This is a genomic window from Bacillus sp. FSL K6-6540 (genome assembly GCF_038007545.1).
On record NZ_JBBOXH010000001.1, the window covers coordinates 4,881,002 to 4,996,344 of the forward strand.

Genomic DNA, 115,343 nt, shown 5'->3' on the forward strand with positions numbered 1-115,343 from the left:
CTCCGCCATGACAAACAAGAACAAAAGGCCGCCCCAAGAATAAACGAAAACGCCAAAGAACAAGGAATAGACCACCCGGCTAGAATCGGGTGGTCTATTCGGGTTCCGTAAAACTTACCCCATGACTGCAAGAATGGACCGGATGTTTCCGTTACGGACTTCATGGGCCCACTTGCCCGTAAGTAGGGGGCCGTCAACCTCGAACGTGTCTCCTCCCGCCGTCGTCAAGGTGAACCGCTGAATCGCAACGCCGTCCTGTCCGAACGTATTTGCCGCGCGCTCGCTGCGATACGTTACCTTGACGGAACCGAGGAAGGTGAACGACACCTCCTGCCGCTCGTCAAACAGCCAAGCCGGAAGCACCGGGTTCAGATGAAGCTGAAGCTCGTTGTCCTCATAACGGAATACTTTTTTTCCGGCCATCATCATAATCCACATGCTTAAGAATTCGGCCGTCGATCCGCTCAGCCTTGCCACAAAACCGCGTCCATGCACATGGGGATCCGGATTGACGCTGCTGGCGATGAACGATGAATTTTCCAGGGTGCTGCGTCCATAAACGGCCGGGTCCAGAAATGGGATAAGCGATGTTTTGATTTCCGAGAAAAACTCGTCGTACAGTCCCGCTTTTAATAAGGAAAGCAAGTATTTATAGGTCATATGCAAAAATACGGATTCCCGCTCCAGCCAGCCGGCCGTGAATGCGCGGATGCGTCCGATTTCATCGCCTTCCCCTTCCAGGCTGACGGACGTCTTATACATCCCCAGCGCGGCATCATATAAATCGGAAGCCTTGATCCGATCATACATCGCTCTCGCCTGACCTTCATTGGCGAGCTTCATTCCCCGAGCCGGGGCTTCGAGAAAATGCGGAAGCGCATATGCTTTGAATTCCAACACTTTGGCGGCAGGCAAGCCATAGCGGGTGATGACCGGGCTGCCCTCCGCATCCCGGATTTCTTCGAACCGCTCCGCTTCAAAGCGGAAGTACGTTGGAACGATTCCGCCTCCCAGCTGCTCGGCACGCTGAATCCCTTCTTCAATCTTGTCCAGGAAAGCCGCGTATATCCTCTTTACGCGCTTCACCGGAATCTCGACCTCCAGGCCGCTGATGCCGTATCGGACGGATGCCCGATAAGACTCGCGCTGCCCAGCTACCCGATCCCAATATCGGAAGGAGTCCAAAACGCCGGTTTGATATTGCTGCACGGCATCATATACGCCCTCTAAATAAGAGGCGATTTCCTCCGGCACCATCACCGTATGATGACCGAACCGCTCGGCAGCCTCCACAATGAATGCCACCATACGCTTCAATTCCATCGTTTCGCTCATCCCGGAGCCGAACAGACCCGGCAATCCGTTCATCGCGTCATTCCAGCCCGGCTTGTTTGCCTCCATCTCAACCCCCATCCCGTAAGGATCGAGCGTTGCCATTTTATTGAGGGATAACGAGATCATTTTGACAAACAGATTCGTACGGTAAATGTCGCCTTGTCCGCCATTCCCCCGCAGCCATTCCGCCGCGTTCCGCTTTCTGCCGAGCTTATTCAGCTTCTCCTCGTCCTCCAGCAGCGCGCCGTACTGGCGAACCTTGCCCCGGCTGATCACAACCTTCTCGCTCCGCGGGAGCACATATACCGGGCTGTCAAAGAATGTATAGGCATTCTCGCCAAACAGCAGCTCTTCATATTTGTCGGGATAAATATCCAGGAAACCATCAACCAAATCCATGTTATAGGTCCAGTGGTCCGACCAGAAGCCTTCGCCGAACGAAGCCGCAAAATGCTGTTCGGATATCGTCAGCAATCCCGATAAGAACCGTTCCTCGTTGATCGCCAGCCGAATGCCTTGATCCGATATCGCGTTAATGATTTTGCCCGGGGTGAAATCCCCGGCGCATGCCTTCGCGAGCTTATCATAATCCTCCCGAGCCGCGGAGGCGTGCAGCAGCTCCTCCAATTTCCCCTCCATGCCTGGTGCTACTCGAAACCTCGTGCCTTCTACGCTAAGAGGATTATAACCGTCCGCTTGAATGAGGCTGAAGAACATCCGGATGTTGAACGTGCCCACCTTCGGATTGAAAAACACATCATTTCGGCGGTTCTGATTCATATCCCGGAAATTGCCGTTCCCTTGTGAATAATATTCCGGGGCCAGCGAGAAAAAGTTATAGTCCCGCTCCGGATCCCCGTGCTTGCGGGAATAGAGGTGGACAACCGCTCCTTCCTTCCCGTTATCGAATATGAAAGGATAACCGCCCCGCAGGAAATTGTCCAGATAGGACTGCCGGCTGTATTCATCAAATACAGGCAACCCCGTTTTGGTGGCCACATCATCGGTTAATTCCCGGGTCAATGCCGATGCCTCCTCCCGCTTATCGAGGATATAGGCAGGCGAACACAAATCTTTCGAGCGTTTGTTGATTTTGCCGATATCGTTCACATGACCAACCAGCGTATACACGGTTGCCGTCTCCCCAGGCTCAAGCCGCGCCGATAATCCGCTGAAGCCGCATGGCACTTTGTTCACAGGATACGGCGTGGCTTGCGCCAAGGATTCGATCGAACCCGCGGCAAATCGATCGGGGTGGATCAATGAAGTGTTTCCGCCGAATATCAGCTCAAAATCTACGATAGGTTTGATCAAGTTCCCGTGCTGATCAAACGACAGATAGAAATGGCCGTTCGTAACTTCGGTAACCTCCGCCTCATCATGCGTACTGGAGCGAACCTTATAGAACGGTATGCCCCGGTCCAGATTCTTCACTTCCATCCAGCTTCGCAGCAGATTGCCGACCTCCTTGTACCCGCTGTTCTCGACGCCGTAAGGCAGAATCTCCGGCATACCGTCCAGCAGTTCAAGCGATTCCGTCCGGGCTCCGATATTCGTCACGCTGACCTGGCGGACGAGCGCGGCAAAATCTTCACCGGGCAGCTGAAAATACGAGACCGATGTTCGAAGCCCTTTATCTGCATGCTCCTCCTCGATGACCAGCTCATTCTGACGAATCAGCATCGTTCTCCGTGCCTTCGTGTCCGGCTGAAAGGATTGGAACGGCTCATATACGGCCGGCGTCCCGGCCATCTTGATAAACGTGCGGAAGCCGGTGGCGGATACGTTCTTATACGAGATATTGGCCGGCGAGAATTCCATGATCGGCGAATTCTTGTCGCGTATGCCGAAACTGCTTATCCCTTGGCCCCGATTGACGTAAAAGGTCCACATCGGTATCCCCTTCAATCCGGCAATCCCCGGCAGGAAGCTGGAAAACGGCTTGGCGAGATCATACTGCTCGATAACAAAGGCATCCTTCTCAAAACGATAATTGGACATGTTCAAATCCTCCTTAAATGAGTGCATCATTCGCTGAAATCAAGAAGCCGCCCATTTCGAAACCGGTTTCGAAATGGGTTAAAAATGAACCCTGCTCTTTAGGTTCACCTTAGGTGACCGGGCGGCAGGACTCCCGGATCATTAATTCGACTGGCAGCATAACCGACTTCACGGCGGTATCCCGCTCTTCGATTGAAGAAAGAAGGATCTCCGCGGCCACCTTGCCAAGCTGCTCCGTATCCTGGCGGACCGTCGTTAATGCAGGGGTAATGTAGCGGGACATTTCAATATCGTCAAAGCCGATGACCGACACGTCTCCCGGCACGCTCAGGCCATGGTCCAGCACGGCTCGAATCGCTCCAAGCGCGAGCAAATCCCCAGCGGCGTAAACGGCTGTCGGCCGATCCGCGAGCGCAAGCAGCCTCTTCATGGCTTCGTATCCGCTCTCGGTGGAGTAAAAATCGCTGCCGGTTATGTACTCTTCCCTTAGGTTCAGATCCAGCTCACGCAGCGCTGTTTCATAGCCATGTTGGCGCTGCTCGCCTGCAAACGTATTCAATCCGCCCGAAATATGGGCAATGCTGCGATGTCCAAGCGAGTGCAAATACCGGATTGCCAGCATGCTGCCTCCGATATTGTCGGAGTAAACCGAATGCACATGCTCCGGTGACGAATCCAGAATGACGCACGGAATGCCGCTATCCAGCAGCTCCTGGAAATCGGGATCATCGTTGCTCGACAGGATGACCACAACACCGTCGACGCCCCTGATTTTGCAATGCTCCACATAACTGCTTCTTCGGCCGCCGACATCCTTGGAAATGAACATCAGATCATACCCTTTGGATACGGAGATTTTCTTAAAGCTTTCGATGACGGCTCCAAAATAGGGATGCCGAATTCCGGCTCCCGTGGCTTCAACAAAAAGAATGCCGATCGTCCAGGATCGCTTGGTCGTAAGTGACCTGGCATTGGCGTTTGGAAGATACCCCATTTCCTTCGCGGTTTCCAGGATTTTGACCCTCGTCTTTTCCCGGACGTCCGGATAATTGTTGAAGACTTTGGATACTGTCGTAGGCGAATAGCCTGTTTTCTTCGCAATATCGTAAATCGTTGTCAACCTTGGAATCAGCTCCTGCCCTTCGCCGACATAATCTAAGACCATCTCTCTGGTATTAAATTCTACCTGTGCCGGCAGGCACTCGTCAATGTTATTCCGCACATCCGGGCAGGAGCTAAAACTCCCGGTTATCCAAATGACAACGGCTAGGACAAGCTGGCGGAGGCGTTCTGCGCTTTAGCGGAATGATCCGTTTCCTGATGACGAATCATCAGCATGCAGATCAGCGCAAGCAGCATGCTGCCGGCGGCGCAATAAAACAGGATCGAATATCCCATACCGTCAATAAGCTTGCCCAGCAGAGGCGGCGACGATATCGCCGCCAGCGAAGATACCAAATAGTACATTCCTGTCCGCGTCCCGATGCTGTCCTCCGTTCCGGTCGATACGATGAAAGGGTAAGAATTGATATTGATACAAGCCCAAAACAATCCGCCAACGGTCAGCAGTACGCGAAGCAGCAGCAGCGATTCTACCCATGGGACGAGCGCAAAGACAATCAGCAGCCCGCTGACGCCGATCAGGATCAGACGTTTCTTCCCGAATTTACCGCCAAGCCATCCGCTGGGAATCGCAAACAGAACGAAGGCGAGCGAAAAAAACGTCAAGGAAAAGGACGCCTGCGATTCCGTCAGCCCCATCTCATTCTTCCCGTACAGCGTAAACAGCGTCTCAACCCCTTGGTACGCCACGAACCAGAAAAATATGGCCGCCAGCAGCAGTACCGTCGTTCGATTGATTTGGCTTTTAAAGGAAATTTTGGCTCTGGCGGCCGTCTGGGCTTGATAGCCCGGAGCGTCGCGTTTCTCTTGGATGAACGTCTTCAGAATGAACAAAGAGACAAGCGTTACGCCGGCAGCTGCAATGAAAGGCAGCGACGCATGGGCGCTGTACAGCACCGAGCCCACGCCAAATGCCAATATGGACCCCAAGCCGCCCATAAAGTTAATGATGCCGTTGGCTCTGGTGCGTCGCTTCTCTTCCGTTATATCCGGCATCAATGAAACGGTTGGCGAACGATACAGGCTCATGGCCAGGTTCATGAGGACCATGAACAACAACAACGTCGCCATTCCGTTATGAAACGGAATCATGGCCGTAAACAAAGCGCCTAGCGGCATTCCGATAAGCAGGTAAGGCATTCTTCTGCCGTACCGGGTATGGGTACGGTCGCTTCGGCTTCCAATCCATGGCTGCAAGAACAAGGCAAAGTAATTGTCGATCGTCATAAAAAAACCGATCCATGCGACACTGGATATGTAATCCTCCAGAAAGTAGGGCACAAACGCATTGTACAGCGCCCAGGTAATGCTAATGCTGAAAAAGCCGAATCCCAGCAGCCATGTTTTCCTCACAAAGTCACGCTCCCTTGGTTTGCAGCAGTCCGTTCAGCACATCCGGATAATCCGTAATGATGCCCGCAACGCCCGCATCCATCAACTCTTTCATCCGTCCCTCGTCATTCACGGTCCACGGATGATAGACGACGCCATGCTGCTTCGCTTCCGTTACCCACTCCGGCAGAACCGCCCGATGGTATGCGTGCAGGGCATCCGCTTTAGCCAATTTGGCGTATTCCCACGGCTGGTACAGCCCTTCGCCATACAGCAGCCCGGTGCGAATTTCCGGATCAATATGTTTGCATTCCACCAGGGAATAATGATTGAAGCTCGAAATGACGATTTGCTCCGCCATATTGTAATGCCTTACAGCCTCAATCACGCGCTTTTCCAGCTCAGGATATTGGATCGTTCCGTTCTTCAGCTCGATATTAACAATCGTGCCGCGGTTTTGCGTTAATTCCAGCAGTTCTTCCAGCAGCGGAATCCGTTCGCCTTGGAAATCGGCACCAAACCATGAGCCTGCGTCCAGCTTGGCCAGCTCGTCGTATGTATAATCCTTGACAAGCCCCTCGGCCCCCGTCGTGCGGGCGACACTCTCGTCATGGATCAATACCAGCTTTCCGTCCTTCGTCATTTGGACGTCGGTTTCGATCCCGGTAGCTCCCTGCTCCAAGCCTTTGGCAAAGGCAGCCATCGTATTCTCGGGGCATATGGCCGATGACCCGCGGTGTGCGAAATTGATCAATTGTGACATTTGTACTTCCTCCTGAGTGATTAAGTTTTGGTTTTGTACTATAAATATAGCTCGCAAATGTTAGAGCTATGTTATCATTCCATTTTTCATATTCCACATCGGTTGATGAAACCCTGTCATGTCCTAATTAATTTTTCAAATGGTTTGACCGATTTGCATGTTAGACATATAATTGTTTAGACAAGTATTTTTGAAAACTTGAAATGAAAGGTGTGACTTCTTCTTGAAAATACCTAAACGCAACCCTTCCATCGGTTTTCATCTGGGTTACACCTATCGGCGCGCATCCCAATTGTTTGCTAATGCCCTGAAGCCCTATGACATCACCCCCGAGCAATGGCTGGTTCTGTACCACATCGGCGAGCACGAGGGGCTGAATCAGAAGGAAGTTGCCGCCAAAGCGGACAAAGACCAGCCCACGACAACCCGTATTCTGGACCTGCTCGAGAAAAAAGGATACACTCGCAAATCCGTATCGGTTAACGACCGGAGAGCTTTTCAGCTCTTTTTGACAGATACAGGCAAGGAACTGATTGAAGCGACTACAGCCATCGAAAGTCAATGCGGAAGCCAATTAATCGAGGGCATTGACGAGAAGCAATTGGAGATGTTCTGGGACACACTCTCACGCATCAATGCCAACATACACAACTTACACAACAACAGGAGAGATGTTCCACATGAATGATATCAACACGAAACAACCGCTATGGACCAAAGAATTCATCACGTTGATGGTCAGCAACCTTTTTTTGTTCCTGACCCTGCAGATGATGCTGACCACGCTGCCCGCATACGCCAAGGAGGCGTTCACGGCAAGCCCCTTGCAGGTGAGCCTCATAACCAGCCTGTTCGCCTTTAGTGCGATCGCTTCCCGCTTCGTATCAAGCAAAGCGCTGGAAAAAGGAAAGCTGAGGCTGCTGCTGTACGTCGGGCTGCTGATTTCCCTGGCAGCCACGCTCGGTTATTACTGGGCGAGCGGCATAGCCTTCCTGCTGCTGATGCGCATATTGTTCGGCATCGGCTTTGGCATGACAAGCACCTCGTTTCCAACCATGGCATCGGATGTCATTCCAATCAAACGCTTGGGCGAGGGCATGGGGTATTTCGGGCTATCCACTACGCTTGCCATGTCGATCGGTCCCATGATCGGCTTGACGCTGCTGCAAAGCGGCGGTTTCACTCCGCTCGTGTTCATCACGGTCATCATCAACCTTCTGATCTTCCCTCTCGCCTACCTCCTGACATCAAGAGCGGCTAAACGGAACGCAGAGCGCCCTGCAGCGGTTCAACCCCGAGTTGAGGATAAACCGAAGGGCTCCTTCAACAAAAAACTGATCCTTCCCAGCATCCTCAACTTTTTGATGTCGATTACGTACGGCGGACTGCTGAGCTTCATGGCATTGTTTGGAGCGGAGGCTCACCTCCGGAATCCCCAGTATTTTTTCTTGTTCAACGCCATTGCCATCATTCTCGTACGGCCGTTCTCCGGCAGAATTTATGACCGGTATGGACATAAGGCGCTTGTTATACCCGCTGCGATTCTGATGGTATCCGGCTTGCTCCTGCTTACCTTCGCCACATCGACGGGATCCATGCTGTTATCGGCGCTGTGCTACGGCATAGGCTTTGGGGCGATGCAACCGTCCATCCAGACCTGGATGATTCAGGAGGTTCATCCGCTGCAGCGCGGCATGGCCAACGGCATGTTCTTCAACTCCCTGGATTTCGGAGTGGCCATCGGCTCGATCGCGCTCGGCGCCATCGCCAAATCCACATCCTATGCCATCATGTACCGATACTCGGCGATTTCGCTCGTGCTGTTGATCCTGATTTATATCATCATGCAGGCAGCCGGCAAGTCGCGTTCCAAATCCACCACGGCAGTCGAGGACACCGAGGCTACCGTCGCAGGTTAACGAACAAAGCGATAACGAAAAAGCTTCGTCAGCCGGAATGCACGAAAGCAGGGATGATGCTTAGCCACAAGGAAAGGGATCGCCCAGCCAAACTGACCCGGCATATGAGAAAAGGTCTTGTCCATTATTTATGGACAAGACCTTTCTTTTTCAATCCTTGCGGTTTCTTGAAATCGACCCGGTATGAATTCCCTCCGGAATCGTCTTCTTTTGCCTCCGGTTTCACCGCGAATAACGTGAGCAGGCCGCCTACAGCCGCAACGGCTGCCAGCGTGCCAAACATCACCCAGTGGTTCGCGCCCAGCAGGAGAGAAACGACCGGCGGCCCCAGCGATACCCCGATAAAACGCATGCTGCTGTAAAGCGAGGTGATGGTGCCGCGCTGCTCCTTCTCCACGCCTTCCGTCAGCAGCGTATCCATGCACGGCAGCACCATGCCGATCCCGATACCGCCAAGCGTCATCATTCCGACAACAAAATAGATCTGTTCGCTAAAGCCGGTGACGATCAGGGAAGCCGTCAAAATAACCATGCCGGCGAAACCGGTCCACTTCTTTGCCGCTTTGTTTTTGCCCGTAAATTTACCGGCTAAATAAGAAGATAGGCATAATAAAGCCAGCGGAATTGCAAGCACCAATCCTTTTACTACGCCATGTAATTTGTAAGTGCTTTCCAGCGTCTCCGACAAATAAAAAAGAACGCCGAATACACCAAACATTGCGATGCCGCCGATGGCGAATATCGCATACAACCATCTTCCCTTCTCATGCAAAACCCCCTTGGTCGTTTTCAAAAACTCACGCAGGGATTGTTTATCATTGTTATTCGACTTTGGCGTCTTCACCAGAAAAATGACGAGCACGAGTGAAATCAGGCATAGAATCGGAATCGATATAAAGGGCAAGAACCAGATGAAGCTTCCCAGCAGCGCACCCAATATCGGACTGACAACCTTACCGAACGTGTTGGAGGTTTCAATGATTCCCAGGCTTTTGCTAACCTCTTCTTCCTCTTTGAACATGTCGCCGACAAGCGGGATGACGATCGGGAAGGCCCCCGCTGCGCCGATTCCCTGTAGAAAACGGCCGGCTAATATGACATAATACGCCCCTGTCCCGCTTAGCAGCCAGGCAGCTACGGCGGACACGGCTCCGCCTAACGCCGCAATAATCAAACTCGGGATGATGATCTTCTTTCTTCCATACCGATCCGACAAGTACCCGGCGATCGGAATCAGCAAGATGGCTACAACAGCATACACCGTTATCAGCATACTCACTTTGAAGGAGCTGATCCCCAAAACTTTGGAAATTTGCGGCAAAATGGGAATCAGCATGGAATTGCCTAACGTCATGATGAGTGGTATGGATGCTAGGGCAACCAGATCCCATTTCTTGTTTTCCATGAGAGAAGACCACCTTTGCGTTATCTGTCATCCATATTGTAGGTTCTTTCGCCCAGAATATGCATGACGGCAAGGTGGCCGTTTTTTCCCATATGCAATTTTTCCTTAATTATACTTTAAATCCGGACATCAACTGACGAAGCTTGCCAGACATCACGTTAAGATCTTCAACGGAATTTGTGATTTCTTCCATGGACGCCAGCTGCTCTTCCGTTGCGGCACTGACGCTTTGCGTACCGCCTGCCGTCGTCTCCGTAACCTCCTGGATTCGACGGATCGCGTGAACGAGCTCCCCAGCTCCCGAATTCATCTGTTCGGTTGCAGCGGTGACGCTTTGAATCTGCCCGTTCAATTCGCCGACCGACTGCTCGATTTCCTTAAAGGCTCGCTCGGCTCCTTGCGCCACGTTCATGCCTTCGGTTACTTCCCGGGTTCCCTGTTCCATCACGCCGGCCAGATTCACGATGTCTTGCTGCAGCTCGTGAACGAACTGTCTGATTTCGACGGAGGAGTTCGATGCCTGATCAGCCAAATTCCGGACCTCTGCGGCGACGACCGCAAAACCTCTGCCATGCTCGCCAGCCCGAGCGGCCTCAATGGAGGCATTCAAGGCAAGCAGTGAGGTCTGCTCCGCAATTTCGATGATGATCTGTCCCATCGCCCCGATGTTGGAGGCCTTCTCTCCGAGCGCACGCACGGATTGCGCAGATTGGTCCACGCTGGTACGGATGCCTTCCATCTGGGTTAGCGTATGTACAAGTGCCTGTTCCCCTTCAGCCGCAAGCTTGTTCGCCGCTGCCGCCAGCCCGGAAACGTCTTGGGCTGCAAGCGCGATATGCTTCATGCCTTCCGCCATATCCGTAACGGTCGCCGTCGTTTCCTCCGTATCCTGCAGCTGGTTCTCTACCCCGGCAGCCAGCTCTTCCATAATCCCGGACGTTTGGTGGGAGGCTTGACGGATTTCCTCTGTCGTCGAATGCAGCGTCGAAGCAGCGATACCCACTTTACCTGCAGTATCCTGCACTTGGACGACCAGCTCCCTGAAGCCATCGACCAATTTATTATAAGCATCGGCTACATCCCTGATTTCATCTTTCGTTGTAATGTGTAATCGGGTAACCAGATCACCCCCGCCTTCGGCAATCTTCAGAAGCTGACTGCTCATCTGGTTCAACGGACGGATCGAGCGGGTCAGGAGATAGCCCTGTATGGCAAAATAAACGACGGCGGCCGCTCCGATCAGCATGATGATCAAATTCTGAAACCGGCTGCTGGCCGCAATCTGATCAGCCTGCTTCGCCAGGGTTTCATTTTTATGTACCGTAAACTTTGCGATCAGCTCGCTAAATGACTTGCGCACTTCCCGCTCCTTGTTAAAGGCAGCTTCGTACACCCGGAAAGGGACCGCCTTGTAAAAACCGGTGTCATACCCCAATTTGTTCAATACCTCGGCTATGGCCTCGGAGTATACGACATAACCGGCTTCAATCTCGTTAAATACCTTCTGGTCTTCTTCTGCCGTCATTAAGCCTTTGGTTTCGGCCATGAGTTTGACGACGGACTCCTGTTTCGATTTCAATGAATCTGCAAAGGTCGAATCCCCGGTCAATAAGTAGCCCCGCTCATCATTGGAAACGCCAGTCAACAGGGTCTCCAATTGCGTCAGGTTATAAATGACCTTCTGGTCCTCTTCAATAATCTTGCTAAACCTCTTCTCCGTCATATTCGATGTGATAAACGCAATGATTACGATAACCGCCGTAACCGTCGCAAGTATCGTAGACGAAAGAATTAATTTTGTTTTTATCTTCATCCGCAAGCACCCGACCTTTGATATAAGTAATATACCCCCATTCCTTTTTTCGTCAAATTTGTGTCAAGAGTGAATAGGCAGGACTACCGTGAAATCGCTTAAATCGAAAATAATTGAAAAAATTTTATTAATCACCGGTCAAATGTTGATAATTTTTGGATAACTCCCTCCTTATGGTATAACAAATGCCATAAATTTCTTATAATGATACATTCCATTTTTTACCTCCGTTATGAAAACGGGTTTGATTTTCATATAGACATCATGCAAAAAGAGGCCGGCCTGAGACGGGCTCAGGCAGACCTCTTTCCTTTAAGCTTGACCGGAGATAAAGTGACTCTTCTCCCCGATATGATAGACATGCAGTTTATGCATGGCACGCGTACATGCCGTGTAGAACAGCTTACGATCGGTTTCCCGGTGGTACACGTCCTCGGCGCCGTTATAGATAATCACCGCGTCAAACTCCACGCCTTTGGCCAAGTAGGCGGGAACCACCAGCGTTCCCTTTTCGAAGGCCGGCGTGGTTTTGGTGATTAAGCGGGCGGAGATATCCGCCGACAGCTGCTGATGTACGCGCCTGCTCTCCTCTTCTGTCCGGCAGATCACCGCAACGTATTGGAATCCCTGCTCATGAAGCTCGCGAATATCGGATACGATCGCGCCATGCAGTTCTTCTTCATCGTTCACCCGAACGACTCGAGGAGCTTCCCCTTGCCGGTTGAAAGGAACGATCCGCTCCCCGCCAGGTATCATTTGTCGCGTGAAGTTTACGATTTCATACGTCGACCGGTAGCTTTGGGTCAGATTAATGACCTCCGTATCCTCTTTGCCATACAGACTCACCAGATTCTCCAAGCTTCCGAGTGCCTCTCCATGAGCATAAATGGCTTGGTTGAGGTCCCCCAGCACCGTCATTTTGGCCCGCGGGAACAAACGCTTCAGGAACTCCAGCTGAAATGCGGAATAATCCTGAACTTCATCGACGATGACATGGCGTATCGACGTATTCGTACGGAACCCTTGCAGCAGTTCCTTCAGATAGAGAAACGGCGTGGCGTCTTCGTAAAGCAATGCTTTGTCGTCCAGGGACGCAACGGTAAGATTGCATATTTCATCCCAATGTTCCGGGAGCGTCTCCAAATTTCCCGCCGCCCGGCGGAATAAGGATTCGTCCGTGTACAATTTACGGTACATGCCCTTGACGTCCACATACCGGAACCGCTTGATCCAACGCCGAAGCGGCTTGAGCCGGCTGCTGACCACCATTTTCGCAAGGACGTCTTTTTCCTTATCGAAATCGTCAAACGTGTCTGCCTTCCGGTTTTGCTTGCGTCTCATCGTTTGAAAGGCCCGTTGGTAATCTTCCGTATCCAGCAGCTGGATTTGCTCTTCTACCCACGGGGCATCTTTCTCGGTCTGGGCAAACTCCGACAGGCGCTTAAGCATCCATTCCTTCATCAGATCAATGCGGCCAGCGAGCTTAACCGCCGAATCATAGCCATAGAACTGCGACGCCATCTCCTCCGAGCTGACAATCACCTTCCCCTGGAATACGACCGGCTTAAAGAGCATGCCTCCCTTTTCCAGCAGCTCCTTGTATCGTCTGATGGTGTCCAGATAAGCCCCCGAGGATTTATACGATATGCTCTCCAAGCGTGCCCGGTAACGCGGCGAATCATCCGCATTCAACAGGGTTTCCGTTTGCGTGAACACGTCTTCGAGATCGAACTCCTTACCGAGCCGGTGCTCCAGATAGGACTGGAAGGTCGTCTGCTGCATATTGTCCTCGCCGAGCTCGGGAAGCACCGTGGACACATAGCTGTTGAACAGCGGATTCGGGGAGAACAGGATCATCTGGTCGGCCCGGAGCGTCTCCCGGTACTTGTACAGCAGATAAGCGACCCTTTGCAGTGCCGCCGAGGTCTTTCCGCTTCCGGCAGCCCCCTGCACGATCAGCATGCGGGTTTTGTCATTTCGGATGACCGCGTTTTGTTCCTTCTGAATCGTAGCCACGATACTCTTCATGCGGTCATCCGCACTATGGCTAAGCACCTGCTGCAGCAGTTCATCTCCGATGGTCACGCCGGTATCGAACAGCACCTTGATCTCGCCGTTATGGATGACGAATTGGCGCTTAAGCAGCATTTCGCCCTTGACCGTACCCGAAGGCGTCTCATATTGGGCAGGGCCCGGCGCACCGTCGTAATACAAGCTCGAGATCGGTGCCCGCCAGTCGTAAACCAGAAACGTCTCCATCTTTTCGTCCAAAAAAGAACCTGTTCCCAAATAAATGGTTTCCGTCTCCGCAGTTCCATCCTCCTGAAAGTCAATGCGTCCGAAGTATGGGGATTCCACCAGCTTCCTGTACTTTTTAAGCAGCTTGCTGGACTGCAGATGAGCATGCTCGCGTTCGGCGAGCACCTGCGATTGCTGTCTCAGGTTGGTGGACGTTTCGCCCAAATCGTCCGGGTTGCTGAAGTTTACCGTAACTTCGTCCCAGAAGTCCTTCCGCATGTCAATGACGACTTCACGGATATCGCCGACGCTTGCTTCCAGCTGGGATATTTTATTTCCGATTTTTGCTGTTACTTCCGTTACCCGCGCCTGTTCCTCTTTCCAATCTTGATCGCTGATAGCCATTTGTTCATCCCCCTAATCTACCGGTTGACAGCGTTGGTTAATCGTGATAAAATACAATTGTGATATTCTAACCACATATCAATAATTTAATGACAAAGCATTGTTAATTATAGCAAGCTGCCGTACATAATTCAACATGAAATTTCAGTAACCGACCCGCCGGGGCGGTTTTTTTTATGTTCATATACCATACCATTCCCGAGCCTCAAATGCCAAACTTGCTGCTTGCTGAGATGTATAAAAACAGCCGATCAAATGTGAAATCTTGATCGGCATCCTCATGGCGAGCTCCCTTATTTTCGCAGCCACGAGAACATGGCATCCTCTTGCTCCTTATCATCCACGACTCGGCTGATTTGATCCGCCACCCGATTCAACCGGTCAAGCTGATAGCCGTAGTCGTACATGGAGGCGGCCACCACCGCCAGCCGGAGTCCGCCGGGATTTGAGCCGGGCCCGCACATCACCTGCTCCATGAAAGCTTCATTGTTCTCCGCCATGGTCTCGGCCTCATCCTCGTTCGGCTTAAGTTTATCTTCGAATTTCCACAAAATATGCTCATGGTACTTCATTAACCGCTCCAGATTGTGATCAAACTGTTCGTCGATTTCATCGGATCGATCCGCCTGGAAATAGTGGTTCTCCACCGCATCCAGCACTTCATACCCCTTGCGAAGGGATTGGAGCAGCTGCTTATACACCACGAGCTGTCTTGCTTGACTGTATTTCGCCCGCTTCAGCTTCTTCTGCTCTTCCTCAAACAAATTGTATTTGTCGGACAACGATTTGATGGCCGATTCCAGTTCTTTCTTCTCCGCACGGTAGACCGAATCCTTCATTTCATGGGAGATCGCCGTGCGCAGCAGCAGCGACATTTTGCCAAATACAATATGAATCCGCGTGATGTACTGTTCCTTCGGTTTCGGTGGAAACACAAGAATATTGATGAGGAATGCAGATATGATGCCGATAATCGTCAGAATAAAGCGATTGAGGGCAAAGTCCCATTGTCCGGAAGCTTCCATCACGGATATAACCGTAACAAGCGTAAGTCCGATGGTCTCGCCCATTTTCAGCTTCATGCAAATCATGATCACTAGAATACAGACCAAACCGACGGAAATCGGTTGATTCGATAAAAAATACCCTCCGAGCATGGCCAGAATCGCACCGAGCGTACTGGTCTGCAGCTGGTCCAGAAAATATCTCCACGACCTGTATATCGATGGCTGCATCGCGAAAATCGCGGCGATGGCGGCTACGACAGGTGATTTAAAGTCAAACAGCATGGCTAAATAAAGAGCCAGCGTCACGGCTAGGCCGGTTTTGAACATTCTTGCTCCAAACGCCACGGACAGCCCTCCTTACGCAACCCAATTTCACGTCTAAGCCTACACACCATGATACATACTCCTCCGTTTGAACCGCTATTACATGAATTACCCTTACGCTTCCAATGTTATGCAGTTTCTTCATTGACATCATCCGGGTTGGCCCGCTTCCCCATCCTTTTCTCGTAAGATCGGATCACGAACCCAAGCCAAGCGCAAGAAGCCAGATATCCGCCAATGATATCGCTCGGGTAATGGACGCCGAGATAGATTCGACTAAGTCCGATGCTTAGAATCATCACGATGGAAACGGCAATCAACGTCCCTCTCCCCGCTCTGCTGTCAATATGTCTCCACAACAAGTAAGCGAGCACGCTGTAGAACGAGAAGGCCCCCATCGAATGGCCGCTGGGATAGCTGTATCCCGTAATTTCAATCAGGCGGTTGATGTCCGGCCTTGCACGTTGAAACACCCATTTTAATAATAAATTCAGAATAGATGAACCGAAGACGACCACAATAAGGAGAAGAATCTCCTTGCGGTGGCCCAGAATCCAATATAGCACGGCGATCACGATCAGGCTTAACACGATCACCGGTCCGATGGAGCCTATGAACGACAGCCCGATGGCAATATCCGTAAGCAGCGGATGTTCAAGGGCTTGTACCGTCGTAATGATCGCCAAATCAAGCGCTGCCAGGCTTTCCCGCTTTACCAGCGCCGCCAGAATGACAAATCCGATGAAGCTGATCATCGATATGAGGAATATCCAGCGTTGTCTTCCTGAAGCAGGGTATATCTTCTCTCCGCTCAACTCTCTGTTCTCCTTTGACCTTGTTTCGAAACCGTGCGATTTGGTGAAAACAAGATAATATCATTTTCCTGTCATAAAGGAAAGTCCCAAAGGGATTACATGACAAATATCCCGTAGTCTATGTCAAAATCGCAGGGATTACTCTTTACGAGAATATATACCCAAAAGAAAAGGAGCATGTCATGATGAAGGTTCTAGTAGCCGGCGCGAACGGCCAGATTGGCAAACAGCTTACGTTTCTCCTGCATGAGCATGATGCCTATAGCGTAAAAGCCATGGTTCGGAGGGAGGAGCAGGCAGCCTATTATCGAGAAGCGGGAATAGAGTGCGTTATCGCGAATTTGGAAGGATCGGTCAAGGAACTGGCGGAAGCAGCACGAGATTGCCAGGCAGTGGTTTTCACGGCTGGTTCTGGCGGAGCTACCGGATACGACAAAACGCTGCTGATCGATCTGGACGGAGCCGTCAAGATGGTCGAAGCTGCCGAAGAGGCGAAGGTCCCGCGCTTTGTGATGATTAGCGCGATTGGGGCCCATCATCGAGAATCTTGGAACGGGGACATCAAACCGTATTATGCCGCCAAGCATTACGCGGATCGAATGCTTCGTCACAGCAGCCTCTCCTATACGATCATTCGTCCGGGAGGACTTTTGAATGAGCCTGGTACCGGCCGCATTACGGCTGCGGAGAATATCAAGGGCGGCTCGATTCCGCGCGAGGATGTGGCGAAAACGATCTTGTTGGCGCTGGACGAAGAACATACCTTCCGGCGTTCCTTCGACCTGATTTCAGGCGAAACGCCTATCTCGGAAGCTCTATCGTCACTCTAAGAGCATTTCATATTCAAAAGCAAAATCGCCCCTCAAGCAAAAGCGATACCTTCGTATCTGCTAATGCTTAAGGGGCGATCTATCGTTCTATTCGAATCAGGACCGGATCGCAAAATAAAGAGACACATTGGAACTCCTTCTCGTTACGCACTCAACCGATCCTGGCATTTACGCGCCTGTCTTGTGCAGCATTCGGCTTCGCAGTATGTCTTTTACGGCATCCACCGCTTCTTCTACCCGATCTACCGCCACAACGATAGGAGCGTTGTCCTCATATTGACTGAAGGAGTAATTATATTTGGGATCATAATAATGCTCAAGCAGCAGCTGTATTCCCTGAGCATACCTTCCCTCCTCCAAAGACTTGCCAATTTCCGCGGCGATCGGAGTGTGGATTCGGTTCTTGATTAATTGAAAGGCCGCCAAATATTGCTCTTTATAAGCCGCAGGGTTGTAATCCTCCAGTATCTGGCGAACACGCTCCGCCATCGGCAATTCCAACACGATGGCAACGCCCGACTCCTTCTTCTTCATTAGGAAATCGGGAACGACGATTTTGCCGATCCGTTTGCTCTCGGCCTCAAATAACAAATAAGGCGAATTTTCCAATTGCTTCAGCCGTTCAACCAATTCCGCATCGAAAGTCTTCTGATTGTTAGACTGCAGGCCGATATGCCCGAAGATCGAGCCGCGGTGGCCTGCGAGCCCTTCCAGGTCCACGACGGGGTAGCCTTCCTGCTGAAGCTGCCTTAGCACTGCCGTCTTGCCCGTACCCGTCAATCCGTGAAGGACAAACGCTTCCGCATCCAGACTCTTCTGCTCAAGCGTATCCAGCACATACTTCCGGTAAGCCTTAATCCCGCCGGTAATCCGATTGACATGGATATCCATCAGGGACAGCACCGTTGCAGCCGTCCGGCTGCGCATGCCGCCGCGCCAGCAATAGACCGCCTTATCTCCTTCGATCTCTTTGAACTGCTTCACGAAGCTGGGTAGCTTGGCCGACATGATGGCGAGCCCCCGCTCTTTGGCCGCATCCACGCTCACCTGCTTGTAAATCGTCCCGATCTCCGCCCGTTCTTCATCATTGAAGACCGGAATGTTCAGACTCCCCGGAATGGTGGAGTCCTTATATTCCGAAGGGGAACGGACATCAATCAAAGTAATCTTCTTGCTGTTTTGCAGTTCCAATAATTCTTTCACGGTGATGTCTTGAAACATGTCTGTTCGCTCCTTTATGGTTACACAAACAAAACCCGGCTCATGTTACGCCTCAACGACAATGCGATTCGGATGGTCATGTACGACTTCTCCGATTCTGCCGGCTTCCAGCCCGGCTTGGCGAAGCTCCGCCAGTAATGCTTCGGCCTGCGAGCCGTCAACGGCAATGAGCAGTCCCCCTGACGTCACGGCATCGCACAATATCCATTTATCGATCTGGTCCATGCTATCCGGGAAATCCACGTCGTCCTTCACGTGTTCATAATTGTTTTTGGTGCCGCCCGGAATGACGCCTCCGTCGGCCATTTCCCGAACCCTTTCCAGAATGGGAACGGAAGGCTTGGAAATCCGGATGCCCGTGCCGCTGCCTTTGGCCATTTCGAGCGCATGGCCAAGGAGACCGAACCCCGTCACGTCGGTGCAGGCATGCACATCATAAGGCTCCATCGTCTCGGCAGCCGTTTTGTTCAGTGCCGCCATGACGGCCGTAACGCGGCGAATCTCTTCTTCACCTAACAGATCCTTCTTGATGGAACTCGTCAGGATGCCCACGCCAATCGGCTTCGTCAGAATCAAGGCATCGCCCGGCTTGGCTCCGGCATTGGTTCTTACCCGGTCCGGGTGCACGGTCCCCGTTACGGCAAGGCCGAATTTCGGCTCTTTGTCATCAATGGAGTGTCCGCCAACCAGGGTAACCCCCGCTTCCTTCAATTTATCTCCTGCACCTCTCAAAATATCCGTCAAGACCTGCTTGTCCAGCGTCGATATCGGGAATGCTACGATATTCAAGGCGGTCAGCGGTTTGCCGCCCATGGCATAGATATCGCTGATGGCATTCGCCGCGGCCACCTGACCGAAATCATAAGGGTCATCCACGATCGGCGTAAAGAAATCGACGGTCTGCACCATGGCCAGATCATCCGTGAGACGGTATACGCCCGCATCATCGCTGGTATCCAGACCAACCAATAAATTAGGATTCGGCTCGGCTTGCGGAAGCTTGCGGATGACCTGCGCCAGATCGGCAGGTCCGATCTTGCAGCCGCAGCCTCCTTTGGAGGAATACGAGGTTAGTTTTATTTTGTCCGATTGACTCATCATGGGTCTTCCCTTCGTCTTAAGAGTGATTTTAGGCAAAGCACATGCAACAACCCCGGCGTGGATGCTTGGATAACGTCTCATCTACACCGGGGATCATCTGATATTCATCCGTTTAGCTAACACTTGTTCAAGCACACAATATCTATATTATATGAAATCGGCTGCTTCAAGTCTAACGGTCTTCCTATTTCTTGCAATTACCGGGAATATCTTTCTGCAACCTGCCAACAATGTGATATACTATTTGATTGGATATGTAAATCATTTCACGATACATCGGGGGAATACAGATTATGAATCACTCAAGCGACGGTGGAAGGGCCTTGAATCATACGGATCGCAGAAGAACCGTCTGGCTCATCACCATCTTCGTCATCATAGCAGCAACAGGCCTTACCTACGTGAAGTGGTGGCCTTACTACGATAAAGCGCTCAAAGCTATTATGGAGCACAGCATCGGCTCTTCCATATTAGGCATGGACCCTGGCGATGCCGCCCCTTCTTGGCAGGCAGCCTGGAATTATGCGCTCACCTATTTTAAAGCGGTTTGGAAAGCGGCGGTGCTCGGCATTCTGCTCGGGACTCTGGTCCAGTCGCTGCTGCCATCCCAATGGCTGCTTCGGGTCCTTGGCAAAACGACCTTCGGCAGCACGGCGATTGGAGGAATCGCCTCCATTCCGGGCATGATGTGCTCCTGCTGCGCCGCACCGATCGCGATCGGTCTGCGCAAGAAAAAGGTGTCGGTCGGCTCTGCTCTCGCGTTCTGGATCGGCAATCCAACCATCAATCCGGCGACGCTCGTCTTCATGACCTTTGTTTTATCATGGAAATTCACCGTGCTGCGATTGATCTTCGGCATCCTGCTAACCTTCGGCGTCAGCTACCTGGCAAACCGCTTCGCCAAGGAAGCGGATCCCGTGGAGATCGATGCGCCTCAGAGCACGGATCAAACCGATGAGCGTCCGCTGTGGAAACGCTGGTTAACCAGCATCGGGCAGATGCTGGTTCGGGTGGTCCCGGCTTACTTTATAGCCGTGCTGCTCCTTGGCGCCATGCAGGCATGGATGTTCCCGCATTTGGGAGCGGCAGCGGGGAACACGCTCTTGGCCGTCATCTTCTTCTCCGTGATGGGAATGCTGTTCGTCATTCCGACCGCGGCGGAAATCCCGATCATCCAGGCTTTTATGGCAGCAGGCCTGGGGGCGGGTCCGGCCGCGGCGCTGCTTCTGACACTGCCGGCTGTCAGTCTTCCGTCTCTGCTTATGGTGAGGCGTTCATTCCCTAAAAGAGTTTTGTGGTTTGTTACTGCCTCCGTCGTCCTGCTTGGGATTCTTTGCGGCGTGGCGGGAATGCTGATTCTGTAGGCAGGAACCACTTTTCCGTTTATATTTTCAATTTTTATTTTTTCTTAAGGTAAACCATAGGCTTATCTGGTAAAGTGATAAAAGAATGAACAACTCATTATTATATGCAGTCGAAGGGAGTCAATCATTACATGAAAGATAACGATTTGCAGCCAAACCATCCGGGACAGCCCGAGGATGATCAGGGACAAGCCCAAGAGAAAGAGAATAACCAACAAGATCAAGGCGGCTTGCCTCATGAAGAAGAAAGAATAGATTCCACCTATCCGGAGTCCGACGAGCTGTACAAGGATGAGAACGAACACCCAGCCGTTATGCATTCGGGAGATCAACCGCATTACGATGAACAGCCACCTGCAGATGGCGGCGGCAACGGAAGCAAAGGCTGGATGATCGCGTCGCTGGTTTTGGCGGCTGCCTTAATCGTCGTCCTGATCGTACCTCCGTTTGCCAAGGGATCCGGCAATGAAGCTATAGCTAAAGTCAACGACGTTAACATTACCAAGGATAATCTGTACGATGAGCTTGTCAGCGTAGGCGGCAAACAAACGCTGAATTCCATGATCACGGAGGAATTGATCCAGCAGGAACTGAAGAACAAGTCCATTACGGTGACCGATGCCGATGTGAATAAAGAAGTGGATGCGCTGAAGGCGTCCTTCCCTTCCGAGGAACAATTCAATATGGCTCTGCAGCAAAATGGCATGACGCTCGACAACCTGAAGGAGCAGACCAAAACCCAGGTTGAGCTTAAAAAGCTGATGGCCGACAAAATCAAGGTAACCGACGAAGAAGTCAAAGAAGTGTATGACCAAAACAAAGAAAGCTTCGCAACGCCTGAGCAGGTTCGCGCTTCCCACATCCTGGTTGAGACCAAGGAAGAAGCCGAAGCCATCGTGAAGCAGCTGAAGGAAGGCGCTGACTTCGCAACGATTGCTAAAGAGAAAAACCAGGATGCAACCAAGGATACCGGCGGCGACCTGAATTTCTTCGGACGCGGCGAAATGGACCCCGCATTTGAAGAAGCGGCGTTCAAACTGAAGAAAGATGAAATCAGCGAACCGGTGAAGAGCTCCTTCGGATACCACATCATCAAGGTTACCGATCGTAAGGAAGCAACGAATCCTACCTTGGAAGACAAGAAGGAAGAAATCCGCAGTCAGCTTGAGAACCAGAAGGTCTATGCCGAATCCACAGCCTACATTCAAGAGCTGAAGGATAAAGCTACCATCACGAATACCCTGGAAGAAGCTCCTGCTGAAGCTCCAGCAGAAGCACCGGCAGATGCTACAGAGACACCTTAACACCTACTGCACCTTGAACACCAGGCAAAGCCCCTGCCCTCGCGGTACGGGGCTTTTTTTCACGCAAAATAAAAAGTTCTTTAAACCCCAAGCAAAACATGTTAGAATGTAAGCGTTATCAAATGTTGATCTTGGAAAAGGGGGAAGCAGAATGATGAAGCACGTATCGGAATCCCGCAACATGTATGAGGACTTCGTGGTGGAGACAGACATTCTGTTCTTTAAAACCGGATCGCACGGTTTGGTCAGCTTTCACGGCAGGAACTATAATATTAAAAAGAGAATGACTGCCGAAAAAATCGCATCCCTGCTGTCCGGTAAACAGTTCTATCATGTCGGCGGCAACTGCTACGTCAACGTAGACAAAATAACTACGGTAGAGCAAGGCATCGTTTATTTCGGGGAAAAGGCGCCTTCCGCTAAACATCTTCGCATTCCCAGATGGAAGCAGGAATCGCTGAAGCGCCTGGTTGCTGAAGTCAAACAGCCGGTTTGAGCGAGCAGCGGCGTATACCTTGAATCTGGCGCAGGACAAGAGAAGATCCCGTATCCGTTACATTCGGAGGCGGGATCTTCTTGCGTTGGCATGATTTTAGCAGCCTTTTTGTTCTTGGCGTCTGTTCTACATAGATACATTAGCGACGCGGACGATTTCCTTCCCCAACGCGCTTCGGGTATATATGAATAACCCACATTATGGTAATATCGAATAAAATCTTATGTACATTCAAAAAGGAGTGGTCATGCATCGAATCCTATTTTGATCCGCAATACCCGGAAGCGTTTGCTGCCTTTTCCGTTGAACATTGGATAGCCATTGGCATATGCATCATCCTTGGCCTGCTGCTGTACCTGTTCAGGACTGCCATCGCCTCCAAGCCTTCTCTGCAAAAGACCGTAAGATGGGGCCTGCTCGCTGCCCTTGCGTTGCCAGAAGCTTCCCTTCATGTCTGGTATGTGTCAACGGGAATATGGGATCCAGCCACTTCGCTTCCCTTGGAGTTGTGCAGTCTGACCCTGTTCCTCTCCATCGCCATCCTGCTTACGGATAAACGCCGCTTATACCCGCTGGTTTACTTTGCGGGAATCGGGGGAGCCCTGCAAGCTGTATTAACCCCTAATTTGGGATACCCTTTTCCGCACTTCCGGTTCTTTCATTTCTTTGTTGTCCATGTCGCGATCATCATGACGGCATTGTACATGACATGGGTTCGGGGGTACCGTCCCACCTGGAAATCCATCGCCTGGACGATGGTCTTTCTTAACGTGTCCGCACTTTTAGTCGGTCTGGTCAACCTCGCTGTCGGTTCGAACTATATGTTCCTGATGCGCAAGCCGGATACGGCTTCGCTGCTCGATCTGCTGGGGCCGCATCCCGTTTATATTGTTGTAGAAGAACTTATCGCGTTATCGCTGTTCATCCTCATGCATGTCGCCTTCTTCGTCATCCCAGATCGGATGAGGCGCAGCCGCCGACGCAAACACGAGCCGGCTTCCTTGTCTTCGACAGGCGGTTGAACAAGGCATCAAACAAACATAAAGCGTATGGATCGTTAACACCCCTGTCGTTTCGGGTGCTTCCATCCATACGCTTTTTTAAGGAAGGGGCCCTTCCCCTAATTCTTAAGATACAAACGGGAGCTTGCCTCCCAAATCTCGCCCGGCGCCAAACCGAACAAACCGATCTCGTCCGCAGGCAAGTCCGTGTTCGGTGCATTAACCAGGTTGATCTGCGGTTCAGGACAGAAAAATTTGCGGGACGCCTTGCTGTTCCATACCATCCACTGCTTATACGAGTTGCCGACATCGTAAACGAATGTTTTGCCTAGCTTGGTATCCGTCAGCTCCATGCGGTTTCTGCCGTTTTGCGGAACGGCCGTATAATGGTTGTCCATCGAATCGAAATAGGGATTCACGCCGCTCGTGCGAAGCAGCTTTTCTTCTGCCGTCAGCGCTTGGAACTTGCCGGTCGGCAGCATCCGGTCGCTCATCTCCCACCGCTCGCCAATGGTGATTCTCACGACGCAATCATCCGCCGTGCTTTCCGGGGCAAAGGGAGCATTGATCGCCGTATGGAAGGCAAGTAGGCACGGCATGCTGCTGGTACCCTGATTACGTATAAACACATGCTGAGCCAAGCCGTCCTGATTCAGCGTGTAGCGAAGCCGGAAGGTGAAGCGATGCGGAAGCATGGCGTACACCGGATGATGCTCGTCAACCGTGACGGAGACCACCACATAACTCTCGGTCTCGCTGCTGCCATAATCCTCGACACTCCAAGGGGTCGTATGTAAAAAACCATGGAGGTGATTGCCCGTCTCTTCTTCATTTACCGGGAATTGATAGGTTTGTCCGTTCCAAGGAAACCGTCCGTCCTCATATCGGTTAGGCGGAAAGAGAACAGGAATGCCGTGAACGCCCGGACTGGCTTTGAACGCTTCCATTTCGTTCTCTTCTGGCTCGCGCAGGAACCGGTAACCGCTTACGTTATCCCTGAAAGCGATGAGATTGCCTCCGATTTCAGGCAATATCGCCGCTTCATAAGGGCCATGCTGGAGCCAAACCGCATGCTCTCCCTGATACGATCCTTCATACGCTTTGTGGTTCATCGGGTGATCTCTCCTCTCAAGTGTGAACGTATATAGATTATCATACCAGTGCCCTTACTTCTATATGTTCGGGGTAGACGGGCTGACCCATCCCCCCCTCTCACGGCCGACCGGTTAAGACGAAAGTTTGGCCTTTGAAGCATTTGGCGGAATCGGAGCCTGGGCCGGCGATTCGTTAGCGGCCGGCTGCGCGGCCGAAGCCAGCTCCTCATCCAGTTCCCTGGCGTACTCGGTTCTCTGCTGTTCGCTCCAGCCCAGTACGGTAGCCATATAATTGATCACGGGCACCTTCCATTTTCTCGTCCAGTCGATATGAAACAAGAGAGACCCCGTGCGACGGATAAAAAAGTCGGCCGGCTTCGATGCCATCTCATGCTCAATGGCATACATCAGCGGAACCAATACCGACACCGGAAGCGCCGATGCCTCCGCCTGATCGGAGCCTTCCTTGGCCAAGCGGAACAATTCCGCTGCGTTTGAGCCGTACATTCGCGCCCAGTGCTCGGCAAGCTTACGGTCAATTCCTTGCGCCGCGCCGATCTCCGTCTGCTTGCGGACAAAATCCGGGAATTGGCTGGAACCGCCAACCTGACCGCCGGAAATCGGCAGATTTTTCGTTACGCTGGCGCCATATGCCTTACCGCCGCTTTCTTGAATCCGTTTCGCTACCAGGTCAACGACGGTGTCCGCCATTTTCCGATACCCGGTCAGCTTCCCTCCCGCAATGGTGATCAGGCCGGAGGGGGATTCCCAAATTTCATCCTTGCGGGAAATTTCGGACGGGCTCTTGCCTTCCTCCAGAATCAGGGGCCGGACCCCGGCCCATCCCGATTCAACGTCTGCCGGACTTAGCTTTACGCCCGGAAACATATAATGGATGGCCTTCAAAATATAATCCCGGTCTTCCACCGTGATCAAGGGACGTACGGGATCCGCCTTATAAACCGTGTCGGTTGTGCCGACATAGGTTTTCCCGTCCCGGGGAATGGCAAACACCATCCTGCCGTCGGGCGTATCGAAATAGACCGCCTGGCGAAGCGGAAACCTGGATTGGTCGATGACCAGATGAACCCCTTTGGTCAGCTGAAGCATCTTTCCCTTCCTGGACTTATCCATTTCGCGCACTTGGTCCACCCAAGGTCCGGCCGCATTTACGATTTTGGTGCCGGAGACGGACTTCACAGCGCCGCCGAGCATATCCTTTACCGTAACCCCGGTAATCCGCCCATTCGCATCATAATTCAGCGACTCCGCCTTGGCGTAGTTAAACAGAACCGCCCCTCTGGCGGCGGCCGCCTTCATGACCTCCAGCGTCAGCCTGGCGTCGTCCGTCCGGTATTCCACGTAATAGCCGCCGCCCTTCAGGCCCTCCTGCTTCAGAAGCGGCTCCCGTTTTAACGTCTCGGAGGCGGACAGCATGGATCGCCGTTCTCCCCGCTTCACGCCGGCCAGGAAATCATACACCATTAAACCGATGGAGGTACTAAACTTCCCGAAGGTGCCGCCCTGGTGTATCGGCAGCAGCATCCATTCCGGGGTCGTTACGTGCGGCCCGTTCTCGTACACCACGGCCCGTTCTTTGCCTACCTCCGCCACCATGCCGACTTCAAACTGCTTCAAATACCGCAGCCCGCCATGCACCAGCTTGGTGGAACGGCTGCTCGTTCCCGCCGCAAAATCCTGCATTTCCACCAGCAGCACCGACATGCCGCGCGTGACCGCATCCAGTGCAATCCCCGCACCGGTGATTCCTCCGCCGATCACGATCAGATCGTAGGTACCCTCTGCTATTCGTTGAAATCGATGCCCGCGGTCCAAACTTGAAAACGACTGTGACTGCTCCACATTGAATCCCTCCCAGTATGCTTTACCCTGTTTTTATCTATCGTTACCTTCCCCATGAAAAAAGACAGCAAAAAAGAGACCACGAACACGCGGTAACAACCCCATTACATGAGGTATCCGCGCCTAGTGGTCTCTCCAAGTCTCCAGACATCTATTCACTTATTGATCATTATACCATATAAAATGCTAATGAAAAGCCATTGCCGCATAAACGGCTTTTTTCCAGCCGCTGTATAATTGCTCCCTTGCGCTTTCCTCCATGGTTGGTTTGAAGCTTTGACCCATGCTCCACTTGCTGCATATCTCCTCCTGATCCTTCCAGAAGCCGACTGCGAGCCCTGCCAGGTAAGCTGCACCGAGCGCCGTTGTCTCCGTAATGTCCGGCACTTCCACCGGGACGTTCAGGATGTCGCTTTGGAATTCCATAAGAAAGGCGTTGGACACCGCTCCTCCATCCACCCGCAGGGATTCGATATGAAAGCCCGAATCCTCTTCCATCACGGATAGCACATCGCGCGTTTGATATGCAAGCGACTCGAGGGTTGCACGGATGAAATGCTCCTTCGACGTGCCTCGCGTCAGGCCGAAGACCGCCCCCCGCACATCGCTGTTCCAATACGGACTGCCAAGACCGACAAAAGCCGGCACCACATAGACGCCTTCGGTGGATTGGACCCGTCTTGCATAGGGCTCGCTGTCCTTGGCTTCGCGGAACATTCGAAGCCCGTCGCGCAGCCACTGTATCGCGGAGCCCGCCACGAAGACGCTGCCCTCAAGCGCGTATTGTACGCGGCCATCCAGTCCCCAGGCGATCGTGGTGATTAGCCCATGCTCGGATTGAACCGGCTTATCGCCGGTATTCATCAGCATAAAGCTGCCTGTTCCGTAGGTCGTCTTCACCATGCCTTCGGAGAAGCAGGTCTGGCCGAACAGCGCCGCTTGCTGATCGCCGGCCGCTCCGGCAATCGGAACCTCTCGCCCGAAGAAGTGATAGGATGCCGTATTGGAATATATTTCGGATGACGGCCTGACCTCAGGCAGCATGGCCTTGGGGATGTCCAGCAGCTGCAGCAGCTCCTCATCCCATTTCAATTCGTGGATGTTATAGAGCATCGTACGCGATGCGTTGGAATAATCGGTTACATGCACCTGGCCGCCCGACAGCTTCCAGATCAGCCAGGTGTCGATGGTCCCGAATATAATCTCTCCTCGCTTGGCCCGTTCGCGCGCTCCGTCCACATGATCGAGGATCCATTTGATCTTCGTTCCCGAGAAATAGGGATCGATCAGAAGTCCCGTCTTCTCCCTGACCGTCGCGTCATGGCCTGCTGCAATGAGCTCCTCGCATATGCCGGCCGTCTGGCGAGATTGCCATACGATGGCGGGATAGATCGGTTCACCGCTCTTGCGGTCCCATACCACCGCGGTCTCCCGCTGATTCGTAATTCCGATGCCGGCAATCTGCTCCGTCTTCACGCCTGCTTCGGATAAGCAAGTTGCAATGACCGCCAGAATCGAGCCCCATATTTCGTTGGCATTCTGCTCCACCCAACCGGGCTTCGGAAAATACTGCGGAAATTCCCTTTGAGCGGAGTGAACGATTTGCCCTTCGCGGTTAAACAGGATCGCGCGCGAGCTTGTCGTTCCTTGGTCAAGCGCCAGAATGTACTTCTCCAAGCATCTTCTCCCCTTTCTGCTTATGCATTTAACCAAAGATAACGTGCAGATGGAAACGTTGTCAAATCCATTATTCCATCAAAGAGAAGCCCAGCAGGTCCTGCAGCAGGACCGAAGCCGCACCCATCAGCTTGTCCTCCTCGCCCAGGGATGCCAAGCCGAAAACCATGTCATCCTTCAGAATCGGCATCGCATGCCGGTCGATATATACGCTGACCATGTCCAGCAATTCGGGATTTCCATGCGCCAAATCCCCGCCTAATATCAACGCCTCGGGATTAAACATGTTCACCAGGTTGACGATGGCCGCTCCCAAGTGCTCGGCCACTTCTTCATTCAGATCCCTCGCCAGCTTGTCCCCCTTGCGAAGGGCTTCCTTGAATACGGACGGAACAATTTTACTGTAATCCCCATCGCTGAGCTCCTGGATCAGCGTCGGCCTTCCCGTTGCGATCGCCGTAATAATGCGGGAATACACGGCAATCCAGCTAATATAACTGTCGAGGCAGCCTGCATTGCCGCATTCGCAGCGGATTCCGCTGCGATTCACGCTCGTATGCCCGAATTCCCCGGCACCGCCATGCTTGCCTCTTAGGAGATGATCGTTAATCAAAATACCGGAACCAAGCCCGTCCCCGATGGATATATAGATCAGATTCGCGAACGCGTAATCGCCGAACCGGCGTTCGGCAAGCACAACGGAATTCATGTCATTCTCAACCCAGGTCCGCATTCCGTAGCGGTCTTCAAATATCCGTTTCAATGGAACATTCGTCATCCGCAGTTTCGTGTTATAGTGCACGACGCCATGGCTGTCGCTCACAATGCCGGGGACGTTAATGGAAATACCGACGCACCGTTCCAGATCCTCTTGACCTGACATGAAATCATCCATCAGCTGCAGCAGCCGTTCGATAACCGCTTCTCCCTGGAGTCCGGCTATGGGGTGCGTTTCCTTCGCGAGCACCTTCGCCTCCAGATTCATCCGGGCCAGGATCATGACCGAATTCGTTATGCTTACGGCTAACAGGAAGTGATTATCCGGATTGAATTTAAGCAGTATGGGTTTTCTACCGCCGCTGGAGGAGCCTGTTCCAATTTCGGAAACGTAGCCTTCCCTGATCAGTTCTTGAACGGCCGATGCCACCGTGGAGGGACTCAGCTTGTTTTTTTTGGCCAGTTCGATTCTGGATATAGGGCCTTCCGTACGGATCTTGTTCAGCACCTTGGACCGGTTTAGCGCCTGGATCAGCTTGTGATTGCCTTTTTTCATATTGTTCAAGCAAGTTCAACCTTTCTATGGGTTCTTCATTGTAGTGCGACTTTCTGTATCGGAAAAATGAGGTTAGAACCACTATAACATTTTCAACAAGCGGATATAAACTTATTCCATCCATCGAAATAACATACGGCGTAAGATTTGATAATGACTCTCTCATATTGTGAAAAAAAGAATTTAAAAGGATTTGAAATCGCTATCTTGAAAAATAAACAAGGTAATTATATAATCTTTCGCAATAGAAGCTGGTTATTCTGTCAAGATAGATAGCATATGGATGTTAACTTTTTTCGACAATTGGAATAACTATCGCTTTTTATACTCAAACACAAAGGGGGCGCTTTGGGGGATCGATTCACTTCGAACAAGCCACACGACCAACCACGCTTGATCAAAAACCATGTGAATTCAAGGAGGGTTATTTGATGAAAAAAAGAATGTCTGTCCTGATTTCGGTACTGTTCGTGTTCTCCGCCCTGCTGTCCGCCTGCGGGGGCGGCAATGCCTCCGGAGGAGATAATGGCAAGAAGGTCATCAACGTTGCCCTGTGGGACGAAAATGTGCGGGACACGCTGGACAAATCCATCAAAATTTTCAATGAGAAGCACCCCAATGTACAAGTGAAGGTGACCTACACCCCATGGGCTGATTATTGGACCAAGCTTAAAACCAGCCTCGCCGGCAACAGCGGTCCCGACGTCTACTGGATGAACGGACCCAACTTTCACTCGTATGCCTCCTCCGGTCTGATCAAAGACCTGTCCCCCCTGATTGAGCAAAGCGGGCTCGACACCTCGGTTTATACCGAAGCGCTCGTCGATATGTACACCTATCAAGGCAAGCTTCACGGACTTCCTTACTTCCAGGATTCCGTAGGACTTTTCTACAACAAAGAACTATTTGACAAGGCCGGGCTGCCCTATCCGGACGATACCTGGACCTGGGAAACGGTAGAAGAGAACGCAGCCAAGCTGACGGATAAATCGAACGGAATCTACGGCTACATTACGCCGATCGACAGCCAAATCGGTTATTACAACTATATTGCCCAGGCCGGCGGATTCGTGATATCCGACGATAAAAAAACGTCCGGTTACGATACGCCGGAAGCTCTTTCGGCATTCAAATGGCAGCAGAGCCTGATTGAAAAAGGCTACTCTCCGAATGCGCAGCAGCAGCTTGAAACCAAGTCGCGCCAGCTGTTCGGATCGGGCAAAGCCGCCATGTTCCCGGGAATCTCCGTCAACTCTCCGGAACTGCACAAGCTGCTTGGCGACAAGCTGGGCGTCGCGGTTCTGCCCGCCGGAAAGGAAAAGGCGTCCATCGTCCATGGGCTCAGCTGGGCCATCAACGGCAAAACCAAGGTCGAGCAGGAGTCCTGGGAATTGATTCAGATTCTATCCGGCAAGGAAGGACAGGAATTGCTGGCCGACTCGGGCTTCTCGATGCCTGCTTACAAAGGCACGGAGGGAGGATGGCTGAAATCCATTCCTTCGCTTGATCTGCAAGTGTTCGTCGACAGCCTGGAGTTTGCCGTCCCGTATCCCGTATCCCAAAAAACCGCAGAGTGGCAGGACGCGGAAGTGAAGGAAATCCAGGCCGCTTTCCTCGGCAAGAAAACGTTTGAAGAGGCTTTGAAAAATGCCGGTGAGCAGATGAATGCCATCCTTGCGACGGAAACCAATTAACGAACAGCCCCTTCCAATACGAAACCTAAGAAAGGACGGTGCAGCCTGTGAGCTCTCCCATCACTGTGATCACGAAACCTCCTGAAACGACGGCCAAGCGAAAGGTCGGGAAACTTGCCTTTCACGAAGCCATGTGGGGATACATCTTCATTCTGCCTGTCGTGCTGGGCCTCGGTCTGTTCTACATGGCACCTTCCGCCGCCTCCCTGTTTCTGTCGTTTACTTCCTGGGACGGACTGACTGCCCCCCAATTCATCGGGCTCGATAACTTCGCGAATTTGATGAAGGACGACAAATTCACCGGCTCCATGCTGAACACGATGCTGTATACCATCGGTACGGTACCGTTATCCGTTGCACTGGCAACGGTGCTGGCGGTGCTGCTGAACCAGAAGATCAAGGGTATGGTCTTCTACCGCACGCTCTATTTCATTCCCGTCATCACCATGCCGATCGCGGTCGGCATGGTGTGGAAATGGTTGTACAATTCCGAATTCGGATTAATCAACCATGTGCTGGGCGTCATGAACCTGCCGCAGCCCAACTGGCTGTTTGACGAGAAATTCGCCTTGTTCTCCATCGTGCTTGTCAGCGTGTGGAGCAGCATCGGTTATAACGCCGTCATTCTGCTCTCGGGTCTGCAGGGCATCTCCGGCAGCTACTATGAAGCGGCTTCGCTTGACGGAGCGGGGACGCTGTATAAGTTCTTCCGGATTACGCTGCCTCTGCTCACGCCCAGTTTGTTCTTTGTCTTGGTCATGTCCTTCATCAATTCGTTCCAGGTGTTTGACCTGATCTTCATCATGATGGATCAGCAGACCACGATGCTCGAGTCCACCCGGACGGTGGTATACAGCATCTGGGAAGACGGATTCAAATACTTCAACATGGGGTACGCTTCGGCGCAAGCCTTCATTCTCTTTGTGGTCATTCTGATCATCACCATGGTTCAGATGTACATTCAGAAGCGCTGGGTCCATTACCAATAACAGGAGGTGCGTAGACGTGACTACTTCAACCCAAGCTGAAAAAGCAAGCCGCCTGGCGGTACACATCCTGTTAGCCGTCGGGGCGCTGCTCATGATCATGCCGTTTCTGTGGATGATCTCGACATCCTTCAAGTCCTTTGCCGACTCCATGTCCGTTCCGCCGAAATGGCTGCCTGTGGAATGGCATCCGGACAACTACCTTCGTGTCATCCAAACCATTGATTTCGGCACTTATTATTTGAACACCGTCATCGTGACGGTGGGTCGCACCGCGGGCCAGCTCATTCTGTGCTCGCTGGCAGCCTATGCTTTCGCCAGCTTGAGGTTCCCGTTCAAGAATGCCATTTTTCTCGCCCTCCTGGCCGTATTGATGGTACCTTCCCAAGTCGTTATGATTCCGAGCTTTGTCATCATGCGAGAGTTCAACTGGCTCGACACGTTTTACGTGCTCATCGTACCCGGCATATTCAGCGCCTTCGGCACGTTCTTGCTAAGACAGTTCTTCATGACGCTGCCGAAGGATCTGGAGGAAGCCGCCAAAATCGACGGCTGCAGTTATTTCCGAATTTACTGGAATATCTACTTGCCGTTATCCAAGGCCGCACTCGTCTCGCTGGCGATTTTCACCATCTTAGCCTCATGGAACGATCTGCTGTGGCCGCTCATTATGACGAGCTCCGAGGAGATGCGCGTCCTTTCGATCGGGATATCCAGCTTCCAGGGGCAGCATTCCACCGATTATCCGCTGCTGATGGCCGGGGCCTTGATGGCCACCCTTCCCATCATCATCCTGTTCATCTTCCTTCAGCGGTATTTCATTGAAGGCATAGCCATGAATGGGATCAAAGGATAATGCCTGCAGCAGCCCACCAAGTAAAAAAGGAGTGTACGATAAATGTTACACGTGTTAGTCATTGGGGCAGGCGCCATGGGAAAAACCCATACCGCCGCCTATGCCTCGATGCCGGGAGTGAAGCTTGCCGGCATCGCCGATATCCGGCTGGAGAAAGCGAGGCAGCTTGCGGACGAATATGAAGCAAGCGCCTATCGTTCGTTCGAAGCGGCGGTAGAGGATTTGGGTGCAGGGCAGATTGATGTCATCGACGTCTGCCTGCCAACCCCGCTTCACAAGGACTACGTTGTCAAAGCGGCGGACATCGGCAAGCATGTCATATGCGAGAAACCGCTGGCAAGAACCGAAGAAGACGCGCGATTCATGATCAACTACTGCCGTGATAAGGGCGTACGCTTGTTTGTCGGTCATGTGCTGCGCTTCTTCCCGGAATACGTGAAGGCCAAGTCGCTGCTCGATCAAGGCAGCATCGGCAAACCTGCCGTCATCCGGGCAGGCCGCGGCGGCGGTTATCCGATCGGCTGGAACCATTGGTACAGCGATTTTGGAGCGAGCGGCGGCATTACGCTGGATGCGATGATCCATGATTTTGATTACCTGCGCTGGTGCTTCGGAGAAGTTGAGCGCGTCTATGCCAAGGGGCTGAACGGCCGCCTCCAGGCTCAGCTGGATTATTCGCTGGTGACCCTTCGCTTCCGCAGCGGCGTCATCGCTCATGTGGAGGGCACCTGGGCCCATGACGGCTTCTCCATGAATTTGGAGATGGCGGGCACCAGCGGCATCATTGACTATGATAGTGCCAAGGACAGCCCGCTTCTCTTCAAATCGCGGAGCAGTGCCGCAACGATTCCCGGCGTCTCCGTTCCGGAAAGCCCGCTTGAACGAAGCCCCTATTACCGGGAACTGGAACACTTTATGTCGTGCATCCGCGATGGCAGCGAACCGCTGGTTTCCGCCGAAGACGCATATGAAGCGCTTCGCATCGCACTTGCCGCTTTAGCCTCCATGGCTGCAGGCGAGCCGGTAGTTATCGGGGACGCTGCGCTTACCCTCGCCTCGACATGAAAAAAACGCTATCGATGTATTTTCTGGAGAGCCCGCATCCTGCAGATTTTGCTGCTGGATAAGGAGGGCAAGCCTCTGCGGGATATACTTTCTTATCACTAAACAAGGAGAGAAAGCCATGAAATTGGGAGTGATCAGCTTTGCGCATATGCATGCGTTCAGTTATGCCAAAGCCCTTCTCGGAATTGAGGGCGTGGAGCTTGCCGGCATTGCCGACCCTGTAGAGGAGCGCGGCCGGAAATACGCCGAGTATTTCGAAACCGCCTATTATCGGGATTATCGCGAGCTGCTGGATCAAGGCTTGGACGGCGTCATCGTGACGTCCGAGAACGCGCATCATAAGGAGCACGTGCTGGCCGCCGCTGCGGCCGGGGTTCATGTGCTCTGCGAAAAACCGCTCTCGACCAACATACAGGATGCACAGGACATGATTGATGCCTGCAAAGCAAACGGCGTGCTGCTGCAAACGGCGTTCCCAGTGCGTTACAATACCACGGTCGTGCGGGCCAAGCAGATGATCGATGAGGGAAAACTAGGCCGCATTCTGGCCATGAAGGGAACCAACCGCGGACGCAATCCCGGCGGTTGGTTCATCGATCCGGAGCTCTCCGGCGGAGGAGCCGTCATTGACCATACCGTGCACGTCGCCGATATTATGCGCTGGATCACCGGTGCCGAGGTCAAGGAAGTGTACGCCGAGGTCGACCATCTCATCTCGGAAGCTCCGATTGATGACAGCGGCATCCTGACCATGGAATTCGACAATGGCGTATTTGCTACGCTGGATTGCAGCTGGTCCCGCAACAAGGAGTTCCCGACCTGGGGCGACGTCACCCTGGAAATCGTCGGTTCCGCCGGGACCCTCAGCGTCAATGCCACCAGCCAGAAACTGCACGTATACACCGATGAATCCGGATACCGCCATCAGGCTTGGGGTGACAGCATGGATGCCAGCCTGATCAGGGATTTCGTGGATGCCATCTCCTCCGGCGCCGCGGAGGCATCCGTTACCGGCGAGGACGGGCTTCAAGCGCTGGCCGTGGCCGTAGCCGCCTACCGATCGTCCGCAGACAAGGGAACGATCGCGATGTCGGAGCTGTGATTTGATAACCGGCACAGAAGTCGTTTTCTCGTCGTATACGAGAAGCCTTCTGTGCTTTTTCTCATAGCGGATCCGTGAATCCGGGCCCAAATGAATGCTTGAATAATATGGATGGCGGGGCTATAATCACGTGTGAGTAATCGAGTTACCGGAACTTGGAGCCAACATTTATACGATCGGGAGTGAAGCAACCTATGATTAAAGCAGGCGTGATGGGAGCGGGCGGCATGGGCGCCGTCCACATTAAAAATCTTCACGGGAACGAACATGTCCAGCTGGCCGCGATATGCGATACGAATGAAGCGTTAGCCAAACAGCAGGCCGAGCTTTACGGTGCGGCCTATTATACGGACGGCAGCACGATGCTGGAGCAGGAGCCGCTCGATGTGCTGTATGTCTGCATCCCGCCGTTCTGCCATGGCGACATTGAAGAGCAGGCAGCTGCCAAGGGCATTCACCTGATGGTGGAGAAGCCGCTGGGGCTGGACGTCGAGTCCGTTCGCCACAAAGCCAAAGTCATTGCTGAAAGCGGAATCATCGCCGCTTCCGGTTACTGCCTGCGGTACCTGGATACGGTGGCGATCGCCAAGGATTTTCTCAAGGACAAAAAAATCGGCATGGTCCGAGCCCACTATATCACAACGCCTGTGCCGACTCCATGGTGGCGCAAAAAGGCATTGTCCGGCGGGCAGCTGGTTGAGCAATCCACGCATACCATGGACTTGGTCCGTTACCTGTGCGGCGACATCACCCGCCTGTATGCCGATATGAAGCTGCTGCTGGTCAACGACATTCCGGATCTGGACATTCCGGATGTGGGCGCCATCCAATTCGTCCTCGATTCCGGAGCCGTCGGCCATATGCAAACCGGGTTTATCCAGTTCGATCACCGCAGCGGTATCGAGATCATGGGCCGGGATTTCCGGGTCGTCCTGGACGGAACCACGCTCACCATCGTAGACAAGGAGAAGGAAGTGGTGTACCGCAGCAAGACGGACTTTTACAAAAATCTTACCAATGCCTTTATTGACGCCATTCGGAGCAATGACCCGAGCCTGGTGCTGGCATCCTACGAAGACGGCTTCAAGACGCTGGAAGTAACGCTTGCCGCCAATGAATCCGCCGAGACCGGCCAACCTGTAACGATTCAGCCATAATGCAATAAGGGCGTTCTCGCGGTCTGCAGACTTTGAGGACGCCCTTTTACTTTTCGTTAAACAACAAATTTCGTTCTGTTCATGCAGCGCAGTAAGCTGCCGCTTCCCTGTCAGAGGCCTGTTTCCGCTTGCGCTATCACTGGGAGCGTGAAGATGCCGGGTTCCACTCTTATAATCCAAGCGAAATGTATTTTACCTCCAGGAACTCCTCCATTCCGTAATGTCCGCCTTCCCGGCCGAGCCCGCTCTCCTTAAAGCCGCCGAACGGCGCTTGCGCTGTCGAAGGCACCGGATCATTCACGCCTACAATTCCGTAATCCAACGATTCGGCAATGCGTACCGCTTCACCCAGATTTTGCGTAAATACATAGGCGGCCAAGCCATACGGACTGTTATTGGCGCGCTGCACGGCTTCGTCTATCGTTTCGAAAGTGGTAATCGGCGCAAGGGGGCCGAAGGTCTCCTCGTTCATGCACTCCATGTCGTCCGTAGCGTTCATGATGACCGTGGGCTCCACATAATTGCGGCCGAGCTCGGGCAGGGCTTGACCGCCTGCCATGACGATGCCGCCTTTCTCTTTCGCATCCTTGATCTGTCGTACGACTTTATCCACGGCTTCCCGATTAATCAAGGGACCGATATCGACCCCATTCTCCAGACCGCTGCCCACCTTCAATTGCTTGACGAGCTCCGAAAACTTCGCAGCGAATTTCTCCGCGATCCCTTCTTGAACATAAACCCGGTTGGCGCATACGCAGGTCTGTCCCCCATTGCGGAACTTGGAAGAAATCAATCCCGCAGCCGCTTGATCCAGGTCAGCCTGATCAGTCACGATAAAGGGTGCATGCCCGCCAAGCTCCAGCGATATTTTCTTGACGTTGGCCGACGCGCCGGCCATCAGCTGTTTCCCTACTTCGGTGGATCCCGTAAAAGACAGCTTTCTAACCCGGCTGTCCTCTTGCCACACGCCGGAAATGTCGCTTGAAGACCCGGTTACGATGTTAATGACCCCGGCTGGAATGCCGGCTTGATCCGCTAGCTCCACCAGCTTGATCGCCGTGAACGGCGTCTCGCCGGATGGTTTGATCATCACGGTGCACCCCGCCGCCAGGGCCGGCGCTACCTTACGTGTAATCATGGAGGCCGGGAAATTCCATGGCGTGATGGCGGCAACGACGCCAACAGGCTGCTTCGTGACAATGATGCGCTGGCGGCTGGATGATCCGGGGATGGTCTCGCCGTAGATTCGCTTGCCTTCTTCCGCGTACCATGCCACGAAACTGTTGGCATATTGAATCTCGCCCGCCGCTTCCTTCAGCGGTTTCCCCTGCTCCGTAGTCATAATCCTTGCCAATTCGTCCGTATGTTCCGCGATCAGCTCATGCCAGCGGCGCAGCAGCTCTCCCCGCTCGTTCGCCGTTCTGCGGGACCATGCCGGAAAAGCATCTGCGGCCGCATCGACGGCAAGCCGGGCTTCCTTCTTCCCGCCTTTGGATACGGTACCGATAACCGTGCCGTCCGCCGGGTTATATACATCCATCTGCTCCTCGGTCTGAATCCATTTTCCGGCGATATAGATTTGATTTTGAAACATAAGAATGACCTCCTAATCGATTCTTCTAAGCTGCGATTATTTGATATCATGATTGACCAACATCTATTTAACGTTAGGGTCTGTCAGCCTATTATCCGATATCCACTTACCCTAATGCAAAAAAATAAAACACCGGAGCTTCGTCAAGAAACTCCAGTGCTTCCATATTCATAGCTTAGCGCCCGCCTATTTAACGGCTGCGTCTACTTCCGTGATCATTTCGGATACGGATGTCAATCCGCCGCCGGACAGATACCAGAAGTCAGGGTTCAAATACACGATGTTGCCCTCTTTCGCGGCATTGGTTGTGTTTACAAGTTCGTTCTCGACAACCGCTTTAGCGCCTGATTCTCCTTCACCCGTGGCTACCGCTGCACCGCGGTCCACAACAAAGAGATAATCCGGGTTCATCTCAACGATGTATTCATTCGAAATATCTTTACCATGCGTGCTGACTTCAATGTTAGGATCGACGGCACCGAAACCGAACACGTCATGGAGAATGCCGAAACGGGAGCCTGGGCCGTAGGCGCTGATTTTGCCTTCGTTCGCCAGAATGATCAGGGCTTTCTTGCCGGTTGCAGTAGCTTTCTCATTCAATGCCTTGATGTTTTCGTCGATCGTGGCAAGCTCTTTTTCAACTTCGGCTTCTTTACCGAAAATTTGACCCAGCGTATTCATGTTCTCTTTAAAGGATTCCATGTATTTGCTTGTGTCCACGCCCAGGAAGATCGTCGGGGCAATTTTGCTGAGTTCCTCGTATGCATCCTGCTGTCTGCCGGAAATAATGATCAGATCCGGATCAATGCTGTTGATTTTCTCAAAGTCAGGCTCTTTCAGGCTGCCCACATTCTCATATTTCTTGTCTTCGAATTTGGACAGGTATGCCGGGATATTCGCTTGCGGAACGCCCAAAACCTCAACGCCCAATTTATCCATGGAATCCAGAATACCAAAATCGAATACGACGACGCGGGAAGGATTTTTCTTGACAGGCGTTTCACCCAGCTTATGGGTAATCGTGATTTCTTCGGACGCAGGCGGCGTTTCTCCCGCAGCGTCGCCTCCACCCGCACCGCTAGTTTTATCGTCCTGCCCACAAGCCGCGAGCACAAGCGTGAACATTGCTACCATAAATAAAGCCAACCATTTTTTCATTCCTAACACCCCGTTTTTTTATATTATAAAATCTTTATAATTCAACATATATTTGAATTTATGGTTGAATATGTAATCCGTTTTGGACAGAGGAAACCATGCCGTCCTTTGACCAAGGCGGCCTAGTCCTTGTGCAGGGAGTGAAGCTCGCACGCTTCATCAGCTTCTCCCGAAGTCCATATCATATTTTCAAATCCCGCTTGTCGATTAACCGTAGTATACGCACACCCGATTGTCGTTAATCTCTTTGATCTCGATGTCCATGTCGTAGATGCCGCGAAGAACATTGCTCTGAATGATGTTCTCGGTTTTCCCTTCGCTTTCAATCGCTCCGTCCTTCAATGCCACGATGTAATCCGAATAGAAGGAAGCGAAGTTGATGTCATGAATCACGATCACGATCGTTTTGTTCAGGTCGGCGACAAGCTTACGGAGAATCTTCATAATCTGTACGGAGTGTTTCATGTCCAGATTGTTCAGAGGTTCATCCAGCAGGATATACTCCGTGTTCTGGGCGATGACCATCGCGATATAAGCACGCTGGGTCTGACCGCCGCTGAGCTGATGAAGATATTTATGCTGCATATCCTCAAGCTCCATATAGGAGATGGCTTCATCCACGAACTTCTCGTCTTCCGCGTTCAATCGGCCTTGGGAGTATGGAAAACGCCCGAAGGATACAAGCTCGCGCACCGTCAGGCGGAGGCTGATATGGTTCGATTGCTTCAGGATCGAAACCTTCTTCGCCAGGTCCCCGCTTTTCCATTGGCTGACCTCTTTGCCGTCCACCGTAATTTGACCGCTGTCCTTGCCCGTTAGTCTGCTAATCATGGACAGCAAAGTACTCTTACCGGCACCGTTCGGGCCGATAAAGGACGTAATTTGACCTTTTGGGATCGTAACCGACACGTTATCAACGACTTTTTTGCCGCCATAGACTTTCGATACGTTCGTAACCTGGATCATGCTTTACTCTCCTTTAGTAGCAGGTATATGAAGTAAACGCCGCCGATGAAGTTGATGATGACGCTTAGCGTAGTAGAGAACGTAAACACCCGCTCTACCACCAGTTGGCCGCCCACCAAGGCGATAATGCTAATCAGAATGGACGCCGTGATTAAGTGTGAATGCCGGTATGTTTTCATGAATTCATAAGCGACGTTGACCACAAGCAGTCCAAGGAACGTGATCGGTCCTACCAATGCGGTGGCCACCGAAATGAGAACCGCGACAACGATCAGAAGCCTCTTCACAACGTAATCATAGTTTACGCCAAGGTTGATCGCCTGATCACGACCCAGCGACAGCACGTTCAAGTACTTGGCAAACCGGGCAAAATACAGCAGGGTCAGCGCAACGACAATGACGGACAGGATGAGAAGCTCGGTCTTCACATTGTTGAAGCTGGCAAACATCTTGTCGGACACGTACTGGAACTCGTTCGGATCGATCAGCACTTCCATAAAGGAAGACATGCTGGAGAACAGGGTTCCAAAGATCATGCCGATCAGCAGCAGGAAGTAAATATTGTTTCCTTCCCTCTGAAACAAAATCTTATATAGGATCCCGGCAAACAGGATCATCGCGCCGACATTGATCAAAAAGTTAACATTGCTGCCCAGGTTATACAGCGTGAAGGAGCCGAAGACAAAGATCACGGTCGTCTGGATCAGGATATACAAGGAATCCAATCCCATCACGCTTGGCGTCAGTATCCGGTTATTCGTGACCGTTTGAAACACCGTGGTAGACAGAGCGATCGCCCCGCCGGTCAGAATAATGGCAAGCACCTTCTTGATTCGTCTTGGAAGGGCATAATCCCAATTGCCGCCAAGATCAATGAACAGAAAGACTGCCACCAGGATGATTGCCGCCGCGGCCAACAGGCCGAGTTTGGCTTTATAAGTCATAAGCCTTTCTCCTCATCAGTAAGAAAATGAATATACCGCTTCCGAGTACGCCCACGGTCAGACTAATCGGAATTTCGTAGGGATAAATGATGATCCGGCCAAGGATGTCACAGAACAGTACGAACCCGGCCCCCAGCAACGCGGTATGCGAAAGGCTTTTTTTCAAGTGGTCCCCTAAGTACAGACTGACAATATTAGGTATGATCAGACCAAGGAACGGAATCACGCCGACGGTCAGCACAACGGAAGCCGTAACCAGCGCAACGATGACCAATCCCAGGTTCACGACTCGCCGATAATGAAGTCCCAGGTTGGTTGCGAATTCCTCTCCCATTCCGGCTACCGTAAACTTGTTGGCAAACAGGTAAGCCAGAATCACAAGCGGGATACTGAGATACAGCATTTCATATTGGCCCTTCATGATCATGGAGAAATCGCCCTGCAGCCAAGCCGACATATTCTGTATAAGATCATATTTGTAGGCAAAGAAGGTCGCGACCGAGCTGACGATATTACCGAACATAAGCCCTACCAGCGGGATGAAGATCGCGTCCTTGAACTTGATCCGATCCAGTATCTTCATGAAGATAAAGGTTCCTGCCAGCGCGAATACGAATGCCACGAGCATTTTGATAAGCGGGCCGCTTGTCGTAAAGACGAGCATGGCAACCAAGATCCCCAATCTGGCGGAGTCCATGGTGCCCGCCGTCGTCGGCGATACGAACTTGTTGCGGCTGAGCTGCTGCATGATCAATCCACAGATACTCATGCTGACACCCGCCAAGATGAGGCTGACAAGCCGTGGAATCCGGCTTACAAGCATAATATGCTGTTGTTGTTCTGTCATCGAGAACAGTTCCAGTGGCGAGATATCTTTAACTCCAATAAATAACGAGATTATGGAGAGTACCACAACGGCTGCGAATAAGTATCTAATCTTCATGGCTCTTCCTTCTATGCGTATGTCTGTCGAAACTCCGGCAGTCAGCAATTCCCCAACCATTCTCATTGAGATTGATTATCAATTGCGTTCTGATATGGATTATATCATTCTCATTCTCAGTCGACAAGTATAATTGAGAATGAAAATCATTTAATTGGTTCATCCAAGTATCATTTGTTCATGATTTGTTCATAATATGGAGTTTCGCAGAGATAAACTTTATATCACCGAGGCTGAGCCGCTTGGATTCGCGGTTCCCGAAATACATACGTATGTAGAAGCTGATTTAATTCTCAGTAACCGGGTATAAAAAATATAAATTAACTTTCCTTCGAAGCGTTGACAATCCCTCTAAGTTATATTAATATGCTAACATAATTATTATTTCTAACTAAACGTAAGTTAATGTGGAATGATAATTCAACGACAGCAATTCAACTCAACATGCATATTTGCTTGAATTAAAGGACATCTTTGTTATCAGGCTTATGCAAACATGATTACATCAGGAGGTTTTTTTCAATGTCTAAAGATTTTTCAGCAGCACTTAAGCATCGCCGTTCCCATTATGCCATCAGCAAAGACCCGGTCATTTCCGACGAACGCATCCAGGAGATTGTTAACGAAGCCGTTAAATATACTCCGTCTTCTTTCAACTCCCAAAGCGCACGCGTCGTTGTACTGCTTGGCGAACAGCATGACAAACTGTGGAACCTGACCGAAGGCATCCTGAAAGAGGTTGTCGGAGACGAAGAGGCTTTCAAATCCACAGCTGAAAAAATGGGCGCATTCCGCGCTGGATACGGCACTGTTCTCTTCTTCGAGGACAATAACGTAGTTGCCGACCTGCAGCAAAAGTTCGCGCTGTATGCCGACAATTTCCCGGTTTGGTCGAACCAATCCAACGGCATGCTGCAATTCGTGGTATGGACGTCCCTCGAGGCAGAAGGCCTGGGCGCATCCCTCCAGCATTACAACCCGTTGATCGACGAGAAAGTGAAGTCCGAATGGAACATTCCGGAAAACTGGAAGCTGATCGCTCAAATGCCTTTCGGCAAACCGGTTGCAGATCCGGGCGAAAAAGAATTTGCGCCGCTTGAAGATCGCGTGAAGGTATACAAGTAAGCCATAGCTGGCCTAAGCCGCCTACCCAAGCCCTGAGGATTGGAATAGGCGGCTTTTTTATGGTGCCCTGCCATTGAAAACCTGCCGGCAAAGCGATACAATAACACAGGAAGCAGGCCTTTCGCCTTCTGATCTTCAGAAGTTCTTGGAGCCGGCTTGATACCAACTGCATATTTGATGTTTGGCTGTACTAGGGGTGCCATGTGCTGAGAGACGGCGGACCGCCGTTAACCCTTATCACCCGATCTAGATCATACTAGCGTGGGGAAGTGTAGCATTTATGTTTATTTCTTTGCGTAGGCATAACTGCACTTCTTCATGGGGTGCGGTTTTTTTGCGTGGACTTATACAATGGGGAGGAAAAAAATTTATGAATGAGCTTGTATGCGGAACCAGCCGGATCGTGGGTTGCCGGTTCTCGGTATTTCCCATGACGGATCGGTTCGTGGAAGTGATCACGGAAGCGCTTCGTTCCGTGGATTCGGAAAAGGTCTGGATCCAAACAGATGATGTAAGCACTTGTATTCGCGGACGTGCGGAGCATGTGTTTGATGTGACGAGAGCAGTATTCGCTCATGCCGCGGCTAGCGGCGTGCACACTGTGTTTAACGGTACTTATTCTATCGGCTGCCCAGGCGATACGGATGCCGATGCGTATATGAATGAGGATTCGACCCGCTTAAACCACGATATCGGGGAACACGCCGATATCGAAACGGCCTGCCAATTCGCGCTTTACCCGATGGGTAGCGCCAATTACATGGATGTCATTTACGCAGAAGTGGATCGTGCGAAGGCAGCGGGCACATTCGGTGGAAGCGTTCATTACGCCAGCCGATTGGACGGGGCGTTGTCCCGGGTGTTCGGATCACTCGAAGACGCGTTCCAACATGCGATTCAATCCGACAGCAGCCATCTGGTCATGACCGCGGTGGTTTCGGCCCACAGCCCATCCCCCAAAGCCAAAGCTTAAGGTCCTTTCCAACAGATAAAGGCCCGGCACGCGCCGGGCCTTTATCAATTGCAGGCAAGAATTTTGAAGGTGTTTAAACCCAAGCACTCAAGATGATTACGAGCAGGATAAAGAGAACCAATATAGTTCCTACTGAATTGCCCCATGCGCCGCCGTATGCTCCGCTCATGAAGATCCCTCCTGGATTTAAAAGAATGACGTGAGTTAATCACGTTATTATCTTATTGCTTATGGCGGGCGAGCGTCACGGCTAATGTCCCCCCTCTTTTTTTATGCAGGGCTTATTTATTCCTCATAACCGACCAGCAGCCTGCCTCCGTACGGGCTGAGCGCTTCCTCCGTCAATGTAATAAGGTCCGCAGGATCGTCCTCCCGATAAATCGCCAGAAGCGCTGCCTCCAGTCGATCCCCCAAGGCTGGGCTATAGCGGTTGAACAAACGGAACAGCATCTTTCCTTCACCTGTCCACTCCCGGTTTGCCCTCAGCACGAATTCGCATAGAGTCGACGCTATTTTGTGTACAGTAAACCATTTTTCGCCTTCCCTGCGGGGACTTGTCAAGTCCAGCAAAAACTCGGTCAGGATGTAGCGGTATTCGGCAATATCGCTCGACGACAAGGGCATGGGGCCGTAATTCAAATCATTCCGGGCATCCGCCCGCACCTCTTCTCCCTCAGGCAACGAACGCAGCACCGTACCTTCGGCGACCATCCGCTGCAAAGACGGATTCGCCGCCAGCACTCCCTCGTCGAAATATTCGCGATAGGAGGATAAGGACAATATGAATATTTCCGCGATCCAGCCATGCGCCTCGATCGTCTTCCTGCTGAAGTCATATCCGTCCCGTTCAATGATGATGATGTCCAGATCGGAATGTTCATTATATTCACCACTGCTCGCGCTGCCGCCAAGTACGGCAAGCAAGCAGTGGGGATAATTTCGTTGCATGACGCGTATCGCTGCCTCCATCGGTTCCAGACTCATGGCCGTTTCCTCCAGTAATTCTCTCATCCGCCACAAAAAAGGGCTCAAAATATTAAATTCAACAAAAACCCCAAACGTACCTGAATCATATGGTAAATAAACGATTACCCGCATTGACGATAAGGAAGAAGGGATAGATGAGATGAATTACATTCACATGCTCTCCAGATTAGGCATGGGCAGTGCCCACCCGGGAGGATTCGAGGCGACCCTCAGAATGCTGAAGAATTATCCCATTCAACCGGGCAGCCGCATTTTGGAGGTAGGGTGCGGAACCGGCAGAACCGCCTGCCATCTTTCGGAGATGGGTTATCAAGTGACCGCCATTGACCTGAACGAAAATATGATCAAAAAAGCCCGCGCAAGAGCCGAAGCCATGGGTATGGACGTGGAGTTCCTGCAGGCGGATGTATGCGCATTGCCTTTCGAGGACAACCGGTTTGATCTGATCATGGCCGAATCCGTCACCGTATTTACGGATACCTCGAAATCGCTGCCCGAATATTACCGCGTTCTGGATCGCGGAGGCGTCCTGCTGGACAGGGAACTGCTTCTGGATAAGCCGATGCCGGAGCCGAAGCTTAAGGAGCTGCTCGAATTCTTCGGCATTCCTAATCTGATGATGAGGGAAGAATGGGCGGGGGCCCTTTTGTCTTGCGGTTTTAAGCAGGCTGAATTTTTGGAGTACAACCACTTCAACGAGCAATTAAAGGAAGAGCAAACCCGTCATCTGGATGCGTTTGAGCAGCGCGATAAAGGACTCCTGTTCGATGCTGCGCTCTGGGAAACGCTGTTCAAGCATGACCGCATGATTCTGGATAATACGGATTATCTCGCTTCCGCCTTATTTCGTGCCGTGAAATAATCCGGCTTCATCTCTATGCATCAAGAGGGGATCTGCATATGGCTATGCTTCCCCTCACTCCCATCACACTCAGTTCTTTCGACCTAATTCAACACTTTTTGTCAATTCGTTATATCTAGTTTAGCCCGTCGATGCTATAATCATGGTAAATATATCCTATGTTGTTGAGGAGGACTCATTCTTATGGCATGGTTCAACAGACTCCCTATGTCTCAAAAAATCACCGCAGCCTGTTATCTTATTGCCGCTTTGTTTGCGGTACCCATGCTGCTTGCGTTTATTCTGATGGGTAAAGCAATCATTGGCGTGGTCATCGTCGTGGTACTAACCGGGCTTACTTTTCCTCTTTCTCGCCTCATTGAGAAAACGCTTACGAACTCCTTCGCGGAAATCTCCAGCGTTTCCGCCAAAATCGCCAAAGGCGACTTCACCTTCCAGGTGGAGGAGGTTGGAGGCATGAACGATCTGAGCAGAACCTTCAACAGCATGGTGGACAAGCTTCGCAAAATATTGCAGGAAACCTCGGATATCACCCGTCAGGTGATGACGTCAAGCTCAAGCATCTCGATCAAAAACCAGGAGCTTATTCAAGTGATGAATCAAGTCTCCCTTTCCTCCAACGAGCTGGCCGTCGGCGCCAACGAAATTTCGGAAGACGTATCCGAAATGACGCATTCCATCCGTGAGATCGAAGAGAAGGTCAGCAATTATACGCATTCGACCCAGGAAATGAATACCCGCTCGATCGAAACGCTGGGACTGGTTGAACAAGGAAGGGATTCCGTGGCCAAGCAGTCTGCAGGAATGCAGCGAAACATTGAGGCGACGGCCAAGGTTTCGGAATCCATCGATGCGCTGGCCCAAAGCGCCAGGGGAATCACGAAGATTACGGAGACGATCTCCGAGCTCGCCGATCAGACCAACCTGTTGTCTCTGAACGCATCCATCGAAGCGGCCAGAGCTGGCGAGCATGGCGCAGGCTTTGCCGTTGTCGCCCAGGAGGTTCGTAAACTGGCCGAAGAGTCCACGTCTTCAACCCGGGAAGTATTCAATCTCGTTCGGAGCATCGAATCGGACATCAAACACGCGTCCCAAAACATCAAAATCAATGAGGAGGTCGTTAGGCAGCAGACCGAAATGATCCGCGAAGCAGAGCTTGTGTTTATGGAGATCGTAAACAGCGTGCAGTATATTTCGGAACAGATCGCCGCTTTCTCCAAGGAAAGCCAGTCCATGCTGGATAGCGCGCAGAGCATTTCTTCCGCGATCCAGAATATATCGGCGATCACGCAGCAATCCGCTGCCGGAACGGAGCAAGTGTCGGCTTCCATGAACGAAGGCATCTCGTCGATCCAGAAGATGGCGGAAGAAGCGGAAGCGATGAATAACGCCGTTTTCCGGCTGCAGAAAACCATCAATATTTTCAAATTTTAAGCAGCGAGGCAGTCTACATAAACTCGCATTTATAGTAACTAAACTTAAAGGCCAAGAATCGATCGAGATTCTTGGCCTTTTTATCATCCTTCCTCTTGATGCTCGCTCCATAACCGCGCGAGGTTCACAAGCCGCCCTTCCTCAAATTCGGCGCAGTAAATATCAGGCAATGTGGTTCCCAGCCAAAAATGATAATCGAAGCGCTCATCATAATGCTGGAGCATGAGTGTCATGATATCGCCGTGCGTCCCGATCGCTACCCGCTTGCCTCCATATGCATTCAAAATGATCTCGAAGGCCCGGATCGCACGGCTTTGCGCGGCTTTACCGGATTCCCCTCCCGGGAAGGAGAAGGCCGAATCCTGGAACAGTTTCTTTTTGGCATCAAGGAAAGAATGTCCCTGCAAATCGCCGGCCATCCGTTCTCTTAAGTCCTCCTGCTCCGCAATCGGTAATCCTAAAGCGTCCGCCAATGGTTGGACCGTGTCCTTGGCTCGCTGATAAGGGCTCGACAGGATCGCGTCAATCCCTTCATCCCGCAGCATCTCCTTCACTCGCTCCGCAGCAAGCGATCCCTGGGCCGACAATCCACGAGACCGTTCCTTCCCCTCGATAAATGGGGATTCCGCATGTCTCACAAAATATATCATCGTCATTCTTCGATCCCCGCTTCTGGATTCGTCTCTAATTCGGGCTCCATCATCATCTCGACAAACGGCGTTAACGGCAGCAATCCCAGTGTGTCAATCGGAATCCATTTGGCTCCCAAGGAGTCTTGACCGTCACCGTCCGCTTGGATTCTAGCTTGATCATCCAGCAGCTCGACATCATAAATAATGCCGATATGATGCAGCTCTTCCATCTGATTCGCTTCATACTGATACACGATCGTATAAGAGACGGCCGTCCGAATGCTTCCCTTAATTGAACCAAGTCCGGTCTCCTCCATAAATTCGCGCTGAAGGGTATGCTCCGGCTCTTCGCCGAACTCGATCGAGCCGCCCGGTAAATCCCACTTCCCCTTATGCGGCCCTCTCGCTTTCTGGATCAACAGGATATGATCATGCTGAACCAGTATTCCATAAACGCCGAGATGCGTATGTTTCACCATGGTCAATCCCCTCCTTTTCTCGCAGTGAAGGTCATCCATTGACTTCGGAAAAGAACGTCTCTCCCCTCCTTCACTTCTTGAATATCCTGCTGCACCTGCCGCCTCGTTAAGATTTCCCATTCCGAATACAGCTCATCAAGGATGGAAAAGGCCCTTTCGGTCGACAGATTCAACTCGATTAAACCCTCTTCCTCCAAACCACTCTCCCGATCGATTTCCTTCACTTCCGTACTCATCATGAGGCAGTGGATGCCCTGGTCCACGGTTCCAGCCTGCATTTGTTTGACCTTATATACGAAGGCTTCTTCCGAGCTCAAATGCTCCAGGCAGGAACAGGCAATGATGTAGTGATAAGACGCCTCGGCAATTTCGTAAAACTCTACGTCTGCTGCAAGTGCCTCGATGCTTGAGCTTACGCCGTACAACGCGGCATACTGCACCAGCTTGTCGATAGCCGATGGCAGCAAATCCACGCAGATGACCTGCCCGTTCGCCGATTGGATCCGCTGCGCAACCGGGATACTGTTACGCCCGACGCCACATCCCAGATCCAGTACCCGCAGATCCTGAAACGGCAATAAGTCCAAAAAATCCAGAACGGTCTGAACGGGCTTGGCTAACCAGCTCCCAGGTTCAAACAATACGGCTTCTTCATACAATTTCTCGTGATACGACTTTTCCTTTTCACGCGCACGGTCGAATATGTTCAATGTTATAACCCCTTGTTTCTGCCGTTATCAGCCGGTTTCTAACAAATTCCACATAAGAATGCCTAAATCCTTGCCGATCGTATCTCTTACTCGGCAAACTCTAATCTAATCCTCGATGATCGCTAAACGCGGCCACTGATCCTTCCATTGTTTCTTGCGTACCCGTTCCAAGTAATAGCCCCGTTTATCAAAGTTAGGACTTCTTCGAACCCGAAGCGCGAATAAATCATCCAATCCGTAAGGACAGCAAAGCTCAAGCTCCCCTGCGACGTTCAGTCTGGCCCCGACCGCGGTGGCCGTCTCCGGCCAATGGGTTAGCGCTGCATGGGTCGAATGATAGGGCTCATCTCCGTTCTTGGCATGCATTCTGGCCTGATTCTTGACCGACCATTTCGGGTTCGCCGTCGAGGTCCTTAAGTGCTGTTCCAGGGCAGCATCCCGTTCTACGGACACATCATCCGGATCGAAGTAAACGACATCGATATCGGTATGCCGGTCCGTCCCGTCTAATCCATGCAGGATGTCCCATACATAATTTCGAATGTAACCTGCGGCAATATAACATTGCGGCAGGGCTAAATCCCGAACGATGCCCAAATCCGCCATCAATGGCTTGTGCTGCCTTATGTATTCCTTTAACCGTTCCTCTAACATGCCTTCACCGCCCATGAATGGTTGATATGAATCCCAGCTTTCTTGTAACCGTGTCACCCCCAGGTTCCTCACGTTTACGAACCCCGCCGAATAGGCGAGTATGCCCCAGAGAACCTTGATCCGTGTAAAAAAGCATAGACCGCTTCACGTGGAAAACGGCCTATGCACTCTTAGATAGAACTATTATATTCCAAATAATCCCTGACTTCTAGTCCTTCCTTGTATCGGGAAGCTGCTTACACAGCCGCATCCACCCGCTCCTGCGATGCACCGTCGCAGCGCTTGCACACTTTCAGTGCAGTACCGTCCGATTTGGTCCGAGGATACAACAGTTTGGTCCGGGTACTCTTGCACACTGGGCATGTGCCGCGTGCGCGAGTCGGTAAGTGCCATAAGGATTTGCCTCTTTTTTGTTTTGCCATTTGCCAGATCCCCCATTTCATAGATTCATTATCGTCACTCTTACATATATGAAAGGGTTCGGCATAACATGTCGGCAGCTCCCATGGAATCTTGCATTATCTAACAAAAAGAGAAGGCATCCGTAAACGCCCTCTCTCTAGCAACATGATTCATGTATTCATAAACGCCACAATCTCTTCCTTAGCCGGTATGGAGGATTGAGCACCCGGACGGGTCACCGTCAATGCAGCAGCTGCGGTCGCAAACCGCAGGGCTGCTTCCGTATCCAGCCCCTCCGTGCAAGCTGCCGCATAAGCACCGATGAAGGTATCCCCTGCCGCCGTGGTATCCACGGGTTTGACGCGGAAAGCCGGAACGTTAAAACGCTCTCCGCGTGCATTCCCATAGAAGCACCCTAACTCGCCAAGGGTGATGATCACGTTGGAGGTGCCTCTTCCGATGATCGATGCTGCAGCAGCCTCGGCCGAAGCTGCGTCCTCCACCCTCAGCCCGCTAACCACGCCTGCTTCTGTTTCGTTTACAATCAATGTATCCAGCAGCGGAAACACCTCGTGCGGAATCGTTCGCGCGGGGGCCGGATTCAGCCAGACGCGAACGCCTGCCTTGCTGGCCGATCGGATGACATGCTGTGTCGTCTGCCACGGAATTTCATTCTGCAGCAGCACCGCATGTACGCCGTCCCAGTTCACTTCGGCGGCAACATCCTCTTCGGTCAGCCGCCCATTGGCTCCTTCCGAGAGCACGATATAGTTCTCGCCTTCTTCGTTGACCGTGATGATCGCGATTCCCGATGTGCCTGCCTTGGTGAGAACGGACGAGACGCCAACGCCGCGCTCCTCCAAGGAAGCAACCAAAGTGCTTCCAAAAGGATCCAGGCCCACGGCGCCGACCATGCTGCAATCGGCACCTGCCAAGGCTGCGGCCACAGCCTGATTTGCCCCTTTGCCCCCGGGAAAAAACTGTGCGTCCCTGCTATGAATCGTCTCCCCCGGCTGGGGAAACTGCGCTACATTACTCACAACATCCATATTGATGCTTCCAATGACAACCAGCTTGCGCAAAGTTAACCCGCTCCCTTCTGTTAAACCGGCTTCGGCTCGAATGTACGAACGCGAACTTCCTTGATCTCGTTCTCGCCATCCTCCAGACAACCAAAACCGAACATGCCGTGAGCATAGGCAGATTCCTTGCATTCCAGCACATTCTCTCCATTAATATACAAGATGAACCTGTCCCTCTCGGACACCAGCTTCAGGCGGTATTCTTTACCCAATGCCCAATCGTATTTTGCCGTAATCAAACGCTTGATCCCGAAATCCTGTTTGATAAACGATACGGAGTTCGGGCCGTCGAAGCCGGCTAGATAATGACGCATGACGCCTTGCGCCCTTGCAATAACACCATGGCTGGTGCCGAATATCGGTTTGATGGTCGCCTCAATCTCCATATCTCCGGCATAATAATTGCCGGAATAGGAGGAGGTATCCCCTTCTGAGGAACAATGCAGGGCACCGTCACGCAGCTCCCATTTCCCTCGATGATGCGAGAATGGGGTGACGGAAGCGAACTCTTTGGCCTGCTTGGCAAAATCGATCGTATAGTCTGAAGCCCCCGTGATGCGGAATTGCCCGACGAACAAACTTCCGATGGCACGGTTCAAGAGCGGCGACGGGCTCTCCAAGATCCAGCCGATCTCATCGATCATGGCACCATCCGTATCCGGAATGACGAATTGCACCGCGTTCCACTCTCCGCACATGGGAGTCAACGCAGCCAAACGCACGTCCTCCTGCGTATAGGTGTTGCGCACATACGGAGTCAAGGTAACCGGTTCGCCTTCCCACTGATCCACATAAATGTGGGCGGATACGGTTTGTCCGCTATAGGCCAGCGGCGCAAAGGTCGGCTTATACTTCTCATCGTTGAACTCCGCCCGGCGATAGAACGGTTTATAATAAATCTTGCTGCTGTCCCCTTCCACCAGTCGATCAAAGACGACTTCCAAAGATCCTCTGCCATCATAGGCATTCTTGGTGGAGTGGCGCAAGACAGGCGTCTTGAACGAATTACTCGTCCGAAAGCCATGCGTAGATCCCGGCAGGTCGAAATCAAAGTATACCTCGCCCTGCTTCACCCGGCGAACCAGCTCTTCAGGTGCTTTCTCTCCGTTAAGGCGATAGCCAAGCAGTGCAAGCTCTTTGGCGAATGTCGGAAAATCGACCAGATTCAAATAGCCTGACACGCTGGAAGCCACGATGAAGTCATTGATCGGCTTGCGGTAATGTTCCGGGATTCCCGCCAGACCTCCGTAAACGCCGAGGATCGTTCCCACATTGCCTGCGTTGCAATCGGTATCCCAGCCGCACATCGAAGCGATCTCGACCGTGCGCGCATAATCTCCCTCGCCATACAGAAGGGCAAGCACGCACACGCCCGCATTCGGGATAATGTGGCATACGCCCGTATATTTATCGTATCCCCAGTGGTCCTCCAAATACTGGCGGCAAGCGCGGAAATCGGAAGGCTGCTCCCGGTGGAAGTCCATCACCGCATGGACCACGCGCGCATAGGTGGAGTCATCCGGAATCATGCGCAGGCCTTCCGCGATAATCTCATCCATGGATGAAGCATTAAAGGCTTTGGCTATGCAAGCGGCCATGAAGCGGGCGCCATACAGCCCGTTGCCGTCATGGGAGACGCTGGCCGCTTTTTCCGCGTAATCCGCCGCTTTCTCCGCTTGCCCCGGGAACAGCAGGCCCCAGGAATCGATGAAGATCTGGCCGCCGATCTGCTCCGCCATCTCCGTGCCGTTGACCTCGATCGAACCGGAACGAGGGGCCGGGATGCCTTTGCGCAGATTCACATAGGCGCGGTGCTCGGTACTGATATCCTCGCCGCCCCACCAGAACATGCCGATCCCTTCCCTAGCGTAATTGAGCCATGCCTTGCCCACATCCTCCGGTGTGAGCTCACGGTCCGTCGCATCGTCATACAACGCGCGTATAAAGAAAACCGGACCGTTTGCGTCATCGTCCGCGGCAAAGGTTTTGTACGGCTTCACGTAATCCCGGATGTCGCCGTATACGTCCCGAATGCGTTCATACGTCCAAGCTACCGGTTCGATGGGAGCACCGAGCCTTATGCCAATGTTCATGCCGATGAATCCCGCATATACCGTCTCTACATAATGTTTAGGTATCATTTGCTCTCCCTCCTGTAACAACCATTCCTCTACATCCGCTGAGTTCCAATGGCTTGCAAAAAACTATGGGCTTACAATATTCTTCCGAGATTCATTGATGCGGAGATCCTCCTCGATGATTTTCGCGGCAATGCCGCTGAACCGGTCGGCGATGGCACACAGGTCCAAACGATTCACCTTATTCAGCTGTTCGATATCTTCCTTGCGGATGACCTCGCTGCCATACATGGCGCCCAGGATCACCCCGGCCATAACACCGATCGAGTCCGTATCGCGCCCGGAGTTAACCCCGTCCAAAATCGAACGGTAGTACTCTCCGTCATTGAGCACGATGAACGCCAGTGCCATCGGCAGCTCTTCAATCGACCATAGACGGCTTGGCGTATAATGGTTGCTCGGGATGCCGACCTTGTCGATATGGCGGCTCACGTCATCGCCCATCGGCGAATATTTAAGCATGATCGCTTGCAATACCTCGATCACTTTGTCCATGTCATCCCGCTGATGACGCAATTCGCGGGCGGCTTGCGTCATTTCCACAATGGCAGCTTTTGTGCCGTCCTTTGCCAGGCTGATGGCGGTGTGGACAATGTCGTCCACACTCACCCCCGGCTCGAACGCCTTCGCCACGCAAGCAGCCAGAACGCCCGCGGCCTCCAGGCCGTAGCTGATCTGATGACCCATCGCAAACAGGATGGCTTCATCATAAGCCGCTTTGGGGTTGCCCGCATTGACGATCCCGATCGGGGCGATGTACATCGCCGCCCCGCAGTTCACCATATTCCCGATGCCGCCTTCTCTCGGATCGCAATTGGCCAGCACATGACGCATGAAGATGTATTTTTCCGGATAGAACAATCGGTCAATAATCAGCGTCTCCTCATTCAGCTCAGGGACAAACGTCTTGCGGAACGCTATCTCCTTCACGAACTCGTTGCCCATATCATAGGCATCCAGATGCCTGCCCTCGGTAAGATACACGTTCATAAGCGCAATGGTCATCAGCGTATCGTCCGTGACAATGCCATCGCCCCTTACCCGGCCAAGCCGGACGTCGGGGGGCAGGTCCATCTTATGCCATCTTGTCATGAGGGATTCCACGCGTCCGTACTTGGACTTGATCTCCCCGTACGTCAATTTCTCGATTGGAGCTCCCATTGCGTCTCCGAGCGCGGTGGATATCACCACGCCCCTCACCCGGTCACGAAACGAAGTCATAGTTATAGGCTCCTTACTTGATGTTTTCGTTGGCGTATTTCGTTATCTCTGCTCCGCCTGCAGCATTCCAGGCTTCAACGAATTGGTCGAATTGGGACAAATCCTTCTTGCCTGTAATAAAGTCCGTCGAATATTCCTTGTACAGATTGTTCATCGCATCCCAGTTCGCAATGAATTGCTCAGGGATGATGAAATTATTGTCTTCCGTGTAGAAATCGCCAGCCATTTTCAACGATTCGGTTCCAGGCTCACCCAATAGCGGCGTTTTCAAAGGCGTTTCGGATTTGATCTCGGTCGGCTCCCAGAAACGCGCATACCATTCGCTGTAATATTTCTCGTTCAGCTCGATCTCGCCGTCAACGACTTTATAATGCTCGTCTTCGAAACCGAGACGGTCCAGCATTTGCCCCTTCGGACTTGCAAGGTAATCAAAGACCTTGAACGCCACGTCTTTATGCGGCGACTGGGAAGAGATCGCAAGTCCTCTGGATTCCTTCGTTACGTCGGTTGCCCCGAAGCCTTGAGCTTCACCCTTGGCAGGCGGCAGCACGATCAGGTTAGCGTCTTCTCCGCCGAGCTCCTGCATTCTTCCGTCATACAAATCGATGATTTTGCCGGCCGTGCCCGTAATAACGGCAGCTTCCCCTTTATAGAAGGCATCTTCCTTCGTATCCCACTGCTTCGTAATGAATTGCGGGTCCAGCAGTCCTTCCTTGTAGAGCTTGTTGTAGAACGTCAGCTTTTCTTTTTCATTCTGGGAAACCTTGGAGTACTCATAAGTGCCGTCTTCCTTCTTAAGCCAAGTCGTATCCAAACCGAAAGCCGTATTGAAAATGAAGTTGATCTCGGCAATATCGCCTGCTGCCGTCAGCGCGTAACTCGGCTTGCCTTCACCCGGCTTCTTCTCCACCAATTCCTTAAAGAAGGCGTAATAATTGTCGACGGTCGGATTCTCCATTAGGGCCTTGGAGCTATCCATGGCATTAAACCAGTCGGCCCGGATGACCGGGGTCTTCGGTGCGAGCGGTTTGATCCACAGCAGATACGGATAGCTTGCCATCCGCGTTTGGTTATGCGGCTCGATGATATCCTTAATGTAAGTGGATTTTTCAATGTAAGGCGTCAGATCCTCGAGCAGGCCTTGTTCGGCAATTTGCTGGTCGCCGCCTTGGAAGTAGATGATATCCGGAATGGTTCCGCCCAACAGCAGTAGATTCAGGTTCTCGGCATAACTGCCCTGTGCCAGATCCACAAGCTCGAATTTCACGTTTAAGCCTTCGTCTTCGGCCAGGGATTTCTCCAAGGTCTCGAAGAATTTAACGGAAACGGGATTCGCCGTTCCTTCATCCTTGTACACGATCTTCAGTGTAACCGGATCACCGCTTCCTTCAGGCTGCGCGGTCCCGGGCTCGGTTTGGCCCGCTCCCGGCGTCTTCGAATTCGATGTACATGCCGACATGACCATAACCAGCATGGCAACGATGAATAACAGGCTTAATTTTTTCATGTTCATCTTTCTCCCCTTTTTTGAATTTGAACATTCATGCCTTAAGTTAAGCTGCCTTCCTTAGCTTAATCCTTGACTCCGCCCTCCAGTTCGCCTTTGGCGTAATATTTCAAAATGAACGGATATAGGAATAACAGCGGCACAATCGCAATCATGATCGTACCTGCCTGCAGGGAAGCGAAATCAAAATTGATCGAGCTGTCGAACATGTTCTGGTTCCCGATCAGTGACGTATTGTCCTTACGGACAACAAACTGTCTGAGCACGACCTGCAGCGGCCATTTGGTCGGGTCCGAAATATAGAGCGTCGCCCGGAAATATTCATTCCAGTGGTACACTCCGTAGAACAAGCCCAAGGTCGCCAGCCCCGGTTTGGAGAGCGGCAGGATGATGCGGCTGTACAAGCGGAAATGGCCTGCGCCGTCGATTCGGGATGCCTCCAGAATCTCCTCCGGAATGTCCTGAATGAACCGCATCAGAATAAAGAGATAGTACACGTTGATCGCTTTGTACAGGATCAGCGAGGTTAACGTATTCATCAGTCCGAGATCCTTCACGAGAAGGTATTCGGGAATCATGCCCGGCTCGAATACCATAATGACGATCAGGAAAAACAACACGACCTTTTTGCCGATAAACTCGGTTCTCGCCAGCACGTACGCTGCCATGGAGGTCAGCAGCAGATTCAGGAATGTGCCTGCCACGGTAATCCATACCGAATTCAGAATACTGCCCGTGATCAAGGGATTGGACAACAACAGCTGGTAATTGATCGTTGAGAATCCCTTCGGAATGATGTCCAGACCGCCCATCAGATGGGCTTTGCCGGGGTCGGTTAGAGACAGCGCCAGCAGATTCAGGAGAGGAACCAAGACCATGAGCGTAAATACAAACAACATCAGATAAATGACGATTTTGGAAATTTCAAGCCGTCTCATCGTAAATCCCTCCTTTACCAGACGCCCTTGCCCGAGAAGCGCTTCGATATGAAATGCGTGCCCAGGATGAGAATGATGCCGATCACGCCCTTGAACAGGCTCGCCGCGGTTGCATAAGCAAACTGTCCGTTTCCGATACCGATCCGGTACACATACGTATCCAGAATATCGACCACACTGATGATGGAATCGTTCATAAAGTTAAACACCTGATCGAAACCAGCATTCATGAAGAAGCCCAGATTCAGAATGAAGACGGTTACAACTGTGCTGTATAAATGAGGAAGCGTGATGTACCTCATCTGCTGCAGCCGGGTCGCCCCGTCGATCTTGGCTGCTTCATACAATCCTGGGCTGATCTTCATGATGGCTGCCAAATAAATGATGGAATCCCAACCCGCGCTTCGCCAGATTTCGGAGAATACGAGCACCCAACGGATATGCTCCTTGCTGGTCATGTAATCCACCGATGGCAGTTGAAAGAAATTCGCAATCAAATTGACTCCGCCTTCGGCTGGGTTCAAGAGACTGATCCAGATCCCGGCAATCACGACCCAAGACAGGAAATGCGGCAGATAAACCACGGATTGCACATATTTGCGGTATTTCGAGCTCCGAACTTCATTAATCAGAAGCGACAGCATGATCGGAATCGGGAACACGAATACGATTTTCATCAAACTGATGATAATGGTATTCTGCAGCACGCTTGTGAAGGCGGGGGAGCTAAACAACGTCTTGAAGTGCTTCCACCCGACCCAAACATGATCCCCAAGAATCCGGTAATCCTGAAAGGCGAGTTTCATGCCGTACAGCGGAATGATGTGAAAAACAAAAAAGTAGAGCAGAGGCAGCGACAGCATTGCGTATAATACCCAATCCTGCCTTAAGCGTCTTAACACCTTCATGGATTACCCCTCCTCCCCATGTTCGACGGATAACTTCATGAGGGGAGCATGCTGCTGGGCACCGTACACGTCGCGGTCGCCGACGCTACCCGACGATATGTCCCGCGACATCGTGATCTTGAAACCCAGCGCCTGGTCGAAAAACACCAGATGATGAATCTGCTCCTCCCGTATCTGATACAGCTCGCATATGGTCCGTTTCGATATGATGCCGGACTGTTTCACTCTGTCATATTGCTCCTTGGAATCAAACAACACGTCTAATGTAATTTCGAAGGGGCCCGAGTTTTTGCTTCGCAGCACCTTCGCCAAATCGCCGAGTTGAGTCATGGTTTGATCCTCCTTATCGATGCTCTATACGAAAAGCATTATTTTTCATTTCCATCAGATGGTAGACGGAGAATTCATACACAGGACCGAACTCGATGTCGCTTGGCGCGAATGGAAACGCGAGATTGCCTGCCGTTGATTTCCGGCCTTCGTAGCCGTAGTGCAGGAAGGTGGAACGCACCGTCGCGCATATGCTGTTTGCCAACTCCTGCGTCTTGGCCACCACTTCGAACATGACGCCGATCTCGTGCCCGTCGAACGACTCGGGCTCCTTGCTTCCGAGAACGCCGTTCTTGCCGTAGTTGTAGAATTGAATCCGATAATCCGATTCCGGAATTTCCCGGTAATATTCCCGCGCCTGGTTGCGCACATATTCTTCAACCTCTTCCAGCTTCCCGATCAGGATCGGGTCCCGGATCCCTGCGACCACAAAGGTCCGATACGCGACGCGTCTTGCGCCTTCCAGCTTGATGAAATATTTCTCCGCCGGAAGGTACCTGCTGCCCGTCACGCGAACGACGCCTTTTTCCACTTCCTCGAATCGGCAATTCTCCAAATCAAGCGTGAATCCGGGACCATGCAGGATATACGGATGTTCCTTCTCATAGAAGGTATGGGCGGCAACGCTGGTCGGGCTGCACGTCCGGTTCGGGTTAAGCGATTGAACGGTAAACGAATCATCGCTGATCGTGCCAAGAATGCTGTCCTTGGTTGTGCCAGGTTCGGCGCACAGTGCGCCGCATTCCAATATTTTTCCCAGATGATAGGATAGCCCCGGGTCCTTGCCATGATAGATCCCGATCGCCGCGAATGGGGACGGATCATAAGCCCGGCCGCATACGATGATGTCTCCCCCTTGTTTAAGCGCTTCCACAATAGGCTCGTGTCCCATCTGGGCAACGATGCTGTTCGTGGAATCAATCCGCTCGCGGGTCAGTGGCGGAATGTTCGGGCTCAGTCCCTTGATTCTCCCTTCTTCGCTTGCCAGATGGATTTCCTCCTGCGTAAAATCCGCCCAGATAACGGACACCTTGGCCTGAAGACCCCGCTCATCCAAAATCTCATCAATGATATCCAGCGTCCAGTTCACATGGGTCCTTGCTCCCGAGCCGCCGGCCGATCCGATGATAATCGGAATGTTCCGAGGCAAACCCTGGGTAATCATGATGTCCAGGTCTTTCTTAACCGCGCGCTTGCTGACGATCGATACGCCGGCGCCCAGCTTATGCGGTCCGCCATCCGTAGATCCTGCATCCACGACGATGCCGTGCAGTTCAAACGCCAATCCGTTCATAAAGGATTGTTCAGGAAAGCCATATCCCAGCATGCCGCAGGGTGATAGAATTCGAATGTCTGTATTCATCTGCAGTCCCTCTCTACCCACATATTCACCCATGACCATTGGATAATTGGATTATCCAATTTGTGCTAAAAGGGGGTGCATTTTCCCCCCCTCTTAAACATGAATGTGGTTTTTCTGTATGTTTTCTTTAACCCGGCTAAGATGGTTCAGCAAAGCCAGCTTCGCTTTTACCGGATCCCGTTCCTTAATGGCTTGCATAATAAGTAAATGTTCTTCGTAGACCTCGCTCTTTCGCCCCGGAATCTGCGCTGTTTTGCTCAGCGTCCGCTGAAGCAAATCCATATGCAGTTCAATCATATTGACAAGGACTACGTTATGCGTGGCTTTAGCGATCGACAGGTGAAACGCCTGATCCGGCTTCGAGCGATCCTCCGCGTTCTGATCGATCTCCCCCCATGTCGCGAAGGCGGCTTCAATCTCGGCAATATCCTCATCGGTTGCGCGCTTTGCCGCCAGCTCCACGATTCCCGTCTCGAACAATTCCCGCGCCTCCAACAATTCTATAATGGTAGCGCGTTCAATATTGTCCAGAATGCGGCTTCGATCCTCGGCTACATCCAGTGCTTTGCTCAGGAAACGTCCGCCGCCCGGTCTGGCTTCAATCAAGCCCTCACGCTCCAGAATACGAAAGGCTTCCCGCAATGTTCCGCGGCTAATGCCGAAGGACTGGGCCAACTCCCGTTCTGTCGGCAGGACATCACCCGGAGCCAGATTCCCTTCCAGAATCAGATTCTTGATCTGTTCGATAACATCCTCGTACACCCGATGATATTTAATCTTCTTAATGGTCATATGACTACCCTCTCTATCCCTACTTGCGCAAACGATAATTGGGTGATCCAATTAACCGCACGTTTAGCATAAACGCATCTGAATAGGCTGTCAAGCATAAAAATAGCGCTTTCATCGATAAAATCACGGTAGTTTTGACCTATAAGGCAGCAAAAACCGGATAATTGGGTCACCCAATCATCCGGCTTAATAAGGGATTAAGCCCCTCGAGTTAGCAATCCACGGAAGGATTCGGGGCGATTATTCTTGATTCTAAACTCCACGCGAACGACGGAAATTCCACCTACATAAATAACCCCGCCTTGGACGAAAATCCATGACAGGGTTTGTGCTCTAAGACCTCAAATTTATGACTGCGATCTCCGTTTGGTCCATTGCCATCTTATGCAACCATATAAGCCGCCCAATAGAACGAAGCCTCCGATCGCTGCTGCTGTTTGCCACCCGCTGCTCTGCTCCATCATTCCAAACCTTACCTGGGTCTGCAGGGTTTCCATCCGTTCATATTGCTTGGTCAGATCCAGATCCTGCGCATGTCTCTTTGTTAGCACCATCCCTTGCAGCATCATAAATGCAAAATAGCCTATATATATCGCTGCGGGAAACAGCACGGATTCCATCGCCAGACGTCTACGCGTCATCATGATCCCCCCTCCTCTCTCGTTCTTGTTTTCTAACCAATACCGCCGTCTTTATATCCATTTCACAATCTCACTGATGACGTAAGCCGCCGGAATAATCACGAGCTGGGCCAGCATCGTTCCGAAAAACCGCGAAACCATCAGCATCGTATACACTTTGCCCAGCTGTTCCCTCGCTTCCTCATTACGGGTGGCTTTGTCCGTAATCAAACCAAGCTGGGGATCGATAAATATCGTTAAGATAATCGTTGCAATCCCGTTGATCAGTCCGGACGCTTGGGAGGCCATGGTGCTGTACTGGGGAACGAGATGTGCGGCATACAGGGATGCCAGGACACCCACCGTGTAAAAAGCCGTAACCACGATATTCAGCAAAATAAACCGTTTAGGTACGCCTAAGTAACGAAACTGGCTCCACTTCAGATTCGGCTTCCTGATGTAATGTCGCGTATTCTTGAGCTGACCGATGGTCACGCTCGATACAAGCTTCGGTATGGATCCGGCGACCTCCAGCTTACTGATAATTCGGCTGAACAGATTGACGAAGGTAGGAAACAATGCGATCGCGACAATCGTTCCGATGGATGCGGCCAGCAATATCGCCCTGAAATAGGAGAGCACGTAAAACGAAGGATCCACTTTTGCATAATCCACGAATTTCCCCGTCAGCGGAGCTTGAACCAGGTTGGACGTTCTGGAAACCAGCACAATGATTCCGGTCAAGGATAACGCCACCGCAATTTTGTTCAATTTCACTCCGGCATATCTCGCAGAGTATGACAACGTCTCCGCCGTATGAATAATCATCGTCAGGACAAACACAACGATCAAGCTCTGTATCATAGAGGGTTCCTCCCCACTGAGGTGCAAGCTAAGTCGTGCCATATCATGTCACCGATTGAATCTGCAGTCTGTTTCTCCCTATATGTCTATCGCGTTTACGGCCGAATTAGTACGTGCCCTCCCTGCTCTTGAAGCATGAATGCCGTCTGGTCATAGATCTGCTGCAATTGCTGCCGAGTGATCAGGCTTGCGTTATGTTCAAACGTCACATGGAACCGTGAATTACGGGCGGCAACGTATTGCAAATAGGCGTAGGCTTCTCCATAGTTCGAATCATGATCATGCTCCGGCAGCACCGGCAGATGATGCGTGAACTTGTCCTTTTCGTACCATACGTTACTGTAATGGACCAAATAAATCCGGGACGCCATCCGATCGAGAAACGGGTATGGATCAAAACCTTGAAAGGCCCTGCGAGCTATATCAAGCCTGGCCGTATCCAGCACAAACCCGATGTCGGGATAAGCGTGAAAGCTATCGATCAGCACATCCCCGTAATCTCCAAAGAAATCATGCTCTAGCACAATGCGCTGCCCATAGCGAAGCTGGAGTTCACTGAGAAACTCAAATAACATCTTCGACATTTCCCGGAATCTTTCTTTGCCCAATTGGCTGTAACTGTAACGCTCCTCGGGGCTAGGAAGTCTCGGGTACGGCGTGAAAGGCTCCTGAAAGATCGGATAAAACGGATAATGAAACAGCATATAATCTGCCCCTATACTGGAGGCTAACCGAACCTCGGCCGAGATTTGTTCAAGCGCTTCCCGAAAGATCTCGGGTTCGGGTGCATTGACTTGAGGCAACCGATATCCCCCTTCACGAAGAATCGGGGCATGAACACCGAACGCGATCCGCTGGTTACGGCAAAAATCGCTGACCTCAACCAACGCCTCCCGATTCGGAAAGCTGCATATTTCCATCCCGCTGATATGTTTGTCCGCAAGCCGTTCCCATCGCTCTTCCGTAAACTGATCCCACATGCCTATCTGTAAACGACGCTGAGTCATGTGCTTCCGCCTCCTTCGAGTTTTACTGCAGACTTTACCGAATCATGGCATTGATCCATAGTCAACGTTGATTCGACTGCACGTCTCGGACGAAAGCCGCACCGCGTCAAGAACGGCCTGGGCCTTATGCCCATCAGCAAAAGTCGGTAAATCTATTGGGGTGTTTCCAGTTAAACTGTGGTATATGCTATCTATCATTTGATAGAAGCCGTTATAATAGTGTAATGCCGGAGCTTCCAGATTTGCCGGGGGTTGAACCAGGGCGATATCGATCGATTCAAATGCACCGCCAAAGCTGCATTCAAGGGTGCGGTCATCACGCATGATCAGCGTTCCCTTGGTCCCGTAAATCTCCAACGTCCAACCCATGCCGCGGATTCCCGGAAAAAACACATCCACAACAAGCGAAGTTCCACCTTTAAATCGTCCCGTGAAGGTAAACGCATCATCCACATCCCTAATCTCAATCCCGGCATCCCCATGATAAGAGGGGATCTGAGTTTTCAAATCGCCGTACACTTCCGTTATCTCTTCGCCCATCCACCATATCAGTGAATCAACCATATGGGAACCCACCGCGAACAGGAATCCTCCGCCATTCTCACTTCGTGCTTCCCACCCCCGATATGACTCCGTCAGAACGGAGTATCCAGAGAAACTCCCGTGATATTTGATATGCTGAATATCTCCCAGCTCTTTGCCCATCAATATATGTTTGATTCGTTGCCTAATCGGGGCCCATCTCCATTGAAAATTAACGAAAGCTTGTCGATCCAGCCGTTCTGACTCTCTTAGCATTTGTAACGTTTGCTCCGTATTCATGCCCAGAGGTTTCTCCGTCAGGACATGGTAGCCGGACTGCAGGACGAGCATCGTCATTTCATAATGATGGCCAGGTGCAGATACGATCGATACCAGATCCAACTGCTCACTATCCAGCATGTCACGCCAATTCCTGTAAATTGGAATTCCATTCAACGAGCGGTCCTCCGTGCGTTGTCGATGGACACTAGCAATGGATTTCACATGAAACCCGGGGTGCATCTGAAAAATAGGAGCATGAACCGTTCTGCCAAATCCCGTCCCGATAATTCCTACGGACAGTGGCTTCATCATCCAATCACCTCATATAAAAAATCATGGTACCCCCGACTACTCTATCGTTAAAGAGAATCGCTAGTTTTGGTCAGATCTTCACCGAATAGGAGCCCGTTTCACCCAAAAAATCCTGGCATGTAACATCCTCCCCCAAGTATCGGCGAAAGGCCGCTATCGTGCCGTCGTGTGATTGCGCATGACGGACAATTAGCAGTTGCATGAAGTACTCCTAACTCACTGCATGAGGCAGCTTCTTTCGAATAAGACGGATTTGCCCACGATGGTTGATTTCGTCCTCAAAGACGTGGAACCACATAAAATAATAATTTGCGTGCTTGTTATACCAGAATGGCTGCTCGATGTAGAGCCATTCATCCGTAACCGACCGGAACAGCTCGAACGTCCGGTTTCGGACTTCGTTTAACCGCTCGATATAATAATTGAGTTCACGGCCTCGAATCGCGGCTCTGCCTTCATCTCCCAGATTCAGGCCAGGACCCCATTTCCGCAGCTGCTCCATGGTTAAATCCTTGACCTCCTGCAGCGTCGTGAACCTGGCATAATTCATCATCGACAGCAAGCGGCTAATATCCGGTGAATAACCGGGAAGGTCCGCGATGAGCAAATGCGGGACATTCTGAAACATATCCATCACCTTCGTTTCTTGGTTCTATGTACCTTCCTTACCGGGACCGGCACGGAAATCGCAACTCAGCCTATATTCGACTAAAACTATTTTAACATTATTTCCCTCCTGCGTATCCAGCAGCAACGGGTCTAGTAAGATTTTTTCAATGATCCGCGCAATTGGCATAGTGATTCGAGGATTCGATCGTCAGTTTTGTAAAAAGATCCACAACTTTTTCCAGCTTTGCGGCGTTCCTTACATATAAGGAGCGATGCATATGAAAAAATACTTAACCGCCATTATTGTGCTGCCACTGTTCCTGCTTGCGGTCGGATGTACGCCCAGATACGAGGAGCCCGTCGACGGATACAAGCCTTCGTCCGTTGATGACGACTTTCCAATCCCGGAAAGTGCAGCGCTAATGAAGACCATTCCGGAACCTGAGAATCCTAATATAGATAACGGCGCTGAATACGAGGTGAAGGGCATCGGCGGCGAACAGGGCTTGGCCACGCCTAAGCGCTACTTCCAAGAGATCCAAGCCGCAGGTTGGACCCAATTGGAAGAAAAACAAATGGGACATGTACACTTTTTCCAAAAGGACGATACCGTGATTGCATTGGAAGTTCGTGAGGATTCCCTAACAGTCTACGAAATGATCAAAGACGCCAAATTTTAAATCTCATATAACCAATAACCAACATGCGAAAAAGGACCGCCCTGCGGTCCTTTTTCGTCTATCGCCGTATATTCTTCTTCATCCCAATGGTGAATCGCTGAAAGCCCAGCTTCTCATAATACGGTTCCAGCCCTTCCTCGCACATCAACTGCGGGATGACCCGGGACTTCTCGCAATGTTCAACCAATCGATGAAGGATCTGTCGGCCAATCCCTCTGGACTGATACTCCGGATGTACGCCTAATCCGCATATAACGCCGGTTATGACCCCATCGGAAATGATGCGCCCCATGCCTGCCAATCGCTGTCCGTCGTACGCATAGACGGCATACCAGCTCTGCCTGCATATGGTATTCAATTCGGCAGCGGATAAATTTATGGAGTTCCACTCCAGCGCATCATATAGAGCTTCCAGTTCATGAACGTCCTCAGGAGGCTCTTTAGAATACGTCACCGTATGTACCATGCATCCACCTACTTTGAAATTTGGGTTACCGGGTATGCCATCACGCTCATTAAAGCATTCTCGGCCTGAGTGGAATCGAGTCGGCTGTATTGAACAAACACAGGTGCACTGCTTGTAACTTCCATGGCATAGGGAATACCCGGAGGAATACCCTGCCCGTCACCCGTTCGAAGGGAGCTGGTCCGTATGTGCTTGGTTCTTCTTGCTGGCACGATGGTTTCCATTCCCAGCAATGGGTCACGATCCTCGAAGTAAGCATGAATCGTAACCACTACGTCCTGCTCGGTTAAGTTCAACACACAGACGGATTCATGACTGGTTAGTTCTCCGCTGCTTTCAGGAGGGATATACCCATCGGGAATAATCCATTGCTTTTCACCTTTTGACATGCGTTTCGCTCCTCGCTCGTATGATTTAGGGTGTTTTGAATAGATTCGCTGCGGGTGCCAAAGTTCCTCTTTTTCAGGTTCGGGACCCGGCATGTTACCGCAGAAACAGGGACAATGGCTGGAGTCCAAGCGCCTTCAAACCGCCAACCACCATATCGGCCAATTGGGCCGCTCCGCGCTGTTGAAAATGGGTATTGTCCATTACCCCCTGCGGGAACCGAAGAAATTCCCCCGGCCTCCCCCACATAAACACGGATTTGGTCCCTTCCGGACCCAGCCGGTTAAAATACTCCAGACTCAGCGCCGCCAAATCGACCAAGGGCACCTGCTCCTCCGCGGCCAGCTCCCGAACGGCCGTTACATAATCACCATGCGTGTCCTTCAGCCTTCCCTTGCCATCAAAGTAACGGCGGTGAACAGGGGTAACCAGGATCGGAGTCGCCTGTTTCTCCCTGCAAACGTCCACGTACCGTGTTAAAAACTCCCTGTATGTCGAGTTAGGTTCCGTATACCTTCCCTCGTCGCGCTTCTGATCGTTATGGCCAAACTGAATCAGCATATAATCATGGGGTTTCATCTTCTCCCGGATTTGCTCCAGGATTCCCTCCGCAATAAAGCTCTTGGAGCTTCGGCCGGAACGTGCATAATTGCTCACGGCCGCATCCGCTTTTATGAATGCGGGCAGCATTTGCCCCCACCCGGCATAAGGATAGCCGTCCGCGGGCTGGTTTGTTACCGTCGAATCCCCCGCCAGAAACACCTGGCACGCATGCGGAGCAGGCAGCACTTCCAATGCGTTAATTCGGGGAGCCCGTCCAGAAAAGTACAGTACGATTTTCCCTTGAACCGCTGGCACCGTCATACTGTAACGTTCAAAGTGGCCTGCCGGGATGAGTTTCCCAGCGAGCAGCATTTGCCCTTCCGTCCCCCGAATGGAGGTTTCCGTATCAAACCAGGCATCGCCAATCAATAGATGCAAGGTGTACAGGCCATCCGAGACATCGACCTGAAACGCTGCGTTCAGCGGGATGATAAAATCTCCCGTTAATGCCTCTCCCCCCGCCCGATTCACGGCAGATATGCTGGATACGGAATGGAATCCGTAGCCAAGCTCGGGACTATATAAGGTCTCGGCGGTTATTTTGATATGTTCATGGCCTGGCGCTTCCGTACCGAAATCGAATTTATACATGTTTTGCAACGAACTTCACCTCTCCCGGTTGAATTTCATCTAAGTCCATTATGGAACGGTAACCGCCGAACATACATTCAAGTAACCGTCCTCCATGTTCAAATAACCGACTAATTAGAGAAGAGCCGCCCCGATTATCCCGGGTGTTGGAATAACCTCGCACGTATTGACAGCGTTTACAACCCGGTACATAATGTGTACACAACATTTTAGGACCAGCGCAAGGAGACGTTGCCGTGCAAAAATGGATGACGATCTATAAAAATATGAAAATCAAAAATAAGCTTTCCCTTCTTATCAGCCTTATCGTTGCCATGGCATTTGCGTTCGCCGTCATCGTCCAGCAGTATGCCTTCTCCATCTACGACGAGCAGCTGTACCTCAAATCATCCCAGGTCCTTCACCTGTCTTCCTCCGCGATTGAGTCAGAGCTCGAGCGGGTCGAACAGTTATCCTTTAATATCATTACGGATACCCAGATCCAGAATATATTGCGTTCCATCGCCGGGAGCGAATCCGATTATGACCGGCTCATCCTCCGCCAGCATTTGGTAGACCGCCTCCTGAATTATGTCGGTTCCGAGCCCATGCTCTACTCTATTCACCTGATCGATTCATATGACCATCAACAGGACGTCGGCAGCGTCGTCCCGATTGAACCTGCCAAGAAGGAACGGATTCTTCAGCTTGCCGGGGACGCGGATGGAGAAGAACGCTGGATATACCCGGACGAAAGTGATCCGGCTCTTCTACTTTCCCGGGAAATAAGATCCTATTCCGGCACATTATTCGATCTTAACTACTTGGGCACCATCATCATTCGCATCAATATGGACAAAATCGTCCGGAAATCCGCCGGCGGGGAAGGCGACCTGATCGTGACCTCGGGTGCGGATGTGATCTATCCCGCAACGCCGCACTTCGATCCGGCGGTCATTCAATCCTCCCTGTCATCCGGAAACGGGTACCTTACCCGGGAAATCGATGGCCACACCTACTTCATTGCGCATAACCGATCGGGCAACACGGGCTGGACATATATGAATGTCACACCCTTTAACCAAACCTTCAAGCAAATCATATTCATTAAAGAGCTTGTCATCATCGTTTTCACCGTTATTTTCGCGGTTGCGATTCTGCTCGGCATCAGGTTCAGCCGGGGGCTGACACGTCCTATCGAAAGTCTCATTACCCGGATGAAACTCGCGGAAAAAGGAAACTTTGCGGAAGCCAACGTGCTGCCTCAGGACGCAGCCCCCGTCGCCATGAACGAGCTGGGACTGCTGCATCGCACATTCCGTCTCATGATTGAGCGAATCAACGCCCTCATTACCGAGAACTATTCAAACCGGCTGTTGATCAAAGAGACCGAGTTTAAAGCGCTGCAAGCACAAATCAATCCTCACTTTCTGTATAACACGCTGGAATCCGTGAACTGGCTGGCGAAAATGAACAAGCAGTCCCAAATCTCCGACATGGTGCAGGCTTTAGCCTTCCTTCTGCGAAACTCCGTCAGTTTGAAGGAGCCCATTCTGACATTGGGGGAAGAATTGGAGATCGTCCGAAACTACGTCATCATACAGAAATTCCGGTTCGAAGACCGCTTACATTTTACGCTGGATGTACAAGAGCAGGATCTGCACCGTAAAATACCCAAGCTGTCCCTTCAGCCCCTGCTCGAAAATGCGATTCATTACGCGCTGGAGCCATCCGTAGACCCTTGTCGAATTACGTTGTCCTGCACGGAGACGCCTTCCGCATTCTGCGTCATCGTGGAGGATGACGGTCCCGGCATGGCGCCGGATACCCTGACGCGGCTGCGAAGCGGCGATTTGGCCACCAGCGGCAACGGAATCGGACTGTTAAACATCGAAGAACGGATCAAGCTGGCTTTTGGCGACCATTACGGTTTATCCATCGACAGCGGACCGGGTCTTGGAACCCGCGTGATTCTGTCTTTACCCAAATAACGGAGGGATTCGAATGTACAAAGTACTGCTCGTGGACGATGAACGGATTATTCTGGACGGCATATCTCAGATGGTGGACTGGTCGGCATACCGAACCGAGCTGGCGGGTACCGCCCAGAACGGAATTCAAGCGTATGAAAAAATCGTCAGGGAGAGCCCGGATATCGTCGTGTGCGACATTCGCATGCCCGGACTCGACGGTCTGGAGCTCGTTGCCAAGACCCACGCCTCCCATCCTCATATCAAATTCGTGCTGCTGTCCGGCTTCGGCGAATTCGAGTATGCTAACCGCGCCATGCAATACGGCGTGAAGCATTACCTGCTGAAGCCGACCGACGAGGACAAGATCGGTGGAGCGCTGAAAGAGGTCATCGACGAGCTGACCCAGTACCGGAACAAGGAAACGTTTGTCCAGGAGATGAAGGACCGGCTCCGGAAGGTGCTGCCCCATGTCAAAGAACAGGTGCTCAAGGAGTTTGTCACCAACAAGACCTATGGGCGCCATGATCTGGAGGAGTACCGGAGCCTGTTCGAATACGATTTCGATCAGCCTGTGCGTCTTCTGCTGTTCCAGCTGGAAGGCTCCGTCGAATTCGAGCATCAATTCGCCGTGAAGAACATCGCCGAGGATCTGCTGGACACGACGCTGCTGAGTACGACGATCGGACAGCAGGTCCTGGTGCTGATCGAGGACCGTAACGATCAGCAGCGGCTTCATCAGCAGCTCCAGGATATCCGCTGCACTTTTAAACAGTATTACAAAATGGACGTCACGATCGCGATCAGCGATCCCGGACCTGTTACCCAGGCGCGGAGGCTGTACCGGGATACGCTGCAGTGCCTGAACTACCGGTTCTACCTGGACGAAAGCGGAATGATCACAACCGAGGATACGCTGCACGTCGGCGGTATGGAAGGAAGCTTCGTCCTTGATGAGGAGCGGCTGTGCATGCCCGTCCGATCCGGCCATCGAAACGAAGCGGAGCTTGCCCTGACCGAGTTCGTTCAGGAACTGAAGCGTGCGCAGCTGAGCATCGAGATGACCAAATCCTATATCATTCAGCAATACGTATCCCTCATCCGGCTGACCGATCCGGACCAGATGCAGGAACGTTACGCGCGAATCCCGGAAATCGCCGAGATGAGCACGCTCCAAGCGATTCAAGGCGTACTGGAAGAAACGGTTCGGGAAATCACGCTGCGAAACTTTGAACGGAACAAGGTCCAATACAACGCCATCGTGCGCAAGGTGGTGGAGATCATCGAGAACCAGCTGGGCAACTCGGAGCTTACCCTCAACCTGGTGGCAAACGACATGCTGTATATGAACGCCGACTATCTTGGCAAGCTGTTCAAAAAGGAGACCGGCGAGAAGTTCTCCAATTACGTGATGAAGCTTCGGATGAAACGCGCAACCGAAATGATGCTCAGCGATCCCGATATCAAAATTTTTGAAATGGCGGAGCGGCTCGGTTTTGGCGACAATCCTCAATATTTCAGCCAAGTGTTCAAGAAACAGATCGGCTGCACGCCCTCCGAATATATGAAAAAGAGCGAATAACTTGTACGTACATCTCTGCTTTTTAAACAAACTGCACGGTTTTTTTCCTTACCCTTTCCCCTCGAAAACTAGATAATTGGGAATGTAAGCACTAACATTTGAAGCGATAATTTGTGGTCCATCAACAAAGGGGAGGAAATGGAATGAAAAAAGTGTTAAGCGCGGTCCTGATGTTTTCCCTGATCGGAAGCTTGATCGGCTGTTCGGGCGGAGGCGCTGCCGAACCGCCGGCAAACGGCGGAACCGGAACGGAAACGCCGCCGGCGACTGCAAGCGATAGCAAGGATCCGGTCAAGCTCCGCATTGCGTGGTGGGGCGGTCAGTCCCGGCATGATTATACCTTGAAGGTCATCGAAATGTATGAGTCCCAGAATCCGCATGTCACCATTGAACCGGAATATGCCCCATTCGATGACTATTGGAAGAAGCTTGCTCCCCAAGCGGTGGCCGGCGGACTTCCGGACATTATCCAAATGGACATCTCCTACCTGAATCAATATGCAGGCCGGAATCAGCTGGCGGATTTGAAGCCGTTCACCGAGAGCGGCGAGCTGGATGTCGCCGACGTCAGCGAGAATGCGCTGAGCGGCGGTGAGGTCAACGGCAAGCTGGTTGCCATGAACCTCGGCGTGAACGCACTCCAAACCACGTTTGACGTCGAGACGATGAAGAAGAACGGCATCGATATTCCGTCCAAGGAATGGACCTGGGACGACATGGACAAAATGGGGGCCCAAGCCAAAGAAAAAGGCCTGCAGATCGGAGGTTTTGCTTACCGGCATGACGTCTTCTTCCCGTACTATTTAAGAACCATCGGCCAGAAAATGTACAGCGCTGACGGCAAAACGATCGGGTACAGCGACGACCAGCCCTTTATCGATTACTTCACCCGCTACCAGAAATGGTACGACAACGGATATATCCTGTCTCTCGACAAGGAAGCCCAGAAGAAAGGCGTAGCGGAGGAGGATGAAATCGTCCTTGGCAATTCCATCTCGGGCACCGGCTGGTCCAACCAGTTCCTTGCCGTGGCCAATCTGGTAACCGACCGTTCGTTGGAGTTGAATCCGATGCCGGGTCCCGGAACGAAGGACGGTCTCTTCCTGAAACCTTCGATGTATTTCTCGGTCACCGAAACCTCGAAGCACAAGGAAGAAGCCGCCAAATTCATCAGCTTCTTCATCAACGACATCGAGGCCAACAAGCTGATCAAGGGCGAACGCGGCGTTCCCGTATCCGCCAAGGTAAAGGAAGCGCTGAAGCCGCTCCTCTCCGAGAACGAAGCCAAAATTTTCGACTATGTCACTTGGGCTGAGGCCAACAGCACGCCAGGAGATCCTCCTAACCCGATCGGTGCGGTAGAGATCGAGAAGCTGCTGCGAGATCTCAGCGAACGCATCCTGTTCAAGAAAATCTCGATCGAAGATGCCGCGGCCGAGTTCCGCAAGGAAGCGAATGCCATCTTGGCCAGATCTCAGCAATAACCAGGATACGGCTAGACAAGGCATCTCCCGCACGTCTTTCCCGTGCAAGAGATGCCTTTTTACATCAGTGACCCCTGCACGGGGCGCAACCAAATCTGAATCGTAGGGGTTGAAGTCTATGAAGAGGCTCCGCGAGAACGAGCACATCACCGGTTACGTGTTTTCAGCGCCGTTCGTTCTTGGTTTTCTCATCTTTACCTTATATCCAATCCTGTCGTCCCTGTATTATTCGTTCACCAATTACAATCTGATGGAAGCGCCGAGATGGCTGGGCCTCGGGAATTATGAGCGGTTGTTTCTGGAGGACGACAAGATCGGCAAGTCCTTTCAGGTCACATTCACCTATGTATTCGCCAGCGTTCCCCTGCGCCTCATATTCGCCCTCTTCGTTGCCATGATTCTGAATACCGCAACCAAAGCCGTAGGGTTGTACCGCTCCGCCTTCTACCTGCCTTCCCTCATCGGGGGAAGCGTGGCCGTGGCCATCATGTGGCAGCAGATCTTCGGCGACAAGGGGCTCGTGAACTCTGCCCTGTCCCTCTTCGGGATCCATTCCACGACCTCTTGGATCGGGAATCCCAGCACGGCGCTGTGGACGCTCATCGCATTGTCCATCTGGCAGTTCGGTTCCTCGATGATCATTTTTCTGGCCGGCTTGAAAAATATACCGAAGGATTACTACGAAGCCGCCAGCGTGGACGGTGCCAATGCGGTCCATCGCTTTTTCAAGATTACGCTGCCTATGCTCAGTCCGATCATTCTGTTCAACCTGACGCTCCAGACGATCTCGGCGTTCCTGACCTTCACCCCCGCCTATATTATTTCCCGCGGCGAAGGCGGCCCGCTGGATCAAACGCTGCTCTATTCACTCTATTTATACCGCAAGGCGTTCTCGCATTTTGAAATGGGTTACGCGTCGGCTCTTGCCTGGATCATGCTCATTATCGTCGGTGTCCTGACCTTGCTCATCTTCAGATCATCCACCCGCTGGGTTCATTACGAGTCGAAAGGAGATTGACGGTTATGACCACATCCAGACGTGTTCTCTACCATACCCTGGTCGGATTGTTCGCCCTCGGCATGACCTATCCGATTCTGTGGCTGGTCGCCAGCTCGCTTAAACCCAATCATGAAATATTCACGACGGCTTACAGCCTGATTCCGAGCCGGCTGGAGTTCTCGAATTATGCTACGGGCTGGAAGGGATTCGCCGGGACCACCTTCGGCACCTTCTTCAAGAACTCGTTCATCATTGTCATCATCTCCACCATCGGGGCCGTCGCGTCCTCGGCGCTTGTCGCCTTCGGATTGGCTCGGACCAAGTTCTTCGGACAACAGTTCTGGTTCGCCTGCATGATGATTACGATGATGCTGCCCCATGACGTTGTGATCGTCCCGCAATATGTCATGTTCGCCAAATTCGGCTGGCTGTCTTCCTTCAAGCCGTTAATCGTTCCCCAATTCTTCGGCATTCCGTTCTTCATCTTTCTGATCATGCAGTTCATCCGCACGATTCCGAAGGAACTGGACGAAGCCGCCAAGATTGACGGATGCAGCAAGTACGGGATTTTCTTCCGGGTCGTTGTCCCGCTGATCGTGCCCGCTCTCATTACATGTTCGATCTTCTCCTTCTACTGGAGATGGGACGATTTCATCAATCCGCTCATTTATTTGAACAACCCGGAGAAATACCCGGTGTCACTTGCCTTGAAGCTATTCCTGGATGGGGAATCGCTTAATAACTGGGGCGGCATGTTTGCCATGGCTACCTTATCGCTGCTGCCGGTCGTCATCGTCTTCTTTATCTTCCAGAAATATATCGTGGAAGGGATCAGCACGACGGGATTGAAAGGGTAATCCATACACATAGATTCAATTGAATATGAAGGGAGTTTCTCATCATGCCAGCACTTGTATTTGATGATCAACAGATTGAGAATGTCATAGACCGCGTGGTTGACCGGACCTTTCGCATGGATTTCAGCTGGGATTGGCCGGGCGGAGTCGCCTTTTACGGGGTATGCGAAGCCTACAAGGCCACCGGCAAAGAGGAATATCTGGAACAGCTGAAAGCCTGGGTCGACGAAAATATGGAAGAGGGGCTGCCGAAGCTTTCCGTCAACGGCGTCTCCATCGGCCACTCCCTCCTGACGTTGTATGAGGTTTATGAGGATGAGCGGTATATCGAAACGGCGAAGGAGATGGCCGAGTATCTCACGCATGATGCACTGCGTTTCGGGAACGGCATCTTTCAGCATACGGTGAACTCCGAAACGTATAACTTTCCGGAGCAGGCATGGGTCGATACGATGTTCATGGCAGGCTACTTCCTGCTTCGGATCGGCGTGATGTTGGACCGGGAGGATTACTTCGAGGATGGTTTGAAGCAGTATCACGGCCATGAGGATTGCCTGCAGGATCCCGTCACGAATCTGTATTACCACGGCTGGGACAACATCGCCGGCAACCATATGTCAGGCGTCTTCTGGTGCCGGGGCAATGCCTGGGCCGCCATCACGATGGCTCGTGCCCTGGAGCTTGTGCCGGTCACGCATCCATCCTTCATGATCATCGAAGGCTCGCTGCGCGACCAGCTCAGCGCCCTGGTGCGGCTGCAGCATGAATCCGGCCTGTGGCATACGATTACGACCGATCCGCAATCCCCGCTGGAAACATCCGGCTCGGCCGGCATCGCCGCCGCCCTCCTGACCAAGGGACGCATCTACAATAAATACACGCAGAAATCGATTGACGGCATCTTGGCCAAAATCACCGAGGATGGTACCGTAACCGGCGTTTCTGCAGGGACAGCCGTCATGAAGGACGCAGCAGGTTACAGAGGCGTGCCCGATAAGCGAATCCAGGGCTGGGGTCAAGGTCTGGCCTTGACCTTTCTCGCGGAAGTGCTGAAGATCAGGAGCAATCCTTATTGATTAAATAAGATACAGAAAAGGCAGGATGGAGAGGATCAAGTTCGCCTCTACAGCCTGCCTTTTCGTTATATGCGTTTCCACAAGCGAATGGTATTGATTAATAATGATGAACATGAACCGACTGCACCCGATATACTTTCATCCCATATCATTGGTTTAGTCTCCCCGTCTCCCATCGCTAATCTTCACGATTCCGCGTCTACGCTGTTTATTCATTGTTCCCCTGTTTCCTCTTCTCCGTTATCCTTAGCTTGATCTTCGGTTTTCTTCGGATGCGGTGTTCCGTCAAGTCCGTAGACTTCGTCATAAGCGTCGAATATCTTCCTCGCAATCGGCGCGGCGCTTTGTGAGCCAAAGCCGCCTTCAGGCACAACAACTGCCACCGCCAACCTCGGATTATCGCGCGGAGCAAAAGCGATGAAGACGCCGTTATCAATCTTTTGCCATCTTCCATTCACTTTAGCCTCCTGCTCGGAGGTTCCCGTTTTCCGGGCGAAGTCATATTTAAAATCATCGAATGCGGCCAGCCCCTGCGTATTCATCCCCCGCTTAATGGTCTGCCAGTATGTTTTAGGAAATTCGACCTCGTTCAGGACCTCGCGCCCGAATTCCTTGACCACGTTGCCATCCTGATCCGTGACTTTGCTGACCAGCTGCGGCTTGACCCGCTTGCCTTCATTCGCCAGCATGACGGTGTATTGAGCAAGCTGTAGAGGGGTGTATTTACCCTGCTGACCGAAGGAAGCGTAGGCTAACGCCGCCAGATTACTTCCCGCTGCTTTGGTATCGGTATAATTTTTCAATCCTTTATGCTCGTTGGGCAAGCCGCTCCCCGTTACGACGCCAAGACCAAATTTCTCCATATATTTATCCCAGACCGTAACGCCCTTCTCCCCGCCATACTTGCTGACTAGCCTTTTGCCAATCATATCAATCATAAAAGCATTCGAGGATTGCTGAATCGCTAACTGCGGTTTGATGGGTCCGTTTCGATGACCGCTCGAGTTGGAAATTCTCGTTTCGCTTCCTTCGCGGCCTATGGTGGCGTACCCTTGATCAGGATACGTGTCATTAATGCCAAATAACCCCTCATTAAGCCCGATCAGCACCGTCAGCGGTTTAATGACGGAACCGAGAAAAATCATGGATTCAAAGCCGTTTCCCGAGCGACCTGATCCATAGATCGTAATCGTGCCGTTTCCCGACGCGTCCACGACATCCTGCGTAATTTTGCCACCATTTACCCGCACATTCGAGTCGTAATCCGGCATGCTCGCCATCGCGACTACATTACCGGTATCCACCTCCATGGCGACCGCATATCCAGTTAAGGCATCCTTATGCAGCTTACCCGATACCGGATGGGTATGAAGGTATTGGAGCTGATCCATAATGGCCTGCTCCGTGGCAAGCTGAATGTCTTTATGAATCGTGGTATGAATATCATGGCCTTTTTCAGGAGCGACCATCGTCGGAACGCCGTCCACCATATTCTGCGGATTGATCGGAATGCTAAGATACCCGCTCTTGCCGCGCAGTTCTTCCTGAAACATCCGCTCCAATCCGTCATAGCCAATCCACTCTTCTTCCGTATAGATCAAGCCGGGATTCTTCTGATCCTTGTTGCTCTGATCAATAGCCTCATAATCCTTAAGGTCTTTGGAGCCTCTGAACATCTTTAGATATCCGATCGTCTGAACCGCAACCGTATCCGGATCATAGTGCCTTACATTCTCCTCCACGATCTGGATGCCGGGAAACTTGGCGCGGTTCTCCATGAAATAAGCGATCTCTTCCTTCGTCAAATCCGTCTTGATGCGTCTGGGTTCATAACCATGCTGCTTGTTATATTCCAAATCCAGGTCGTCTATCACTTTTTTGACGGTCGTCGGTTCCAGGTTCGGATCCCCATACTTTGTAAACGCCTGGACAAGCCGCTTCGCCATCTCCTCCGCTTCCGGCCGGTTTTCTTTTCCTTTGTCCGTCTTTTTGCTGTAATCTTTCATGAGCGTGATATATAAAGAATTTGAAGCCGTAGAGTATGCAAGCTTGGTGCCGGACGCATCGATGATGGACCCCCGGATCGGCTGCAGCGGGAAATGCTTCTGCTCCCCCCCGGTTTCCTGGCTTGCCAGCTCAGGTCCCTCTACGAACTGTAATATGGCAAGGCGAACGATTATGACGCAAAAGATTAAAAATGCGCTGAAAAAGAAAATGTTGATCCGTCCATGGAATTTACGCCTGGTTTCTGATTCATCCGGTACGTCTTTATAAGGTTTAAAGCCTATCACATTGTCTACGCTCCTTTGTTATCTGTATTAATCAAGCCAAGTCGGCAAATGCCGGTTGTTCTCGAATTCGAATATTCTCTTCAGCTGTTCCTTGGTATTCCGTTCTTCGGACAACGGCGGCAGTTCGTCCTGAGGGAAAAAACCGACCGCGGACGTTTCGGTCCCCACACCTGCAGCTCCGCCCGTAATGTCGCACTGAATGAACATTTTGTATACGTGGAAGGCCGATGGCGGATGGTTATGAAATTTCTTGTCCAATACGGCCAGCAGCCTCCCTGCACGCACGTCGTAACCGGCCTCTTCCTTCACTTCCTTCACCACAACCTCCGCAGGGGATAAGCCGATGTCCGCCCATCCTCCCGGCAGCGCCCAGGCCCCGTCGGCCTTTTCCTTCACCAGCAGCAGCTTTCCGTCTTGAAAAATAACGCCGCGGACATCCACCTTCGGCGTCTGGTATCCGGTTTCACTCGCAAACAGCGTACGGATCTTCTCTTCGCCTGCTTCGGTATACTCCTGCATGATCTGGATGCTGAGCTCCCTCAGCTGCTCAAACCGTTCCTTGTCATAAACGTCCCTCGTATACTCCAGTCCGGCCTGGCTGATGGCCTGCATCTCCTTGGCCCACGCTAACCATTTTATTGTCATAGGTTTCATCCTCTTCAAAGAATCTCATAATATATAACGCCTGTTATCCTTGATTGGTTTATAATGGAAGTGCTTGATTTCAAAATTATAACATATTTTCTAGCAAGTTATGAGACAAAGGATATAAAGGGGGGCAGCAGGACATGAAAAAAATGCGGCCGGTGTTATACATCTTTCTTCTAATCATGGTGTTCGGTACCGGGTACTACATCGGATCCAGATCCGAGAACGTAACGCCGATCTCGAAGGAAAATGCCCGCAATGCCGTTCAGACCCTGTGGGTGAAGGCCGCCGAACCTCCGCTGCCCAAGGTAAGCATTGACGGCACCGAGATCAAGCTGCAACGCGGCGGTTATTCGTGGTGCAACGGAGATAACTGCGCAACGACGGACGCAGCCCGTCCCAGGCTCGAGGATATGACGCCGGTTGTGGTCCAAGGCGGTGCCGACATTCAATCGACGCCACCCGAAGGAATACATGGCTTCACCATCCTCAACCTGACGGATTCAGGTAACGATGGATATACCGTGCCAACGAAAGCCGGCTCGTACCTGTACGAAATTCACTGCACATGGCCTTTGGATCAAGGAGAAGCCAGCTTTTATTTTGCGGTGACGGTTGAATAGACGTGCTCTGGATCGATTAACCAAGCATTTCCGCATCCGTTTGTCCATAAAAAGAAACAGCCCCGGCGCCAGGGCTGTTTCTTCGTTTCCATTATGAATTCGTTGTCTTCTTCTCTTCCCTTTGATTCGTACGGATTAAAGCATACGCCAACTGTCCGACCATTCCGAGGAACAAGCCCGTCCCGACCACGATGTAAACCATGGTGAAGGTTTTTCCGAGCGGCGTCTGCGGCACGAATTCCGGATGCCCTACCGTGCTCAAGGTCACCACGCAGAAATAAAGGGCATCCAGCACCGACAAGCCTTCTTGCCTGGTATAAAACATCGTGCCCGATAACAGCATGATGACGATCAGCACAAACAGCGCCATGAAATACCGCTGCTTGAACGCTCGAAACAAACCGCTGAGGAGACGTTTTAACGTTAATAAAAAAGAGATCATCCGAGAACCGTCCTATTCTATATCTGGAGTAAATGCTGCATACATCACATACATCCTATTATATCAGCGTTAATGCTTCGCGCCCATCCACTACGGTTGAACGGAAAGGTATTCCCTTCGGCATCGATGCTCCGAAATATGAAGCCGCCGGTCTGGTCGGCTGGCAGCTGTTCATAATGGATGGCGTAGCCTTGCTCCACGTCGATTTCCATGTAAATCCCGGATAAAGCCTTCACCTGTTCCAGATCTTCGATCGGTTTATCGTCCCAAGGCTCATTGGTGACGATGATTTTCTTGCTTTCGGGTTCCGACGTCTCCACTGCCACCAGGGTGTCATAGATGCCGTCACCACGATGACTGGCAGACCAAGTTCGTACAAAAGGTTCATCTGCGGACTTGGGTTCCAGCGCGACCCCGTTCGTAATTTTATGCAGCAGTCCCCATCTGCTCTCCAGGACGTTGACGGTCTTAACATGGCCATCATGCCAGACAATCAGCTTATGATGATCCTCTGACTTCTCGTACAGCTTATCCCCGGTATACGCAGGGTGAACGCGCCGTATCGCCTGCTCTTCATTGTATGCATAGCCGTCCAGGAACAGCGGCAGGTAGCTGATGACGACCACAACGGCGGCCAGTATGAGAAACATGGCTTTTTTCAAAACAACAGCTCCTTGTATCCTTTTGGAATGCGTATCATCTTATCCGGCCGATTAGCCCTGAAGGGCAAGCAGCTCCCGAATTTCCGCTTCGGACCAGCTTGAAAGCGACTCTTCCCCCGGCTGAACCAGCTCCTCGATCAGATCCTTTTTCTTCTGCTGCAGAGCCACCATTTTATCCTCGATCGTATCTTGAGATACGAAGCGTATGACCTGCACAACCTTCTTCTGACCGATACGGTGCGCCCGGTCCATCGCCTGCTGCTCGACTGCCGGATTCCACCACAGGTCATACAGGATCACCGTATCGGCCCCGGTCAGGTTGAGCCCCGTTCCGCCTGCCTTCAACGATATCAGGAATACCTCGCGTTCCCCCTCGTTGAAGCGTTCGCACAGCTCCACCCGCTCCGATCCCGGCGTCTGTCCGTCCAGGTAAAAAAACGGAATCCCCCGATATCCCAGCTCCCCGGCGATCAGGTTCAGCATGCCTGTAAACTGGGAGAATACCAGCATCCGCCTCCCTGCAAGACGACATTCCTCGATCGTTTCCAGCAGCTGCTCAAGCTTGGCCGAACCGCCCTCGTAGCCTTCCACGAACAGAGCCGGGTGACAGCAGATCTGTCGCAAGCGGGTAATGCCCGCCAGGATACGGATCCGGTTCTTCTGGAAACCGTCCTGTGCCAAATGCTTAAGCGTCTCCTGCCGCAGTTTCGCAAGATAGGCGGTATACAGCTTCTTCTGTTCGATCAGCAGGCCTGAGGCCTGAATCGTCTCGATTTTCTCCGGCAGCTCCTTAAGCACGTCCGATTTCAGCCTGCGGAGCAGGAAAGGACGCACCCGTTTCACAACCGCTTCTTTAGGCAGTTCATGAAATGCTTTGCGATCTCCGAAAAGAGCCGGGAAAACGGCATCGTAGATGGACCATAATTCCTCCAGACGATTCTCGACCGGCGTGCCTGTCAACGCAAACCGATAACGGGCATGGAGCGTTTTTACGACTTGAGCCGTTTGCGTCGCGTAATTTTTGAAGGCTTGGGCTTCATCCAGAATCAAGGTTAAGAAAGGCAGCTTTGCATATCGCTGGATATCCCTGCGGAGCAGCGGGTAAGAAGTGATGACAACATCCGCTTTGCCTATATTCTGGATCACCTTCGCGCGCTCGGACAGCGTGCCATCGGCAATGACGGCCTTGATCTCCGGCGCAAACTTCTTAAGCTCGTTAAACCAGTTATAGAGCAGGGAGGCAGGAGCCACAATGAGCGCGGGTTCTTTACGCTCCCGGATCTCAGGCAGCAGGGACAGCATGAAAGCGATGCTCTGAATGGTTTTGCCGAGTCCCATATCATCGGCCAAGATGCCGCCGAAGCGGTAATGGGCCATCGTCTTCATCCACTGGAAGCCGAACTTCTGATAATCCCGGAGAACCGTTTCCAGGCTGGCCGGCACGGCAAAGTCCAAATGATCCGGATTCTTCACATTCTGCAGCATTCGGCGCAGGGAACGGCCAAGCTGGACCGATGATCCCGAATCCTCCCAATCCAGCAGCTGAAGTCCTTGGACCGCCGGCAGTTTAAACCGCGTCCCCTCATCTTCGTACAGCCAAGGTCCCACCCGGTTCATTAAAGCAACCATGGCCTGGAACTCCGCGCTTTCCAGCGGAAGCAGCGCTCCGTTTCGCAGCCGGTGATATTTGCGCTTTTCTTCGAGCGATTTGACGATTTCCCGGATTTCGGCTTCGCGAATGCCCTCCATGTCAAACTTCAGTTCAAGCCAATCCGTCCGTTCATCGACCTCCACCCGAACCTTGGCTCCCATCGGTTCAGTGAGCACCCGCTCCTTCACCGCCGTCGTTGCATAAACAACCAGCAGCTTCTCCAGCCGCGGAATCGTATGATACAAAAATTCATATTCGGCATCCTCGTCATTCATGAAGAAACCGCCGTCAGTCCTGGCAAAAGAGGCGTTCTCCATGAGCTCCAGAATCCGCTGCTCCGTCTCTCCATCGCGAACGAGAATCGAGCTGCTGCTGCGTTTGGCGCGGTGTCCCTCCAGCGGATTGATGATGATGTCGCCGTATTGAAATTCGAGTCCGGCCAATAGCCGGCCGCGGACACGGTCCAGAAACAGCTTCGCTTTTAAAGGCGTTTTGACGATGCGGTCGGACACGGTCTGCGCCACATGCACGCTGCCCAGTTTCATCAGCCCCGGTACCACCCGCTCCATGATGGACTCCATCATCTCCGGCTGTATCCGAATATGCGGTGTGTTGGAAGGTTCAAGCAGCAGCTTCATCTCGGCGAGCCTTTTGCAAGCATCCATCTCAAGCTGTATCAGCCTGCCATCCGCAATGACGACCCCGTACCCCTCCAGCACGGTCATCCGCTCCAATCCATCGATCTTCATCAGATAGTGATCATCCGCAGCCTCATCGAACTCGAATTGCAGCGGGATCGGTTCCTGAGCGAACTCCAGCTTATCCGTCATGATTCCATCCATCGACAAGAGGGGACGAACCGAAGAACCGAGCGCCTCCCGTACTTGAGGCCAAAAGGCAGGAGGAATGATCAGCATTCGGTCGCCGTTCCCCTTTTTGCCAAGCGGAGCGTAGATGTTCACCGACTGTTGATACATGCTCTCATGATCGGAAATACGGATCAGCTCCTGCAGAAGCGCGTCATCCTCTTTTTTAAAGCTGTGCACCTCTGGATCGTAGGTGAAATTCTTCGTGAACACGCAGGCTGCGCCGCGTTTTACGCACGCTAAGAACTCCCGAATCCGCTGTACGATGTACAAGCGTTTGTTCCCGACTCGCAGTTCGACGCCGAACAGGTATTTCCGGTCCCCGTACGGATATAGCTTGAAAATGCACTCCATCTCCAGAACCTCTCGGGTATCAAAGCGGGATGTCGCCGCGGCCCTCCGACCGCCGGAATACGAGAACAATCCGAGCAGCTGGCTGCTGAGCAGCGCATCCCGTTCTCTCTCGTTCGAGCTTCTGCCATATTCCGGTGAGTGCCGGGGCGTTAACTGTCCTTCTTCCATGTTCACGTTGGCGGAAGGATGTAATAACGATGGAAAGGGGCGCATCGGAGCCTCGACCGTTTGTTCAATATCCCGTATGTTCAGGAGGAGGGCCGCAATATGCCTGCACCGCTTTCGGGAAAATCCGTAATCGATGCAGCTGCATTCCGTGTATACGTCCCCGTTCGAGTCAATCTCCGCATAGGCGATTCCCGACTCCTGATCCTTCACTTCAGCCTCGTATTTTCGAGCGTCCGGATCCTGCTTCAGCATCGATACATAACCATCTCTATATAAAACCCCGCCGCGATCGTAGGAGGTTTTTCCACACAACAGTTTGATCACCCGTTCGGTCAGCTGGTAACCCATAACCACATTCCTTTCTCTATTGCCTGTTAAAAAACAGTATACCATTTTCTCATATCTTCAAAAAAAAAGAACTCGCCGCTACGGCAAGTTCCTGCGCTCTTTGTCATCGACTTTGGTCAATCGATCATAACGCTTGTTATTCCCATTCCATGCCCCGTTGGATATGATGAAACCGACAATCATATATATGGGAAAATAATAATAGTATCTTGTTACAAAATGTTCCGGGGTAAATCTGTCCTGATCCAGGAGCCAGGTCGCGGCAGCCCATACAGCATATAAAAACAAGCCGTGAGCCAGTCCTTGGGAAAATACGAATTTGCCTTTTCCCTTCCCCCGGATCTGCGTCCACCTGCGATAGAATCGCGCATCTCGCTCCATCCGATCCCTCCGCTTCAAGGTTTAGATACGTTTGTAATACAATACCGTTCCGGCAAGTTGGCCGTTAGAGGATATGGCATAATCGGGTATAACTCCAGCTTGAATATAACCCAAAGACTGATACAGCTTGTTGGAAGGGTCCCCCTCCCGGGTATCTAAGACCAATAAGGTTCTGCCCTCTGCCTTGGCTTTCGGCTCCAGATGCAGCATCAGCGTTCTGCCGATACCTCCGCGGCGGGAAGCCGGATCTACCATCAATTTCGCCACCTCGGCCCGGTGTCTGCCATTCGCTTTCGTTGCGCACTGCAATTGAACCGTGCCGATCATCTTCCCATCCTGCATGGCTGCCCACAGGGTAACCCCTGGGCCAAGCGCATCCTTCCAGTAAGCGGAAGCTTCATCATAAGACAGCGGAGCTAAGAATCCCACCGATGCCCCATCTTCTACAACCCGAATCAATAATTCCGTCAATTGATGATGCGTGTTGGTTTCTAATCGGTCGACCTCCACAATCGTAAATTCCTGATTCATGATCGGACACTCCCTCTCTCTCATCTATTAAACCCATTCTATCCGTTCTGTTGCCATATGTAATCATTTTCTGCAAAGTCAATCCATGCCGCGCGCTCAGATTCCCTTATCGTTTCAAGATGTCTGCCAGCGCTTCATTCAGCGTATCGTATGCAAAATGAAAACCTGCCTTGCAGAGTCGGTCCGGAATCACCCAGCGGCTCTTCAGCACGAGTTCCGTTTCCGTACGTATAAGCCTGGCCCCCAGCTCAAGCAGCCATTTAGGCGACGGCAATCCCATTCTGCGATTCAACGCAAGCCGAAGCTGCTCCATCAGTTCCTTGTTCGTCACCGGATAAGGAGATGCACCATTAAAAACCCCGCTCAGCTCTTCCTTCTCCTGCAAAAACAGAATCATGCGATACAGATCCTCCACATGGATCCAGCTGAACCTTTGCTTACCCGTACCTTGGACGCCGCCGAGCCCGAATTTTACCAAGTTAACATAAGGCGTCATGACGCCACCGCCAGGTCCCAGCACAATGGCAATGCGCAGGGCGATTTGTCTCGTCTGAGGCAATCGGAAAGAGAAAAAAGCGCGCTCCCATTCCTTGGCGACCTCGACGGAGAAGCCTTCGCCGATCTCGCCCTGCTCCTCCGTCATCGGTTTATCTTCGGCATGGCGATAAATCGTGGCCGTGCTGGAATTAAACCAGGTGCGCGGAGGAATACGGCAGGCCTCGACGGCGCTGCCGAGTATGTTCGTTGTCTCTGTTCTCGATTTCAGAATAAGCTCCTTGTTGTTTTCATTGTAACGGCAATTAACGGATTTGCCCGCTAAATTTATGAGCATATCCGCCCCCTCCAGGGCAGCGACGATGGCTTCGCGATCGTTCCATGCGATATGACCCTGCCGTCGGGAGATCATAAGTACCTGTGCTTGCTGCTCATTCGTGAATTTTTTCGCAAGATAAGTTCCGATAAAACCAGTTCCACCAGCTAAAACGATCTTTTTCATAGAATAGAATCAGCTCATTTCTCTATGTTTTATCCACATCATATACTCCATTTGACCATCGTTTCTTCCAATATACCATTTTTTCAATAGAGATAAAAAGAAAACACCCTCCTCATAGAGGGTGTTCCATTCATACGAAACCTACTTCCTTGGCATCGAAAACAAATACGTGGAGAAATCACGGTTAATGTAATCCTTAAAATGCCTCTTGTCAGCTACGGGAAAACGATCCAGTTCCTCTGTTGTCCACTCGCTCAAATGGGTCTCGAACTCATTGCCGTATTCAGCGCCCTGCGGCCAGTCTGTTCCAATCGGAATATTAAGCAGGACAAAGCGGGATTTTTCAATGCAGGTCTGCAGCAGGACGAGCGCCCGCTCTTTTGTAAAATGCTCCAGAACGTCACCGAGAATGATTAAATCGAATTGTCCCGGCTGGACCTGCGTTTGCAGATGATCGTAAGCATCCGCTACGTGGATTTTATTATAGAAGCATTCGTGGTAGGTATCGATATTGACAGGGTAAATCTCGATTCCTTCGATCCGCGTGTTCCAATACGCGCGAAATACGCGTCCTTCCCATACGTCCAAATACTCCCGGCAGATCATGCCCCAGCGGCCAAAACCTACCCCGATATCCAGAACGGACTTGGGAGCTACATAGCGGATCAGATCCACGCAATACGATAAATTCTGCCAGTTTGACGTCCCCATTCCCATACCTCCATTCGGAATCTTAACGCCCCAAATTCATCATCATATTCATCATTCGATAACGCTTGATTCATGACGCTCCCCGGCTTTTCCATTCCAACCTAATCCAGTGTATTCCTGGCCTTCCATTCCGGACTCGTCAGTTAACCATTTTCGTTGCACACATTTCGCTCATAAACAAAAAAAGATCCCCGAAGGGATCTATCCTTTTAATAATGAGGTGATATGATTCTTCATGAACTGATAGCTGCCCTGATCATCCTTCTTCGCATAGAAACGAAGCCCGTCCAGCGCCCGAAATAGCTGATAGCACAGCAGCCTTTCTTCAAAATAGGGAATCTTCTCGCCTTGCTGCTCCATCGCTTCCTGCAGCCGCTTGGGAAATCCCAGCATCGGATACCACATATGAATAACGGAGACGTCCATCATGAAATCGCCGAACATGGCCATCTCCCAATCCACGATACCGGTTACGTTTTCGTTCTCTCCAAGCATGTTGCCCAAATGGAAATCACCATGGACAAGATAGCGCTCCGATGGCGAATAGCGAACAAGTTCGATCATCGTTTGGTAGATCTCTTCGAAAAATCCTTTTTCCAGAAAACTGTGCTCATACAGGCTCTGCCATCCATGGTAGAAACCTTCTTGCTCCGCATCGAATACAGACGTCAGGTGGTCCAGCCATGAACGATGAGCAGCCTTGCCTTCCGGAGTAATCCACCCGAAGCCCTCATGGGACTCTCCGATAGGGGTATGAAGGATCCGCATGAATTGCTGGACGATGTCGGGAACCAGCCCTCGAATTTGTGCCGGCTCAAGAGCGCTTATCGGCGTACCGGGTACTTTATCCGAGATCGAGTAATGGATATTCCCCACGCTACCGATCTTATGGATTCGAGGAATGGGCAAGGATTGATCACCGTACATACTGTAGATTTTGTTTACTTTATGAAGGCTGTCCCCATTATCTTTAAAATGAATGACATAATCGGCATCGCCCTTACGATAACTGAATACCTTGCTTAATTCTCCCATCTCGATGGGGGTGACATTCAGCACCGTCTCTCCTTCAATCTGCTGGAGATGGCTTACCGCCTTATCCAAAGTCATCTCCGGCTTGAATGTCTTCATAACCCTTGCCCCTCCTTCGTCTCCGTATTCAGGTTCCTGGACGCATTCCATCTTCGATATAACAGAGGAAACAACTCATACAGATTACATGAGATACTTGATGCGGATATATGGATAGCAGAACCCGTCATGCCTTTATTCATGCTCATGAGCTTCCTTTTACAGGCGGGATGCCTGGACATCAAAAGTTCAGGATCATATACATCGATCCCTATAAACTTCTCATTCTTAATCTGATAGATGTGAATGTTCTTGATTTCGCTCCACGCGACGGCTCCGGCGCTCGCATAGGAGGATCTATCGACGATTCCCTCCCGATGGATCAGGAGTGCAGGCTCCGATTGAACAAGCTTGACGATGGAAAACACCAGTCCCATGCCAAAAAACAACGCGCAAATGATTCCAACTAATACGATAAAGATGTTGCTCGAGGTTAACCCTCCGTACACTAACCCGCTGCCTACCAACACAAATGCCAGGGAACCCACCAGCATTTTGGTCACCTTGGGATAAATCTTGATTTCTTCTTGTTCCTGCATAGCTCGCACTCCCTGTTTCTATTTACAATATCTAGAGGATATCATCCGATCGTTATGAATCATAGCTAACCTCGAATTCTTTAACGAATACAGCCGTACCGGAAATATAGACGTCCATGGTCTCTTCAAAGCGATTCACTTGAACATCGACTCTACCGTCTTTCCCCATTTCCTTGCCTTGTTCAACGATAAATCGTGCGGAGGGGGCCTCGGGATTCAAATAGGTTAAATAGTAAGCTCCCATTACGCCTGACGCGGTTCCGGTTACCGGATCCTCGACGGTGCCTGAATACGGTGAAGAGAAATGTCTCGCATGCATGAACGAAGACTCGTCGATCGTCTCCAGGCAAAAAGGGTGCAGAGAGGCTTTCGGATTGTCCGTTAATATATCCGGGAACATGGCATTATGAGGCACCATCCGCCCAAACGGCTCCAGCCCCTTAATCGGTACCAGCAATGTCCAAATCCCCGTGCTTCCATATACGATCGGCATTGCGAAATCCAAATCCTCGCGCTGCAGGCCCATGGATGATGCCAGGCGGTCAACATCTCCCTCAAAGGGCAGGAATTGAGGATGATCCTGCTTCATCTTCATGGTTAGCTTTCCTTGAGCATCCTGAAATTCGATCGGCAAATTGCCCACTCTTGTCTCAATCCACACGGTTTCTTTGTCAGGGAGCAGCCCCTTGGTCTTCAAGGCATACATCGAAGCCATGGTGGCATGGCCGCACAAATTCATCTCATGTCCGGGCGTAAAATATCTTAATCGGACATCTGCTTGCTCCGATTTTACTATGAAGGTCGTTTCATTGAACCCTACGCTATGGGCGATGGCCTGCATCTCCTTCTCTGTCAGCTCGTCTGCGTTCAAGACCACGCCGGCAGGATTACCCATATTAGGCTGTATGGAGAATGCATCATAATGAAGTACGTTTATGGATTTCATGTCCTTTAGTTCCTTCTTTCAATAATGAATTAAATGGAGAACAAAATTTGAGAAGATTTTACCATTGGACATGGGTTAAATCCAGACCAAATTTACAATCAGCAGCCTTCACCCGCCAAACTTCGTTTAGCCGGTCCCTGCTGTTCGACGAGGCGCAAGCCAAAAAACGGTCTATGTGACCGTTTTTTTGTCAGCCGCATTAAAAAACGAGCTTAAAGAAGCGATATTCGTCATTTTTTGATACGCACGGGTTCAATTTGGCGCTCAACGGTTCATTTCGTACGCCGACCTGAATATATATCTGCATATTCTTTGGAATGGACTATACGCGGGGGTGATGTATTGATCGCTATCAGCCTATGCATAATCGTAAAAAATGAGGAACATCATTTGAACCGCTGCCTGTCCCGGATTGCAGACATCGTGGATGAGATCGTCGTTGTGGATACAGGCTCCACCGATCGCACGAAAGAAATCGCCCGATCCTTTCAGGCGGTCGTTTATGATTTTGAATGGATCGACGATTTTGCGGCTGCGCGAAACTTTGCTTTTAGCAAGGCCACCCAGGACTATATCCTGTGGCTCGATGCCGACGACGTGCTGCTTGAAGAAGACCGGCTGAAACTAATAGCGCTTAAAGAAAACCTTGCGCCCGACATCGATTCCGTGACCATGCTCTATCATTTGAGCTCGGACGAATTCGGCAATGTCACCTTCCGTCTGCGGCGCAATCGTCTTGTCAAACGGAGCAGGGCCTTTCGATGGATCGGGCCCGTCCACGAATACTTGGAGGTGTACGGTCATGTTATGAATAGCGATGTTGCCATTACCCATCTCAGCTCGAATCATGATCCGGACACCGGCCGCAATCTCAGAATCTATGTGCAGCGCGAGGCAGCCGGCGAATCGTTCACCCCGCGGGATCTGTTCTATTATGCGAATGAACTAAAGGATCACCGTCTTTTCGAGAAAGCGATCGATTATTACGAACGATTCTTACATACGGAAAAAGGCTGGATCGAGGATGTTCTCTCGGCCTGCAGCAGGCTGTCCGATTGCCATCACGAGCTCGGAAACGGGCAAGCCGCATTTGAATCCTCTCTCCGATCCCTGCAGTATGCGCCGCCGCGGTCCGAATTCTGCTGCCGCATCGGTTACCATTTTCTCGAGAAAAACCAATATGATACGGCCATCTACTGGTATAAGCTGGCTACCGAGCTTAAGCTGCCTCCGGATTACATGGGATTTCATACCCCCTCCTTCTCCACATGGCTTCCCCATCTGCAATTGGCCGTTTGTTACGACCGAATCGGAGCTTATGCGATTGCCAATCAGCATAATGAGAAGGCGCTTGCCTACCGACCGGGCGATGAGACCATGCTGGCGAACCAAGAATATTTTCGAAACAAGCTGCAGGAGCTTCAGCGTGACGATGAGAGGCAGAGCTCATGACGACCCAGGGGCGCAGACGCGTTTTGATCGGCAGTCCTGTACGGCAGAAACCGGAGATTCTGGACCATTTCCTTACCTCATTGCTGCGGCTGGAACAAAATTCCCTGGAGCTGTGCTACTTCTTTATCGATGACAACAACGATGAATTATCCAGCGCCAGATTGAGCCGCTTTATGAAAGAAGTTAACCGGGTGGTTATCCACAGCGCCCATACGCCTGATGATCACGAATATATCCGCGACGAGACAACCCATTATTGGAACGATCGATTGATTTGGAAGGTAGCCGATTATAAGAACAAGATCATTCAATATGCGCTTGACCTACGGTTTGACTATCTGTTTCTGGTCGATTCGGATTTGCTGCTGGCACCGCAGACCCTGATTCACCTCATCGCCACCGACAAAGAGATCATTTCGGAAATCTTCTGGACCCGTTGGCAGCCGGACTCACGCCCCCATCCCCAGGTGTGGCTCAAGGATGAATATACCCAATACGAACAACAGGCGGGCGAAACGTTGGACGAAGCCCAAAAGGAACATCGCTATCAACAATTCGTGAGCCGGTTAGCAGAGGCCGGCGTGTATGAAGTCGGCGGACTCGGAGCTTGCACTTTAATCAGCCGCCGGGCTCTTGTGCGCGGGGTAAACTATAAACCCATCTACAATTTGTCCTTCTGGGGAGAGGATCGGCATTTCAGCATCCGGGCGGCTGCGCTGGGGTTCACCTTGTATGTAGATACGCACTACCCGGCTTACCATATCTACCGTGAAAGCGATCTTCACCATGCCGGACTGTTCCTGAAGGCAACGGATAAGACTACATCCATCCCCGAGGTTACTCGAAGCTGCCTCGAGGAACGAGAAGAGGGCTGTCTCGCCCCCATTGATGCGAATCGCCGCACGGCCCGCCCATCGCTCACCCTGACGATGGTTCTGAAGAATGAAGGCCAACGCTATCTGCGGCAAGCGCTTGAACGGCATCGGGACTACATTGACCAAGCCGTTATTATCGATGATGCAAGTACGGATAACACGCTGGATGTATGTATGGAAGTTTTGAAGGGAATTCCGCTGCGTCTGATCAGCAACGAGGCATCCCTGTTTCACAACGAGGTTGAGCTGCGAAAGCAACAATGGCGCGAAACCTTGAACCTTCATCCCGAATGGATTCTGAATTTGGATGCGGACGAATGGTTTGAGTCTTCCTTTACGGCTGAGCTTCCTTCCATGCTGAAGCAAAACGAGTTCGATTTGTATTGCTTCCGGCTCTATGATTTTTGGAACGAAACCCATTACCGGGACGATGAATGCTGGAGCTCGCATAGAACCTATCGCCCTTTTCTTCTGCGTTACCGTCCCGAAATGAAGTATTGCTGGAAAGAGACGGCCCAGCACTGTGGAAGGTTCCCGGCGAATGTATTCGATCTTCCCCACCATCTTTCAGCCATTCGCCTTAAGCATTACGGGTGGGCCAAACCGGAATATAGGCTGGAGAAGCTCAAGCGTTATCGTCAGCTCGATCCTGAAGCGGAGTTCGGCTCGAAAGAACAATACGACTCCATTCTGGAGGAATCGCCTACGCTTGTTGAATGGATGGAATAACGAATAACCATAAGAGGAAGCGATGGAATTGAAAATCATTCATACCTTGCCCTTATTCATTCGGGAGAGCTCGCGCGCGAATGATTTACACATGGCCAGCCTGGCGTTAAGCAGTCTGCAGCGCTCCCGGGAGCATAGGACGGTTCTGTTTAATCAAGGATGCCTTACGAATGAAGAGCTGCACGAATGGCTGCAAACGTTAGGCCTATCCGGTGTTATTCTCGGGAACGGAGCGAATATCGGCATCGCTGCCGCCAGGCAAGCCTGTTTTGAATTCATATGGGAGCACTTCCCTGAAGCAGGGTACATCTCCGAAATTCATGTCGACATGCTCTTTCCTCCGGATTGGCACGAGCCTCTTCTTCGTTATCTGGAATGTAACGACGAACCTATGGTATCGCCCGGCATCGTTACCTCAACCGGAGAAATGCAGCCCTTGGGTGAGTTCATTGTTCTTCCGAATACACCGGGTGAGCTCAGCGAAACGCTCCAGCGGCTGTCAAGAAAAGGGATTGCGGATGGATTCGTGCATCCGGTCGTTCACCGTGCGGAAGCCCTTCGCCATATTGGAGGTTATGATACTCGATTCTTATCCGGCAAGCAGGGGTATGAGGATGACAGTCTGCTTCTGGGCATGCGGTATTATATGGGAACGCGCACGGCATGGAGGCCGAAATGCTGCCTGGCCTCCTGGGTATACCATGCAACCATGGCCCAACGCATGTCGATGCCGGACAAATACACCGAATTTTCCATGAACGAGGCTGGCCTGTTTCATCAATACGGGGCGTACGGATTGAGAGAACTGGCTGAGATTCACAACGGCTCCGGTGAGTTCCACCGGCTGTTTCGCAAGTACACGCCAGAACACAAAGGGGTGACCGAATGATATGCTGCCGGATGAACGCCAGAAGAAGATTTGGGATCAGCTATGGTCCCGGGAGGTATCCTATCACTGGGATTCACTAAGCCAAACCATCTACGATAAGATCATGGAGGTTACAGGAGGCATCGAAGGGAAGCGCATACTCGAGGCCGGTTCCGGAACGGGCAAGATTTCGCTGCGCCTGGCTGCTGAGCATGCGGAAGTGACGCTGGTCGATTATTCCGAGAATGCGCTGTACAACAGCCGGAGCGCCTTTTATAGCGCCAAGGTTCCGGGCACCTTTGTTCTCTCCGATATTAGGGAGATGCGGCTTCCTGACCAGCACTTTGATCTAACCTGGAATGCGGGGGTGCTGGAGCATTTTGAGGGAGAAGAGCGGATCGCGATATTAAGGGAAATGAAACGGGTTACCAAGCCGGGAGGAACGATGCTGATCCTCACCCCTTTTGCGGAATGTTTGCCGTATCGTGCGGGAAAAGAAGCCGCCGAACAGCTGGGCACCTGGATGTATGGCATGGAGCATCCAGCCTCCACGCTCAGAAATCAATTTGAGCGGTGCGGTATAACGTTGATCGAGGAGAGCAGCATCGGCTTTTTGAACAGTTTGGATTTTCTTGATTTCATCCGGGATTCCCAGACCGTCAAGCATTGGCTGACAATGTGGTACCATAGACTCCCTGAATACGAGAAGCGCAATGTGCCCGGATACCTGCTCGTCAGCGTTGGAAGGGTTGGACCGTTACCCGAGGCTGACGAGCGGCAATGCAGGCAGACTCCTGATGATGATCTATCGCCTGACGAGAAACTGTTCCGTGCCCAAACGATCATCTCTTCCTATCATGCCAAGCGGAATGGGAGCCACTATCTGTCTGTTTACAAGGATGAAGAAGCCAGCTACTGGTACCCGCTGCTTCCGATCCTGGACTCGTTGCTTGTGAACCGGGGCGCCAAGGTGCTAGATATCGGCGCTGCTTACGGTACGCTGCTAATGTACAGCGTATTGTCCGGAGCTCAAGCACACGGCTTGGATCACATGGCGGATTACTGGTCCGTGGAACTGGAACAGGACTACGGGATCGGGTGGAGCCAGTGCAATGTGGAAGCCGAGGATATTCCGGGAAACGAACGGTACGATATCGTTCTCTTTACGGAAGTGCTCGAGCATATGAATTACAATCCGATACCGGTTCTCCGCAAAATCCATGACAAACTGATGCCTGGCGGAAGCCTGCTCATCTCAACGCCGTGGAAACGGCATTTTGCACCTTCTCGTCAAGATCCTGATCTCCTGGATATGCCTTACTACCGGATAGGAGACGGTTTTGTTGATGCCGAGATGAAATATTATTCGATCGATGAAATATATGTACTCGCCGAAGCGACGAATTTTCAGGTGAAATCGCTGGAGATCTATAACGGCCATCTGCTTGCCTGGTTTCTGAGAACGTAGCAGCCTGGAATTTGACCTCATCCCACTTTACCCAGAAAGATTCTTATGAACAGACAACAGCCCGGCTCATCTTTAGAGCCGGGCTGTTGCAGCATGCTGTTCTAACTATTTAACAGAGACGGTAATAGTTACGGTCTTCGAATTGTACTGCCCCTTAATGCGGGCGGTTCCCTTCGCGATCGCTTCAATGCGTCCGTTCGTTACTTTGGCCACGCTGGAGTTGCTGGTTGTCCACACGGCGGTGTCCCCAACACTCGTTTTTGCGCCGGTATCATATTCGGCCGTAACCGTTACGGTTTTGACGTCACCGGGCTTCAAGTTCAATTTCTTCTCGCTGGCGATCAATTTTGTCATCTTCGGAACCACGTTTACCTTAACGGTGACTTCTTTGCCTTGGTATGAACCCGTAATCGTTGCTTTACCCTCGGCAACCGCTTTAACGGAGGTTCTGGATACCGTTACAATCGCGGTGTCCGAAGAACTCCAATTCATCTTGGATGAGAGCGAAACCGTTTTGCCGTTGCTGTAGTAGCCTGTAACTTTAATCGATTTGGATTTCTTGATGTTGAGGTCAATATTCTCCGGGTCTACGACAAACTTAACGACTTCCTGTTCAACCACGACCGGAATCTTGACTTCTTTGTTCAAATAAGTGCCTTTCAGCGTTGTCGAGCCTTTCGTTAAGCCTTTGATCGTACCGTCTTTAATGACAGCCGCAGATCCAGTCAGCGACCATTCGATGGAAGAGGTCACATCGCTCTCTTCGCCATCCTCGAATACGGCATTTACTTTCGGCAGCGCGTTGCTTCTGCCTATAACCAGCTGATACTCCTCTACATCCGGCAGCAGCACCAGCACTTTTTCGTTAACCGTAACCGGCAGCGTCGCTACTTCTCTGGAACCGATCTTACCTGTGATTGTTGCTGTGCCGGCATCGATACCTTTGATTTTGCCGTTTTCGGTCGTTACCACGTTCTCATCGCTCGATGTCCAGGTCACCGCGCTGCTGAAATCCTCTTCCTCGTCGTCCAGAAGCCTTCCCGTCACTTTAGGGAAGGATTTGGATTCGTCTTTCAGCACATCCAGCTTCGTGTCCTCTGTTTCAAACTTGGTCACCGTCGGATACACCTTAACGGTAAATTCTTTGCTGATTCCGAGGTAACTCACCTTGATGGTGGAGGTTCCCTTTGCTCTTGCTGTAATCACGCCACCGTTGACGGATACCGCCAGCGGATTGGATGAGGTCCATTCCCCGGCCACGTCGATGGATTGGGAAGCCGCATTACGAACCTTGGCTTTTACCGTAATCGAATCATTCATAAACAGAACCGGATTCTTGACGAAATCCGTCTGATCCAGTATCAAAGCTTCATATGGATTGCGCACATACACATCCAGCTTGGCAGTCGAACCCAAATAGCTCACGCTGATCGTGGATTTGCCCAAAGCCACCGGCTTCAGCTTGCCATCCTCAATCGTTGCTACGGAAGTGTTGGACGATTTCAGCTCTACCTTGTCCGTTACGTCCGTACCCGCATCGGTCTCCGACTGCTTGGCGAATACTTTAAGATCCACAGGCGCATCACCGACTAGCAGCTCCTGATCCTCGCCCGGAACGATCGCAAGCTTTTGGTAAGGAGCGACGACTTTGACCGTAAAGGACGCCTTGAGCCCTTTGTAATCCGCAGTCACGGTTGCGCTGCCCAGACCTACGAGGGTCAGTTCCCCTTTGCTTACTTTCACTACGCTGTCATCGGAAGTGGTCCACTTCGCTTCCGTTGTCACGTCGTTCGTTCCGTCAGCCAATGCTTTAACGGTTAAACCTTCCGTTCCAAGCTTATGCTCCACTTTATCCGGCTGATCCAGCTTGAACTCGTCGATGGCAAATTTGACGTCGACATCAATCGTTTTGATTGCGCCTTTGTATTTTGCCGTAATACGGGCCGTACCCTTCTCCAGCGGAACAATGAGACCGCCGTCAACCTTTACGATTCTCGTGTTGGACGAAGTCCACGTCGTCTCATTGGTTACGTCCTTCTTCGTGGAAGATCCTTCAATGTTAGCCAATACGCGAAGTTGTTCCGTTGTTTCATTAACGGTTAAGTAAATTTTGCTCTCGTTCGTATCAAATTCAATCGATGTTACGTCCCCGGAGGCGGCGAATACGCTGGTTGGAAAAACCATCGCCAACATCATCACAACGACAAGAATAATCTTCGTTGTCTTTCTGTTTAAGCTCATTTATTTCTCTCCTTTGTACCTTCTGTCTCGCAGGCTTTTTTTCCAGTCTCTCTGTATATCGACAGTCCCGGTTCAAATCGTTACCTTCCGAGCCCAAAATGGGCACAAAGTAGGATATTTTCCCATCTTCGGTTGTTCAAAAAAATCTACTCTTCAGCTAAGTTTAATGAGTTTAACATTGTTCAATAAATAATGGATGCCTGAGTAAATCGTTAAGGCTACTGCCGCAAGCATGAGCATTTCGTCCACTTGGACCATCCTGATGAACGTAAACGGAGCGTTATCCAGCAATACCGCTGCTATGGCAGTGACTTGAAGGACCATTTTCAATTTGCCGAGTCTGTCAGCGGACAATGCGATTCCCTGCTCGGAGGCGACCATGCGAAGTCCCGTAATGACGAATTCCCGGGCGATGATGGCAACGGCAATCCAAGTCGCAACCATGCCGGATTGAACCATCATAATTAAGGCGACCGATATGAGCAGTTTATCTGCGAGCGGGTCCAGCAATTTTCCAAGGTTCGTGATTTGATTCAATTTCCGTGCAATGTAACCGTCCAGCTTGTCCGTAGCCGACGCAAGAATGAACACGCCCAGCGCGATGTAGGTTCCATAAGCATGAATGAATCCGAAGAAGCGGCTGGTCTCGGTCAACCATAGTGGATACTCGGCAAAAAATAAAATAAATACGGGAATCAATAGCATCCTGGCTATCGTTATGCGGTTGGCAAGGTTCATCGTCTCATCTCCTCTGGAATTGGAATCGTTCCTCTCCCAACTACTCGGTATCGTAAAAGATCATATGCTCTTTGTCCGTTCGGTAATAGTCCAGTCTGTCCTGCAATCCGCCCGTATGAAACTCGAACATGTGGCCGTCCGGATCCAGGAAGTAAATCGACTTTTTATCCTTCTCGTCCCTTGCCCTACCCGGCAAAATCTCCACTTGGAGCGATTGAAGGCGAAGCAGCGTCGGTTCCACATCCTGCTCATCGATGGTAAATGCAATATGCGTATAGGTTCTGTTTGCCGTGCTTCGGTCCACGTCTTCTTCGTTTAGAGCAATCCACAGCCCGTTCAAATCGAAATAAGCCAGCTTTCGCCCTCTGACCAGAAGCTTGGCTCCAAACACGTCCCTGTAAAAATCAATGGACCGTTCCAAGTGCGAAACTGAAAAGCAGAGATGGTTTATGGCCTGCAGATTCATTGTTCGGCGGCTCCCTTTCTATATAGATTCAATGATGTCCAGCACATGCAGCGGTTGACGGATCTTCTCATACCCGCTCTCCATAAACGTATTGTACCAATAGGCGTGATATGGCCTTAATCCGGCACTCCCCGCGCCTCTCAGCTCATCTGAACCGCCGTCCCCGATAAACAGGGCATCCTCCGGTCTTACGGATAAGCGCTCACAAGCCAAGCGATAGATTTCTGCATTCGGCTTGGCTACCCCAACCTGATAAGAGAAGATAACGTCATCGAAGTAGGGGGCCAATCCGCTCTGGCCAAAAGAAACCACCTCTTCTTCCGAGCAATTGCTGATCAAGCCCAGCCTCAGTCCCCGTTCACGCAGAAGTTCCAGCAGCCTGCAGATCTCCTTCGAGATTGTTTGGAAAGGAATTTTCTTCTCGCTGACTCTCGACTGATATAGGAATTCCACGTGTTCCTGAGGATAGGGCAAACTGCGAGAATCCAGAATGTCACGGATCACCGAATGATAGTCGGGAAAATGCCCATTCATTCTTCGCTCCGAACGAGTGCTCCACTCCTGTTTAAACTCCGCTTCCGATAGCCCGAGTCTATCCATATAGTCATAGGATCTCTTAGATACCCGCTTGCCGTCTGCGAACTCCGTGATTAACGTCTCATATAAATCGAAGAACACCGCCTCGACCGCCATCCCGCATCGCTCCCTTCGTTAATCGGCGAGACCTGCCGCCTGTGGTATTCTTGCAGGATACCGCCTGACCGTTTCTTCCAGAACGTGCCCTGACCTCTCATCCCATACCTCGCTTAATTCAAACGTCCCCTCTTCGAAAAACAAAGGAAACCTTCGTTTAAACCAATCCTGCATGGGCAGTTTCAACGCCTCTTCGCGATCCACCCATAACAGCTCCCCTTCGGGAGGATGCTCCAGCAGCTCCCCTTCAAAGGAAGTCGCCAAATAATTAAATACCATGTACCGAAGCCCCGTATTCGGTTCACAGGATTCTTCAAGGCCTTTATAGATGATGTCCTTCACAATCAAGCCGGTTTCCTCCCGAACCTCCCGAATGGCTCCGTTTACAATGCTTTCCGGAAAATCCACCTTGCCGCCGGGGGCAATATATCCGGGGAATCCTTTGTCATCCGGTCTGTTCATCAGCAAAATTCTGCTTCCGTCTTGGATCATGCACATGGTGTACAGCTTCACTTCGGTCTGCAACCTCATCCCTCATTCCTGTCCGATCTGCTTGGTTATAGTATACATCCCCAAGGGCTGGAAGACGATACGATGGACGGAGATTCATGTATATCGATTGTCCCTATTCACCGGTTGTTAATCCTCGTCGAAAAAGGCCGGAGCAGCTTCTGCTCCGGCCTTAACGGCAATGTATGATCCACCTGGTTGAATCTTCGCTTTACGCGGCCATTCGCAGGTCGGCCGAATACCCGCCATACATCATATAACTCGCGGTCGGCGATTGAACCTCCATCGGAGCCATGCTTCCAATGGCCGATCCCCCGCTGCTGTTCCATTGAATCAGCCTAACGACAGCTTCGACATCCCCGGATTGGTATGCCTCTGCCAATGCCTGAAGATTCAGGGTCATCTCTGCCTCTTCCGGCATAGCCAATCCAAGTTCCTCTTCCTCCGGGTTCAACGATTGCAGCACCTTTTGAGCTCGATGAAGGGCCGCTTTTACCGCTCCGTCCGTCGTTTGCAGCATATTCGCGGTTTCCGAAATGGAATATTCGTACACTTCACGAAGCAGCAGCACCGTTCGCTGCAGGGGAGACAAATGTTCCATCAGCCATTGAAAGGCGAACTCGATGTTCAGCTTGCTGTCCTCGTTCGAGGCTTCTTCTTTAGTCAATACGTGTTCCAGCTTCTCATTCAGAATTCGTCGGTAGGTCTGATCCCGGCGGACCCGGTCAATCCATGTATTCTTGGCGATCCGAAGCAGGAGAGCTTCGGGATTGGCATGGCTCCGCTGCTGCAAATGCTCCAGCGCCTTGATCCATGTGTCCTGCACCAGATCATCGGAATCCCATGAGGAGTTTGTAAGGGACAAACAATACCTGTGCAGGACGGCATTCAGCTCCGCCAGGCCCTGTTCGGCTTCCGTGGTGGCGCTCGGTCGATAGATGGTCATCGGAATCCACTCCTTTCCACATCTCGGTAGGATATCTTATAGGTAAACGAATGAAGCGTGCTTTTCGTTACGCTGTCATCAAAAATATATTTCATGGTTTCTTTCGTATCTTTTGCAGCGGTCTCTTCGTTTACTTGCTGAATCACGAAAACCTTACGAAGATGGAGGATGAAACCATGAATATTGTTCCTTATGTTGTTGAACAAACCAACCGTGGCGAACGATCATACGATATTTATTCCCGACTGCTGAAGGATCGGATCGTCTTTGTGGGCGCAGCCATCGATGACGCCATCGCAAACAGCATTATCGCGCAGCTGTTGTTTCTTGCGGCCGAGGATCCCGAGAAGGATATCCATATGTACATCAACAGTCCGGGCGGCTCGGTATCCGCGGGCTTTGGCATTTACGATACCATGCAGATTATCAAACCACAAGTCAACACCATCTGCACGGGATTTGCTGCATCATACGGGGCGATCCTGCTGCTGGCCGGCGCCAAAGGCAAGCGCCTCGCTCTGCCGAACAGCGAAATTATGATCCATCAGCCGCTGGGCGGTGTACAGGGGCAGGCAACCGATATCGCCATTACGGCTAAACGCATCCTGAAAACCCGTGAGAAGCTGGCGCATATTATATCCGAGCGCACAGGTCAGTCCGTCGAACGCGTCGAAAAGGATATGGAGCGGGATTATTTTATGTCGGCGGAAGAAGCGAAGGAATACGGGATCATTGACGACATCGTCACCAAACTGTGACGCTATCCGATGAATGCCCATGATCCGTTTAGCCCCGATATTCTACTTTATTCACAAGGAGTGAACCGTATATGCTGAAAAATTTGCTGAATCAGGAAGTGAGCATCTATTTTACGGATGGAAGTTATGTGCGGAACGGCACGCTGGAGGAAGTAGGCGAACAATTCATCCGATACAGAGATGAATACGAGATGCTGTATGTACCGTTAACCGCGATCCGCTACGTTTCGGTGAATACCAAGGAACGGGACAAACCGAGAGTGGGATTTGCGCCAACTTCTTGATAAGACAACAAGAACCGCATGGGCTCTTAAGCTCATGCGGTTCTGTTTGCATCCTGCTTTATTTTGTCTACTATGAATGAAACCATACGCTGTTTGCAGGCCTCGTTCTGCTCCCTCTGATGATGGCCGATAAATGCCAGGGCATGAACGACGGAGTAAAAATCAATCAGTGCCCGCTGTTCCCGGTCCGCTCCCCACTGCCTGCATAACGCCTCCACGTAGGCCATTCCCCGGTCTCCGATATCAGAGACCACCGCCGTTTGGGTGAGGGCGATCATGTACAACGGGTCTCCATAACAGACCCAATCGAAATCCACGATACCTTGTAGCGTGCCATCGGACACAATCACGTTCTTGATCGTGAGATCATCCAGGAAACAGACAGGCTCTATCCGGTCGAAATCAGGCTCGTATCGCCGCTTGATGTGCTGCAATTGAACGATGATGTCCGGAGCAACCTCACCGGTTATGTTGCCGATATGATCGCAGATATCACGATCGATGATCTCCGACCAGGATGTAAAAGGCCCCTGCTCTCCGATCGGAACCCATCCGAATCCGGTGCCCAGGGGAAGCTCTGACACCTTGCGCTGGAAAACGATGATTTGTCCGGCGAGATCGTCCATTTGTTCATTCGTCATGCCCTCAAGCTCATATCGCAGATCACGGCCCGGAACATGCTCCAGCATCATGTATGCATAGGGGACCTTCTGAAGGGACACATCCGTTCGAATCACGCTCGGTACCGGCAAGCCCAGCGATGATAGGATCGCTATGTTGTTTGCAGTATGCTTCAGGACGTCGGGCTTGCGATTGGTTCGGAGAATGATTTGCTCGTCCGGAAATGACACGCTATACACCTGATTGGTATGGCCGAATGACATCGGCTCGACCTTAAGCGGCAGCATGCCGTATACCTCTGTCATCAACTCTTCAACGTTCAACATGAACACCTGCCTTAACGGTTATTGATTCGCCTCCCGGATACGTCCCAGCTTTCTGATATGCAGGGTCTCGTGTATCGCTATAAAATGGGCCCATTGTGCAGCATTCAGCTCGAATCCATACGGGTGAGGATCGTGCAGATCATTCGTATTTCGCTCAGCCAGCTTCGTTATGATCTGCTTCGTTGTTTCCCGTACTCGATTCAGCTTATCCATCGCTTCATCATAAGATAATATACCGGTGGGCATGGCTTGTTCAGAGGCTTTAAAAATGATGCTTCGATTCACACCTCTTCATAATGTTCTACAACAGGGAACGGATCGTAAAAGTGATGCAGCCGTTGTTTCCAGTCCTGATATTCCGCGGATTCCCGAAAACCTATCGTGTGATCCTCCAGGGTCTCCCATTTCACCAGCAGAATGTACTTATGATCATCTTCCAAGCATCGCTTCAGCTCATGATGGATGTAGCCCTTCATCTTGGAGATGATTCCTGACGCGACTTGGAAATTCCGCTCAAAATCCGCCGTTTGTCCCGGCTTCACCTGCAGCATGGCCACTTCGAGTATCATACATGCTTCCTCCTTTGTATTAAGTTGTGGTATTAGGGCTTTTCTATCCTTTATACTCAAGCTCAGGAGAAGCCTGGAACGCAAAAACGCCGTCCTTATCCGCCTCCAAACGATACACCTTCCGGACCGCATTCAGGTTTAACCCGCCGTAAATATGCGGATACAGCTGATTCAGCTCATATAAATCCTCAAATATGATCTCCGCGTCCACCTGATCTTCTTGAATCCCCAGAACGAACAGATCGGTTCTGCCTGTGTATAAGGTGTTAGCTACGCCACTGACTTGCGCCTCGGTCGAGCAGTGAATAAATCGGTCCGTATGCAAGCTTGGCGGCTCGTACATGTCCTTGCCCTGCGCTTCCATCCATGCTTGCTTCGAAATAATATGATAGATCATTCCGTTCAGTCCCCTCCGTCTATTTTCCGTTTATCTTGACACACTTGCGAAAGAAAAACCAGATCCCTGGTACGTGATTTCATGGTGACCTTCTTTTCGGATGAACTATAAAAGAAGACATCCTTCAAGATGTCCTCTTCACAATCGTATATCGGTCCTCGTCAAAATCCTCGTAGGTTACGGTGTAGACGGATTCCCCCAACGAGGACGCCAGCTGTCCATTGATAAAAACGGCGCATGCCTGCTCATCAATGCCGATGCCGTAACGCACTTTCCTTGTTTTCATTCCTTGCAGCAGGTTGGACTGGTCGTCCCACTCCGTATAATGAACGCTGATCAAGACATTCGAGAACAGCCCTACGCCTTGCTTAAACATCATGATGCCTTGTTCATTATCAAGCGGGGATATCAGGCATGTCTCCGGAAGAATTAGGGCACCTGCCGAATTGCCAGCAATCGGAACGCCGTTCTCGTAGCGGTCGATTAACAGCTCTTTAAAAGGCCCCGTCGCGTAATAGTGATGGTATTTCTCCGTGTTGCCCCCGCCAATAAATATTCCCGTGGCCCATGACAGCACCTGTTCAGCTTGTTCCATGTCCAGATTCCCGTCTTCATCGGGAACGATCACGCTCACGTTCTGGGTCATTCCCGCTTCAGTCCACATCTGCTGAAACAACGGAACATACTCCTCCCAGCCCGGCCGGTTCATGATGCATAACGCAATCCTGGCATGGGAACCACCCGCTTGCTCTAGAAACTGTCGATTCGCTTCGGCTTGAAAGGAATGTCCACCGAGCAAAAACAGATATTGATCCTTCAAGATATCCCCCCTTACTTTTTCTTTCCCGAATCCCGTTTGTAAACAGAGTACAGCAGTACGGATATAAAATAGATCGGCAGCAGGATGATGCCAATCACGGCGCTTAACAGAACGATGGACAGTTGGCCGCGCTCAGCGATATCGTCATAATTCATATAACCGTATACAATCCAGACCAGCCAAACCAACGTAACGGCATAACCTATTTTATAAGGTAATCTCACAGCATCTTCACATCCTAGAAGTTGTTTGGATTTCGCTCACCTTGTCTTATGGTATATGCCAGCTTGTAAAGATCCGCGATATCCTGCCTGCCCGTCTCCTCCAATCGTCTTACGGCTACCTCCAGATCAACCGCCTCCACTGCGATGACCTGCTCCCCATCCTCGGGATTCAGCGGCTCCCCAACGATGCGTACATCCCCGTACCCAACCAATCGGACAAATTGAGGATGGGGAATATGCGGCCGATAAGGCGCCTTGCTGCTGGACTCGCAGCGAAACTGGCCAAAGACCCGGTATGACTCGAGTTCTGCGCCAAGCTCCTCCCTCACTTCCCGCCGGAGTCCCTCGATATAAGACTCGCCAGGCTCCAGGGTTCCGCCAGGAAGCTCCCAGCTGCCGTCCGCTATCTGAAAAATAACGCAGCGTTCCCCGGCGAATGGAATAATCGTGACATTGCTGACCATCGATTCTTCGAAATCTTCGCCCAGGGCAAACCGGGCTCGCACCACGCCCCAATGGATATCATTCGATAGGGCCGGATACAGGGTTAGATCCGTGCTTTTTCTCATAAGCGTAATTCCTCCAGCCTTGCAGATATTCATACAACCTATGTAGCGTTGTAGTCGCGGACCATAAGCACCTGCTCCATCGAGCTGGCGAACCCAAGCGCCTCCAGCACGTCCACCAATTCCTTATGCGAAGCCCGGATATTGAATGCGGATCGCTTGCAAGTGGAACCAGGCTGCATCATCACGAGCGCGGCTGCCTTTAACACGGCTTGGGCATCCCGGTAACCCGGAGCGGCTTCACAACGGAACAGCGTGGTCGCCTGCAAACGGCCCGCAGCATCGAACGCACGCTTAAACAAACCGTAGCCCACAAGTTCTTCCCCTTCATAAACAAGCACGCACTCGCCGTCCTTGATACTGGCAGCGTCTGTCTGCCAGACTTCGCCGGATCGATAGAAATCTGCGGAGGCAGCCTCCGCGGCTAGGCCTCTGACCAACGTAAACGGAGTCGATGCATTCTGATGATCCTGCGTCTCTAACGATTGATCATTTGTCATAATGAGCAGCCGATCGATAATTTCATATCCGACGCTTTCATAAAGGCGAATCGCGGCCGCATTCGAGCTGATCGCCTCTAAATAGGCACGAAGCACGCCTTGCCCCTTATAGAGGTCGTCGTTTTTCTCCATCATGGACTTGCCGATCCCTTTGCCCCGGAAATCCGGAGCTATTGCCGTCCCTCCGTTACGCGCAATGGATTCGCCGCCATCCAATCGAAAGCTGTTCATGACGATGCCGGCGGGTACGCCATCCACGTAACAAGCGAGTGAGCGCTCCAGACATAAAGCGTCATTCCCGATCCGGGCAATGAAGCGGTCCAGCGGCATGGAAGCGTTCACCATATAGCCTTCAAACGAGAGATTCCAAAGCTCGGATACTTCCCGGATCGGAAGCTCGCTTAACGGTTTGTACGTAATCATGGTCTTTATTCCTCCTGGTTTATGGGCATTAAAAAGTGAGTCACGTTTTGAGATGCTCACTATGAAAAACATGCAGGAAACACCTGAGTATGTACCCACTCGTGTTCTCCTGCATGTCTTTGCCTTACTTATTTACGATTTAAAGAGCTGTATCGTCCACGCTGTCCAGCCAAGCTTCGATGCTGCCGATGACGGAAGTGACGCAGCCATCCTCGAATGGAGAGATCAGTCCTGCGACCTTCACCAATTCAGTGAAGGATTTGCTTCCGCCTTGACGACACAGGTGCAGATAATCCGCCCATGCCGCGGATTGGTCCTCGTGCATCTTCTTCCAGAATTGGAATGCACAGATTTGAGCCAGCGTATAGTCGATATAATAGAACGGCGAATTGAAGATATGTCCTTGTTTATGCCAGAAGCCGCCTTGCTCCAGATACGCATTATCATCATAGTTCCGGTGCGGCAGATATTTCCGCTCGATCTCGCGCCATGCCTGTTTCCGTTCCGCCGGCGTAGCATCCGGATTCTCGTAAACGAAGTGCTGGAATTCATCAACCGTCACCCCGTAAGGAATGAAGATGAGTCCGCTCGCCAGATGGTCGAAGCGGTATTTATCCGCCTCGTCCTCGAAGAAGCGGTCCATCCACGGCCAAGTGAAGAATTCCATGCTCATGGAATGGATTTCGCATGCCTCATAAGTCGGAAATCCATACTCCGGTACCTCGAAACCTCTGCTCTCGTACACTTGGAACGCATGACCGGCTTCGTGCGTCAGCACGTCAATATCGCCGGAAGTCCCGTTGAAGTTGGAGAAGATAAACGGTGCGCCGTACTCGCTGATATAGGTACAGTATCCGCCGCTCTGCTTGCCTTTTTTGGCAACCAGGTCCATAAGGCCGTTCTCCTGCATGAAGGTGAAGAACTCGTGAGTTTCCGGAGACAATTCCTCGTACATCTTCGCGCCGTTGTTCACGATCCAATCCGGGTCGCCCTTCGGCGTGGCATTCCCCGATTTGAAGGAAAAATTCTCGTCGTAGTACAGCAGTTGGTCCACATCGATCCGCTTCTGCTGACGTTCTTTCAGCTTGGACGCAACCGGAACGATATGCTCGAGCACCTGGTTACGGAAATTAGCCACCATCTCCGCATTGTAATCCGTGCGGGCCATGCGGGCATAACCCAGCTCCACGTAATTGTTGAAGCCAAGCTTCTTGGCAATCTTGGTTCTCACTTTAACCAGATCGTCATAGATGCGGTCGAAGGTGGCTTCGTTCTCGGCCATGAAACCGCTGGAAGCCTCCATTGCGCGTTTGCGCATATCGCGATCCGTCGATTGCTGGAACGGAATCAACTGCGACAGGGTGCGTTCTTCGCCTTCGAACTGAATTTTTGCAGAAGCGATCAGCTTCGCATATTCCGTCGTCAGCTTGTTCTCCTGCTGCAAATCCTCGATGATCTCAGGGCTGAAGGTTTTGAGCGATAGCTCTGCCAACTGGAACAGCTGCCGTCCCCATTTGTCCTCCAGCTGGGCTCTGAATTTCGAATCCACGAGGGCCCGGTAATAATCCGTTATGTATTCCTGGATGACCGGTCCGTTCTCGTCGAAGAAATCCTGCTCTGCCTTATAGAACTCGTCGTTCGTATCAATCGAGTGGCGGATGTACACCAGTTGGCTCAGGGTATCCATCTCGCTGCGAAGTTTGTTAATACGGGTCATCGCCTCATCCTGTTCCTCGTACGTGCCGGCGGAGGTGAAGGCGTTCAGTTGTTCCTTGAACTTTTGCTCAAAAGCTTTTACGTCGGGGCGTTCATAGCGATACTCGCTGAATTTCATAAGATACACCTGTCCTTTCCAAAATAAAAAATGCATCCTGGCGTTTGATCGCATAGCTTCAAATCACCAAACTATATGTAAATTCTATATACAAATCCGAATATCCTTCACAGTCTAAGAAATTCTGTACGCCCCGATTGGTTACGTCATAATCTTAAGTCCGATGGCTGAAGCGAGAATTAAAGCGATGAAGAACATACGACGCCATTCCTTCGGTTCTCCGAACGCAAACATCCCCAGCAGCGTGCTGCCTGCCGTCCCCATTCCCGTCCAAATCGCGTAGGCGGTTCCCATGGAAATGAAATTCATCGCATACGTCAGCAGCAGGAAACTGGAGCCAAGCGAACAGGCTAAAAAAACGTAGGATCCCAAGCTGCGTTGCAGGGTTACCCGTCTTAAGGCAATGACACCCAGAACTTCGCACAACCCGGCTGCAATCAGAGCGATCCATTCCATTAGATGCCACTCTCCTTCGCTTGACGATCCGTATCCTTCGTGACCAGCTTTAGCCCCAGCACGCCTGCGGCCAGCATTGCAATCAGTAGGAGCTTGACGGGATTCGCTTCCTCGCCAAACACGAGAATCTCCGCCAGCACCGTGCCGGCTGTACCGAGTCCTGTGAAGATCACATAGACCGTGCCGATGGGAAGCTTCGCCGCGGAGTCCAAAAAAACTTTAAAACTGAATACGATCGATGCGATGGTAATGACCCACTGCCACCATACATCGGAATGTTTTAAACCGGATACCCAGACAACCTCCAGCGCTCCCGCCAATAATAAGAGCCACCAAGCCTTCTTCATCCCCCAGCATCCCCTCCACTCTGTATTTGTTTAAATCGCTTTATGATGTCGTTGTGATTGTAATCCAAATTTGGCATGCTGTATAATGATCATTAATAATGATGTCATCATTTTTAGTGATGTCTGAAGGAGAGGAGTGTTGGCATGGAGCTTACTGATCTAAGGGTTTTTCTCAGGATTGCGGAGGAAGGTAACATCACCCGCGCCGCGGAGCAGCTTGGGTATGTGCAGTCGAATGTAACGGCCCGGGTCAAAAAACTGGAGAATGAATTGGGGGTTCCCTTGTTTAACAGGCACTCCAATGGAGTGACCTTGACGGAGAAAGGGCGTATGTTCCTGGACTATGCGTGTACCATCATCAACCTGTCCGAAGAAGCAGTGAGAACCGTGCAGGAACAGCCGTATCCAAGCGGTTCATTAGCCATTGGCGTCGTGGACACGGTTCATTGCGGGCACTTCATTCAATCCTTGTCCGACTATCAAACCAAGTACCCTGACGTCACGCTGTCCCTGTTGACTGGCAGCTCCTCGGAGCTGATTACTCAAGTTCTGAACTATCAGCTGGACGGGGCTTTTGTGACAGGAACCATTCCGCCGAAGCTGGTAGCCGATTATATAGAAGAGGATGAAGTCATGCTGCTGACCAAATCCAAAGAGCAGCCCTTTCCCGAACTTGCGGTGACCAAATGGGCCGTAGCCCCCGCGGGATGCCCGTTTCGAAGCGCCCTTGAAGCATGGCTGCTGAGCGAAGGCATTCCGCTAACCAATATGATCGAGGTCTCCTCGTTGGAAACCCAGCTCAGCATCGTGCGGTCAGGACTTGCGGCAGCGCTGCTCCCCAGCTCCGTCTTAAGCGGAGAATACGCCAATATGGGCAGCTACTCGATCCCGGAAGCCTTCCGTCACACCTCGACAAGCCTGGTCCGGCGCAACGACCGGTTCAGGAACAAGGCATTTTCTGCTTTTGCCGAGCTGGTTAAGGTCAATTTTGAGATGAAGGGAAGATCATGAGTTATAAATAACGACGGAGGTCTGAACATCACGCTGAGATTTAACCAGCCGTGAGATGCAGGCGATATTTCCTCTTGAACAAATCGTCTGGCCGTTGGAAATGTTTCGTGATGTTCATCTCAAGCCTAATCCATATTCGCTGCAGCTAAAAGCTCCTCATGGTCCTCCCAGTGTGGATATAATCGTATTCTCTCCCGCCAGTTCCATCTGCTGCTCGATATAATGCGCCACGCCATCCAGCTCATTCGAGTCGATAATATGATCAGCCAGCTGCCGTATCCTTTCATGCGCGTTCCGGACTGCGATCCGCGTGCCTCCGGCCTCGAACAAGCCGACATCATTGATGTGGTCGCCGAACACCACCGTGTTCTCCAGATCAATCCCCATGTGGGCGGACCATAATTGGAGGCCGTCTCTTTTGTTTGCTTTGGCATGGCTGAATTCGAGGAAATAGTGGTTGCGAATGTAATAATCCGGCATCATATGAGCATGAATCACGTCGCCGTAGAATGCCGTAACCTCTTGCCGAATCGGCTCCAATTCTTCATGTAATCCGATGTAGGTAAGAGCCAACGTCCGGTAATCCGGCGGACATTTCAAGTTCTTCACTTCCAGGAACCGCGGATCATGGGGGCGGCCGGCATAGAAGGTCTTCTCTCCCTCTCTGCGCAGCGTCTCATGCAGAACACGCTCCCGCTGGTCCTTATCGAGCGAGAAATAAAAAGGTGTCATGCCGTGCTTTTTCCCAACGCCGATAATCTCATTCGAAATGTCGCGCTCCAGCCAGTATCCATCCACAACGGTTTGATTCAACCCGTCATATAACAAAGCGCCGTTATATAGAATCACGGGGTATTTCCACGGGATATCCGAAACGACGCTCTGAGCGCTAATATAACCGCGGGCAGTCGCATACGTGACGATCAAGTCCCGCTCCAATGCATCCGTGACAACGTTCATCGTATAGGATGATAAGGTTTGATCCGATCGCAAAAGCGTCCCGTCGAGATCCGTAATATATGCTCTTTTTTTCATAGTGAAGCAGTCCTCCTTCGCCGTCCGGTATGTGACAAAACCCAGCCTTAGAATAGCTCATGCCAAGACTGGGCCATACGTGTGAGTTAGACGTCTTCCATGATTATACAACTTCCGAGATGAAGATGGTAAAGCTTAATTGCTTATTTCGCTTCAATGCACGATCTCTAAGCCAGGACTGTTAGCGCAGCACCGGGAAGGCTTCACCGCTCGGAATGAAGGCCCCCACCGGGCAAATGAAGCCGTTGAATCCTATTTGCTCGAGGAGCAGCGAATCGGGAGAGTATCGGAGTTTGTTAAACCGAGATCCGCTGCGGACATGCTGCTGGGAAGCTGCTATCAATATGCTTTTCAATTAAACTTCCTAGGCCTCCCCTTGTCCGATGAAGAGCAGAATGAGTATGACATCGGGTGTTGGATACATTGTTTGCAGGCATTGGGAACGAATGAACGGAGAGCAGGCATGACTTGCCCTTTCTTTGGTAACCTTACACACCGAGAATCAGGTATCCCAGTGTCATGAATAGAAAAAGAAATAATAGCAGCACGGAGTGACCTACAATGGCTGTAATACCGATTCGTGATAGTTCACCACGAGTCATGCTAATGAGTGCCAACAGAATCCCCACGGGCGACAACAGAAGAATCGACGCATACGACAGTCCCTGTAAGGGACTGCCTGCCTCCGGCGGAAACATGAAGCTGTACAGCGTGAACAGGGTGATGCAGATAAATAATGTCAGAGACACATGGGACAAATACCATCTCATCACGTAACCTCGGCCAGCATGCCTGATAGAATGCCGGCTCTGCGAACGACCTCAATCTTTAGAGGAATTTCCCTTATAAAACTCAGCATAGGGTTGGCACCTCCGAAAATTATTTAGTGATACGCGGCTGAAGATACCCCACGACTTCTTGTATGTCCTGAATTTCGGCAAACGGTAAAACTCCCATGCAGTTCATTTTGGCGATGTCCCCACGATATGCGATAAACGGAATTCCGGCGCTCTCGGAGGCCTTGCCGTCCACCCAGGCATCCCCGACAGACAGCCATTCTTTCGGCGATGTATGGTGAAAATGCCTCAGCACCTCCATATATCCATCCGGTGCAGGCTTTAATAAGCCCATGGCTTCCCTGCCGATAATGAGATCGAAGTAATGAGCAATCCGGTTCTCTTCGAGTGCAGTCATCGCTGCTTCTACCGCGTTATTCGTCACGATAGCAAGATGCAGCTGTCCATGTAATTGCTGGACGAGCTCCATAGCTCCATCTTCAAGTTTTGCTCCCATCATCCCTTGGATCTCATGTTCCTTGGCGATATCCCACATCATGCAGCTCAGCTCTTCCGACAGCCGTCCCGTATTCATGGCTTCAGCGATGACGGTTGAGGTGGTATGGGTATCCATGGATAGGCCAGGGGACAGAATGCTGTGACTGCACAAAAAGGCATAGATGTCTCTTTTCATAGCTCCAAAATCAATGCTGGAATGCAGCAGCGTATTATCCATATCAAAGACAATTCCTTTTATCTTAAACTCGATATCTAATCAACTCCCGTCATGGTAACGCCATGAATGGCTGCCCCGCTAGGTAATCCTGATTTACGTAACCCCTTCATTCCCTAGTCATATACAACTTCCGTACCGGCGATAAAATCGTGCAGCGAACGCTTATCCTCTCGCAGCGCAACCATAAAGATGCTCACAATAATTCCAATTCCAAGGGTTAACGCATACACGATTCCCGCCACGAGGTTGCGAAGCAGCATCGTCCCGAGGCCCGGCGGCTCAAGAAAATCGAATTTGCGGATACGAATGCCGCACATGCGCTTGCCGATCGTATACCCATTCCAATACACCGGCACCAGGATACCGTATAAACCGAATATCAAGTTACTGATCGGCTCATTCTCATAATTCCCCGTGATAAGTCCAGCTATGATCGTTAGCGGAAGCGACACAATAAGTCCATCCAGAATGTTGGCCCCTAGCCTGATCCAAAAGCCGGCCACTTGGTTATCGGTCATCTCGACTCCCCCTTGAATTCACTCCATACTCAAAAAGACTTCCTGCCGACACTTCATTTGTTATTAGGCGGATCGAATTCCTTCCAGTTCTTCTTGATCTTATTCAAATCTTCCGAATTCCATTTGCCGATACTCGGACCTAAGAAACACAAGATGCCGACAAGCAGGCTGATCCAGCTTAATACCAGCGGGCCTTTGCCTACATAGGTCAACATCGAATCAAACATCTCTTTGCTCCATGACGTCAAGTTGGATCCGAATATGGCAGCTGCCAGATACCGGACAGCATACAAGAACACCGAAATGCAGATAAATATCATACCCATCGTTTTATGGTTCATCGAACGCCTCTCTTTCCACACAACATTTTCCAAATACCTGATATCATTGTAAGCTTCGGTTCCTGATCGAACAATAGTTTTTCCACTTTTCCCCATTCCGTTGTCATCATACCAAGGAGTAAATAACCTTTACACGCAACAACATTCGCCACATAAAAGAAAGGAATGACTTCCTACGTTGTAGTGAAGCCATTCCATTCTGCTTGTTATACACTATTGTGCCGTTGGCCGGATTATGCAGCTATCCGCTCCTCCATTTCCTGACGACTCCCAGCAATTCACGAATATTTGTCCAGAACAAAATCCTCGATCATTTCAATATTTCGGCGATCCAGAGCGTACTGTTTGATGTGTTTCTTAATATTCGGATACAAAATAATGTCGTCCAGCTGCTCGAGCGGTATCCATTTCACATCGGTTTGATTCGGATCTGGCGCCGCCGGAAGCTTCGGAAAGGACCCTTCAAGCGGATAACATTCGAACACGATGTATAACGTATGAATGCCCGATATGTTATCTCTGGACTGTTTATGCGGAGCATACTCGTACACGAATGCGACTGGCCCCACCTGCGCCTCCAGCGTGGTTTCCTCACGCAATTCCCTCAAGGCTCCCTCCACGATCGACTCCCCCGGCTCGGCCCCGCCCCCTGGCAAATTATAATGCAATCCGTTCTCATCTACATACTCGACTAATAACACAGACTCATCCCTCAGAACCAAGGCTGTCGGTCTCACTCGTATGTGGTACGTCATCATAACCACCTCTCCCGGCTTACAAAAAACGGCCGAACGTACTTGATCTGTCTATCATACAATCAACGCGGCCGATATGGAAATATGATGTATCCTTTCCTCAGTATCTCGCTAGTCAGTATATCCCGTGTTTGTTCTGCTATCATTCACGTTCGATCACTATCATCCAGTCTCACGTTTTCTCCCGTTTCGCGGGAAACATTCGCCGCCTCCAGAAAACGAACGATCTCCAGCGTTTCGGACAAGGGAACATCGGAAACGCCCGTCGTGAACATCTTCATAATCTGATCCAGCAGACTGGCGTAATAGGGCTTGGGGTGCTTCATGATGTCCACGAAGCTGCTGGCCTCCGCGCGATGAACGGTCAACCCGAAGCGGTCGTTGCCTGCCCGATTGCCCCGTATCGTTCCGATTCTCCCGTCTTTCCAAACCGCCGTTAACACTTCATGCCGCTCCGTTGCGGCTACATGGACGCTTACGCAACCGGGCCCGAGAACGCGGTACAGCATTTCAGCCGCATGAATGCCGTACCAGAAAAATCCCGGCTGCGTAGGTTGAAGGGGAAGCGGTCCTGCGCAATCCACGCCAATGATATTATCCGCCCCGCCCCGAGCCAATTCATCCTGTAATCCTTGCGCATACCGGAGAGACGAGCAACTCATAACGGTCACCTGATACTGCTCCGCCAATTCGACAATTTCCCTTGCGTCCTTACTGCTCACCGCAAACGGCTTATCAATAAATACCTGTTTGCAATAAGGCGCAATCGCGCGAAATAAAGACAGATGCGACCTTCCATCCACCGCTTCCAGCATGACGGCATCGACCTGTTTGGCCACGTCTTCCGGACTCTCCAATATCTCCGTTCCCCATGCCGCGAGTTCCTTTGTATATCCCTCCACTCGGTTTATGCTCAGCTCAAAGTCCGGCGCCCCTCCGGGAAAAGCGGCCGTCACCCGTGCACCAGGAACGTGATATGGATGCGCCTTGTCATGGAGCATTTTCGCGAAAATGGAAACATGGGATGTATCCAAACCAATCATACCGATCTTCATAGTCATAAGTTCATTCTCCTTTACCTTCAGCATTTTAGATGATCACGCTGATTTTCCACTCACTACATTACTGAGGATATCCAGCTGCCGGACATAGGCTTTTCTTTCAACCATCATATCATCCTGTTCGACTAAAGGACGTGACTTTAAATCGTCTTTTATCCTGCACCTGGATCCAATACAAAAAGACCGCCTCCATCTGTCAACCAGATGAGGGGCAGTCTTTCGCATGAGCTTAAAAATGTGTTATGCAATTGCATAATGCGCACTTTCAATATTCTATGGCTGCATCCTCCACTTGATCACGAAGAAGCGGTTGGCCATAGCCACGATAGCGAACACGATGGCAAAGGTTATTAAACCAGAGTCGATCAGGCAAGCAACCGCCGTCGCAAATATGAGGAATTCAATAAGCAGCACGACAGCAAGCGGCAGCTTGACCCTTGCCTTCGGCGATATGGTCATGCCCCAGATGACGGCTGCCAGCAGCGGCAGTCCAATACCGAGAGCTGCCTGTGCCACGAGACCGGAACCATAATGGAAGCCCCAGTAACCTATCGAAAATAACAGAATCAATTCCAATATAAATCGGACGGCGAGATTCAGTACTTTGAACATGGAGGGACACCTTCCGTTTCATGTCATGAACCTATTTATAGTGCAGGCATTAAAGCTCGATTTGCTCCAAATGATGGATCAGGTGATCAACATAATCGTTAAACAACCACTCCAGCGTGACCTCCGTTTTATCGGGCAGCACGCATTTCTTCTGGAAGTCGGATGAATCGGCTCTTTGCATGACCCGCAGAATCATCCGGTTAACCTGCTGCCACAGTGCCAGAACATCCGATTGATCATATCGATTCTGATAATCGTTCACCCGAACCCAATCGTTCTGCGCGTAACCTTGAATCGCGATAGGGTAATCCGACACCAATATTTTTACAAACCGGATATGGTTATTGACCGCCGAATCGCATAGATGGCCCAGGATCTCCTTCTTGGACCATTTATCAGGCGTAAGCTTCAGATTGAATTCCACCTCGTCGATTGCCGTTACAATCTCCGTTACTTCAGAGATCAAGGATTCCAGCTTCATAATGGATTCCATGCGTTATTC

At 51.4% G+C, this 115,343-nt stretch carries 117 protein-coding genes and 1 riboswitch (1 of these 118 cut by a window edge); of the genes, 33 read left to right on the top strand and 84 right to left on the bottom strand.

What is annotated here, in order from left to right:
• A protein-coding gene (locus MHH82_RS21585; RefSeq protein WP_015736392.1) for a hypothetical protein crosses the window boundary here: on the top strand, positions 1-43 show its 3' portion. Its footprint begins 131 nt before the window's first position; 43 of the gene's 174 nt are visible here — the last part of the coding sequence; its start codon lies beyond the left edge, outside the window; it ends in the stop codon at positions 41-43.
• A 71-nt stretch (positions 44-114) separates the two neighbouring features.
• Here the strand turns inward: MHH82_RS21585 and MHH82_RS21590 are convergent, their stop codons facing one another.
• The 4 genes from MHH82_RS21590 to MHH82_RS21605 form a co-directional block, all read right to left on the bottom strand.
• Positions 115-3,336: a hypothetical protein gene (locus MHH82_RS21590; RefSeq protein WP_015736393.1), complete on the bottom strand. Its 3,222-nt coding sequence runs from the start codon at positions 3,334-3,336 to the stop codon at positions 115-117.
• A gap of 109 nt (positions 3,337-3,445) precedes the next feature.
• Positions 3,446-4,456: a LacI family DNA-binding transcriptional regulator gene (locus tag MHH82_RS21595; protein WP_015736394.1), complete on the bottom strand. Its 1,011-nt coding sequence runs from the start codon at positions 4,454-4,456 to the stop codon at positions 3,446-3,448.
• Between the two features lie 146 nt (positions 4,457-4,602).
• Positions 4,603-5,811 carry an SLC45 family MFS transporter gene (locus tag MHH82_RS21600; protein WP_015736395.1) on the bottom strand — a complete coding sequence of 403 codons (1,209 nt, stop codon included), beginning with the start codon at positions 5,809-5,811 and terminating at the stop codon, positions 4,603-4,605.
• Positions 5,812-5,815: 4 nt separating this feature from the next.
• Complete coding sequence (locus MHH82_RS21605; RefSeq protein ID WP_015736396.1) at positions 5,816-6,553, bottom strand: glycerophosphodiester phosphodiesterase; 738 nt, start codon at positions 6,551-6,553, stop codon at positions 5,816-5,818.
• A gap of 223 nt (positions 6,554-6,776) precedes the next feature.
• Between MHH82_RS21605 and MHH82_RS21610 the strand changes: the two genes are divergently transcribed.
• Together MHH82_RS21610 and MHH82_RS21615 are read left to right on the top strand one after the other, a co-directional pair.
• Positions 6,777-7,241: a MarR family winged helix-turn-helix transcriptional regulator gene (locus MHH82_RS21610; protein WP_015736397.1), complete on the top strand. Its 465-nt coding sequence runs from the start codon at positions 6,777-6,779 to the stop codon at positions 7,239-7,241.
• Positions 7,234-8,472 carry an MFS transporter gene (locus MHH82_RS21615; RefSeq protein ID WP_015736398.1) on the top strand — a complete coding sequence of 413 codons (1,239 nt, stop codon included), beginning with the start codon at positions 7,234-7,236 and terminating at the stop codon, positions 8,470-8,472. The genes MHH82_RS21610 and MHH82_RS21615 overlap by 8 nt, the downstream gene beginning before the upstream one ends.
• 124 nt (positions 8,473-8,596) lie before the next feature.
• On the opposite strand, the gene MHH82_RS21620 is transcribed toward MHH82_RS21615, so the two are convergent.
• The 5 genes from MHH82_RS21620 to MHH82_RS21640 form a co-directional block, all read right to left on the bottom strand.
• A complete protein-coding gene (locus MHH82_RS21620) occupies positions 8,597-9,901 on the bottom strand; it encodes an MFS transporter (RefSeq protein WP_313958349.1) in 1,305 nt (434 codons plus the stop codon).
• A gap of 85 nt (positions 9,902-9,986) precedes the next feature.
• Positions 9,987-11,690, bottom strand: a complete 1,704-nt coding sequence (locus MHH82_RS21625; protein WP_036664013.1) for a methyl-accepting chemotaxis protein — start codon at positions 11,688-11,690, stop codon at positions 9,987-9,989.
• Positions 11,691-12,002: 312 nt separating this feature from the next.
• Positions 12,003-14,333, bottom strand: coding sequence for an RNA polymerase recycling motor HelD (gene helD / locus MHH82_RS21630; RefSeq protein ID WP_015736401.1), 2,331 nt, complete (start codon positions 14,331-14,333; stop codon positions 12,003-12,005).
• A gap of 293 nt (positions 14,334-14,626) precedes the next feature.
• Positions 14,627-15,685, bottom strand: a complete 1,059-nt coding sequence (locus MHH82_RS21635) for an FUSC family protein (RefSeq protein WP_015736402.1) — start codon at positions 15,683-15,685, stop codon at positions 14,627-14,629.
• A gap of 107 nt (positions 15,686-15,792) precedes the next feature.
• Positions 15,793-16,479 carry a phosphatase PAP2 family protein gene (locus MHH82_RS21640; protein ID WP_015736403.1) on the bottom strand — a complete coding sequence of 229 codons (687 nt, stop codon included), beginning with the start codon at positions 16,477-16,479 and terminating at the stop codon, positions 15,793-15,795.
• 185 nt (positions 16,480-16,664) lie between these two features.
• Between MHH82_RS21640 and MHH82_RS21645 the strand changes: the two genes are divergently transcribed.
• Positions 16,665-17,309: an SDR family oxidoreductase gene (locus MHH82_RS21645; RefSeq protein WP_036664020.1), complete on the top strand. Its 645-nt coding sequence runs from the start codon at positions 16,665-16,667 to the stop codon at positions 17,307-17,309.
• Positions 17,310-17,477: 168 nt separating this feature from the next.
• On the opposite strand, the gene mnmH is transcribed toward MHH82_RS21645, so the two are convergent.
• Complete coding sequence (mnmH, locus tag MHH82_RS21650) at positions 17,478-18,530, bottom strand: tRNA 2-selenouridine(34) synthase MnmH (protein ID WP_015736405.1); 1,053 nt, start codon at positions 18,528-18,530, stop codon at positions 17,478-17,480.
• 45 nt (positions 18,531-18,575) lie between these two features.
• Entirely contained in the window at positions 18,576-19,631 is a 1,056-nt protein-coding gene (selD, locus tag MHH82_RS21655; protein WP_397359298.1) for a selenide, water dikinase SelD, read from the bottom strand.
• Positions 19,632-19,924: 293 nt separating this feature from the next.
• On the opposite strand from selD, the gene MHH82_RS21660 reads away from it, so the two are divergent.
• The 4 genes from MHH82_RS21660 to MHH82_RS21675 all read left to right on the top strand — a co-directional run bounded on the left by MHH82_RS21660 (position 19,925) and on the right by MHH82_RS21675 (position 23,817).
• Complete coding sequence (locus MHH82_RS21660; RefSeq protein WP_015736407.1) at positions 19,925-20,995, top strand: permease; 1,071 nt, start codon at positions 19,925-19,927, stop codon at positions 20,993-20,995.
• Between the two features lie 131 nt (positions 20,996-21,126).
• Positions 21,127-22,299 (top strand): peptidyl-prolyl cis-trans isomerase, encoded by a 1,173-nt coding sequence (locus MHH82_RS21665; RefSeq protein WP_015736408.1) that lies wholly within the window; start codon positions 21,127-21,129, stop codon positions 22,297-22,299.
• Positions 22,300-22,450: 151 nt separating this feature from the next.
• Positions 22,451-22,795: a LytTR family transcriptional regulator DNA-binding domain-containing protein gene (locus MHH82_RS21670; RefSeq protein ID WP_009590070.1), complete on the top strand. Its 345-nt coding sequence runs from the start codon at positions 22,451-22,453 to the stop codon at positions 22,793-22,795.
• Between the two features lie 200 nt (positions 22,796-22,995).
• A complete protein-coding gene (locus MHH82_RS21675) occupies positions 22,996-23,817 on the top strand; it encodes a YwaF family protein (RefSeq protein ID WP_340967823.1) in 822 nt (273 codons plus the stop codon).
• A 98-nt stretch (positions 23,818-23,915) separates the two neighbouring features.
• On the opposite strand, the gene MHH82_RS21680 is transcribed toward MHH82_RS21675, so the two are convergent.
• The 4 genes from MHH82_RS21680 to MHH82_RS21695 form a co-directional block, all read right to left on the bottom strand.
• Positions 23,916-24,908 carry an aldose 1-epimerase gene (locus MHH82_RS21680; protein ID WP_251497367.1) on the bottom strand — a complete coding sequence of 331 codons (993 nt, stop codon included), beginning with the start codon at positions 24,906-24,908 and terminating at the stop codon, positions 23,916-23,918.
• Between the two features lie 114 nt (positions 24,909-25,022).
• The gene (locus tag MHH82_RS21685; protein WP_340967824.1) at positions 25,023-26,753 is read right to left on the bottom strand and encodes a glycerol-3-phosphate dehydrogenase/oxidase; all 1,731 of its coding nucleotides are present in this window, start codon (positions 26,751-26,753) and stop codon (positions 25,023-25,025) included.
• A 186-nt stretch (positions 26,754-26,939) separates the two neighbouring features.
• On the bottom strand, positions 26,940-28,430 hold the full coding sequence (gene glpK / locus MHH82_RS21690; RefSeq protein ID WP_251497370.1) for a glycerol kinase GlpK: 1,491 nt from the start codon (positions 28,428-28,430) through the stop codon (positions 26,940-26,942).
• A 70-nt stretch (positions 28,431-28,500) separates the two neighbouring features.
• Entirely contained in the window at positions 28,501-29,703 is a 1,203-nt protein-coding gene (locus MHH82_RS21695) for an ROK family transcriptional regulator (RefSeq protein WP_036664037.1), read from the bottom strand.
• Positions 29,704-30,134: 431 nt separating this feature from the next.
• Here MHH82_RS21695 and MHH82_RS21700 point away from each other — a divergent pair, with 431 nt between their 5' ends.
• The 6 genes from MHH82_RS21700 to MHH82_RS21725 all read left to right on the top strand — a co-directional run bounded on the left by MHH82_RS21700 (position 30,135) and on the right by MHH82_RS21725 (position 36,563).
• Positions 30,135-31,397 (top strand): ABC transporter substrate-binding protein, encoded by a 1,263-nt coding sequence (locus tag MHH82_RS21700; RefSeq protein WP_015736414.1) that lies wholly within the window; start codon positions 30,135-30,137, stop codon positions 31,395-31,397.
• A 47-nt stretch (positions 31,398-31,444) separates the two neighbouring features.
• On the top strand, positions 31,445-32,386 hold the full coding sequence (locus MHH82_RS21705) for a carbohydrate ABC transporter permease (protein ID WP_036664027.1): 942 nt from the start codon (positions 31,445-31,447) through the stop codon (positions 32,384-32,386).
• Positions 32,387-32,402: 16 nt separating this feature from the next.
• On the top strand, positions 32,403-33,239 hold the full coding sequence (locus tag MHH82_RS21710; RefSeq protein WP_009589889.1) for a carbohydrate ABC transporter permease: 837 nt from the start codon (positions 32,403-32,405) through the stop codon (positions 33,237-33,239).
• Between the two features lie 42 nt (positions 33,240-33,281).
• Complete coding sequence (locus MHH82_RS21715; protein ID WP_036664028.1) at positions 33,282-34,304, top strand: Gfo/Idh/MocA family protein; 1,023 nt, start codon at positions 33,282-33,284, stop codon at positions 34,302-34,304.
• 118 nt (positions 34,305-34,422) lie between these two features.
• A complete protein-coding gene (locus MHH82_RS21720; RefSeq protein WP_036664029.1) occupies positions 34,423-35,406 on the top strand; it encodes a Gfo/Idh/MocA family protein in 984 nt (327 codons plus the stop codon).
• Positions 35,407-35,600: 194 nt separating this feature from the next.
• A complete protein-coding gene (locus MHH82_RS21725; protein WP_251497380.1) occupies positions 35,601-36,563 on the top strand; it encodes a Gfo/Idh/MocA family protein in 963 nt (320 codons plus the stop codon).
• A gap of 169 nt (positions 36,564-36,732) precedes the next feature.
• On the opposite strand, the gene MHH82_RS21730 is transcribed toward MHH82_RS21725, so the two are convergent.
• From MHH82_RS21730 to MHH82_RS21750, 5 genes are all read right to left on the bottom strand, one after another.
• Positions 36,733-38,157, bottom strand: coding sequence for an NAD-dependent succinate-semialdehyde dehydrogenase (locus MHH82_RS21730; RefSeq protein WP_340967827.1), 1,425 nt, complete (start codon positions 38,155-38,157; stop codon positions 36,733-36,735).
• A 186-nt stretch (positions 38,158-38,343) separates the two neighbouring features.
• A complete protein-coding gene (locus MHH82_RS21735) occupies positions 38,344-39,315 on the bottom strand; it encodes a siderophore ABC transporter substrate-binding protein (protein ID WP_145037536.1) in 972 nt (323 codons plus the stop codon).
• A gap of 207 nt (positions 39,316-39,522) precedes the next feature.
• Positions 39,523-40,281 (bottom strand): iron ABC transporter ATP-binding protein, encoded by a 759-nt coding sequence (locus MHH82_RS21740; protein ID WP_145037534.1) that lies wholly within the window; start codon positions 40,279-40,281, stop codon positions 39,523-39,525.
• The gene (locus tag MHH82_RS21745; protein ID WP_340967828.1) at positions 40,278-41,225 is read right to left on the bottom strand and encodes an iron chelate uptake ABC transporter family permease subunit; all 948 of its coding nucleotides are present in this window, start codon (positions 41,223-41,225) and stop codon (positions 40,278-40,280) included. Before MHH82_RS21745 ends, MHH82_RS21740 begins: the two co-directional genes overlap by 4 nt.
• Complete coding sequence (locus tag MHH82_RS21750; protein WP_015736422.1) at positions 41,215-42,168, bottom strand: ABC transporter permease; 954 nt, start codon at positions 42,166-42,168, stop codon at positions 41,215-41,217. The genes MHH82_RS21745 and MHH82_RS21750 overlap by 11 nt, the downstream gene beginning before the upstream one ends.
• A 522-nt stretch (positions 42,169-42,690) precedes the next feature.
• On the opposite strand from MHH82_RS21750, the gene MHH82_RS21755 reads away from it, so the two are divergent.
• Both MHH82_RS21755 and MHH82_RS21760 read left to right on the top strand, forming a co-directional pair.
• Positions 42,691-43,293 carry a nitroreductase family protein gene (locus MHH82_RS21755; RefSeq protein WP_009589776.1) on the top strand — a complete coding sequence of 201 codons (603 nt, stop codon included), beginning with the start codon at positions 42,691-42,693 and terminating at the stop codon, positions 43,291-43,293.
• 182 nt (positions 43,294-43,475) lie between these two features.
• Positions 43,476-43,578, top strand: a riboswitch (TPP riboswitch).
• A gap of 85 nt (positions 43,579-43,663) precedes the next feature.
• Positions 43,664-44,266 carry a YkoF family thiamine/hydroxymethylpyrimidine-binding protein gene (locus MHH82_RS21760; RefSeq protein ID WP_036664048.1) on the top strand — a complete coding sequence of 201 codons (603 nt, stop codon included), beginning with the start codon at positions 43,664-43,666 and terminating at the stop codon, positions 44,264-44,266.
• 73 nt (positions 44,267-44,339) lie between these two features.
• Here MHH82_RS21760 and MHH82_RS21765 read toward each other — a convergent pair whose 3' ends face one another.
• Both MHH82_RS21765 and MHH82_RS21770 read right to left on the bottom strand, forming a co-directional pair.
• On the bottom strand, positions 44,340-44,435 hold the full coding sequence (locus tag MHH82_RS21765) for a hypothetical protein (protein ID WP_015736424.1): 96 nt from the start codon (positions 44,433-44,435) through the stop codon (positions 44,340-44,342).
• Between the two features lie 116 nt (positions 44,436-44,551).
• Positions 44,552-45,250, bottom strand: coding sequence for a nucleotidyltransferase domain-containing protein (locus tag MHH82_RS21770; RefSeq protein WP_340967830.1), 699 nt, complete (start codon positions 45,248-45,250; stop codon positions 44,552-44,554).
• 142 nt (positions 45,251-45,392) lie between these two features.
• On the opposite strand from MHH82_RS21770, the gene MHH82_RS21775 reads away from it, so the two are divergent.
• A complete protein-coding gene (locus MHH82_RS21775; protein WP_015736426.1) occupies positions 45,393-46,115 on the top strand; it encodes a class I SAM-dependent methyltransferase in 723 nt (240 codons plus the stop codon).
• An 804-nt stretch (positions 46,116-46,919) separates the two neighbouring features.
• On the top strand, positions 46,920-47,549 hold the full coding sequence (locus MHH82_RS41680) for a methyl-accepting chemotaxis protein (RefSeq protein ID WP_445661996.1): 630 nt from the start codon (positions 46,920-46,922) through the stop codon (positions 47,547-47,549).
• An 83-nt stretch (positions 47,550-47,632) separates the two neighbouring features.
• Here MHH82_RS41680 and MHH82_RS21785 read toward each other — a convergent pair whose 3' ends face one another.
• From MHH82_RS21785 to MHH82_RS21880, 20 genes are all read right to left on the bottom strand, one after another.
• Entirely contained in the window at positions 47,633-48,205 is a 573-nt protein-coding gene (locus MHH82_RS21785; RefSeq protein ID WP_015736428.1) for a histidine phosphatase family protein, read from the bottom strand.
• Positions 48,202-48,660: an NUDIX hydrolase gene (locus MHH82_RS21790; RefSeq protein WP_015736429.1), complete on the bottom strand. Its 459-nt coding sequence runs from the start codon at positions 48,658-48,660 to the stop codon at positions 48,202-48,204. Before MHH82_RS21790 ends, MHH82_RS21785 begins: the two co-directional genes overlap by 4 nt.
• A gap of 2 nt (positions 48,661-48,662) precedes the next feature.
• Complete coding sequence (locus MHH82_RS21795) at positions 48,663-49,370, bottom strand: class I SAM-dependent methyltransferase (protein ID WP_015736430.1); 708 nt, start codon at positions 49,368-49,370, stop codon at positions 48,663-48,665.
• Positions 49,371-49,475: 105 nt separating this feature from the next.
• Positions 49,476-50,024: a nucleotidyltransferase family protein gene (locus MHH82_RS21800; RefSeq protein ID WP_340970089.1), complete on the bottom strand. Its 549-nt coding sequence runs from the start codon at positions 50,022-50,024 to the stop codon at positions 49,476-49,478.
• A gap of 236 nt (positions 50,025-50,260) precedes the next feature.
• Positions 50,261-50,446: a hypothetical protein gene (locus MHH82_RS21805; RefSeq protein ID WP_081746334.1), complete on the bottom strand. Its 186-nt coding sequence runs from the start codon at positions 50,444-50,446 to the stop codon at positions 50,261-50,263.
• Positions 50,447-50,596: 150 nt separating this feature from the next.
• Positions 50,597-51,508: a ribokinase gene (gene rbsK, locus MHH82_RS21810; RefSeq protein ID WP_015736432.1), complete on the bottom strand. Its 912-nt coding sequence runs from the start codon at positions 51,506-51,508 to the stop codon at positions 50,597-50,599.
• Positions 51,509-51,528: 20 nt separating this feature from the next.
• On the bottom strand, positions 51,529-53,649 hold the full coding sequence (locus tag MHH82_RS21815) for an ADP-ribosylglycohydrolase family protein (RefSeq protein ID WP_015736433.1): 2,121 nt from the start codon (positions 53,647-53,649) through the stop codon (positions 51,529-51,531).
• Positions 53,650-53,712: 63 nt separating this feature from the next.
• A complete protein-coding gene (locus MHH82_RS21820; RefSeq protein WP_340967831.1) occupies positions 53,713-54,867 on the bottom strand; it encodes an ADP-ribosylglycohydrolase family protein in 1,155 nt (384 codons plus the stop codon).
• Between the two features lie 13 nt (positions 54,868-54,880).
• The gene (locus tag MHH82_RS21825) at positions 54,881-56,374 is read right to left on the bottom strand and encodes an extracellular solute-binding protein (RefSeq protein WP_340967832.1); all 1,494 of its coding nucleotides are present in this window, start codon (positions 56,372-56,374) and stop codon (positions 54,881-54,883) included.
• 65 nt (positions 56,375-56,439) lie between these two features.
• Positions 56,440-57,312 (bottom strand): carbohydrate ABC transporter permease, encoded by an 873-nt coding sequence (locus tag MHH82_RS21830; protein WP_009589953.1) that lies wholly within the window; start codon positions 57,310-57,312, stop codon positions 56,440-56,442.
• A 14-nt stretch (positions 57,313-57,326) separates the two neighbouring features.
• A complete protein-coding gene (locus tag MHH82_RS21835) occupies positions 57,327-58,220 on the bottom strand; it encodes an ABC transporter permease (protein WP_009589957.1) in 894 nt (297 codons plus the stop codon).
• A 3-nt stretch (positions 58,221-58,223) separates the two neighbouring features.
• Positions 58,224-58,550: a DUF4387 domain-containing protein gene (locus MHH82_RS21840; RefSeq protein ID WP_015736436.1), complete on the bottom strand. Its 327-nt coding sequence runs from the start codon at positions 58,548-58,550 to the stop codon at positions 58,224-58,226.
• Between the two features lie 13 nt (positions 58,551-58,563).
• On the bottom strand, positions 58,564-59,913 hold the full coding sequence (locus MHH82_RS21845) for an acyclic terpene utilization AtuA family protein (RefSeq protein ID WP_340967834.1): 1,350 nt from the start codon (positions 59,911-59,913) through the stop codon (positions 58,564-58,566).
• Positions 59,914-60,006: 93 nt separating this feature from the next.
• A complete protein-coding gene (locus MHH82_RS21850; protein ID WP_015736438.1) occupies positions 60,007-60,705 on the bottom strand; it encodes a FadR/GntR family transcriptional regulator in 699 nt (232 codons plus the stop codon).
• Positions 60,706-61,052: 347 nt separating this feature from the next.
• Positions 61,053-61,349: a hypothetical protein gene (locus MHH82_RS21855; RefSeq protein WP_340967835.1), complete on the bottom strand. Its 297-nt coding sequence runs from the start codon at positions 61,347-61,349 to the stop codon at positions 61,053-61,055.
• Between the two features lie 48 nt (positions 61,350-61,397).
• Entirely contained in the window at positions 61,398-62,189 is a 792-nt protein-coding gene (locus tag MHH82_RS21860; protein WP_340967836.1) for a lipid II flippase Amj family protein, read from the bottom strand.
• A gap of 95 nt (positions 62,190-62,284) precedes the next feature.
• Complete coding sequence (locus tag MHH82_RS21865) at positions 62,285-63,196, bottom strand: sugar phosphate isomerase/epimerase family protein (protein ID WP_340967837.1); 912 nt, start codon at positions 63,194-63,196, stop codon at positions 62,285-62,287.
• A 42-nt stretch (positions 63,197-63,238) separates the two neighbouring features.
• Positions 63,239-64,312 carry a Gfo/Idh/MocA family protein gene (locus MHH82_RS21870; protein WP_340967838.1) on the bottom strand — a complete coding sequence of 358 codons (1,074 nt, stop codon included), beginning with the start codon at positions 64,310-64,312 and terminating at the stop codon, positions 63,239-63,241.
• Between the two features lie 70 nt (positions 64,313-64,382).
• On the bottom strand, positions 64,383-64,514 hold the full coding sequence (locus tag MHH82_RS21875) for a hypothetical protein (RefSeq protein ID WP_340967839.1): 132 nt from the start codon (positions 64,512-64,514) through the stop codon (positions 64,383-64,385).
• Between the two features lie 9 nt (positions 64,515-64,523).
• Positions 64,524-64,940 carry a hypothetical protein gene (locus MHH82_RS21880; protein ID WP_036664300.1) on the bottom strand — a complete coding sequence of 139 codons (417 nt, stop codon included), beginning with the start codon at positions 64,938-64,940 and terminating at the stop codon, positions 64,524-64,526.
• Positions 64,941-65,199: 259 nt separating this feature from the next.
• Between MHH82_RS21880 and MHH82_RS21885 the strand changes: the two genes are divergently transcribed.
• Positions 65,200-65,601, top strand: a complete 402-nt coding sequence (locus MHH82_RS21885; protein ID WP_015736444.1) for a hypothetical protein — start codon at positions 65,200-65,202, stop codon at positions 65,599-65,601.
• 58 nt (positions 65,602-65,659) lie between these two features.
• Here MHH82_RS21885 and MHH82_RS21890 read toward each other — a convergent pair whose 3' ends face one another.
• From MHH82_RS21890 to MHH82_RS21900, 3 genes are all read right to left on the bottom strand, one after another.
• A complete protein-coding gene (locus tag MHH82_RS21890) occupies positions 65,660-66,067 on the bottom strand; it encodes a GNAT family N-acetyltransferase (RefSeq protein WP_015736445.1) in 408 nt (135 codons plus the stop codon).
• An 8-nt stretch (positions 66,068-66,075) separates the two neighbouring features.
• On the bottom strand, positions 66,076-66,456 hold the full coding sequence (locus MHH82_RS21895; protein ID WP_015736446.1) for a sensory rhodopsin transducer: 381 nt from the start codon (positions 66,454-66,456) through the stop codon (positions 66,076-66,078).
• A 94-nt stretch (positions 66,457-66,550) separates the two neighbouring features.
• On the bottom strand, positions 66,551-67,657 hold the full coding sequence (locus MHH82_RS21900) for a rhamnogalacturonan acetylesterase (protein WP_340967841.1): 1,107 nt from the start codon (positions 67,655-67,657) through the stop codon (positions 66,551-66,553).
• 227 nt (positions 67,658-67,884) lie between these two features.
• Between MHH82_RS21900 and MHH82_RS21905 the strand changes: the two genes are divergently transcribed.
• The 6 genes from MHH82_RS21905 to MHH82_RS21930 all read left to right on the top strand — a co-directional run bounded on the left by MHH82_RS21905 (position 67,885) and on the right by MHH82_RS21930 (position 75,596).
• Positions 67,885-69,618 carry a cache domain-containing sensor histidine kinase gene (locus MHH82_RS21905; RefSeq protein ID WP_015736448.1) on the top strand — a complete coding sequence of 578 codons (1,734 nt, stop codon included), beginning with the start codon at positions 67,885-67,887 and terminating at the stop codon, positions 69,616-69,618.
• A gap of 13 nt (positions 69,619-69,631) precedes the next feature.
• Entirely contained in the window at positions 69,632-71,179 is a 1,548-nt protein-coding gene (locus tag MHH82_RS21910) for a response regulator (protein WP_015736449.1), read from the top strand.
• A gap of 143 nt (positions 71,180-71,322) precedes the next feature.
• Entirely contained in the window at positions 71,323-72,663 is a 1,341-nt protein-coding gene (locus MHH82_RS21915; RefSeq protein WP_036664073.1) for an ABC transporter substrate-binding protein, read from the top strand.
• 118 nt (positions 72,664-72,781) lie between these two features.
• Complete coding sequence (locus MHH82_RS21920) at positions 72,782-73,681, top strand: carbohydrate ABC transporter permease (RefSeq protein ID WP_009589786.1); 900 nt, start codon at positions 72,782-72,784, stop codon at positions 73,679-73,681.
• Positions 73,682-73,686: 5 nt separating this feature from the next.
• Positions 73,687-74,520 (top strand): carbohydrate ABC transporter permease, encoded by an 834-nt coding sequence (locus MHH82_RS21925; RefSeq protein ID WP_096776785.1) that lies wholly within the window; start codon positions 73,687-73,689, stop codon positions 74,518-74,520.
• 44 nt (positions 74,521-74,564) lie between these two features.
• Complete coding sequence (locus MHH82_RS21930) at positions 74,565-75,596, top strand: glycoside hydrolase family 88/105 protein (protein ID WP_251497431.1); 1,032 nt, start codon at positions 74,565-74,567, stop codon at positions 75,594-75,596.
• 212 nt (positions 75,597-75,808) lie between these two features.
• Here the strand turns inward: MHH82_RS21930 and MHH82_RS21935 are convergent, their stop codons facing one another.
• Together MHH82_RS21935 and MHH82_RS21940 are read right to left on the bottom strand one after the other, a co-directional pair.
• Complete coding sequence (locus MHH82_RS21935; protein WP_340967842.1) at positions 75,809-77,887, bottom strand: peptidoglycan D,D-transpeptidase FtsI family protein; 2,079 nt, start codon at positions 77,885-77,887, stop codon at positions 75,809-75,811.
• A 27-nt stretch (positions 77,888-77,914) separates the two neighbouring features.
• A complete protein-coding gene (locus MHH82_RS21940; RefSeq protein WP_340967843.1) occupies positions 77,915-78,532 on the bottom strand; it encodes an NUDIX hydrolase in 618 nt (205 codons plus the stop codon).
• Positions 78,533-78,675: 143 nt separating this feature from the next.
• Here MHH82_RS21940 and MHH82_RS21945 point away from each other — a divergent pair, with 143 nt between their 5' ends.
• The gene (locus MHH82_RS21945) at positions 78,676-79,158 is read left to right on the top strand and encodes a hypothetical protein (RefSeq protein WP_015736454.1); all 483 of its coding nucleotides are present in this window, start codon (positions 78,676-78,678) and stop codon (positions 79,156-79,158) included.
• A 91-nt stretch (positions 79,159-79,249) separates the two neighbouring features.
• Here the strand turns inward: MHH82_RS21945 and MHH82_RS21950 are convergent, their stop codons facing one another.
• The 10 genes from MHH82_RS21950 to MHH82_RS21995 all read right to left on the bottom strand — a co-directional run bounded on the left by MHH82_RS21950 (position 79,250) and on the right by MHH82_RS21995 (position 88,885).
• Positions 79,250-79,600, bottom strand: a complete 351-nt coding sequence (locus tag MHH82_RS21950; RefSeq protein ID WP_015736455.1) for a potassium channel family protein — start codon at positions 79,598-79,600, stop codon at positions 79,250-79,252.
• Positions 79,601-79,644: 44 nt separating this feature from the next.
• On the bottom strand, positions 79,645-80,262 hold the full coding sequence (locus MHH82_RS21955; protein WP_340967844.1) for a hypothetical protein: 618 nt from the start codon (positions 80,260-80,262) through the stop codon (positions 79,645-79,647).
• 51 nt (positions 80,263-80,313) lie between these two features.
• Positions 80,314-83,649 (bottom strand): DEAD/DEAH box helicase, encoded by a 3,336-nt coding sequence (locus tag MHH82_RS21960; RefSeq protein ID WP_340967845.1) that lies wholly within the window; start codon positions 83,647-83,649, stop codon positions 80,314-80,316.
• Between the two features lie 78 nt (positions 83,650-83,727).
• Positions 83,728-84,030 (bottom strand): hypothetical protein, encoded by a 303-nt coding sequence (locus MHH82_RS21965; RefSeq protein WP_015736458.1) that lies wholly within the window; start codon positions 84,028-84,030, stop codon positions 83,728-83,730.
• Positions 84,031-84,051: 21 nt separating this feature from the next.
• On the bottom strand, positions 84,052-84,561 hold the full coding sequence (locus MHH82_RS21970) for a GNAT family N-acetyltransferase (protein ID WP_015736459.1): 510 nt from the start codon (positions 84,559-84,561) through the stop codon (positions 84,052-84,054).
• Positions 84,562-84,667: 106 nt separating this feature from the next.
• Positions 84,668-85,558, bottom strand: a complete 891-nt coding sequence (locus MHH82_RS21975; RefSeq protein WP_015736460.1) for a TIGR01777 family oxidoreductase — start codon at positions 85,556-85,558, stop codon at positions 84,668-84,670.
• Between the two features lie 141 nt (positions 85,559-85,699).
• Positions 85,700-86,269: a methyltransferase domain-containing protein gene (locus MHH82_RS21980; RefSeq protein WP_009589841.1), complete on the bottom strand. Its 570-nt coding sequence runs from the start codon at positions 86,267-86,269 to the stop codon at positions 85,700-85,702.
• Positions 86,270-86,470: 201 nt separating this feature from the next.
• On the bottom strand, positions 86,471-87,400 hold the full coding sequence (locus MHH82_RS21985; RefSeq protein WP_036664084.1) for a phosphotransferase family protein: 930 nt from the start codon (positions 87,398-87,400) through the stop codon (positions 86,471-86,473).
• Complete coding sequence (locus MHH82_RS21990) at positions 87,397-87,939, bottom strand: STM3941 family protein (protein WP_036664086.1); 543 nt, start codon at positions 87,937-87,939, stop codon at positions 87,397-87,399. The genes MHH82_RS21985 and MHH82_RS21990 overlap by 4 nt, the downstream gene beginning before the upstream one ends.
• 52 nt (positions 87,940-87,991) lie before the next feature.
• Complete coding sequence (locus MHH82_RS21995; protein ID WP_015736462.1) at positions 87,992-88,885, bottom strand: PhzF family phenazine biosynthesis isomerase; 894 nt, start codon at positions 88,883-88,885, stop codon at positions 87,992-87,994.
• A gap of 342 nt (positions 88,886-89,227) precedes the next feature.
• On the opposite strand from MHH82_RS21995, the gene MHH82_RS22000 reads away from it, so the two are divergent.
• From MHH82_RS22000 to MHH82_RS22015, 4 genes are read left to right on the top strand one after another with little or no spacing between them, the layout of a single operon-like run.
• Positions 89,228-90,337: a glycosyltransferase family 2 protein gene (locus MHH82_RS22000; protein WP_340967847.1), complete on the top strand. Its 1,110-nt coding sequence runs from the start codon at positions 89,228-89,230 to the stop codon at positions 90,335-90,337.
• Complete coding sequence (locus tag MHH82_RS22005; protein ID WP_340967848.1) at positions 90,334-91,941, top strand: glycosyltransferase; 1,608 nt, start codon at positions 90,334-90,336, stop codon at positions 91,939-91,941. The genes MHH82_RS22000 and MHH82_RS22005 overlap by 4 nt, the downstream gene beginning before the upstream one ends.
• Before the next feature lie 22 nt (positions 91,942-91,963).
• Entirely contained in the window at positions 91,964-92,830 is an 867-nt protein-coding gene (locus tag MHH82_RS22010) for a hypothetical protein (protein ID WP_015736465.1), read from the top strand.
• A gap of 1 nt (position 92,831) precedes the next feature.
• On the top strand, positions 92,832-94,277 hold the full coding sequence (locus tag MHH82_RS22015; protein WP_340967849.1) for a methyltransferase domain-containing protein: 1,446 nt from the start codon (positions 92,832-92,834) through the stop codon (positions 94,275-94,277).
• Positions 94,278-94,382: 105 nt separating this feature from the next.
• Here MHH82_RS22015 and MHH82_RS22020 read toward each other — a convergent pair whose 3' ends face one another.
• From MHH82_RS22020 to MHH82_RS22045, 6 genes are all read right to left on the bottom strand, one after another.
• Positions 94,383-96,518, bottom strand: a complete 2,136-nt coding sequence (locus tag MHH82_RS22020; protein WP_251497457.1) for an Ig-like domain-containing protein — start codon at positions 96,516-96,518, stop codon at positions 94,383-94,385.
• A 153-nt stretch (positions 96,519-96,671) separates the two neighbouring features.
• The gene (gene pgsA / locus MHH82_RS22025; protein WP_251497460.1) at positions 96,672-97,256 is read right to left on the bottom strand and encodes a CDP-diacylglycerol--glycerol-3-phosphate 3-phosphatidyltransferase; all 585 of its coding nucleotides are present in this window, start codon (positions 97,254-97,256) and stop codon (positions 96,672-96,674) included.
• Positions 97,257-97,296: 40 nt separating this feature from the next.
• Positions 97,297-97,722: a metallothiol transferase FosB gene (fosB, locus tag MHH82_RS22030; protein ID WP_015736469.1), complete on the bottom strand. Its 426-nt coding sequence runs from the start codon at positions 97,720-97,722 to the stop codon at positions 97,297-97,299.
• 18 nt (positions 97,723-97,740) lie between these two features.
• On the bottom strand, positions 97,741-98,415 hold the full coding sequence (locus tag MHH82_RS22035) for an HAD family hydrolase (protein ID WP_251497466.1): 675 nt from the start codon (positions 98,413-98,415) through the stop codon (positions 97,741-97,743).
• 18 nt (positions 98,416-98,433) lie between these two features.
• Positions 98,434-98,946: an 8-oxo-dGTP diphosphatase gene (locus MHH82_RS22040; RefSeq protein WP_251497469.1), complete on the bottom strand. Its 513-nt coding sequence runs from the start codon at positions 98,944-98,946 to the stop codon at positions 98,434-98,436.
• A 190-nt stretch (positions 98,947-99,136) separates the two neighbouring features.
• Positions 99,137-99,871 carry an RNA polymerase sigma factor gene (locus MHH82_RS22045; protein WP_015736472.1) on the bottom strand — a complete coding sequence of 245 codons (735 nt, stop codon included), beginning with the start codon at positions 99,869-99,871 and terminating at the stop codon, positions 99,137-99,139.
• Between the two features lie 161 nt (positions 99,872-100,032).
• Here MHH82_RS22045 and clpP point away from each other — a divergent pair, with 161 nt between their 5' ends.
• Both clpP and MHH82_RS22055 read left to right on the top strand, forming a co-directional pair.
• Positions 100,033-100,629: an ATP-dependent Clp endopeptidase proteolytic subunit ClpP gene (gene clpP / locus MHH82_RS22050; RefSeq protein WP_015736473.1), complete on the top strand. Its 597-nt coding sequence runs from the start codon at positions 100,033-100,035 to the stop codon at positions 100,627-100,629.
• A 71-nt stretch (positions 100,630-100,700) separates the two neighbouring features.
• Positions 100,701-100,913 carry a hypothetical protein gene (locus tag MHH82_RS22055; protein ID WP_015736474.1) on the top strand — a complete coding sequence of 71 codons (213 nt, stop codon included), beginning with the start codon at positions 100,701-100,703 and terminating at the stop codon, positions 100,911-100,913.
• A gap of 32 nt (positions 100,914-100,945) precedes the next feature.
• On the opposite strand, the gene MHH82_RS22060 is transcribed toward MHH82_RS22055, so the two are convergent.
• The 11 genes from MHH82_RS22060 to MHH82_RS22110 form a co-directional block, all read right to left on the bottom strand.
• Positions 100,946-101,860 carry a phosphotransferase family protein gene (locus MHH82_RS22060; RefSeq protein ID WP_340967851.1) on the bottom strand — a complete coding sequence of 305 codons (915 nt, stop codon included), beginning with the start codon at positions 101,858-101,860 and terminating at the stop codon, positions 100,946-100,948.
• A gap of 18 nt (positions 101,861-101,878) precedes the next feature.
• Positions 101,879-102,145 carry a DinB family protein gene (locus MHH82_RS22065; protein WP_235201834.1) on the bottom strand — a complete coding sequence of 89 codons (267 nt, stop codon included), beginning with the start codon at positions 102,143-102,145 and terminating at the stop codon, positions 101,879-101,881.
• Positions 102,142-102,429: an antibiotic biosynthesis monooxygenase family protein gene (locus MHH82_RS22070; protein ID WP_036664092.1), complete on the bottom strand. Its 288-nt coding sequence runs from the start codon at positions 102,427-102,429 to the stop codon at positions 102,142-102,144. The genes MHH82_RS22065 and MHH82_RS22070 overlap by 4 nt, the downstream gene beginning before the upstream one ends.
• Before the next feature lie 43 nt (positions 102,430-102,472).
• Positions 102,473-102,826: a DUF952 domain-containing protein gene (locus MHH82_RS22075; RefSeq protein ID WP_036664093.1), complete on the bottom strand. Its 354-nt coding sequence runs from the start codon at positions 102,824-102,826 to the stop codon at positions 102,473-102,475.
• Between the two features lie 124 nt (positions 102,827-102,950).
• Positions 102,951-103,646: a cyanophycinase gene (locus MHH82_RS22080; RefSeq protein WP_340967853.1), complete on the bottom strand. Its 696-nt coding sequence runs from the start codon at positions 103,644-103,646 to the stop codon at positions 102,951-102,953.
• An 11-nt stretch (positions 103,647-103,657) separates the two neighbouring features.
• Entirely contained in the window at positions 103,658-103,870 is a 213-nt protein-coding gene (locus tag MHH82_RS22085) for a hypothetical protein (protein WP_036664096.1), read from the bottom strand.
• A 14-nt stretch (positions 103,871-103,884) separates the two neighbouring features.
• Positions 103,885-104,439 (bottom strand): NUDIX hydrolase, encoded by a 555-nt coding sequence (locus MHH82_RS22090; RefSeq protein ID WP_051425386.1) that lies wholly within the window; start codon positions 104,437-104,439, stop codon positions 103,885-103,887.
• A gap of 38 nt (positions 104,440-104,477) precedes the next feature.
• Positions 104,478-105,359 (bottom strand): GNAT family N-acetyltransferase, encoded by an 882-nt coding sequence (locus tag MHH82_RS22095; protein WP_036664099.1) that lies wholly within the window; start codon positions 105,357-105,359, stop codon positions 104,478-104,480.
• 139 nt (positions 105,360-105,498) lie between these two features.
• A complete protein-coding gene (locus MHH82_RS22100; RefSeq protein ID WP_036664314.1) occupies positions 105,499-107,193 on the bottom strand; it encodes a M3 family oligoendopeptidase in 1,695 nt (564 codons plus the stop codon).
• Between the two features lie 141 nt (positions 107,194-107,334).
• On the bottom strand, positions 107,335-107,649 hold the full coding sequence (locus MHH82_RS22105) for a DMT family transporter (protein ID WP_015736487.1): 315 nt from the start codon (positions 107,647-107,649) through the stop codon (positions 107,335-107,337).
• Positions 107,649-107,996: a DMT family transporter gene (locus MHH82_RS22110; protein WP_036664101.1), complete on the bottom strand. Its 348-nt coding sequence runs from the start codon at positions 107,994-107,996 to the stop codon at positions 107,649-107,651. Before MHH82_RS22110 ends, MHH82_RS22105 begins: the two co-directional genes overlap by 1 nt.
• A gap of 144 nt (positions 107,997-108,140) precedes the next feature.
• Between MHH82_RS22110 and MHH82_RS22115 the strand changes: the two genes are divergently transcribed.
• Complete coding sequence (locus MHH82_RS22115) at positions 108,141-109,007, top strand: LysR family transcriptional regulator (RefSeq protein ID WP_015736489.1); 867 nt, start codon at positions 108,141-108,143, stop codon at positions 109,005-109,007.
• A gap of 156 nt (positions 109,008-109,163) precedes the next feature.
• On the opposite strand, the gene MHH82_RS22120 is transcribed toward MHH82_RS22115, so the two are convergent.
• The 10 genes from MHH82_RS22120 to MHH82_RS22165 form a co-directional block, all read right to left on the bottom strand.
• Positions 109,164-110,042 (bottom strand): HAD family hydrolase, encoded by an 879-nt coding sequence (locus MHH82_RS22120; RefSeq protein WP_340967855.1) that lies wholly within the window; start codon positions 110,040-110,042, stop codon positions 109,164-109,166.
• A gap of 181 nt (positions 110,043-110,223) precedes the next feature.
• The gene (locus MHH82_RS22125) at positions 110,224-110,397 is read right to left on the bottom strand and encodes a hypothetical protein (protein ID WP_340967857.1); all 174 of its coding nucleotides are present in this window, start codon (positions 110,395-110,397) and stop codon (positions 110,224-110,226) included.
• A 133-nt stretch (positions 110,398-110,530) separates the two neighbouring features.
• Complete coding sequence (locus tag MHH82_RS22130) at positions 110,531-110,812, bottom strand: hypothetical protein (RefSeq protein WP_081746336.1); 282 nt, start codon at positions 110,810-110,812, stop codon at positions 110,531-110,533.
• A gap of 109 nt (positions 110,813-110,921) precedes the next feature.
• Entirely contained in the window at positions 110,922-111,587 is a 666-nt protein-coding gene (locus MHH82_RS22135; protein ID WP_340970092.1) for an HAD family hydrolase, read from the bottom strand.
• Positions 111,588-111,667: 80 nt separating this feature from the next.
• Complete coding sequence (locus tag MHH82_RS22140) at positions 111,668-112,072, bottom strand: RDD family protein (RefSeq protein ID WP_009589894.1); 405 nt, start codon at positions 112,070-112,072, stop codon at positions 111,668-111,670.
• A gap of 53 nt (positions 112,073-112,125) precedes the next feature.
• Positions 112,126-112,413: a hypothetical protein gene (locus MHH82_RS22145; RefSeq protein WP_340967859.1), complete on the bottom strand. Its 288-nt coding sequence runs from the start codon at positions 112,411-112,413 to the stop codon at positions 112,126-112,128.
• A gap of 278 nt (positions 112,414-112,691) precedes the next feature.
• Positions 112,692-113,168 (bottom strand): NUDIX domain-containing protein, encoded by a 477-nt coding sequence (locus MHH82_RS22150; protein ID WP_340970094.1) that lies wholly within the window; start codon positions 113,166-113,168, stop codon positions 112,692-112,694.
• A gap of 146 nt (positions 113,169-113,314) precedes the next feature.
• Positions 113,315-114,229 carry a Gfo/Idh/MocA family protein gene (locus tag MHH82_RS22155; protein WP_340967860.1) on the bottom strand — a complete coding sequence of 305 codons (915 nt, stop codon included), beginning with the start codon at positions 114,227-114,229 and terminating at the stop codon, positions 113,315-113,317.
• 273 nt (positions 114,230-114,502) lie between these two features.
• On the bottom strand, positions 114,503-114,841 hold the full coding sequence (locus tag MHH82_RS22160; protein ID WP_036664113.1) for a YrdB family protein: 339 nt from the start codon (positions 114,839-114,841) through the stop codon (positions 114,503-114,505).
• Between the two features lie 49 nt (positions 114,842-114,890).
• Positions 114,891-115,334, bottom strand: coding sequence for a DinB family protein (locus MHH82_RS22165; protein WP_015736499.1), 444 nt, complete (start codon positions 115,332-115,334; stop codon positions 114,891-114,893).
• Positions 115,335-115,343 lie beyond the last annotated feature (9 nt).

Bases quoted from the DNA above. Each gene is read 5' to 3' on its own strand.
- MHH82_RS21775 (WP_015736426.1), top strand. From the start codon at position 45,393: ATGAATTACATTCACATGCTCTCCAGATTAGGCATGGGCAGTGCCCAC.
- MHH82_RS21880 (WP_036664300.1), bottom strand. From the start codon at position 64,940: ATGTTTCAGAATGTCCCGCATTTGCTCATCGCGGACCTTCCCGGTTAT.
- MHH82_RS21835 (WP_009589957.1), bottom strand. From the start codon at position 58,220: ATGAAGGTGTTAAGACGCTTAAGGCAGGATTGGGTATTATACGCAATG.
- MHH82_RS21645 (WP_036664020.1), top strand. From the start codon at position 16,665: ATGAAGGTTCTAGTAGCCGGCGCGAACGGCCAGATTGGCAAACAGCTT.
- MHH82_RS22120 (WP_340967855.1), bottom strand. From the start codon at position 110,042: ATGAAAAAAAGAGCATATATTACGGATCTCGACGGGACGCTTTTGCGA.
- MHH82_RS21715 (WP_036664028.1), top strand. From the start codon at position 33,282: ATGTTACACGTGTTAGTCATTGGGGCAGGCGCCATGGGAAAAACCCAT.
- MHH82_RS21745 (WP_340967828.1), bottom strand. From the start codon at position 41,225: ATGACTTATAAAGCCAAACTCGGCCTGTTGGCCGCGGCGGCAATCATC.
- MHH82_RS22095 (WP_036664099.1), bottom strand. From the start codon at position 105,359: ATGATTACGTACAAACCGTTAAGCGAGCTTCCGATCCGGGAAGTATCC.
- MHH82_RS21850 (WP_015736438.1), bottom strand. From the start codon at position 60,705: ATGACCATTAAGAAGATTAAATATCATCGGGTGTACGAGGATGTTATC.
- selD (WP_397359298.1), bottom strand. From the start codon at position 19,631: ATGATGAGTCAATCGGACAAAATAAAACTAACCTCGTATTCCTCCAAA.
- MHH82_RS22130 (WP_081746336.1), bottom strand. From the start codon at position 110,812: ATGAGATGGTATTTGTCCCATGTGTCTCTGACATTATTTATCTGCATC.
- MHH82_RS21680 (WP_251497367.1), bottom strand. From the start codon at position 24,908: ATGAACCACAAAGCGTATGAAGGATCGTATCAGGGAGAGCATGCGGTT.
- MHH82_RS21760 (WP_036664048.1), top strand. From the start codon at position 43,664: ATGAATGAGCTTGTATGCGGAACCAGCCGGATCGTGGGTTGCCGGTTC.
- MHH82_RS22010 (WP_015736465.1), top strand. From the start codon at position 91,964: ATGGAATTGAAAATCATTCATACCTTGCCCTTATTCATTCGGGAGAGC.
- MHH82_RS21665 (WP_015736408.1), top strand. From the start codon at position 21,127: ATGAAAGATAACGATTTGCAGCCAAACCATCCGGGACAGCCCGAGGAT.
- MHH82_RS22005 (WP_340967848.1), top strand. From the start codon at position 90,334: ATGACGACCCAGGGGCGCAGACGCGTTTTGATCGGCAGTCCTGTACGG.
- MHH82_RS22040 (WP_251497469.1), bottom strand. From the start codon at position 98,946: ATGAGGTTGCAGACCGAAGTGAAGCTGTACACCATGTGCATGATCCAA.
- MHH82_RS22070 (WP_036664092.1), bottom strand. From the start codon at position 102,429: ATGATACTCGAAGTGGCCATGCTGCAGGTGAAGCCGGGACAAACGGCG.
- MHH82_RS22020 (WP_251497457.1), bottom strand. From the start codon at position 96,518: ATGAGCTTAAACAGAAAGACAACGAAGATTATTCTTGTCGTTGTGATG.
- MHH82_RS21815 (WP_015736433.1), bottom strand. From the start codon at position 53,649: ATGATACCTAAACATTATGTAGAGACGGTATATGCGGGATTCATCGGC.
- MHH82_RS22105 (WP_015736487.1), bottom strand. From the start codon at position 107,649: ATGGAATGGATCGCTCTGATTGCAGCCGGGTTGTGCGAAGTTCTGGGT.
- MHH82_RS21695 (WP_036664037.1), bottom strand. From the start codon at position 29,703: ATGAAAAAAGGCAATCACAAGCTGATCCAGGCGCTAAACCGGTCCAAG.
- MHH82_RS22055 (WP_015736474.1), top strand. From the start codon at position 100,701: ATGCTGAAAAATTTGCTGAATCAGGAAGTGAGCATCTATTTTACGGAT.
- MHH82_RS22150 (WP_340970094.1), bottom strand. From the start codon at position 113,168: ATGACGTACCACATACGAGTGAGACCGACAGCCTTGGTTCTGAGGGAT.
- MHH82_RS22090 (WP_051425386.1), bottom strand. From the start codon at position 104,439: ATGAGAAAAAGCACGGATCTAACCCTGTATCCGGCCCTATCGAATGAT.
- MHH82_RS21605 (WP_015736396.1), bottom strand. From the start codon at position 6,553: ATGTCACAATTGATCAATTTCGCACACCGCGGGTCATCGGCCATATGC.
- clpP (WP_015736473.1), top strand. From the start codon at position 100,033: ATGGAGGATGAAACCATGAATATTGTTCCTTATGTTGTTGAACAAACC.
- fosB (WP_015736469.1), bottom strand. From the start codon at position 97,722: ATGAATCTGCAGGCCATAAACCATCTCTGCTTTTCAGTTTCGCACTTG.
- MHH82_RS22110 (WP_036664101.1), bottom strand. From the start codon at position 107,996: ATGAAGAAGGCTTGGTGGCTCTTATTATTGGCGGGAGCGCTGGAGGTT.
- MHH82_RS41680 (WP_445661996.1), top strand. From the start codon at position 46,920: ATGCAGCGAAACATTGAGGCGACGGCCAAGGTTTCGGAATCCATCGAT.
- MHH82_RS21840 (WP_015736436.1), bottom strand. From the start codon at position 58,550: ATGACTCAACTCGGCGATTTGGCGAAGGTGCTGCGAAGCAAAAACTCG.
- mnmH (WP_015736405.1), bottom strand. From the start codon at position 18,530: ATGTTTCAAGACATCACCGTGAAAGAATTATTGGAACTGCAAAACAGC.
- MHH82_RS21910 (WP_015736449.1), top strand. From the start codon at position 69,632: ATGTACAAAGTACTGCTCGTGGACGATGAACGGATTATTCTGGACGGC.
- MHH82_RS21925 (WP_096776785.1), top strand. From the start codon at position 73,687: ATGACCACATCCAGACGTGTTCTCTACCATACCCTGGTCGGATTGTTC.
- MHH82_RS21670 (WP_009590070.1), top strand. From the start codon at position 22,451: ATGATGAAGCACGTATCGGAATCCCGCAACATGTATGAGGACTTCGTG.
- MHH82_RS22015 (WP_340967849.1), top strand. From the start codon at position 92,832: ATGCTGCCGGATGAACGCCAGAAGAAGATTTGGGATCAGCTATGGTCC.
- MHH82_RS21675 (WP_340967823.1), top strand. From the start codon at position 22,996: ATGGTAATATCGAATAAAATCTTATGTACATTCAAAAAGGAGTGGTCA.
- MHH82_RS21590 (WP_015736393.1), bottom strand. From the start codon at position 3,336: ATGTCCAATTATCGTTTTGAGAAGGATGCCTTTGTTATCGAGCAGTAT.
- MHH82_RS21660 (WP_015736407.1), top strand. From the start codon at position 19,925: ATGAATCACTCAAGCGACGGTGGAAGGGCCTTGAATCATACGGATCGC.
- MHH82_RS22155 (WP_340967860.1), bottom strand. From the start codon at position 114,229: ATGACTATGAAGATCGGTATGATTGGTTTGGATACATCCCATGTTTCC.
- MHH82_RS21770 (WP_340967830.1), bottom strand. From the start codon at position 45,250: ATGAGTCTGGAACCGATGGAGGCAGCGATACGCGTCATGCAACGAAAT.
- MHH82_RS21920 (WP_009589786.1), top strand. From the start codon at position 72,782: ATGAAGAGGCTCCGCGAGAACGAGCACATCACCGGTTACGTGTTTTCA.
- MHH82_RS21765 (WP_015736424.1), bottom strand. From the start codon at position 44,435: ATGAGCGGAGCATACGGCGGCGCATGGGGCAATTCAGTAGGAACTATA.
- MHH82_RS21875 (WP_340967839.1), bottom strand. From the start codon at position 64,514: ATGCAACTGCTAATTGTCCGTCATGCGCAATCACACGACGGCACGATA.
- MHH82_RS21730 (WP_340967827.1), bottom strand. From the start codon at position 38,157: ATGTTTCAAAATCAAATCTATATCGCCGGAAAATGGATTCAGACCGAG.
- MHH82_RS22145 (WP_340967859.1), bottom strand. From the start codon at position 112,413: ATGAACCATAAAACGATGGGTATGATATTTATCTGCATTTCGGTGTTC.
- pgsA (WP_251497460.1), bottom strand. From the start codon at position 97,256: ATGAACCTTGCCAACCGCATAACGATAGCCAGGATGCTATTGATTCCC.
- MHH82_RS21805 (WP_081746334.1), bottom strand. From the start codon at position 50,446: ATGGCAAAACAAAAAAGAGGCAAATCCTTATGGCACTTACCGACTCGC.
- MHH82_RS21885 (WP_015736444.1), top strand. From the start codon at position 65,200: ATGAAAAAATACTTAACCGCCATTATTGTGCTGCCACTGTTCCTGCTT.
- MHH82_RS21625 (WP_036664013.1), bottom strand. From the start codon at position 11,690: ATGAAGATAAAAACAAAATTAATTCTTTCGTCTACGATACTTGCGACG.
- MHH82_RS22100 (WP_036664314.1), bottom strand. From the start codon at position 107,193: ATGAAATTCAGCGAGTATCGCTATGAACGCCCCGACGTAAAAGCTTTT.
- MHH82_RS21950 (WP_015736455.1), bottom strand. From the start codon at position 79,600: ATGATCTCTTTTTTATTAACGTTAAAACGTCTCCTCAGCGGTTTGTTT.
- MHH82_RS22140 (WP_009589894.1), bottom strand. From the start codon at position 112,072: ATGACCGATAACCAAGTGGCCGGCTTTTGGATCAGGCTAGGGGCCAAC.
- MHH82_RS21790 (WP_015736429.1), bottom strand. From the start codon at position 48,660: ATGGTGAAACATACGCATCTCGGCGTTTATGGAATACTGGTTCAGCAT.
- MHH82_RS22045 (WP_015736472.1), bottom strand. From the start codon at position 99,871: ATGACCATCTATCGACCGAGCGCCACCACGGAAGCCGAACAGGGCCTG.
- MHH82_RS21890 (WP_015736445.1), bottom strand. From the start codon at position 66,067: ATGGTACATACGGTGACGTATTCTAAAGAGCCTCCTGAGGACGTTCAT.
- helD (WP_015736401.1), bottom strand. From the start codon at position 14,333: ATGGCTATCAGCGATCAAGATTGGAAAGAGGAACAGGCGCGGGTAACG.
- MHH82_RS22165 (WP_015736499.1), bottom strand. From the start codon at position 115,334: ATGGAATCCATTATGAAGCTGGAATCCTTGATCTCTGAAGTAACGGAG.
- MHH82_RS21750 (WP_015736422.1), bottom strand. From the start codon at position 42,168: ATGAAGATTAGATACTTATTCGCAGCCGTTGTGGTACTCTCCATAATC.
- MHH82_RS21915 (WP_036664073.1), top strand. From the start codon at position 71,323: ATGAAAAAAGTGTTAAGCGCGGTCCTGATGTTTTCCCTGATCGGAAGC.
- MHH82_RS21830 (WP_009589953.1), bottom strand. From the start codon at position 57,312: ATGAGACGGCTTGAAATTTCCAAAATCGTCATTTATCTGATGTTGTTT.
- MHH82_RS21895 (WP_015736446.1), bottom strand. From the start codon at position 66,456: ATGTCAAAAGGTGAAAAGCAATGGATTATTCCCGATGGGTATATCCCT.
- MHH82_RS21720 (WP_036664029.1), top strand. From the start codon at position 34,423: ATGAAATTGGGAGTGATCAGCTTTGCGCATATGCATGCGTTCAGTTAT.
- MHH82_RS22160 (WP_036664113.1), bottom strand. From the start codon at position 114,841: ATGTTCAAAGTACTGAATCTCGCCGTCCGATTTATATTGGAATTGATT.
- MHH82_RS21800 (WP_340970089.1), bottom strand. From the start codon at position 50,024: ATGTTAGAGGAACGGTTAAAGGAATACATAAGGCAGCACAAGCCATTG.
- MHH82_RS21865 (WP_340967837.1), bottom strand. From the start codon at position 63,196: ATGACTCAGCGTCGTTTACAGATAGGCATGTGGGATCAGTTTACGGAA.
- MHH82_RS21990 (WP_036664086.1), bottom strand. From the start codon at position 87,939: ATGCAGGAACAAGAAGAAATCAAGATTTATCCCAAGGTGACCAAAATG.
- MHH82_RS22035 (WP_251497466.1), bottom strand. From the start codon at position 98,415: ATGGCGGTCGAGGCGGTGTTCTTCGATTTATATGAGACGTTAATCACG.
- MHH82_RS21870 (WP_340967838.1), bottom strand. From the start codon at position 64,312: ATGATGAAGCCACTGTCCGTAGGAATTATCGGGACGGGATTTGGCAGA.
- MHH82_RS21975 (WP_015736460.1), bottom strand. From the start codon at position 85,558: ATGAAAAAGATCGTTTTAGCTGGTGGAACTGGTTTTATCGGAACTTAT.
- MHH82_RS21735 (WP_145037536.1), bottom strand. From the start codon at position 39,315: ATGAAAAAATGGTTGGCTTTATTTATGGTAGCAATGTTCACGCTTGTG.
- MHH82_RS21725 (WP_251497380.1), top strand. From the start codon at position 35,601: ATGATTAAAGCAGGCGTGATGGGAGCGGGCGGCATGGGCGCCGTCCAC.
- MHH82_RS22115 (WP_015736489.1), top strand. From the start codon at position 108,141: ATGGAGCTTACTGATCTAAGGGTTTTTCTCAGGATTGCGGAGGAAGGT.
- MHH82_RS21615 (WP_015736398.1), top strand. From the start codon at position 7,234: ATGAATGATATCAACACGAAACAACCGCTATGGACCAAAGAATTCATC.
- MHH82_RS21755 (WP_009589776.1), top strand. From the start codon at position 42,691: ATGTCTAAAGATTTTTCAGCAGCACTTAAGCATCGCCGTTCCCATTAT.
- MHH82_RS21940 (WP_340967843.1), bottom strand. From the start codon at position 78,532: ATGACAATAAAATGGTTAGCGTGGGCCAAGGAGATGCAGGCCATCAGC.
- MHH82_RS21980 (WP_009589841.1), bottom strand. From the start codon at position 86,269: ATGGGGACGTCAAACTGGCAGAATTTATCGTATTGCGTGGATCTGATC.
- MHH82_RS21785 (WP_015736428.1), bottom strand. From the start codon at position 48,205: ATGACGATGATATATTTTGTGAGACATGCGGAATCCCCATTTATCGAG.
- MHH82_RS21960 (WP_340967845.1), bottom strand. From the start codon at position 83,649: ATGGGTTACCAGCTGACCGAACGGGTGATCAAACTGTTGTGTGGAAAA.
- MHH82_RS21860 (WP_340967836.1), bottom strand. From the start codon at position 62,189: ATGATACAGAGCTTGATCGTTGTGTTTGTCCTGACGATGATTATTCAT.
- MHH82_RS21970 (WP_015736459.1), bottom strand. From the start codon at position 84,561: ATGAATCAGGAATTTACGATTGTGGAGGTCGACCGATTAGAAACCAAC.
- MHH82_RS21845 (WP_340967834.1), bottom strand. From the start codon at position 59,913: ATGAATACAGACATTCGAATTCTATCACCCTGCGGCATGCTGGGATAT.
- MHH82_RS21985 (WP_036664084.1), bottom strand. From the start codon at position 87,400: ATGAAGACATTCAAGCCGGAGATGACTTTGGATAAGGCGGTAAGCCAT.
- MHH82_RS21930 (WP_251497431.1), top strand. From the start codon at position 74,565: ATGCCAGCACTTGTATTTGATGATCAACAGATTGAGAATGTCATAGAC.
- MHH82_RS22075 (WP_036664093.1), bottom strand. From the start codon at position 102,826: ATGATCTATCATATTATTTCGAAGCAAGCATGGATGGAAGCGCAGGGC.
- MHH82_RS21700 (WP_015736414.1), top strand. From the start codon at position 30,135: ATGAAAAAAAGAATGTCTGTCCTGATTTCGGTACTGTTCGTGTTCTCC.
- MHH82_RS21945 (WP_015736454.1), top strand. From the start codon at position 78,676: ATGAAAAAAATGCGGCCGGTGTTATACATCTTTCTTCTAATCATGGTG.
- MHH82_RS21855 (WP_340967835.1), bottom strand. From the start codon at position 61,349: ATGATGACGCGTAGACGTCTGGCGATGGAATCCGTGCTGTTTCCCGCA.
- MHH82_RS21825 (WP_340967832.1), bottom strand. From the start codon at position 56,374: ATGAAAAAATTAAGCCTGTTATTCATCGTTGCCATGCTGGTTATGGTC.
- MHH82_RS21965 (WP_015736458.1), bottom strand. From the start codon at position 84,030: ATGGAGCGAGATGCGCGATTCTATCGCAGGTGGACGCAGATCCGGGGG.
- MHH82_RS22060 (WP_340967851.1), bottom strand. From the start codon at position 101,860: ATGTTGAACGTTGAAGAGTTGATGACAGAGGTATACGGCATGCTGCCG.
- MHH82_RS21995 (WP_015736462.1), bottom strand. From the start codon at position 88,885: ATGAAATCCATAAACGTACTTCATTATGATGCATTCTCCATACAGCCT.
- MHH82_RS21740 (WP_145037534.1), bottom strand. From the start codon at position 40,281: ATGATCCAGGTTACGAACGTATCGAAAGTCTATGGCGGCAAAAAAGTC.
- MHH82_RS21820 (WP_340967831.1), bottom strand. From the start codon at position 54,867: ATGACTTCGTTTCGTGACCGGGTGAGGGGCGTGGTGATATCCACCGCG.